The sequence below is a fragment of the Nitrosovibrio tenuis genome, assembly GCF_900109785.1.
GTDB classification, from domain to species: Bacteria; Pseudomonadota; Gammaproteobacteria; order Burkholderiales; family Nitrosomonadaceae; genus Nitrosospira; species Nitrosospira tenuis_A.
In genome coordinates, this window is the sequence record NZ_FOBH01000002.1 from 57,672 (window position 1) to 172,148 (window position 114,477).

General features: G+C 53.5%; 110 protein-coding genes and 2 pseudogenes (1 of these 112 cut by a window edge). 52 read left to right on the plus strand and 60 right to left on the minus strand.

What is annotated here, in order from left to right; all coding sequences use genetic code 11:
• The first annotated feature begins 175 nt into the window (after positions 1-175).
• Together BMX00_RS02945 and BMX00_RS02950 are read left to right on the plus strand one after the other, a co-directional pair.
• Entirely contained in the window at positions 176-1,192 is a 1,017-nt protein-coding gene (locus tag BMX00_RS02945; RefSeq protein ID WP_090826980.1) for an SGNH/GDSL hydrolase family protein, read from the plus strand.
• Positions 1,193-1,247: 55 nt separating this feature from the next.
• On the plus strand, positions 1,248-1,568 hold the full coding sequence (locus BMX00_RS02950) for a DUF1840 domain-containing protein (protein ID WP_090827663.1): 321 nt from the start codon (positions 1,248-1,250) through the stop codon (positions 1,566-1,568).
• A 722-nt stretch (positions 1,569-2,290) separates the two neighbouring features.
• Here the strand turns inward: BMX00_RS02950 and BMX00_RS02960 are convergent.
• Positions 2,291-3,085, minus strand: a complete 795-nt coding sequence (locus BMX00_RS02960; protein WP_090826982.1) for an FxDxF family PEP-CTERM protein — start codon at positions 3,083-3,085, stop codon at positions 2,291-2,293.
• A gap of 381 nt (positions 3,086-3,466) precedes the next feature.
• Positions 3,467-5,551: a hybrid sensor histidine kinase/response regulator gene (locus BMX00_RS02970; RefSeq protein WP_090826986.1), complete on the minus strand. Its 2,085-nt coding sequence runs from the start codon at positions 5,549-5,551 to the stop codon at positions 3,467-3,469.
• A 169-nt stretch (positions 5,552-5,720) separates the two neighbouring features.
• On the opposite strand from BMX00_RS02970, the gene BMX00_RS02975 reads away from it, so the two are divergent.
• From BMX00_RS02975 to BMX00_RS14275, 5 genes are all read left to right on the plus strand, one after another.
• Entirely contained in the window at positions 5,721-6,746 is a 1,026-nt protein-coding gene (locus BMX00_RS02975; RefSeq protein WP_090827665.1) for a sulfate ABC transporter substrate-binding protein, read from the plus strand.
• Between the two features lie 585 nt (positions 6,747-7,331).
• A complete protein-coding gene (locus BMX00_RS02980) occupies positions 7,332-7,919 on the plus strand; it encodes a BON domain-containing protein (RefSeq protein ID WP_090826988.1) in 588 nt (195 codons plus the stop codon).
• Between the two features lie 109 nt (positions 7,920-8,028).
• A complete protein-coding gene (locus BMX00_RS02985; RefSeq protein ID WP_090826990.1) occupies positions 8,029-8,253 on the plus strand; it encodes a CsbD family protein in 225 nt (74 codons plus the stop codon).
• 67 nt (positions 8,254-8,320) lie between these two features.
• Positions 8,321-8,725, plus strand: coding sequence for a hypothetical protein (locus BMX00_RS02990; protein ID WP_090826991.1), 405 nt, complete (start codon positions 8,321-8,323; stop codon positions 8,723-8,725).
• A 128-nt stretch (positions 8,726-8,853) separates the two neighbouring features.
• Positions 8,854-9,003, plus strand: a complete 150-nt coding sequence (locus BMX00_RS14275) for a lmo0937 family membrane protein (RefSeq protein ID WP_143053032.1) — start codon at positions 8,854-8,856, stop codon at positions 9,001-9,003.
• Positions 9,004-9,377: 374 nt separating this feature from the next.
• Here the strand turns inward: BMX00_RS14275 and guaA are convergent, their stop codons facing one another.
• From guaA to BMX00_RS03010, 4 genes are all read right to left on the minus strand, one after another.
• On the minus strand, positions 9,378-10,940 hold the full coding sequence (guaA, locus tag BMX00_RS02995) for a glutamine-hydrolyzing GMP synthase (RefSeq protein ID WP_090826994.1): 1,563 nt from the start codon (positions 10,938-10,940) through the stop codon (positions 9,378-9,380).
• 184 nt (positions 10,941-11,124) lie between these two features.
• On the minus strand, positions 11,125-12,585 hold the full coding sequence (gene guaB, locus BMX00_RS03000) for an IMP dehydrogenase (RefSeq protein WP_090826996.1): 1,461 nt from the start codon (positions 12,583-12,585) through the stop codon (positions 11,125-11,127).
• A gap of 98 nt (positions 12,586-12,683) precedes the next feature.
• A complete protein-coding gene (locus BMX00_RS03005; protein WP_090826998.1) occupies positions 12,684-13,013 on the minus strand; it encodes an RnfH family protein in 330 nt (109 codons plus the stop codon).
• Positions 13,000-13,437: a type II toxin-antitoxin system RatA family toxin gene (locus BMX00_RS03010; protein ID WP_090827667.1), complete on the minus strand. Its 438-nt coding sequence runs from the start codon at positions 13,435-13,437 to the stop codon at positions 13,000-13,002. The genes BMX00_RS03005 and BMX00_RS03010 overlap by 14 nt, the downstream gene beginning before the upstream one ends.
• Positions 13,438-13,527: 90 nt before the next feature.
• Here BMX00_RS03010 and smpB point away from each other — a divergent pair, with 90 nt between their 5' ends.
• Positions 13,528-13,971 carry an SsrA-binding protein SmpB gene (gene smpB, locus BMX00_RS03015; protein ID WP_090826999.1) on the plus strand — a complete coding sequence of 148 codons (444 nt, stop codon included), beginning with the start codon at positions 13,528-13,530 and terminating at the stop codon, positions 13,969-13,971.
• 225 nt (positions 13,972-14,196) lie between these two features.
• The gene (locus BMX00_RS03020; protein WP_090827001.1) at positions 14,197-15,213 is read left to right on the plus strand and encodes a COX15/CtaA family protein; all 1,017 of its coding nucleotides are present in this window, start codon (positions 14,197-14,199) and stop codon (positions 15,211-15,213) included.
• Between the two features lie 462 nt (positions 15,214-15,675).
• Here BMX00_RS03020 and ccmI read toward each other — a convergent pair whose 3' ends face one another.
• The 13 genes from ccmI to BMX00_RS14510 all read right to left on the minus strand — a co-directional run bounded on the left by ccmI (position 15,676) and on the right by BMX00_RS14510 (position 26,365).
• Positions 15,676-16,995: a c-type cytochrome biogenesis protein CcmI gene (gene ccmI / locus BMX00_RS03030; protein ID WP_090827005.1), complete on the minus strand. Its 1,320-nt coding sequence runs from the start codon at positions 16,993-16,995 to the stop codon at positions 15,676-15,678.
• On the minus strand, positions 16,992-17,486 hold the full coding sequence (locus tag BMX00_RS03035; protein WP_090827007.1) for a cytochrome c-type biogenesis protein: 495 nt from the start codon (positions 17,484-17,486) through the stop codon (positions 16,992-16,994). Before BMX00_RS03035 ends, ccmI begins: the two co-directional genes overlap by 4 nt.
• A gap of 78 nt (positions 17,487-17,564) precedes the next feature.
• Positions 17,565-18,089 carry a DsbE family thiol:disulfide interchange protein gene (locus BMX00_RS03040; protein ID WP_090827009.1) on the minus strand — a complete coding sequence of 175 codons (525 nt, stop codon included), beginning with the start codon at positions 18,087-18,089 and terminating at the stop codon, positions 17,565-17,567.
• Entirely contained in the window at positions 18,086-20,113 is a 2,028-nt protein-coding gene (locus tag BMX00_RS03045; protein ID WP_090827011.1) for a heme lyase CcmF/NrfE family subunit, read from the minus strand. The genes BMX00_RS03040 and BMX00_RS03045 overlap by 4 nt, the downstream gene beginning before the upstream one ends.
• A gap of 112 nt (positions 20,114-20,225) precedes the next feature.
• On the minus strand, positions 20,226-20,675 hold the full coding sequence (gene ccmE, locus BMX00_RS03050) for a cytochrome c maturation protein CcmE (protein ID WP_090827013.1): 450 nt from the start codon (positions 20,673-20,675) through the stop codon (positions 20,226-20,228).
• Positions 20,659-20,856, minus strand: a complete 198-nt coding sequence (gene ccmD, locus BMX00_RS03055) for a heme exporter protein CcmD (RefSeq protein WP_090827015.1) — start codon at positions 20,854-20,856, stop codon at positions 20,659-20,661. Before ccmD ends, ccmE begins: the two co-directional genes overlap by 17 nt.
• Positions 20,856-21,593 carry a heme ABC transporter permease CcmC gene (ccmC, locus tag BMX00_RS03060; protein ID WP_090827018.1) on the minus strand — a complete coding sequence of 246 codons (738 nt, stop codon included), beginning with the start codon at positions 21,591-21,593 and terminating at the stop codon, positions 20,856-20,858. Before ccmC ends, ccmD begins: the two co-directional genes overlap by 1 nt.
• A gap of 209 nt (positions 21,594-21,802) precedes the next feature.
• Positions 21,803-22,462 carry a heme exporter protein CcmB gene (gene ccmB, locus BMX00_RS03065; protein ID WP_090827020.1) on the minus strand — a complete coding sequence of 220 codons (660 nt, stop codon included), beginning with the start codon at positions 22,460-22,462 and terminating at the stop codon, positions 21,803-21,805.
• Between the two features lies 1 nt (position 22,463).
• Positions 22,464-23,084 (minus strand): cytochrome c biogenesis heme-transporting ATPase CcmA, encoded by a 621-nt coding sequence (gene ccmA / locus BMX00_RS03070; protein WP_090827669.1) that lies wholly within the window; start codon positions 23,082-23,084, stop codon positions 22,464-22,466.
• Between the two features lie 584 nt (positions 23,085-23,668).
• On the minus strand, positions 23,669-24,121 hold the full coding sequence (locus BMX00_RS03075) for a VOC family protein (RefSeq protein WP_090827022.1): 453 nt from the start codon (positions 24,119-24,121) through the stop codon (positions 23,669-23,671).
• 169 nt (positions 24,122-24,290) lie between these two features.
• Positions 24,291-25,232 carry a DUF5996 family protein gene (locus BMX00_RS03080; protein ID WP_090827023.1) on the minus strand — a complete coding sequence of 314 codons (942 nt, stop codon included), beginning with the start codon at positions 25,230-25,232 and terminating at the stop codon, positions 24,291-24,293.
• A 113-nt stretch (positions 25,233-25,345) separates the two neighbouring features.
• Positions 25,346-26,068, minus strand: coding sequence for a class I SAM-dependent methyltransferase (locus BMX00_RS03085; RefSeq protein ID WP_090827025.1), 723 nt, complete (start codon positions 26,066-26,068; stop codon positions 25,346-25,348).
• A 159-nt stretch (positions 26,069-26,227) separates the two neighbouring features.
• Complete coding sequence (locus BMX00_RS14510) at positions 26,228-26,365, minus strand: hypothetical protein (RefSeq protein WP_177171744.1); 138 nt, start codon at positions 26,363-26,365, stop codon at positions 26,228-26,230.
• Between the two features lie 149 nt (positions 26,366-26,514).
• Between BMX00_RS14510 and tadA the strand changes: the two genes are divergently transcribed.
• The 3 genes from tadA (at position 26,515) to BMX00_RS03100 (ending at position 29,331) form a co-directional block, all read left to right on the plus strand.
• Positions 26,515-27,015 (plus strand): tRNA adenosine(34) deaminase TadA, encoded by a 501-nt coding sequence (gene tadA / locus BMX00_RS03090; protein WP_090827027.1) that lies wholly within the window; start codon positions 26,515-26,517, stop codon positions 27,013-27,015.
• Positions 26,999-27,478: a L,D-transpeptidase gene (locus BMX00_RS03095; RefSeq protein ID WP_090827029.1), complete on the plus strand. Its 480-nt coding sequence runs from the start codon at positions 26,999-27,001 to the stop codon at positions 27,476-27,478. Before tadA ends, BMX00_RS03095 begins: the two co-directional genes overlap by 17 nt.
• Positions 27,479-27,651: 173 nt before the next feature.
• Entirely contained in the window at positions 27,652-29,331 is a 1,680-nt protein-coding gene (locus BMX00_RS03100; protein WP_090827031.1) for a CTP synthase, read from the plus strand.
• 7 nt (positions 29,332-29,338) lie between these two features.
• On the opposite strand, the gene BMX00_RS14515 is transcribed toward BMX00_RS03100, so the two are convergent.
• The gene (locus tag BMX00_RS14515) at positions 29,339-29,488 is read right to left on the minus strand and encodes a hypothetical protein (protein ID WP_177171745.1); all 150 of its coding nucleotides are present in this window, start codon (positions 29,486-29,488) and stop codon (positions 29,339-29,341) included.
• A 53-nt stretch (positions 29,489-29,541) separates the two neighbouring features.
• Here BMX00_RS14515 and eno point away from each other — a divergent pair, with 53 nt between their 5' ends.
• Complete coding sequence (gene eno, locus BMX00_RS03105) at positions 29,542-30,825, plus strand: phosphopyruvate hydratase (protein ID WP_090827033.1); 1,284 nt, start codon at positions 29,542-29,544, stop codon at positions 30,823-30,825.
• 82 nt (positions 30,826-30,907) lie between these two features.
• Positions 30,908-31,201 (plus strand): cell division protein FtsB, encoded by a 294-nt coding sequence (ftsB, locus tag BMX00_RS03110; RefSeq protein WP_090827035.1) that lies wholly within the window; start codon positions 30,908-30,910, stop codon positions 31,199-31,201.
• Between the two features lie 367 nt (positions 31,202-31,568).
• Here ftsB and BMX00_RS03120 read toward each other — a convergent pair whose 3' ends face one another.
• Together BMX00_RS03120 and BMX00_RS03125 are read right to left on the minus strand one after the other, a co-directional pair.
• Positions 31,569-32,408 carry a metal ABC transporter ATP-binding protein gene (locus BMX00_RS03120; RefSeq protein WP_090827040.1) on the minus strand — a complete coding sequence of 280 codons (840 nt, stop codon included), beginning with the start codon at positions 32,406-32,408 and terminating at the stop codon, positions 31,569-31,571.
• Positions 32,380-33,345 (minus strand): metal ABC transporter substrate-binding protein, encoded by a 966-nt coding sequence (locus BMX00_RS03125; RefSeq protein ID WP_090827043.1) that lies wholly within the window; start codon positions 33,343-33,345, stop codon positions 32,380-32,382. Before BMX00_RS03125 ends, BMX00_RS03120 begins: the two co-directional genes overlap by 29 nt.
• A 528-nt stretch (positions 33,346-33,873) precedes the next feature.
• Here BMX00_RS03125 and BMX00_RS03130 point away from each other — a divergent pair.
• Positions 33,874-35,979, plus strand: a complete 2,106-nt coding sequence (locus BMX00_RS03130; RefSeq protein ID WP_245727624.1) for a TonB-dependent receptor — start codon at positions 33,874-33,876, stop codon at positions 35,977-35,979.
• Positions 35,980-36,077: 98 nt separating this feature from the next.
• Positions 36,078-36,539: a nickel-responsive transcriptional regulator NikR gene (gene nikR / locus BMX00_RS03135; RefSeq protein ID WP_090827045.1), complete on the plus strand. Its 462-nt coding sequence runs from the start codon at positions 36,078-36,080 to the stop codon at positions 36,537-36,539.
• Between the two features lie 209 nt (positions 36,540-36,748).
• Here the strand turns inward: nikR and BMX00_RS03140 are convergent, their stop codons facing one another.
• The 3 genes from BMX00_RS03140 to BMX00_RS03155 form a co-directional block, all read right to left on the minus strand.
• Positions 36,749-38,113 (minus strand): TAXI family TRAP transporter solute-binding subunit, encoded by a 1,365-nt coding sequence (locus tag BMX00_RS03140; RefSeq protein WP_090827048.1) that lies wholly within the window; start codon positions 38,111-38,113, stop codon positions 36,749-36,751.
• A gap of 1,104 nt (positions 38,114-39,217) precedes the next feature.
• Positions 39,218-39,853, minus strand: coding sequence for a response regulator (locus BMX00_RS03150; protein WP_090827050.1), 636 nt, complete (start codon positions 39,851-39,853; stop codon positions 39,218-39,220).
• A gap of 164 nt (positions 39,854-40,017) precedes the next feature.
• On the minus strand, positions 40,018-42,000 hold the full coding sequence (locus BMX00_RS03155; protein WP_090827052.1) for a HAMP domain-containing protein: 1,983 nt from the start codon (positions 41,998-42,000) through the stop codon (positions 40,018-40,020).
• A 620-nt stretch (positions 42,001-42,620) separates the two neighbouring features.
• Between BMX00_RS03155 and BMX00_RS03160 the strand changes: the two genes are divergently transcribed.
• From BMX00_RS03160 to yut, 9 genes are all read left to right on the plus strand, one after another.
• Positions 42,621-43,967, plus strand: coding sequence for a hypothetical protein (locus tag BMX00_RS03160; protein WP_245727626.1), 1,347 nt, complete (start codon positions 42,621-42,623; stop codon positions 43,965-43,967).
• Positions 43,968-44,059: 92 nt separating this feature from the next.
• Positions 44,060-44,998, plus strand: a complete 939-nt coding sequence (locus BMX00_RS03165; protein ID WP_245727628.1) for an urease accessory protein UreD — start codon at positions 44,060-44,062, stop codon at positions 44,996-44,998.
• Positions 44,999-45,141: 143 nt separating this feature from the next.
• Positions 45,142-45,444 (plus strand): urease subunit gamma, encoded by a 303-nt coding sequence (locus BMX00_RS03170; protein WP_090827054.1) that lies wholly within the window; start codon positions 45,142-45,144, stop codon positions 45,442-45,444.
• Positions 45,445-45,475: 31 nt separating this feature from the next.
• Positions 45,476-45,784, plus strand: coding sequence for an urease subunit beta (locus BMX00_RS03175; RefSeq protein ID WP_090827679.1), 309 nt, complete (start codon positions 45,476-45,478; stop codon positions 45,782-45,784).
• Positions 45,785-45,826: 42 nt separating this feature from the next.
• The gene (gene ureC / locus BMX00_RS03180; protein ID WP_090827056.1) at positions 45,827-47,533 is read left to right on the plus strand and encodes an urease subunit alpha; all 1,707 of its coding nucleotides are present in this window, start codon (positions 45,827-45,829) and stop codon (positions 47,531-47,533) included.
• A gap of 7 nt (positions 47,534-47,540) precedes the next feature.
• Positions 47,541-48,071 (plus strand): urease accessory protein UreE, encoded by a 531-nt coding sequence (gene ureE, locus BMX00_RS03185; protein WP_090827058.1) that lies wholly within the window; start codon positions 47,541-47,543, stop codon positions 48,069-48,071.
• Positions 48,072-48,080: 9 nt separating this feature from the next.
• Positions 48,081-48,758, plus strand: a complete 678-nt coding sequence (locus BMX00_RS03190; RefSeq protein WP_090827060.1) for an urease accessory protein UreF — start codon at positions 48,081-48,083, stop codon at positions 48,756-48,758.
• A gap of 20 nt (positions 48,759-48,778) precedes the next feature.
• Positions 48,779-49,438, plus strand: coding sequence for an urease accessory protein UreG (ureG, locus tag BMX00_RS03195; protein WP_090827062.1), 660 nt, complete (start codon positions 48,779-48,781; stop codon positions 49,436-49,438).
• A 114-nt stretch (positions 49,439-49,552) separates the two neighbouring features.
• A complete protein-coding gene (gene yut / locus BMX00_RS03200; RefSeq protein WP_090827064.1) occupies positions 49,553-50,512 on the plus strand; it encodes an urea transporter in 960 nt (319 codons plus the stop codon).
• Positions 50,513-50,644: 132 nt separating this feature from the next.
• Here the strand turns inward: yut and BMX00_RS03205 are convergent, their stop codons facing one another.
• Complete coding sequence (locus BMX00_RS03205; protein WP_090827066.1) at positions 50,645-51,409, minus strand: carbonic anhydrase; 765 nt, start codon at positions 51,407-51,409, stop codon at positions 50,645-50,647.
• Between the two features lie 414 nt (positions 51,410-51,823).
• On the opposite strand from BMX00_RS03205, the gene BMX00_RS03210 reads away from it, so the two are divergent.
• Together BMX00_RS03210 and BMX00_RS03215 are read left to right on the plus strand one after the other, a co-directional pair.
• Positions 51,824-52,081 (plus strand): metal ABC transporter substrate-binding protein, encoded by a 258-nt coding sequence (locus tag BMX00_RS03210; protein WP_218141476.1) that lies wholly within the window; start codon positions 51,824-51,826, stop codon positions 52,079-52,081.
• A 10-nt stretch (positions 52,082-52,091) separates the two neighbouring features.
• On the plus strand, positions 52,092-52,949 hold the full coding sequence (locus BMX00_RS03215) for a metal ABC transporter permease (protein ID WP_090827069.1): 858 nt from the start codon (positions 52,092-52,094) through the stop codon (positions 52,947-52,949).
• Between the two features lie 265 nt (positions 52,950-53,214).
• Here BMX00_RS03215 and BMX00_RS03220 read toward each other — a convergent pair whose 3' ends face one another.
• Entirely contained in the window at positions 53,215-53,652 is a 438-nt protein-coding gene (locus BMX00_RS03220; RefSeq protein ID WP_090827681.1) for an Hsp20/alpha crystallin family protein, read from the minus strand.
• 146 nt (positions 53,653-53,798) lie between these two features.
• Here BMX00_RS03220 and BMX00_RS15080 point away from each other — a divergent pair.
• Positions 53,799-53,915: pseudogene (locus tag BMX00_RS15080) on the plus strand (DUF3253 domain-containing protein); the annotation flags it as partial.
• Positions 53,916-53,946: 31 nt separating this feature from the next.
• On the opposite strand, the gene nagZ reads toward BMX00_RS15080, so the two are convergent.
• From nagZ to pdxJ, 3 genes are read right to left on the minus strand one after another with little or no spacing between them, the layout of a single operon-like run.
• Positions 53,947-54,996: a beta-N-acetylhexosaminidase gene (nagZ, locus tag BMX00_RS03225; RefSeq protein ID WP_090827071.1), complete on the minus strand. Its 1,050-nt coding sequence runs from the start codon at positions 54,994-54,996 to the stop codon at positions 53,947-53,949.
• 10 nt (positions 54,997-55,006) lie between these two features.
• Positions 55,007-55,384 carry a holo-ACP synthase gene (gene acpS / locus BMX00_RS03230; RefSeq protein WP_090827073.1) on the minus strand — a complete coding sequence of 126 codons (378 nt, stop codon included), beginning with the start codon at positions 55,382-55,384 and terminating at the stop codon, positions 55,007-55,009.
• Positions 55,381-56,106, minus strand: coding sequence for a pyridoxine 5'-phosphate synthase (pdxJ, locus tag BMX00_RS03235; RefSeq protein ID WP_090827076.1), 726 nt, complete (start codon positions 56,104-56,106; stop codon positions 55,381-55,383). The genes acpS and pdxJ overlap by 4 nt, the downstream gene beginning before the upstream one ends.
• 216 nt (positions 56,107-56,322) lie before the next feature.
• Here pdxJ and BMX00_RS03240 point away from each other — a divergent pair, with 216 nt between their 5' ends.
• Positions 56,323-56,700 carry a YidH family protein gene (locus tag BMX00_RS03240; protein ID WP_090827077.1) on the plus strand — a complete coding sequence of 126 codons (378 nt, stop codon included), beginning with the start codon at positions 56,323-56,325 and terminating at the stop codon, positions 56,698-56,700.
• A gap of 113 nt (positions 56,701-56,813) precedes the next feature.
• Here the strand turns inward: BMX00_RS03240 and BMX00_RS03245 are convergent, their stop codons facing one another.
• The 11 genes from BMX00_RS03245 to rpoE all read right to left on the minus strand — a co-directional run bounded on the left by BMX00_RS03245 (position 56,814) and on the right by rpoE (position 66,973).
• Positions 56,814-57,674 (minus strand): MBL fold metallo-hydrolase, encoded by an 861-nt coding sequence (locus BMX00_RS03245; protein ID WP_090827080.1) that lies wholly within the window; start codon positions 57,672-57,674, stop codon positions 56,814-56,816.
• A 14-nt stretch (positions 57,675-57,688) separates the two neighbouring features.
• The gene (gene recO, locus BMX00_RS03250; protein WP_090827082.1) at positions 57,689-58,414 is read right to left on the minus strand and encodes a DNA repair protein RecO; all 726 of its coding nucleotides are present in this window, start codon (positions 58,412-58,414) and stop codon (positions 57,689-57,691) included.
• Positions 58,415-58,432: 18 nt separating this feature from the next.
• Positions 58,433-59,344 (minus strand): GTPase Era, encoded by a 912-nt coding sequence (era, locus tag BMX00_RS03255; protein ID WP_090827084.1) that lies wholly within the window; start codon positions 59,342-59,344, stop codon positions 58,433-58,435.
• Between the two features lie 69 nt (positions 59,345-59,413).
• A complete protein-coding gene (rnc, locus tag BMX00_RS03260) occupies positions 59,414-60,088 on the minus strand; it encodes a ribonuclease III (protein WP_090827086.1) in 675 nt (224 codons plus the stop codon).
• An 86-nt stretch (positions 60,089-60,174) separates the two neighbouring features.
• Positions 60,175-60,978, minus strand: coding sequence for a signal peptidase I (gene lepB / locus BMX00_RS03265; protein ID WP_090827088.1), 804 nt, complete (start codon positions 60,976-60,978; stop codon positions 60,175-60,177).
• Positions 60,979-61,062: 84 nt separating this feature from the next.
• Positions 61,063-62,859, minus strand: a complete 1,797-nt coding sequence (gene lepA, locus BMX00_RS03270; RefSeq protein WP_177171765.1) for a translation elongation factor 4 — start codon at positions 62,857-62,859, stop codon at positions 61,063-61,065.
• Between the two features lie 149 nt (positions 62,860-63,008).
• Entirely contained in the window at positions 63,009-63,284 is a 276-nt protein-coding gene (locus BMX00_RS03275) for a glutaredoxin family protein (RefSeq protein ID WP_245727630.1), read from the minus strand.
• Complete coding sequence (locus BMX00_RS03280; RefSeq protein ID WP_090827094.1) at positions 63,268-64,671, minus strand: DegQ family serine endoprotease; 1,404 nt, start codon at positions 64,669-64,671, stop codon at positions 63,268-63,270. Before BMX00_RS03280 ends, BMX00_RS03275 begins: the two co-directional genes overlap by 17 nt.
• A gap of 154 nt (positions 64,672-64,825) precedes the next feature.
• The gene (locus tag BMX00_RS03285; protein WP_245727632.1) at positions 64,826-65,818 is read right to left on the minus strand and encodes a MucB/RseB C-terminal domain-containing protein; all 993 of its coding nucleotides are present in this window, start codon (positions 65,816-65,818) and stop codon (positions 64,826-64,828) included.
• Positions 65,818-66,366 (minus strand): sigma-E factor negative regulatory protein, encoded by a 549-nt coding sequence (locus BMX00_RS03290; RefSeq protein WP_090827098.1) that lies wholly within the window; start codon positions 66,364-66,366, stop codon positions 65,818-65,820. The genes BMX00_RS03285 and BMX00_RS03290 overlap by 1 nt, the downstream gene beginning before the upstream one ends.
• Position 66,367: 1 nt before the next feature.
• On the minus strand, positions 66,368-66,973 hold the full coding sequence (gene rpoE, locus BMX00_RS03295; protein ID WP_090827684.1) for an RNA polymerase sigma factor RpoE: 606 nt from the start codon (positions 66,971-66,973) through the stop codon (positions 66,368-66,370).
• A 393-nt stretch (positions 66,974-67,366) separates the two neighbouring features.
• Here rpoE and BMX00_RS14520 point away from each other — a divergent pair, with 393 nt between their 5' ends.
• Positions 67,367-67,504 (plus strand): hypothetical protein, encoded by a 138-nt coding sequence (locus BMX00_RS14520; RefSeq protein WP_177171746.1) that lies wholly within the window; start codon positions 67,367-67,369, stop codon positions 67,502-67,504.
• Between the two features lie 160 nt (positions 67,505-67,664).
• Here BMX00_RS14520 and BMX00_RS15185 read toward each other — a convergent pair whose 3' ends face one another.
• Positions 67,665-68,132 (minus strand): four-helix bundle copper-binding protein, encoded by a 468-nt coding sequence (locus BMX00_RS15185; protein ID WP_483869848.1) that lies wholly within the window; start codon positions 68,130-68,132, stop codon positions 67,665-67,667.
• 125 nt (positions 68,133-68,257) lie between these two features.
• On the opposite strand from BMX00_RS15185, the gene BMX00_RS03310 reads away from it, so the two are divergent.
• On the plus strand, positions 68,258-69,205 hold the full coding sequence (locus BMX00_RS03310) for a cation diffusion facilitator family transporter (protein ID WP_090827102.1): 948 nt from the start codon (positions 68,258-68,260) through the stop codon (positions 69,203-69,205).
• A gap of 176 nt (positions 69,206-69,381) precedes the next feature.
• Complete coding sequence (gene nadB / locus BMX00_RS03315) at positions 69,382-70,980, plus strand: L-aspartate oxidase (RefSeq protein ID WP_090827104.1); 1,599 nt, start codon at positions 69,382-69,384, stop codon at positions 70,978-70,980.
• Between the two features lie 24 nt (positions 70,981-71,004).
• On the opposite strand, the gene BMX00_RS03320 is transcribed toward nadB, so the two are convergent.
• A complete protein-coding gene (locus BMX00_RS03320) occupies positions 71,005-71,427 on the minus strand; it encodes a hypothetical protein (RefSeq protein ID WP_245727635.1) in 423 nt (140 codons plus the stop codon).
• Between the two features lie 5 nt (positions 71,428-71,432).
• The gene (locus tag BMX00_RS03325; protein WP_090827106.1) at positions 71,433-72,356 is read right to left on the minus strand and encodes a zinc dependent phospholipase C family protein; all 924 of its coding nucleotides are present in this window, start codon (positions 72,354-72,356) and stop codon (positions 71,433-71,435) included.
• 236 nt (positions 72,357-72,592) lie between these two features.
• Between BMX00_RS03325 and BMX00_RS03330 the strand changes: the two genes are divergently transcribed.
• Together BMX00_RS03330 and BMX00_RS03335 are read left to right on the plus strand one after the other, a co-directional pair.
• Positions 72,593-74,422, plus strand: coding sequence for an ABC transporter ATP-binding protein (locus BMX00_RS03330; RefSeq protein WP_090827108.1), 1,830 nt, complete (start codon positions 72,593-72,595; stop codon positions 74,420-74,422).
• Between the two features lie 120 nt (positions 74,423-74,542).
• Positions 74,543-75,541 carry a serine/threonine protein kinase gene (locus BMX00_RS03335; RefSeq protein ID WP_281245891.1) on the plus strand — a complete coding sequence of 333 codons (999 nt, stop codon included), beginning with the start codon at positions 74,543-74,545 and terminating at the stop codon, positions 75,539-75,541.
• Positions 75,542-75,571: 30 nt separating this feature from the next.
• On the opposite strand, the pseudogene BMX00_RS14955 reads toward BMX00_RS03335, so the two are convergent.
• The 3 genes and pseudogenes from BMX00_RS14955 to BMX00_RS03350 all read right to left on the minus strand — a co-directional run.
• A pseudogene (locus BMX00_RS14955) lies at positions 75,572-75,754 on the minus strand (recombinase family protein); the annotation flags it as partial.
• Between the two features lie 231 nt (positions 75,755-75,985).
• Positions 75,986-76,837: a PA4780 family RIO1-like protein kinase gene (locus BMX00_RS03345; RefSeq protein WP_090827690.1), complete on the minus strand. Its 852-nt coding sequence runs from the start codon at positions 76,835-76,837 to the stop codon at positions 75,986-75,988.
• A gap of 264 nt (positions 76,838-77,101) precedes the next feature.
• Positions 77,102-78,046, minus strand: a complete 945-nt coding sequence (locus BMX00_RS03350) for a CysB family HTH-type transcriptional regulator (RefSeq protein ID WP_090827113.1) — start codon at positions 78,044-78,046, stop codon at positions 77,102-77,104.
• A 476-nt stretch (positions 78,047-78,522) separates the two neighbouring features.
• Between BMX00_RS03350 and BMX00_RS03360 the strand changes: the two genes are divergently transcribed.
• Positions 78,523-79,533: a sulfate ABC transporter substrate-binding protein gene (locus tag BMX00_RS03360; protein ID WP_090827119.1), complete on the plus strand. Its 1,011-nt coding sequence runs from the start codon at positions 78,523-78,525 to the stop codon at positions 79,531-79,533.
• A 347-nt stretch (positions 79,534-79,880) separates the two neighbouring features.
• A complete protein-coding gene (locus BMX00_RS03365; protein WP_090827121.1) occupies positions 79,881-80,279 on the plus strand; it encodes a hypothetical protein in 399 nt (132 codons plus the stop codon).
• 92 nt (positions 80,280-80,371) lie between these two features.
• On the opposite strand, the gene BMX00_RS03370 is transcribed toward BMX00_RS03365, so the two are convergent.
• A complete protein-coding gene (locus BMX00_RS03370) occupies positions 80,372-80,869 on the minus strand; it encodes a protein YgfX (RefSeq protein WP_245727636.1) in 498 nt (165 codons plus the stop codon).
• Between the two features lie 131 nt (positions 80,870-81,000).
• Between BMX00_RS03370 and ygfZ the strand changes: the two genes are divergently transcribed.
• The 4 genes from ygfZ (at position 81,001) to BMX00_RS03390 (ending at position 89,176) form a co-directional block, all read left to right on the plus strand.
• Positions 81,001-82,074 carry a CAF17-like 4Fe-4S cluster assembly/insertion protein YgfZ gene (gene ygfZ / locus BMX00_RS03375; RefSeq protein ID WP_090827126.1) on the plus strand — a complete coding sequence of 358 codons (1,074 nt, stop codon included), beginning with the start codon at positions 81,001-81,003 and terminating at the stop codon, positions 82,072-82,074.
• 412 nt (positions 82,075-82,486) lie between these two features.
• Positions 82,487-85,189 (plus strand): endo alpha-1,4 polygalactosaminidase, encoded by a 2,703-nt coding sequence (locus BMX00_RS03380; RefSeq protein WP_245727638.1) that lies wholly within the window; start codon positions 82,487-82,489, stop codon positions 85,187-85,189.
• Positions 85,179-87,899, plus strand: coding sequence for a tetratricopeptide repeat protein (locus BMX00_RS03385; protein WP_090827128.1), 2,721 nt, complete (start codon positions 85,179-85,181; stop codon positions 87,897-87,899). The genes BMX00_RS03380 and BMX00_RS03385 overlap by 11 nt, the downstream gene beginning before the upstream one ends.
• A complete protein-coding gene (locus BMX00_RS03390) occupies positions 87,896-89,176 on the plus strand; it encodes a protein PelD (RefSeq protein ID WP_090827130.1) in 1,281 nt (426 codons plus the stop codon). Before BMX00_RS03385 ends, BMX00_RS03390 begins: the two co-directional genes overlap by 4 nt.
• Before the next feature lie 88 nt (positions 89,177-89,264).
• Here BMX00_RS03390 and BMX00_RS03395 read toward each other — a convergent pair whose 3' ends face one another.
• Positions 89,265-89,636 (minus strand): hypothetical protein, encoded by a 372-nt coding sequence (locus tag BMX00_RS03395; protein ID WP_090827132.1) that lies wholly within the window; start codon positions 89,634-89,636, stop codon positions 89,265-89,267.
• Between the two features lie 553 nt (positions 89,637-90,189).
• Positions 90,190-91,737 (minus strand): sialidase family protein, encoded by a 1,548-nt coding sequence (locus BMX00_RS03405; RefSeq protein ID WP_143053033.1) that lies wholly within the window; start codon positions 91,735-91,737, stop codon positions 90,190-90,192.
• A gap of 272 nt (positions 91,738-92,009) precedes the next feature.
• On the opposite strand from BMX00_RS03405, the gene BMX00_RS03415 reads away from it, so the two are divergent.
• Genes BMX00_RS03415 through pelG form a run of 3 tightly spaced genes read left to right on the plus strand, consistent with a single transcriptional unit; the run spans position 92,010 to position 95,984 of the window.
• The gene (locus BMX00_RS03415) at positions 92,010-93,020 is read left to right on the plus strand and encodes a protein PelE (RefSeq protein WP_090827694.1); all 1,011 of its coding nucleotides are present in this window, start codon (positions 92,010-92,012) and stop codon (positions 93,018-93,020) included.
• A complete protein-coding gene (gene pelF / locus BMX00_RS03420; protein ID WP_090827141.1) occupies positions 93,017-94,612 on the plus strand; it encodes a GT4 family glycosyltransferase PelF in 1,596 nt (531 codons plus the stop codon). The genes BMX00_RS03415 and pelF overlap by 4 nt, the downstream gene beginning before the upstream one ends.
• A 1-nt stretch (position 94,613) precedes the next feature.
• Positions 94,614-95,984 (plus strand): exopolysaccharide Pel transporter PelG, encoded by a 1,371-nt coding sequence (gene pelG / locus BMX00_RS03425; RefSeq protein ID WP_090827142.1) that lies wholly within the window; start codon positions 94,614-94,616, stop codon positions 95,982-95,984.
• A gap of 203 nt (positions 95,985-96,187) precedes the next feature.
• Here pelG and BMX00_RS03430 read toward each other — a convergent pair whose 3' ends face one another.
• Positions 96,188-99,298: an AAA family ATPase gene (locus tag BMX00_RS03430; protein WP_090827144.1), complete on the minus strand. Its 3,111-nt coding sequence runs from the start codon at positions 99,296-99,298 to the stop codon at positions 96,188-96,190.
• Between the two features lie 161 nt (positions 99,299-99,459).
• Here BMX00_RS03430 and BMX00_RS14525 point away from each other — a divergent pair, with 161 nt between their 5' ends.
• Together BMX00_RS14525 and BMX00_RS03435 are read left to right on the plus strand one after the other, a co-directional pair.
• The gene (locus BMX00_RS14525; protein ID WP_177171747.1) at positions 99,460-99,636 is read left to right on the plus strand and encodes a hypothetical protein; all 177 of its coding nucleotides are present in this window, start codon (positions 99,460-99,462) and stop codon (positions 99,634-99,636) included.
• A gap of 500 nt (positions 99,637-100,136) precedes the next feature.
• Complete coding sequence (locus tag BMX00_RS03435) at positions 100,137-100,925, plus strand: GAF domain-containing protein (RefSeq protein WP_090827146.1); 789 nt, start codon at positions 100,137-100,139, stop codon at positions 100,923-100,925.
• A 232-nt stretch (positions 100,926-101,157) separates the two neighbouring features.
• On the opposite strand, the gene BMX00_RS03440 is transcribed toward BMX00_RS03435, so the two are convergent.
• The 4 genes from BMX00_RS03440 to BMX00_RS03455 all read right to left on the minus strand — a co-directional run bounded on the left by BMX00_RS03440 (position 101,158) and on the right by BMX00_RS03455 (position 103,580).
• On the minus strand, positions 101,158-101,412 hold the full coding sequence (locus tag BMX00_RS03440) for a hypothetical protein (RefSeq protein ID WP_090827148.1): 255 nt from the start codon (positions 101,410-101,412) through the stop codon (positions 101,158-101,160).
• 518 nt (positions 101,413-101,930) lie between these two features.
• Complete coding sequence (locus BMX00_RS03445; protein WP_090827150.1) at positions 101,931-102,263, minus strand: hypothetical protein; 333 nt, start codon at positions 102,261-102,263, stop codon at positions 101,931-101,933.
• Positions 102,264-102,355: 92 nt separating this feature from the next.
• The gene (locus BMX00_RS03450) at positions 102,356-102,577 is read right to left on the minus strand and encodes a hypothetical protein (RefSeq protein WP_245727640.1); all 222 of its coding nucleotides are present in this window, start codon (positions 102,575-102,577) and stop codon (positions 102,356-102,358) included.
• 457 nt (positions 102,578-103,034) lie between these two features.
• Complete coding sequence (locus BMX00_RS03455; protein WP_090827152.1) at positions 103,035-103,580, minus strand: helix-turn-helix transcriptional regulator; 546 nt, start codon at positions 103,578-103,580, stop codon at positions 103,035-103,037.
• Between the two features lie 180 nt (positions 103,581-103,760).
• Between BMX00_RS03455 and BMX00_RS03460 the strand changes: the two genes are divergently transcribed.
• From BMX00_RS03460 to BMX00_RS03480, 5 genes are all read left to right on the plus strand, one after another.
• A complete protein-coding gene (locus BMX00_RS03460; protein WP_177171748.1) occupies positions 103,761-104,891 on the plus strand; it encodes a YdaU family protein in 1,131 nt (376 codons plus the stop codon).
• Positions 104,878-105,555: a DUF6475 domain-containing protein gene (locus tag BMX00_RS03465; RefSeq protein ID WP_090827156.1), complete on the plus strand. Its 678-nt coding sequence runs from the start codon at positions 104,878-104,880 to the stop codon at positions 105,553-105,555. The genes BMX00_RS03460 and BMX00_RS03465 overlap by 14 nt, the downstream gene beginning before the upstream one ends.
• Positions 105,556-105,631: 76 nt before the next feature.
• On the plus strand, positions 105,632-106,237 hold the full coding sequence (locus tag BMX00_RS03470; RefSeq protein ID WP_090827158.1) for a hypothetical protein: 606 nt from the start codon (positions 105,632-105,634) through the stop codon (positions 106,235-106,237).
• Between the two features lie 94 nt (positions 106,238-106,331).
• A complete protein-coding gene (locus BMX00_RS03475) occupies positions 106,332-106,856 on the plus strand; it encodes a hypothetical protein (RefSeq protein WP_090827160.1) in 525 nt (174 codons plus the stop codon).
• Positions 106,857-107,112: 256 nt separating this feature from the next.
• Complete coding sequence (locus BMX00_RS03480) at positions 107,113-107,400, plus strand: EexN family lipoprotein (protein ID WP_143053034.1); 288 nt, start codon at positions 107,113-107,115, stop codon at positions 107,398-107,400.
• A 403-nt stretch (positions 107,401-107,803) separates the two neighbouring features.
• On the opposite strand, the gene BMX00_RS03490 is transcribed toward BMX00_RS03480, so the two are convergent.
• Positions 107,804-108,937 (minus strand): PEP-CTERM sorting domain-containing protein, encoded by a 1,134-nt coding sequence (locus BMX00_RS03490; RefSeq protein ID WP_177171749.1) that lies wholly within the window; start codon positions 108,935-108,937, stop codon positions 107,804-107,806.
• A 272-nt stretch (positions 108,938-109,209) separates the two neighbouring features.
• Complete coding sequence (locus BMX00_RS03495; protein ID WP_090827169.1) at positions 109,210-109,839, minus strand: CDP-alcohol phosphatidyltransferase family protein; 630 nt, start codon at positions 109,837-109,839, stop codon at positions 109,210-109,212.
• A 240-nt stretch (positions 109,840-110,079) separates the two neighbouring features.
• Here BMX00_RS03495 and BMX00_RS03500 point away from each other — a divergent pair, with 240 nt between their 5' ends.
• Complete coding sequence (locus tag BMX00_RS03500) at positions 110,080-110,853, plus strand: SGNH/GDSL hydrolase family protein (protein ID WP_245727642.1); 774 nt, start codon at positions 110,080-110,082, stop codon at positions 110,851-110,853.
• A gap of 183 nt (positions 110,854-111,036) precedes the next feature.
• On the opposite strand, the gene BMX00_RS03505 is transcribed toward BMX00_RS03500, so the two are convergent.
• Both BMX00_RS03505 and nhaA read right to left on the minus strand, forming a co-directional pair.
• Complete coding sequence (locus tag BMX00_RS03505) at positions 111,037-111,447, minus strand: DUF2892 domain-containing protein (protein WP_090827173.1); 411 nt, start codon at positions 111,445-111,447, stop codon at positions 111,037-111,039.
• Positions 111,448-111,875: 428 nt separating this feature from the next.
• Positions 111,876-113,717: a Na+/H+ antiporter NhaA gene (gene nhaA, locus BMX00_RS03510; protein ID WP_090827175.1), complete on the minus strand. Its 1,842-nt coding sequence runs from the start codon at positions 113,715-113,717 to the stop codon at positions 111,876-111,878.
• A gap of 67 nt (positions 113,718-113,784) precedes the next feature.
• Here nhaA and BMX00_RS03515 point away from each other — a divergent pair, with 67 nt between their 5' ends.
• Positions 113,785-114,000 (plus strand): Y-family DNA polymerase, encoded by a 216-nt coding sequence (locus tag BMX00_RS03515; protein WP_090827177.1) that lies wholly within the window; start codon positions 113,785-113,787, stop codon positions 113,998-114,000.
• A gap of 272 nt (positions 114,001-114,272) precedes the next feature.
• On the opposite strand, the gene BMX00_RS03520 is transcribed toward BMX00_RS03515, so the two are convergent.
• Positions 114,273-114,477 carry the final stretch of a hypothetical protein gene (locus BMX00_RS03520; RefSeq protein ID WP_143053035.1) on the minus strand. The gene runs 380 nt beyond the window's last position, so 205 of the gene's 585 nt are visible here — the last part of the coding sequence; its start codon lies beyond the right edge, outside the window — the gene reads right to left on this strand; its stop codon occupies positions 114,273-114,275.

Sequence of the window (114,477 nt, forward strand, 5' to 3'; positions counted from 1 at the left end):
GATTCTGCAATATTGGCCGATATCAAGAATGAGGGTGAGGGAGGAGTGGAGATAAGGGAATAAGACGGAATAATCGGGGTCGGCAAGAACATGTTGCAATCGTTTCAGCTATACGAATACTAATAATGCCTGCTGGCAATTTGTTTTGTCGTCAAATTGAATCGGGAGATGGATCATGAAAATACGGAATAGTTTTGCCGCTTTTTCTGCTTTGCTGCTGCTTTCCGGCAACGTCTGGGCTGCGTCTACTTTCAGCACGCTCTATGCATTCGGCGACAGCCTTTCGGATGCAGGCAGCAGTGATTCGGCTGTCATGAGTCTTTATAAAATCCTGGGCAATAATTGCGACCCTACCCATTTCTGCCCACCCTATTTTGATGGGCGCATCTCTAATGGCCCGGTTGCATCGGAACAACTGGCGGCTGCGCTTTTCCCCACCGGTGTCACCCCCACGAACTTTCACAGCTACGCCGTGGCGGGCGCCAACACCGGGGATTCGAACAGTGGTTTTAACATTGGTGGCTTGATCAAGTTGCCGGGCATGAAGCAGGAGGTGGATAATTACCTGTCCGATGCAAAAGGAGCAGCTGATCCCAACGGCCTGTATTTTTTATGGGGCGGCGCAAACGATTTCTTCACGGGCGACCCTGCCGCCACAGCCGCGCACAACATCGCCGGATATGTCAGCGCCCTGGCCAATGCGGGCGCAAAACATTTCCTGGTGCCTAACCTTTCGGACTTGAGTCAGACACCTGACCAGAATGGTGCGCCGGAAGCCCACGCTTATTCGCTTGCCTTCAACTCCGAACTGGCGACCCAACTGGGAAATTTGCACGCGCAATTTCCGGGAACGGATATTTCCAGTTTCGATACCTATTCTTTTTTCAATGGAGTTATCCAGGATCCGGCCAAATTCGGTTTTACGAATGTGCAGAGCCCATGTGTATCATTTCCGGATCTCTTTCCTTGCGGCAATCCCGATGGCCACGTGTTCTGGGATAGCATTCATCCTACGACCCGGGCGCATGGCGTTATCGCATCGGCTTTCGCGAGCGTTGTACCGGAGCCTGAAATGATTTCCATGTTCATCGCAGGCCTGATTGTTCTCGGTTTTGCCGGGCGTACCGGCAGGAAATTGCGCAGGCCCGAGTATGCACGCATGGGCAGTGGTCCATGCCCCGGCATACGCTGACTTAATAGCAGAGCGTGGTCCGCCTGCCGCTTTCTGCTACCCGTCTTTCCTTTTCGTGCTGATAAGATTCAAGACCGATGCATATGCCGACATCATCATGTTTGGAGATGTTGCGCAGCGATTGCTTAAAATGATGGGGCACAGTGGTACGGTACCGAGTGCCATACTAGCCGAGGACGTGCCCGCTGCGCTCGATCGGTTGAAGCGGGCTATCGGGCCGGCAAAAACCGCAGCAAAGGGGCGAATTTCCGAGGAAAAATCGGACAATGGCGAGGATGAGCAATCGGTGAGCCTGGCTTACCGGGCGCTGCCATTGATCGAATTGCTCACCGCGGCAGCGAAAAAGAAGCGTGATGTGATGTGGGAAAAAGGGTAATTTTTCCAGTAAACGTTGCGATTAGCGGAGGGGTTATGACGCGATAAGCTGCATGATTCCGGCGCAGTCATTCGGCATTTTCTTTACATTCGCTGTGCTATAGTTCCGCTTGAGTATTTAATGCTGGGGCCGCCTGATGCGAGCAATGATCATCTCCAGGGCGCCAGGCTGGCCGTTATGGGTGTGTGTAAACGAGCCGGGTATCATGCCCGCGATCGGGATGAATTTGGTTCTATCCTCGCTTGCATCGCTATAACCGTACAGCTTGAAATTGCGCCCGATGGGGACCTACGATGGCGCGTCATATACTCTCCCAATCCTGTTAACGGCAGTTTATCAGGCAAGCCAAATAGTTAGGCGTTTACGGTCGAGGTGAGTTATATCCGTTTGGCAAGAGTACATCTGCCCTCTCCACGTTTGCGAACCTCAAACTTACGGTACAGTACATTCATTACTTCCAGTTCAACGGTGGCTTCCGCAATTACGACGGTTTCTCCCGCAATGCGCCCCGTAACGATACGGTCTATTTGAACGGCTGGCTGGCATTCCGAGAGAATTTCCTCAAGCATCCCGCACGGTATAGGTAGGGGCGCTATGCGACGGTTCCGCTGCGCCCCTTCTTACTATGGGTTCATCCCCGATCAACATGGATATGTGTTTATCATCAATATCGCTGTGTTCATGCCGATAAAGGAATCCAGCTGGAACTGGCGAACGAAGAGCTAGCCCGATATGCGCCGGCGCACCATTACTCCCATCAAGCTCAAGCCGGCCAGCAGCATGGCATAAGTTTCAGGTTCGGGCACCACACCCGCCGCCAAGGTGCCGGTTATGCCGTACTGCACATTAAGATCAGGGTTTTGCAGGCTCTGTGCGAGGTAATCCGCTCCGCCGACAAATACCGAATAGTCGCCCGCGGCCAGGTTTGAAAAGGTTTTCGAAACCATGTGATCGAGCGTTCCGTCGGAACCATAACCCGTACCATCATAGGCATTGCCGATGAATTTGAAAAAGCTCAGGCTGGCTGGAATGGTTACCCCGTTGAGATTACCTGGGTCGTTGCCAATTGACCAATCAGTCAATGCCCTGAAGGAACCCTCGGTATAGGCAGGGCGATTAGCCAGTGATAGCGCGCCAAAATCATGATCCGATGGCTCCGGGGCAAGGTGTGCAAGACCTTGGTAGAGCGAGAACCCCGGTATCAGGCCGAGCTGGGAAGTGAAAACATTGCCACGAAAGTCAGTGACTTGAGAGGTTGCTTCCTTGAACGAAAGCGTGACGGTCGTGGGCTCGGTCAATGTGAAACGATAAGCCCGCAACTTATGACTGTCACCATAATCGGAATCGGTTCCGTCGATCCAGCCGTAGTTGCCCGGTACGGCCTGGTCCGTCAACGTGGACGTGGCGTACGTGCTGTCGAAGGTGCCGAAATTACGGCCGGTGTACGTAACATGGGCCAGCGCTGGCAATGATGTGATGCTCGCTAGCAAGAGTGCATACCTGAGCGTTCTTTTCATACAGTCTCTCGATTAATGAAGTTAAAAATAAACTGCCTTTCATCGGATGCTCATCAGCAAAACCGATGTGGCCGAGTATTTATTATTCATATCGGGAAATCAATGCGGCATATTGCCGCATGCGACAATATGCCGCACTCATCGATTGTGACGGGAAAGGCTCGGATTTAACTCGCCGGACGGCGAGTAGGGAGGGCAGGGTTATGGTATTGGCATTTCTGCAGGAACGCGCGCTAAAAGTAGCCGTCTTGCCCGTGGCGGCCCGCTAAATCTTGCGCGCTAAATCAAGGCGCTAAATCAAGGCGCTAAATCGAGGCGCTAAATCGAGGCCAGGCGTTGAATTCGGGACTTGGGATGTCTGTCCTTGGTCTTGCCCGTCAATTAGCTGTCAGTTTTATACTGCCGTCCGGCCAGATCAGCGATTATCCTGATCAATTCAAACGAGTCGACAGGTTTGGAGAGATGTATCTGATAACCCGCCTCCAATGCCCTGGCCGTATCGTCCGCGCGCGCAAACGCCGTGAGCGCGATGGCGGGGGTATGGCCACCGTCTTTCGCCGGCAGGTTCCTGACGTCATGAATGAACTGATAGCCATTTTTTCCGGGCATTCCAATATCGCTTATAATCACGTCTGGCCTTTCGGTTTTTAGAAGCTCCAATCCTTCCGTGGCGCTCGTGGCAGTGCTTACGCTTGCTTCGCAGCGAATCAGTATCCGCTTGATAAGCTCACGCGCATCCGATTCATCATCAAGCACGAGTGCCTTCAAACCCGCGAAGGACGGGGCCCTTCCATTGAAAGGGTCCCGCTCAAGGGTGGCTGGGCTATTTCTCAGGTTGTCCTCTACAGTGGCGAGCGGCAGGCAAACGATAAACGAAGACCCCTTGCCAGTGCCGGCGCTTTCTGCTCGAACTATTCCACCATGAAGCTCCACAAGCTGCTTGACAATGGCCAGTCCTAGGCCCAGGCCGCCATATTGCCGGGTAAGCGAAGCATCGCCCTGCCTGAACCGATCGAATACGAAGGGCATGAATTCCGGTGTAATCCCCAAGCCCGAGTCATTGATCCGGATTTCGAGGAAAGAGCCCGATTGCTCAACGAGAACGTCAACGTTGCCGCCCCGGGGGGTGAATTTTATCGAGTTGGACAGCAGGTTCCAAAAGATCTGCTGGAGCCGGTTGGAATCGCCTGAAATCCGAGCGGCATGTGGATCAATGGTTTTTGTCAGAATAATTCCTTTGGCTTGCGCCGTGGGCTTGACCGACTCAACCGCTGTTTCAATCAGACTGACGGCATCCAATTGCTGCATGTCCAGCCTCACTTTACCTGAAATGATACTGCTCATTTCAAGAAGATCCTCAATCAGTTTATTTTGGGCACGGGCATTTCTTTCGATGGTTTCCAGACCTTTTTGGATGTCCTCCTTTTTCATGTTCCCGCTCAGGATGAGCTGCGACCAGCCCAGGATTGCATTCAGCGGAGTCCGAAGTTCATGGGATAGCGTAGCCAGAAACTCGTCCTTGAGCTGGCTGGCACGCTCGGCTTCTGTTCTCGCAATACGCTCATTTTCAAGAAGTTGCCTTTTGTCGGCGTCAGCCACCGCTAATGCTTCGCTCAGTTTGGCTACCTCATTGCGGGGGCCTGTACCGTAGCGGCTGGGATAGGTGCCGCGCGTAACTCCCGCCACCTGGCGGCCAAGCTCGGCCAGAGGCTGCAATATACCCATGCGGGTGTAAAAAAGAATGCCCATCGTAATGAGCAGCGCAGCAAAAATCAGCCCCATCGCGATAAGACTTTGACGTTCAAGCTGGGCCAGCCTTCTATTCAACTCATTTTGCATGCGTACATTATATAAATCCATGAATTTCTGGATCGGTTCCATGATGTCAGCTTTACGGGTAATGTAGCGCTCACCGTACAGCAAGCTAATGGCGCGTTCCCGGTCGGGCTTTACCTTTACTGTAAAACTACCCCTTCCGTCGTCTTTAAAACCTTCCGCGGCCGCGAATGCCTGTTTTTCAAGTTCGACTAACGCCTCGGAATTCTCCAGGGCTTTTCGCAGCAGCGCATATTCCTCGTCGCTAAATCCTGCGCGCTGGAGCATCTCCAGCATCGAAACGCGTTCACCTGGTTCGAAGGTGGGTGCTCTCCCCGCTGCCATGAGATGCCAGTAGGCAAGCGTATAGTTCAACGGGCGTGGCCGTTCGCCCCTGCGAATATCACATACCTCCATGAAATAGCGCTTGTAGTTGCGGTCCCCGGTGATCACATAAGTCCGAGCCATGCGCGTCAGGTCATCTGAGCTTTGCAGCAACTCATCCGCTAGCATAAGGGCGTGATAACGACGACGTTCGCCGCTGTTTATTTCCTCTCGAATGGACAGTTCATGGAAGAAGAGCGAGCCAATGATAACCAGCAGCAGGGCAAGGGCAACATTGGAAAATTTGGTAACGCTTTTAATGTTCACGAGAGTCCCCGTCCACTCTTAATATCAAGGTTCAGCATGAAATTGTATACATGCCGACCCTGAATGGCGACTTATTCCTAAGCTACTCAATCTCTTAATATTTACGCAACGTGGCTGAAATATACCAATGTTAAATTTTCGCGTGATTCATATCACAGGAGAAAATGAAATGCGCACATACCCTATTCGTTCCGTATTTGCCGGTCTTGCTATCCTGCTGAGTTTAAGCGCGGCATTTGCTGCCCTGCATGGCATCTCAACGAGCATCAGCGCTGATCCCTCCCTCGCTATGTACGACGATTTCAACAAGGCGTTTGTCAGGCACTGGAAGGCGCGATCAGGCGTGGATGTTGTGGTTAAGCCTGCCCGGAGTAAATCGGGTGAACCCATACGTGCCAAGGTGGACGGACTGGATGTCGTCACGCTTGCTTTGTCCTACGACGCGGACGCACTGAAAAAAAACAGGACATTCATGTTACCTGATCGACAGAAACCCTTACCGCAAAAGTCGCCTTATACTTCGACCATTGTATTTCTGGTGCGCGCAGGCAACCCGAAGAATTTGCGGGATTGGGGGGATCTCACCCGGCCCGATGTCCAGGTGATCACATCCAATCCGAAGACCACCCAAACCGGTCGCTGGAGTTATCTCGCAGCTTGGGGTTATGCGTTCAAGCAATCGGGCGGCAATGAAGCGCTCGCTTTCGAATTCGTCAGGAATCTTTTCACCAATGCCGAGCGGGCGGATTCGGAGCCAGGGGGGGCCATCACGGCTTTTATCGATCGCGGCGTGGGAGACATACTGCTGGCGTGGGAAAATGAGGCTCACCTGCTGGCGAGAGCGCGGGGAAGTGACAGGCTTGAGGTGGTTACGCCGACAATGTCAATCCTGGCGGAGCCGATAGTGAACGTGGTGAATGAGGTCTCCGATCAGAATGGGGCGCGTGATGTAGCCAATGCCTATATCGATTTTCTTTATACCGCGCAAGCTCAGGACATTGCCGGCAAGCACTACTACCGTCCCCGTGATGAAAAGGCGGCTGCAAAATTTGCAAGGCAATTTCCGCCGATGGATTTATTCAGCATTGATGAGGTCTTCGGAGGCTGGAAAGAAGCACAGAATACGCATTTTGACTATGGTGGCCTGTTAGACCAGATCCAGAGAAAGCAGCGCCTGTCTGCATCAAAGCCATGAGAAATGCAGAATGCATCACTCCCGACTGGGCGTTTACCCGGTCGCCCGCTGAGGCCCGCTGAGGCCCGCTGAGACGTCAACCCAGATCGATTTCGCCACGGTGCATTCGGCAACCGCGCCTTTGACTTAAGCTCCTGTAATCTTTCATTTTGTCCGGCCCGCAGGCCAGCGAGAAAACTGGTCAGTGGGGCCGCTGCGCTTTCTTCCCGCTACATCGCCAACTCGCCCGTCTTCAAGCGAAACTGTGTTTTTACAATTTATGTGCGCCAGCGCACTGAGCCATTGGCGTAGAAGCGGGATGATGGAACCGTAGAAAGGCTAATGTGGAAGCAGAGCGCGCATGCCTGTAGCAAGTCTCCGTATAGGTTCCACATTAATCAGCTCAGATGCGAGCCGCGTCGAACTCATAACAGGCACTTCCATTAGATTAGAGTTCCGCGGATGCAAGGCCTAGCTACCAACTTCGTCGTGGCTCGTCATCAATTAATTTGCCAGCTCAGGCGCCAACCCAGCGCTGCAGGGGAATACTCAGAAGTCGGTTAGCTGCAAGCACCTTTAATTCAATTCTACTATGGAGAAAAAAGCATGAATATCAAAAATAAATTCCTTGTTCTGACCATATCGCTCGTCGGCGCCCTGTCCCTAGCAGGCTGCGGAAAAAGCGAGGAAAAAGGACCTAAACCGGAAGGCCCCAAACCTGAAGCTAAAACTACGGTGGGGACCGAGGTTGATGACGCCGCCATTACCACAAAAGTGAAATCCGCATTGCTCGCCGATCCGGATGTCAAGAGTCTCGACATCAAAGTCGAGACACGCAAGGGTGAAGTTCAACTGAGCGGGTTTGTCGATAACCAGGGTCAAATTGATCGAGCCATAGCTGTTGCCAAGGGTGTGGAGGGCGTAAAGAAGGTAGATAACAAGATGAGCCTGAAAACGACCAGCACTTCGGTAGGCGAGAAAATCGACGATGCAGTTATCACAACGAAGGTCAAAGCCGCACTGCTCGCAGATCCGGGCGTAAAAAGCTCGGATATTGCCGTCGTAACACGCGATGGCGAAGTGCAGCTCAGCGGGTTCGTGGATAGTCAATCCCAAATTGACCGGGCTACCGAGGTTGCAAAGGGCGTCGAGGGTGTCAAGAGTGTCATCAATGAAATGAGCGTTAAGAAGTAATCAGGGTAATCGGCAAATGCGAGTAACCCGGAGCAACGCGAACCAGGGGCCTAGCGAGATATGCTGGCTGGTGATTGCTTAATCAACTGTACTGATAACGGAGTCTAAAATGAACTGGGATCAAATCGAAGGTAACTGGAAACAATTCAAGGGCAAGATCAAGGAACAGTGGGGCAAGCTGACGGACGATCACCTAGACATGATTGCTGGCAGGCGAGATCAGCTTTCCGGAAAAATCCAGGAATCATACGGTGTCACCAAGGAAGAGGCGGAAAAGCAAATTTCCGATTGGGAAACAAAACAGAAAGAGGGATATCCGCCGAAGTCATGCTAGAGCGAGCAGCATATCGTCATGCGATATGCTGAAAACATACAACTACTACATCAGGCACTCACATCACATGAGCAAATTCAGCATTATTCCAATAACAATTGGCCTTTCATTCAGCTTGGGTGCAATGGCGGAGCAGAATATGTCGCACGACGTTTACAAAGCTGAAAAGAGTCGCATTGAAAATGAGTATAAGGTCGATAAGGCGCGCTGCGACTCACTTGCCGGAAATGCCAAGGACATTTGCATGGCTGAAGTGAAGGGAAAGGAAGAAGTCGCAGAGGCCGAGCTCGAAGCCAGATATAAACCCTCAAAAGAAAACCATTACAAAGCACGGTTGGCCAAGGTAGAAGCTGACTATAAGGTGGCTAAGGAAAGGTGTGATGATCTGGCGGGTAATGCGAAAGAGGTATGTTTGAAAGAAGCGAAAGCTGCGGAAGCAGCTGCGAAAGCTGATGCGAAGAGAGAGAACTAGGAGCGGAGGGAACCAGGAGAGACTAGGCAGGCAGTGGAGCGACCGGAGGTACGGCGCGGCAGCCCATCTTCGCAACATTCCAGCCAACCTGCGACACTTGTCGATAACCTACCATAGAGAGGACTACCATGCTCTACACAATCGCTGTTGTCTTGATCATTTTATGGCTGCTCGGTTTGGTAAGTTCTTACACGTTAGGCGGCTTCATACACATTCTCCTGGTAATCGCTATTGTGATCATCCTTCTTAGAATCATCAGCGGCCAGAGACCATTGTGATCGTTGCACGTGCTGTCCCCCGGATTTGCAGGGAAGAAGGTGATATGCAGAAAATGAGTGAGTGATGAGCCCAGACATGCAAACCATCAGTTCATATGCCCACGATTGAAGAGGCCGCCCGATAAATGCTGGAGGGTGATGTTGGGCGAATGAAGATGACTCCAGGGAGGGTGCGGCCTGGACCATGAGCGATTCCTAGTCCGGAGTCTATCGTGGATTGGACCATCGATCAGGAATTTATTGCTTGGCGATTTTGCCATCGATAATTCGGATATCGGGCCAATAGTGAAAACACTTTGGATAGATCGAGTCCTTCCTGAGCGTTCCTGCCGGTGCACTCAAGCATCAGAGGAGCCTCCTGCGCCTGCGGCGCTTCACTCCCACTCAATCGTTGCGGGTGGTTTTCCGGAAATATCGTAGACTACCCGGTTGATACCGCGAACTTCGTTCACAATGCGGTTGGAAATCTTTGCCAACAGCGTGTAAGGAAGCTCTGCCCAGTGGGCAGTCATGAAATCCTCAGTGTGTACGGCCCTTAATGCTACAACGTAGTCATAAGTGCGTCCGTCTCCCATTACACCGACCGATTTTACGGGAAGGAATACCGCAAAGGCCTGGGAGGTTTTTTCGTACCAGCCGGAGATGCGCAGTTCTTCAGTAAAAATCGCATCGGCGCGCCGTAATAATTCTGCATATTCATGCCTGACCTCGCCAAGTATGCGGACTCCCAGGCCGGGACCAGGGAAGGGATGGCGAAAAACCATGTCATGCGGCAGACCCAGCGCCAATCCGAGTTCACGCACTTCATCCTTGAACAATTCGCGCAAGGGTTCGAGCAGCTTTAAATGCAGGGTATCGGGCAGGCCGCCGACATTATGGTGCGATTTGATCGTCTGCGCTTTCTTGGTCTTGCCCCCAGCGGATTCGATGACGTCGGGATAAATCGTCCCTTGGGCAAGCCAGCGGGCATTGGCAATTTTAGCTGCTTCACGCTGAAAGATTTCGATAAATTCACGCCCGATAATGCGGCGCTTTGTTTCCGGGTCTGCTACGCCTTGCAATTGATCGAGGAACGCTTTTCCGGCATCGATATGGATGACTTTGACGCCCAGATTTCTGCTGAACGTGTCCATGACCTGTTGCGCTTCGCCAAGCCGCAGCAGGCCATTGTCAACAAACACGCAGGTAAGCTGCTTTCCGATTGCGCGGTGAATAAGTGCTGCCGCCACCGATGAATCCACGCCACCGGAAAGGCCCAGAATCACCTCGTCTCTGCCCACTTCGGACCGGATTCTGCCTATTGACTCTTCCATATAATCAGGCATATTCCAGTCATAACCCGCGCCGCAAATTTCATGCACGAACCGCTCGAGAATGGCCTTGCCTTGCAGGGTATGAGTGACTTCCGGATGGAACTGTATCCCATAGAATTTTCGCTCCTCATCCGCCATGCCCGCTATGGGCGTGGCTGCATTGCCCAGCATGACCTGAAATTTTGGAGGAAGCACATTTACGGTGTCTCCGTGGCTCATCCATACATCGAGAATTCCTTCCCCCTTCTCGTCAGTGCGGTCGTGAATGTCGCGCAGCAGGCTGCTCTGGACTTTAGTTGCCACTTCGGCATAACCGAACTCGCGCGTTTTGGCGTTTTCAACGGAACCTCCGAGTTGCGCGGCCATAGTCTGCATGCCGTAACAGATTCCCAGTGTCGGGATGCCCAGTTCAAAAATGATTTGCGGTGCCCGCGGCGTTTCATCTTCTGCAACAGAGGCCGGTCCGCCCGAAAGGATAATTCCAATCGGCGCGAACTCTTCAATAAAGCGGCGACTTGCATCACACGGATGGACCTCGCAATAAACATTGGTTTCCCGGATACGCCGGGCAATTAGCTGCGTATATTGTGAGCCGAAGTCGAGGATGAGTATTTTTTGGTGCATAGGCTAGTGCCTTGGAGATACCGGAAGGTGAAAAATTAAGACCTTTAAAACCTCTAAAACAACTTTAACAGTTTTGAGTTCGATCGCAGGCTCGCCCGCCGGTTGAGCGCCCAACCTGGAGGATCTGGAGGATGTTATTCGGGAATTCTTATCTGGGCGAACTGCCGGGGACTATGCCAAACACCTATTCAACGTGGTAATTGGGTGCTTCCTTGGTTATCTGCACGTTATGGACGTGGGATTCGCGAATCCCGGCTGAGGTAATTTCGATAAACTCGGCTTTCGCGTGCATTTCGTCAATTGTCTCGCAGCCAACATAGCCCATGCCCGAGCGTAATCCCCCGATGAGTTGGTGGATGACCGCAATAACGCTTCCCTTGAAAGGAACCCGGCCTTCGACACCCTCGGGTACCAGCTTTTTGGTATCGGGCTCGGCCTGCTGAAAATAGCGGTCACTCGACCCTTGCTGCATGGCGGAGAGCGAGCCCATGCCCCGGTACGTTTTGTAGGAACGCCCCTGAAAAAGTTCGATATCGCCGGGCGATTCCTCGGTTCCTGCGAACAGCCCGCCCAGCATGACGGAGCTTGCCCCGGCGGCAATCGCCTTGGCAATATCGCCTGAATAGCGAATGCCGCCATCGGCAATCAGAGGCACACCCGTACCGGCCAATGCCGCGGATACATTCTTGATTGCAGTGATTTGCGGTACGCCCACCCCGGCGACCATGCGGGTGGTGCAGATTGAACCGGGGCCTATGCCCACCTTTACTGCATCAGCTCCGCGATCTACCAGAGCCCGGGCGGCCGCGGCGGTAGCGATATTGCCGCCGATAACCTGAATATCCGGAAATCGTTTCCGTACCCACTCTACACGGTCGAGTACACTCTGAGAATGACCATGCGCGGTATCCACCACCATTACGTCCACACCAGCTTCGGCCAGGGCTTCCGCCCGCTCGTCGCTGCCCTCGCCAACACCAATGGCTGCGCCTACTCGCAACCGGCCCTGCTCATCCTTGCAGGCATTGGGATGTTCCGAGGTCTTGATGATATCCTTAACCGTAATCAGACCGCGCAACTCAAAATCGCTGTTTACTACCAGAACCCTCTCCAGGCGATGTTTGTGAAGCAACGCCATGGCTTCTTCCCGGGTGGTGCCTTCGCTCACTGTCACCAGCCGTTCTTTCAGTGTCATGATATTCTTGATCGGTTGATCAAGATTCGTTTCGAAGCGAAGGTCACGATTGGTGACGATACCGACGACTTTCGAGCCTTCCACTACAGGTAGTCCGGATATCCTGTACTTGCGGATGAGATTGAGCACCTCGCGCACGGTCATTTCCGGCGGAATGGTAATCGGTTCTTTTACGACACCGCTTTCGAAGCGTTTTACACTGGCAACCTGAGCCGCCTGGGATTCCACCGGCATATTCTTGTGGATGATGCCGATGCCGCCTTCCTGAGCCAGGGCAATGGCAAGCCGCGCTTCGGTAACGGTATCCATGGCAGCCGATACGAGCGGAACATTGAGAGAAATGGCACGGGTGAGCCGCGTTGCCAAACTTACATTACGGGGTAAAACATCCGAGTGGGCGGGAAGCAGCAAAACATCGTCAAAGGTTAGAGCTTTCTCAACCAATCGCATGGTATTGTCCTTCGCAAACCGGCATTATAGCGAAACCGGGATATGTAGTGAATCCTGCAGTACTATGGAATCACTCAAGCCATGGCTACCTGGGATTATTAACGGCCATCCGGAACAGTCGTTGTAATCGATGCGCCACGCTGAAGTCTTGCGCGTTTTCTGCGGTTGTCTTTTGGATCAAGAATCAACGGACGGTATATCTCCACGCGATCTCCTTCACGCAGGGTTCGATCGGGTTTGACCAGCTTGCCGAATATGCCCAGCTTGTGTCGCGAAAGATCAATTTGCGGAAACAAATGGTTAATTCCCGAGAGGTTCACAGCCTGCTCCGCTGTTGCTCCGGGCGGGAGGCGCAACTGACGCATGACCTGATGGTCCGGCAGTGCGTAAACTACCTCGATTTGAATAGCTGGGTCACGAGTCTCCATAGACTTCTTCCGCCCGCTGAATGAATGCTTCCACAAAACTATTCGCAATCATAAAAAAAACTGGACCTACCAGTTTTTCCAGAAATATATGTGAGAATGTGTAGTGTAAACGAAATTCAATCTTGCAGGCGTTTTCCGCCAAGGGAATGAAACGCCAGTGTCCGTCGAGATTCTGAAAGGGCCCATTCAGCAGCGTCATCGTAATCAGTTCAGGAGGCTTTCGGATGTTCTCGGTAGTGAAGCTGTGCTTGATATGATGGTAGTCGATCAGGATGGTCGCATGGGTAATGCTTTCACCCTGTCGAATCACAGATGAGCCACCACACCACGGCAGGAACTTGGGATATTCTTCAACTGCATCCACCAATGCGAACATCCGGCTCGCAGAATAACCGATCAAAACCGACTTTTCGATTTCAGCCATAAGATAAACTGCTTGATCCAGCGGGACAGCGGAGAAAGCTGCTAAAATACACGAAACCTGCGTGGAACTCACCCTTTTTCTTCCTTTTACATGAGTATTGTCCAGAATAAGAAAGCCTTTCACGACTATTTTATCGAGGAAAAATACGAAACGGGCGTGGTGTTTGAAGGTTGGGAGGTCAAGGCGATTCGAGCGGGCCGGGTGCAGTTGAAAGAAGCTTACGTCATCATCCGTAACAGCGAATTATTTCTCATTGGCTGCCATATCAGCCCGCTGCTGGCCGCTTCCACTCATATCAAACCGGATCCGGTCCGGACCCGCAAACTATTGTTGCACGCTGAAGAAATAAAGCGACTCATCGGGAAAGCCGAGCGCGCCGGCTATACGTTGGTACCCCTGGATATGCATTATAAAGCGGGCAGAATCAAGCTTGAAATCGGCTTGGCCAAGGGAAAGAAACAACACGACAAGCGTGAATCCGAGAAACAGAAAGAGTGGGAACGCGACAGGCAGCGCCTGATGCGCGCCAAGTAGCTCATGGAACAATTATCCTAAAACCGGAGTTGACTGCTCATTTTTCAGTTTATCGCTATTGTCTACAAAGACCTCCTGGATACCTGACCTTCACCTCCCATCGTGCCGGAAACTGTATCTCCACCCCGTCCAGTTGGCGGATTCAGGATTATCTGTTCGATAATCGTTTGATATGGGCTTATTCCACTTCCTTAAATCGGTTTATCGTTAATTCCTATTATTATCATGCAGAAATCCATTGCGGTCTGGTTGCTGGCTTGCTGTGCTCTGGTATTTGCCATGGTGGTTGTCGGTGGCGTGACGCGCCTTACCGAGTCGGGTCTTTCGATTGTTGAATGGCAACCTATCGTCGGGACGATGCCGCCGCTTAGCCAGAAAGACTGGGATGAGCTTTTTGAAAAATACCATCAGAGTCCTCAATATAAAAAGGTGAATCTTGGCATGAGCCTGGATGAATTCAAGGGGATTTTCTGGTGGGAATATTTCCACCGATTGCTGGGGCGCGTCATCGGATTGGCGTTTTTTATTCCATTTCTATATTTTATGGCTAAAAAGGCGATCGACCGGCCGTTGGGCCTAAGGCTGACGGGAATTTTCATACTGGGCGGCCTGCAGGGGGCAATGGGATGGTATATGGTAAAGAGCGGTCTGGTCGATAATCCGCATGTCAGCCAATACCGTCTGACAGCACATTTGGGGCTTGCCTTTATTATCTATGCCACAATGTTCTGGGTAGCATTGGAATTGCTTTCGCCCACCCGCGCATCCCACGGAAATATCAGATTGCGACGTATCCGCCGTTTTTCCGTCATCATTACGACCTTGATATTCATAATGATTTTGTCCGGTGGTTTCGTGGCGGGTATTCGGGCGGGTTTGGCTTACAATACCTTCCCCCTCATGAACGGTCATTTCATACCGCCCGAAATATTCATATTGGAGCCGTGGTATCGAAACTTCTTCGATAATATGGCAACCGTACAATTCGATCATCGGATGATTGCGTGGACACTGGCAATCCTGATTCCCATTTTCTGGTATAAATCCAGGGGCTTGCCACTTTCCGGACCAGCTCGTTTTTCGTGCAGTCTGCTGCTGGTTATGCTGGCGATACAGATAAGCTTGGGTATTTCCACATTATTGCTCGTGGTTCCGCTGCCGCTTGCCGCGGCGCACCAAGCGGGCGCCGTGCTGCTGTTTACCGCCGCCCTGTGGGTTAATCATCAATTGCGTCGCCAGTAATCGTAAGGCGGGCTAGGTCGGGCATGGTTGCCAGGGGAATGCCCCATCGCCTCGAACTTGACGGGGTGCAATATGCTGCGCTTATTAACGCCCTACCATGTGCGTAGCCGACATCTTATATGTGATGGTTCAGAAGTGCTCCAGCCCGGATTGCGGAATGACGGCGAGGCGTTTGGAGTGGATTTTGCGCCTCCCGGGAACCAGCCAATAGCGAGAGCTATTGAGCGAACCGGGGGCGCGAAGAGGGGACGCAAGGATCCCGCAAAACACACGTCAGCGCCGGCTAAGGCGGGGATGGCACAAATTGGATTTCAGCCCTAGTGACTTCAACCCGCCTGGTGTGGAGCACTTAAGGTGGAGCGGTAACCTTCATAAGAAGGCACGATCCCGCAGCGGGGATGCAGGCGCCCCATTGTTGATGTCACCTTTCACAAATCCGGGGCGGTTTGGCGCATATCCCGGCTAGGGTAGCTGCTGATCAATTACAACATTGATTCCTGCTGCGCCAATTCTGACCGGTTGACTAAGGCCCTGCAGGTCGCCGCTTTGTGGCATGGGGGACCCTGATTTTGAAACTCGGGCGCCCACAATGACCTCATCGGGGAAAGTGGATAGCTGCACGCCAGACCTCGCCATGGAATCGTTCAGGGAAAAGTTCGCCGGCAAATCCTTGACCTGCAGGCGCAGCGTCGCCAGCGGTGCCTTTGGCCCTGATTTAGCCCGGGCAAAGATGTACAGGCTGTCATTTGGAGAGATTTTGCCAGCCAGCGCAGGGCTTAGTGTCACTTTACCGGCCAGTGTGCCTGATGTGGCTGCTCCCGCTGCGGCCATCGATCCGGGCTTGCTCTCAGCAGGCGGAGGAACCTGTCCGCCGGATGGCTGAGCGGGCGCTCTTGCCACCGTACTGCCTTTGCCTGATGCCAGTGATTTTGCCTCCGCGATGCTGTTCTTTACGGATTCCACCAGTTCGGATTCCGTCGGAGGGATGAGTGCCAATAATTTTTCCCAATATGCGGCGGCATCCTTATATCTTCTTCGCTCAAATTCGGCTGTTCCCGCCAGCGCCAGCGCCTTGGGATTTTGCGGATCCAGACGCAGTGCCTTATTGATCAGCTCGATCGGCTTTCCGATCAGGCTGCCATTGTTTGTCATCGCGACGATATCGGCATAATCCGTAATGACTTCCGGATTTTCAGGAGCCAGGGCCAGTACTTTTTCGTAGGCTTCCTTCGCCTCATTGAAACGTTGCATCATGGCGTAGGTTCGTCCCAGCATGAGCCAGCCTTCCATATCATCCGGCTGATTTTTCAACCGCGCCATGAGATTTTCCAGCACCGATGAAAAATCGGAATGGCCTCCTTCCGCTGACAGCGGGGCCTGTTCCCCTACTGCGGGCTGCGGCAGCAGAGCTTTCGTGTTACCCAGCCACAGATAAAGGGAAACCGCCAGTACCGGTACTGCAAGGGTCGTTAATGTAATGGTGGCTACATTACTTTTATTGCTGATTATTCCGACAGGGACGGCAGGCGCCGTTTCTCCGTCAGGAAGATCTTGCAGCATGCGTTGCTGCAGTTCCCGTTTGCTCTGTTCGTATTGCTCGCGAGTCAGAATGTCGCTGCGCAAGTCGCTATCGAGCTCCGCAAGCTGATCCCGATAGATATTCACGTTGGTGGCGTCACGCTCCGCACCCGCCTGACGCTCCCTCTTGCTCCATAACGTTGGAAGAACGAATAGCAAGGCACCGACAATGAATATGCCGGCAACAACCCAGAATACTGTCATGCGCTATTACCTTTGCCTTCCTTTAGCAGAGCCTCAGCTTGCTTGAGCTGCTGTTCGCTCAGGATGGGTTCTTCAATCCGCTTGCGGCGGCGCTTGAGGTAGATGACCAGCACTATCGCTCCCGCCAGAAGAAGGATAAACGGACCAAACCATAAGAACATGGTGGAGGATTTGACTGGCGGACGATAAAGCACGAAATCGCCATAACGGGCCACCAGAAAATCGATAATCTCTTTATCGCTTTTATCTGCACTCATCTGTTCGCGGATTTCGCGCCGCAGATCATTGGCAAAATCCGCTCGCGAGGCGGCGATCGTTTCGTTCTGGCATACGAGGCACCGCAACTCCTCGGATAACGCAATCATGCGCTCTTCAAGTTCCGGATTCTCGGCAACCGGAACCGCTTCCTTGGCCCAAGAAACCGATAATAAAGGGGGCAACGAAAGGGGCAACAGAAGCATCAAAGCCAGCAACAATCCAAATTTTTTCATACTGAAAGAATGCACCCGCAATCCGTTAGTTGTGCCGTTAGATTTGGTTACAGCAAGATCTGAACAAAATGGTCAGATTCATCCTTGCAACTCCTTCACCAGCGGCAGAATTTTCGTCTGTAGCGCGTCTACCGTTACGGGACCGATTTGTTTGTACCGGATAACTCCATTCTTGTCGATGACATAGGTCTCGGGAACCCCGTACACGCCGTAATCGATGCCTGTCCTGCCTTCGGGATCAACAATGCTAACGGTGTATGGGTCCCCGAACTGCTTCAGCCATCGCAATGCATCCTCACGCTGATCCTTATAGTTGAGGCCGTAGACTGGAACGATGCCGGATTTAGCCAACTGAACCAGCAACGGATGCTCTTCACGGCAGGAAACACACCACGAGGCCCATACGTTAAGAAGCCAAACCTTGCCCAGATTGTCCTTGGACGTCAGCGTTTTTTCAGATTGATGCAACTGCTGCAACTGGAATTCGGGTGCAGGTTTTCCGATCAGCGGGGAAGGCACCTGCCTGGGGTTAAGGCCCAGGCCTACAACCAGAAACCCGACAAGAACAACAAAAGCCGCCAGCGGGATCAGGAACCGCGTCATGCCTTTTTGCTCCTCGCAATCAGAGGTGCCGCCGGAGCTTTGCCGGGCTTGCCGGCGGCTTTCTTTTCTTCAACGGGTTCACGTTGCTTGCCCGAGGAGAGGCGATAACGGCGATCCGTTACTGCCAGGAAACCTCCAAAGGCCATCAACATGCATCCAAACCAGATCCAGTCCACAAACGGTTTGTGATAGACCCGTATTATCCATGCTCCATTTTCCAGTGGCTCCCCCAAAGCGACGTAGAGATCGCGCAGGATGCCGGTATCGATTGCGGCTTCCGTCATGGCCATTCCGGATGCGTTATAAGTTCGCTTTTCCGGTTCCAGGACGTTGACCTTTTCCCCATTGCGCAACACATCGACATTGCCGATGTCCGCCATGTAATTGGGACCGGGCGCCTTCGTTGCACCGTTGAAACGGAATGAATAACCGCCCACCGCGACGGTATCGCCGATTTCCATGCGCACATCTTTTTCAGTTTCATATCCGCCCACCAGCGTTACGCCGATAATGAACACCGCTATGCCCAGGTGCGCGGCATGCATGCCGTAATAGCTGCGCGATTGGGCAGCAAGCTTCGCGAACAAGCCTTCCCTGCCACTGCTGCGCAGGCGATGAATCAGGCTGACGATGACACTGGCGATGACCCAGAACGCCATGAGTAAACCGAAACTCACAAACGGTTTCCATTCGCCCATGACGAACGGCATCAACAAGGCTGTCACGAGGCTCACGACGAACGCCCAGCGCAAGCGTATCGCCAGTTCAGGCAAGTTTGCCTGTTTCCAGCGCGCAAGGGGGCCCAGGCCTATCAGAAAAACCGCGGGTGTCATCAGCGGCACGAATACAGCCTCGAAGTAGGGCGGGCCCACCGATATTTTGCCGAGATCAAGCGCATCCATGAACAGCGGATAAAGGGTACCCAGCAGAACGCTGCCTGCAGCCACCATCATCAATAAATTATTGGCAAGCAGCATCGATTCCCTCGACACCAGTTCAAACTTGCCACCCAATCCGATTTTCGGAGCGCGCCATGCGAAAAGTAGCAGGGAGCCGCCGACGATGATCACCAAGAAGCTCAGGATGAAAATGCCTCGCTTGGGATCGGTCGCGAAAGCGTGGACCGATGTCAACACGCCCGAGCGCACCAGGAATGTGCCCAGAAGACTCAGGGAGAATGCGCAGATCGCCAGCAGCACTGTCCAGCTTTTGAAGCTGCCGCGTTTTTCCGTCACGGCAAGGGAATGAACGAGCGCGGTGCCCACCAGCCATGGCATGAATGACGCATTCTCTACAGGGTCCCAGAACCACCAGCCGCCCCAGCCCAGCTCATAATAGGCCCACCAGCTTCCCATCATGATGCCTATGGTGAGGAACAACCATGCAACCGTTGTCCACGGGCGCGACCAGCGTGCCCAGGTCGCATCCATTCGCCCGCTGAGCAGCGCCGAAATGGCAAAAGCAAATGCGACGGAAAAGCCCACGTAACCCATGTATAGCATTGGGGGATGAAACACCATCCCCGGGTCCTGAAGTAACGGGTTCAGATCGCTTCCTTCCACTGCACCCGGCAGCATGCGCTCGAACGGGTTGGAAGTGAAAAGCATGAATATCAGAAAACCCACGCTCACCAGGCCCATGACCCCCAGAACACGCGCGACCATGTCGTTCGGCAGGTGGCGGCTGAATATGCTGACCGCAACCGACCAGGTGGCCAGCATCATTGTCCACAGCAGCAACGAGCCTTCATGAGAACCCCACGTTGCGGCGAAGCGGTATTGCAGCGGCAGCTTCGAATTGGAGTTCTGGACAACATTTATCACTGAAAAATCGCTGGTGACAAACGAATAGGCCAGACAGAAGAAGGCGATGGCGACAAACACAAACTGTCCCTGAACCACCGGGCGGGCCAGCGCCATCCAGGAGGGAATGCCGCGTGCAGCGCCAATAATGGGCAAGGTGCCTTGTATAAGCGCCAGCAGCAACGCAAGGATCAGAGCAAAATTACCGAGTTCTGGGATCATGGTCGGGGACTTGGATAGAGAATGGAAAGAAGGAAAGAGACTTGCAGTGTCACGGTTGAGCTTGGAAGGATCCACCTGATCCTCTGGTTCTTTCAGGTCTGCGCACTGTCTGCTATTGAACCAGTACTGTTTTACGTGCCTTATCCGCCTGGTCGAGAGCGGTCGCTGCCTCAGGTGGCATGTAATTCTCGTCGTGTTTCGCGAGCACCTCGTCTGCGCGGAAAACACCGTCCCCGGCAAGTTTTCCTTGAGCCACCACGCCCTTGCCTTCCTTGAACAGGTCGGGAAGAATGCCTTTATATACCACAGGAATGACTTTGGCAGTATCCGTCACCACAAAATTCACTGTTACCCCATCAGTCTGGCGCTTGACGCTTCCTTCTTCCACCAGGCCGCCAATTCGAAAGCTCTTGCCCAGAGGGGCTTCATTATTAGCTACCTGCGTGGGGCTGAAGAAGAACACAAGATTGCTCTGGAAGGCATTCAGAACCAGCACGGAAGCAACACCCAACGCGGTTACACTCGAAGCGATGATAGCCAGTTTTTTATGACGAGGTTTCATTTCTCTTCTCTTGTTTGGTTGACTGGTGAATCAGACTGAGATGCTTGAGCAAAGTTCGCTTACGGTTGGAAACCAGAATAATTTCGCCGGCAATGCAAATAAGGAAAACCAGATAGGAACCCCAGACATAAAATCCGTAGCCGCCCATGTCCAGAAAATCGGACAAACTCGTCCAGATCATCACGCGGCTCCCTGCAATTCACCCACCCAGGCAGTGTGGCGCTCGCGTTCCAGAATAACGGCGCGGGTGCGTATCAGTACCATGGCAATGGCATACATCCAGCACGCTAGCGACATGATCAGCATGCCGGTCAGCATGGTGGTGGCCATTTTCGGTGATTGCGTCAGGCTGACGGAGGCTCCCTGGTGCAGGGTATTCCACCATTTCACCGAGAAATAGATGATGGGAACGTTGACCACGCCTACCAGTGCAATCATTGCACCGGCCTTGTCGGCGCGGCGGGGATCGTCTATCGCGGCCTGCAACGACATGAAGCCAATGTAAAGGAACAACAGAATCAGCTCGGAGGTGAGACGCGCATCCCATACCCACCACGTCCCCCACATGGGTTTGCCCCACAGCGCCCCGGTCCATAGCGCGAGAAAGGTAAACATTGCGCCTGTTGGCGCGATGGCCGTCGCTACCATTGAGGAAAGCCGGGTATTGAATGCAAGACCGATACCGGACCACATCGCCATCACCACGTAAAGAAACATGGACATCCAAGCGGCGGGGACATGAATGAAGATGATGCGATAAGCCTCACCCTGTTGAAAATCGGTGGGGGCGACGAAAAAGCCGATATAGAGCCCCGCTAAACACAATATCACCGCGGCGATGGAAAAAAAAGGGATCATTTTGCCGGCAAGGAAGTAGAAACTTGCCGGGGAAGAGTATTTAAACCAGTTAATCGCCATGTTTAAAGATACCGAATTTCATATTCGAGGCGTATTCAAGCTTGACGCTCCAACGCGTAACTCATAATTTTAAACCAAAAACCTTAAATTCAGAATTGGTTTCTTTGGGAATCTCTGATTAAGCTCCGCGCATCCCTTCCCCAAAACTGCCGTCGCGTCCATGAAGACCTGTTCAGAGGGGGTTCTTACCCCGCGGAAAGATAGAGCTTTTACTCCATCGAGATCCGTAACGATACCGCGGCCGTCCACGGTGCCAATACCAGGGAAGCGAGCAGGAACGCCCCCAGCAACGACATATGCGCTCCCGCTCCCAGGCCCGCTGTGCTTGCTTCCACCGCACCCGCACCGAAAATTAGTATCGGGATATATAACGGTAACACCAATAGAGAAACCAGGACTCCACCCCCGCGTAACCCCAGGGTCAGCGCGGCGCCAATAGCGCCAATCAGACTCAAAACCGGCGTTCCCAGCAATAGGGAGGCGGTCAACACCAGCAGCGCGTCCGCCGGCAGGTCATATTGGATACCCAGGACGGGGGCCATCAGCACCAGCGGTACCCCGGTTACCAGCCAGTGGGCCAGCGCCTTTCCCAGCACCAGCAAGGAGAGGGATTGGGGAGAGATCAGCATCTGTTCCAGCGTGCCGTCCAGATGATCGCCGGAAAACATCCGCCCCAGCGACAACATCGAAGCCAGCAGCGCGGCCACCCATACCACACCGGGCGCCATGATCCGGAGCATATTCATTTCCGGTCCCACCCCAAGAGGAAACAGACTGACGACGATGATGAAAAAGAAAAGCGTCGTCAAGACATCCGCCCGCCGACGCATCGCGAGCAGAAGGTCGCGCTGGATTATCCAGAGAAACATATCAGGCGAGTTGCAACCGCTGGGTCGCGACGGCAGCTATCTCGATCTCCTGATGCGTGGTCATCACGATCATGCCACCCTGTTTCAGATGCTGTTCCATTACGCCCTGTACCAGTTTCACGGCGGTGGTGTCCAGCGCCGTCAATGGTTCGTCCAATATCCACAACACGGTACCGCATACCAATAGACGTGCCAGCGTCACCCTGCGCCGCTGGCCCTGCGACAATACTTTGGCCGGCAATAGTTCACGGCCTCCCAATCCCATGTGCTGCAAGGCCTCATGGGCTTTTTCTCCGTCGATTTCGGCGCCTGCCAGCGCACTGGAAATACGCAGATTTTCGATGGCGGTCAAGTCGTCCTTGACGCCGCTTGAATGGCCGAGATAAGTCATCGCTCCGAAGTAGGCTCCGCCGAGGGAGCGAATTTCAGAACCATCCCAGCGAATTTCACCCTGGGCGGGCGTTGCGAGTCCGCAGAGCATGCGCAGAAGGCTGGTTTTACCGCTGCCGTTGGGCCCTTGTACCTGCATGAGTCCGCCAGTTTCGAGAGAGAAATTGACGTGTTTGAATAGCTGGCGATCGCCGCGCACACAGGCCAGGTCGCTTCCTTGCAGAGTTGGCATTATCGAGGCCAAAAAAGCAGGCATTATAGCGCATCGGCTATACCGATGGCCTTGATGGTTGCAGGTAATTGAACCGGCAGGATACTTAGGACGGACGGGCGCCGGTTAAACCCGAACGCGGCGCTACGTTATTACAAAGCGCAACGCATAAAGACGCAGGATGCAAATAAGCGCAGCTGCATAGCGCAGTACGTCAACCCTCATAAGTTCCTGTCTGGCAGTTCAATGATTTAATGAAATGCTCTGGCAGAACCATTCAGTATGAATGATGAAGGGATAACGTTGCTGTGCCGCCACCTTGCTCACTCATGCAGCAAGTCTACATGGCGAGCCGCAGGTCATTATCCCTTGCAGCAGGTTGAGGGTGAAGAAATATGCGCTTACAGGATCCAGGCACGACGACGGACGGGTATTGAAGGAGCTTGCATTCGGCGCAATGCGCTGCGCTTATTGTCGCCCTACGTTTTACTGAACATCCTGCGCCCGCAGCGTAGGACAAAGCGCTCTACCAAGCGAGGATCGGGCAGCGGAGGGGATGCCTCGACTGCGTTTATAGTGCGCCTTGGGTGCGTGCCTGCATCCCGCTACGCGGTCGCCCGCTTTTTGATTTCATCCGGCGAGAGATCTTCCTTATGCGTTGCAATAAACCAGATATGCCCGAAGGGGTCTTCCAGTGCGCCCGTCCGGTCCCCATAAAACTGATCTTGAACCGGCTTGATAACCCTGGCGCCCGCATTAACGGCCTGGGCAAACAGCTTGTCCACATCGTCGACGTATAAATAAAGGCCAACAGGCGAACTGCCCGACGACTGGGGACTGCGGAACGGGCTTTCTTTACCGCAATCATCAGCCATCATAACGCGGGAGTCGCCGATCAGAATTTCGGCGTGTCCGATCTTGTCGCCAGGCGCACCCATTTTGAACATTTCCTTTGCGCCAAACGCCCGCTTGTAAAATTCGATGGCCCCGGCTGCGCCATTAATCATCAGGTAGGGCGTTATGGAATGATAGCCATCAGGTATGGGTTTGATAGGCATGTTAATTTCCCTAGAAGGGTCCGAACGGGTGACCCGGTGGATCAGACGCACCCCGGATTATTTCCCGCAGCGTATTCCCGCCAGGCTATTCATCAGGTAATCGTCGATTCGCAATTATTCGATTGGATTGGCCCCGAGGCTAAGAGATATGGCTAGCAGCCAGCTTGTATCACGTATGCATGATGTTGCGTTCCAGTGCGCGCCGGTCCCAATTCGCCAGCGTCGCGGCCGCTTCATAAGTCGTCTGGAGAAATGACAGCAGCGTTCCGTCCGGATTTTCTGCAGTTCGCACGGCCTCGTAGGGCAGAATGAAGAGGCCTAGCTTATCGTGGTAAAACACCGCTTCTGGCTGAACAGGATATTTGTTGAAGCCCTCCGGAACCGGGTAGGCATAAGCATAGAACGCGGTTTCCCCCAAGCCTGTTCCCGACCAGAATCCCGCGCTCGCTACTTCATGGGAATACGCTTCTTCCATTATCCGAACAGCGACATTCGGCGCGCCGCCCGGATGCTTGGGTGCGGTCCGCCCGGAAAATCGGGTAACAGCCAGATCGAACCCGCCCCAGAAGAAGTGCACCGGGCTTACCTTGCCGATGAAGCGGGCCCGGAAATCCTTGAAGACGCGATCAGCCTGCACGAGGGCATGCCAGAAACGCGTGACCGCGTAGGCGTCATAGCTCGAATGCTGCTCATCCTTTTCAAATGGTATAGCCACTTCCACCTCGACCGGCCGGGTAAATATCTTGACCTCGATGCCCAGTTCGCCGAACGCCTGCATGGTCTTGCGATAGAATTCGGCGACCGTCATGGGTTGCAGAGCAAACGAGCGCTCAGCGCCTTCCGAAGTCGAAATACGCAGCGCGTGGGCGATAAAGTCGAAGTCGATGGCGAAAGTAAAACTTCCATACGGAATGGGCGAAGTCGTCAGGCCGCGCGTGCTGACGTAGAGCGTGCTGCCCCAACAGTGGTTGACATCGGGAGAAAGCCCAAGCCGGATTTTGCCCGCAACCTGCGTCCACATGTGGAGGGTAGTGCAAGTGTCTTGCCACTCCTGCAGTGATGGCAGCTTGGGCCAACCGTTGCCGCCCGCGGTGAAATGACGTTCTGTCATGTTTGTTTCCTCTGGCTGGGGCGAACACGACTATAAACCCAGTCATACGCTCGTGCGATCAGCGGCACAGCGGAGTGCGACTGATGCTACAAAGTAGAGACGCCGAACATCCGTTACTGACTGACTTTCCTTTCGCAAACCAACGCCCCGTGATATGTAAAAAGCTCTGTTGCGAGGCGAGGTAGCATGCGTCTTAGCACTTCTTTGGTGTAATAATTGATCAGCCCCTTGCGGCCCTTTTCATAAGTATAGGCTCTCCTCGGGGGGTTCGTGGTTATTTGACCGAGCACCCGAAGGTTACATGACTGAACCAATCTACGAATTGTCTTCGGGGAATAGAAATTGATATGTCCCACCCTATCGAAGACAAAATCGCTTGATAATCGGATCGTGTCTTCCAGAGGCACTTCTATGAAAACGTATCTTGCAACCCGCGACGCTTCATAAAGCAATTGGCGAGGATATTCGACATGTTCGATGACGTGGCTCATAATCGCAATATCGAACCTGTCGTTATCGTATGGGACATGATAACCATCGAAGATTTTACACTCGGCCAACTGAGGGATTTCTTTGGCCTTTATCGTTTCAATTCCAGACGACGATATCTCCAGAGCATAAAGCTCATCACCAAAATGCAGTTCGGACAGCCTCTTCAAAATGGAACCCTCCCCCGCCCCGATTTCGAGAATAGTACTTCGAGGCAGATTACTACAGAGGGAAACAATATTATCGGTTTTGCCGAGGGCGCCTAATCGACGCCACTCGGAATCTCCCTCTTCATAATAATCCTCGTAATTGTCTTTCAGGTAGTCACTGATTTTGATCTCATTCATCTGTTCCCTCTTTGGTCGTGGCGCCGGCCCAGCGCATCTTCCCTTCACCTTTATAGATGATAAAAACCCGGACAGCAAGCCATCCTCGGTACTTATTTGCTGCCAGCCTAAAACTGCTGGACATAATCTATGATGATCTACAGGACAACGGGTGAGACACTACAGATAGAGGAGGCTGATGCGAGCCGCCCCGCAGATTGTGCCGATAAAAGAAGAAAAAAAAGCATTGAAAAGGTCGCCGGGTTCGAACACATCGAGTGTCCGGTTGCGAGCCACTCTGAGGGTTCTGAACGGCACGATCATTACCCAGTGTCAGCCACACACCATTGGCACGGCGAGGGGCTGACGTTTCTGTGCAATCGCCGCTCAAAGGCCGAACAGAATGATGGACTACGCTAGCGGTGATCGCATGAGGATTTTACCGTGAGCTGGAAACGCGAACAAGCATGAACAGCGCTGATATCGACTTCATGCGTGCTGCGCTTGGGCTTGCGGAGCAGGCTCAGCAAGCGGGCGAGGTGCCGGTAGGCGCGGTAATAGTAAAGAATGGAACAATTATCGGGCGTGGTCACAACCGCCCCATCTCGGCAGTGGACCCTACCGCCCATGCGGAGGTAGTGGCGTTACGGGATGCGGCACAGTATCTGAAGAATTACCGCCTCGGGGGCTGCACGCTTTATGTAACGCTGGAACCTTGCGCCATGTGCGTCGGAGCGATTTTGCACGCGCGTATTGCACGGCTGGTTTTTGGAGCGAGCGACCCGAAGACGGGGGCGTGCGGAAGCGTAATTGATCTGCCCGCGGAGATGCGGCTGAATCATCATATGCAGGTGACGGGCAGCATTTTGGCGGAGGAGGGCGGAAACAGGTTAAAGCATTTTTTTTCGGAACGCCGCAAAACAGCAATGCATACAGCGGGGCGAGATATCGATGAGAATCATAGTTAGTATTCCCTCCCAAGAACTGTATTTATATGGTGACGACAACCGTGTCATCAGTCGATATCGTATTTCTTCGGCAGGAAAAGGGGTGGGGCAGGAGAACGGAAGTTTCTGCACGCCATTGGGGAAGCACATCATTCGCGCCAAGATTGGTGCGGGCCAGCCGATCAACACGGTCTTTGTAAGGCGCAGACCCACCGGCGAAACGTATTCGCCCGAACTGAGCGCCCGCTACCCGGGGCGTGACTGGATTCTCACACGCATTCTGTGGCTTTCCGGCTGTGAGCCGGGGTTCAACCGCCTGGGATCAGTGGATACCATGCGCCGCTACATCTATATTCACGGTAGTCCGGATACCGTGGAAATGGGCAAGCCCGGCTCCATCGGTTGTATTCGCATGAGTAACGGCGATTTATTGGATCTATTTGGCTTAGTGAATACCGGGACCGAGGTTTATATTGAAAACTGAATTTTGTTAACGTATCGTTTGACCAAAATCGGACGGCCAAATCGAGGCAGCGTGCGTAGTCATCTACGAGGCCAATTGCGCCTGATGATGCCGGCCAATCTTCTCGCCTAAAAAGCCATATCCTCATTCCGGTTATTTGTCGGAGCAGGCCTTTTCCGGTATCATAAGCATCCATGACAAAGTATGTATTTGTGACAGGCGGTGTAGTATCTTCTTTAGGGAAAGGTATCGCCGCGGCCTCCCTTGCAGCTATTCTCGAAACTCGCGGCATCAAAGTCACGCTACTCAAGCTGGATCCCTACATCAACGTGGATCCCGGCACCATGAGCCCATTTCAGCACGGAGAGGTATTTGTCACCGAAGACGGTGCGGAAACCGACCTCGACCTCGGGCACTACGAGCGCTTCATCAGCGCGAGAATGAGCAGGCGAAATAATTTCACGACCGGCCAGGTTTATGAGAGCGTCATTAAAAAGGAACGGCGCGGGGATTATCTCGGCGGCACGGTACAGGTCATTCCTCATATCACAGACGAAATCAAACACCAAATCAAGGCAGGGGCGGGTGATGCCCAGGTAGCCATTGTCGAGATCGGCGGTACGGTCGGAGACATCGAGTCGCTCCCGTTTCTGGAAGCAATCCGGCAGATGGCCGTGCAGCTTCCACGCAACGACACCTGCTTTATCCATTTGACGTTGTTGCCCTACATCGAGTCTGCGGGCGAATTGAAAACCAAGCCCACCCAGCATTCAGTTAAGGAATTGCGTGAGATCGGAATACAACCGGACGTCTTGCTGTGCCGTGCCGACCGTGAGCTGCCGCCTGAAGAGCGCCGCAAAATCGCGCTATTCACCAACGTGCGCGAAGAAGCGGTAATTCTGGCAGTGGATGTAGACAGTATTTACAAAATTCCTGCGCTATTGCATGACCAGATGCTGGATGAAATCGTCTGCCATAAATTGAGTATTCTTGCGAAAGCGGCGGATCTGAGCATTTGGAAAAAGCTGGTGCATGCCTTGGAGCATCCGGAGCGCACAATAGAAATCGCGCTGGTCGGAAAATATGTGGATCTGAAAGAGTCATATAAATCGCTGTCGGAAGCGCTGACTCATGCCGGAATTCATACTCGAAGCAGAATCAATATTCACTACACCGATTCTGAAACCATCGAGAAACACGGAACCGATTGCCTGGCAGGGATGGATGCGATACTGGTTCCCGGCGGATTTGGGAAACGCGGAGTCGAAGGCAAGATCATGGCCATCCGCTACGCACGTGAGAACCGCATCCCTTATCTCGGTATCTGCCTGGGCATGCAGCTGGCGGTAATCGAGTATGCCCGTAACAAAGCCGGGATGGAGGACGCTCACAGCACCGAATTTCATCCTGACACTCCCTATCCTGTCATAGCTTTGACAACCGAGTGGCGCACGCGCGAAGGTCATGTGGAATCGCGCAGTGCGGAGTCGGGTCTCGGAGGCACCATGCGCCTGGGCGGACAGGAATGTCTCCTGAACGAGGATACGCTGGTCCGTAAAATTTACGGAGCCAGCAAAGTTATCGAGCGCCACCGCCATCGTTATGAAGTCAATAACCAGTACATACCGAGATTAGAGGAGACTGGGCTGCGCGTGAGCGCGGTGTCAGCGGGGGAGGGATTGTGCGAGATGGTCGAGTTGCCGCAAACCGAACATCCGTGGTTCGTCGCCTGCCAGTTTCATCCCGAATTTACTTCCACACCCAAAACAGGGCATCCGTTGTTTAGCTCGTTTATAGAGGCAGCCATCGATTACGCGAGTAAGCGCGCCGCAGTCGCTGCGACAAGCTCCGGCAAACTGAAGAACATCGCCTGACATCAATTTATAGCAACTTATCTCCGGAATTTATTTCGCGAGACCAGCCTGGATCGTCCTCGATATTTTGACTGAAGAATAACCACTTGAGCATCTGCAATAGGGCCTCGGCAATAGCGTCCTTGTGCAGTAGATCGATCCCTGCAACCGCATTCATTTATCCAAAACACCTTTTTTAATAAATTAATAAATGACCCAGGGAAAAACAGCATGAGTGCAATCGTAGATGTCATCGCCCGCGAAATCTTGGATTCGCGCGGAAATCCTACCGTGGAAGCGGATGTATTACTTGAATCAGGGGTGTTGGGGCGCGCGGCGGTGCCTTCCGGCGCGTCGGTCGGCACCAAGGAAGCGGTTGAACTGCGCGATATGGACGCAGGGCGCTATGGTGGCAAGGGGGTATTGAAAGCGGTGGAGAACGTCAACACCGAGATTTCTGAAGCTATCATGGGTCTGGATGCCATGGAGCAGGGTTTTATCGATCGGACGCTGATCGATCTCGACGGCAGCGGCAACAAATCAAGACTCGGCGCCAACGCGGTTCTGGCGGTGTCGCTTGCGGTGGCAAAGGCGGCAGCAGAGGAGTCTGGCCTGCCGTTATACCGATATCTGGGCGGTGCCGGCCCGATGGCGATGCCTGTGCCCATGATGAATGTCATCAATGGCGGCGCGCATGCCAATAACAAAATCGATATGCAGGAGTTCGTGATTATTCCTTTGGGAGCGCAAAGCTTTCGTGAAGCCCTGCGCTGCGGCGCGGAGGTCTTTCATGCATTGAAAGGATTACTCGATAGCAAAGGAATGCATACCGCAGTTGGAGACGAAGGCGGATTTGCGCCCAGCCTGGCTAATAATGAAGCCGCGCTGCAACTGATCGTGGAGGCTATTGAGCGAGCGGGTTATTTGCCGGGTCCGGATGTCGTCATCGGCGTTGATTGTGCAAGCTCTGAATTTTTCCGGGATGGCAAGTATCATCTTGCGTCGGATGGCTTGATTCTCGACTCGGCACAGTTTGTGGATTATCTCGCCACATGGACAGACAAATATCCTATTTTGAGCATCGAAGACGGTATGAGCGAACATGACTGGGACGGGTGGAAGCTGCTTACCAGCAGGCTGGGGAAATCTGTGCAGTTGGTGGGTGACGACATTTTCGTAACCAATACCGGCATCCTGAAAGAAGGCATCGCGCAAGGCATAGCCAATTCCATACTCATCAAACTCAACCAGATCGGTACGCTTACCGAAGCGCTTTCGGCTATCGAAAATGCCAAGCGCGCGGGCTATACCTCCGTGGTATCGCACCGTTCCGGGGAAACGGAAGACACGACAATCGCAGATATAGCTGTAGCAACCAACGCGCTGCAAATCAAGGCGGGCTCACTCTCCCGTTCTGATCGCCTCGCCAAATATAATCAATTGCTGCGTATTGAAGAAGATCTGGGGGATGCTGCCAGTTACCCTGGGCGGGAAGCCTTCCACCAACTAAGATAACAGCAGAGGGCGGCTTGCCGCAAAACCAGCCAGGGCACACCGACATGCGCTTGATCGTGGGAACGGTATTTCAGCATATCCAGTGAAAATACTGACCCTGATCCTTGTCGGCCTCATTGTTCTGCTGCAATACCCTTTGTGGCTGGGCAAAGGGGGGTGGCTTAGAGTGAGGGAAGTCGATCAGCAGATTACAACGCAACATGAAACCAACAGGAAACTACAGGCGCGCAATGCTGCGCTGGACGCCGAAGTGCGGGATCTCAAGCAGGGCCATGAGGCCATCGAAGAGCGTGCCCGCAGCGAACTGGGCATGATCAAGCAAGACGAGATTTTCTTTCACGTACTGGAAGAGAACGACAAGAATACATCCCGTTAGCGTTTCTGTTTCGCATTGAGTCCCATCCACTTGAGTTAGCTGCTTTGTTTAGTCAGTCCGCTTTGTGCCCCTGTTTGTTTCTGCGGCTTCCTTCTCCAGCCCATTCAATAGCGGCAACCAGTTTAATTGTGCCACTTTTTGGGATCCGGCTGATCAGTGGTGCCCCGGGCAGGCTTGCGCCAGCGCCAGCATAAGAATTGGGATTGAGCCTGAAAGCCACCGCCGCGCCGCCGAAGGCAGCCTGCGACAATTCATGCGGGCCCAGTTCATGCAGCGCAGTATCATACCTTCACCAGCCACCCGCACGACATTGCCCGCCATCAGGGCTGCCAGCAGCCTGTGCCGAACAAACTCATACTCCAGTGATTCAAGAAAAAAATTTATCGCGGGTTTTTCGCCGTGGGATGAGCGGTGTGCTATTGGCAATCAGGAGGTGGTCTTCATGTCTGACTATGGCGATATCCCCACCGTAGGTTTTCTTCAGGATGTCGGGGGTAAAAATATCGTGGGGATGGCCTTGCGCCACCACTCCATTATTGAAACAGATTATCCAGGGAAGATGTGAAGCGACGGTGTTGAGGTCATGGGTGGTGAGTAAAACGGTAATCCCCTGACTGTTGATATCATTAAGCAGATGCAATACCTCATGCTGAGTCTTGATGTCGACACCCGAAGTCGGTTCATCCAGCACCAGTAACGCCGGATTGTTCACCAATGCTCTCGCGAGGAAGGCGCGTTGCCGCTGACCACCTGAAGTATTCGATATGTGTTTATGCAAGCAGGGATAGATACCCAACCTGTTAGCCAATTCACGAACAAGCGCACGCTCTTTTTTATTGGGCCAGGGCCAGATTCGTTTGTTGGTGTAGAAGCCCATCATGATGACTTCTTCAACGGTAACTGGAAAATTCCAATCCACCGTCTCCAACTGCGGCACGTAACCAATCGTACCTGCCGGAATCGCGTCCACAGCCTGACCGTTTAGAAACACCTTGCCAGCCAGGACGGGCTGGGTACCTAGAATGGTTCTCAGGAGTGTGGTTTTGCCACATCCCGTGGGTCCCACGATACCTACGAACTTGCCACCGTCGATGTCCAGTGACAGATCGGAGAAAACGATATGATGACCGTAGCCAGCGGTGACCTCATTCAAGCTGACCGCGGAGTGCGCCTGGAACTCAAGGCTTGATATTGCTGGCGTCGACATTTGTCATACAACTGGAGTTGCCGCCCAGCGCCCCGGTCATGACAACCAGGTTATTTTCCATCATCCCAATGAATGAATGCTTAGGTGGGGCGGGTAATTCGTCATCCGAAAGTTGATCGATAAACCTGACGCCGGTTTCGCGAGCGATCTGTTCCATCACCTTGCTGGGAAAAACGTCGGAACCGAAAATTGCGGGCACCTTTTCTCGTTTTATCTGTTTGATGATACGTATGACTTCCTGGGGCCTGGGTTCGGAAAAATTCGATGGCTGAATCGCGGCAATCACCGTCATGCCATAACGGGGGGCGAAATATGCGAAGGAATCGTGATAAGTGACCAGCTTGCGGTTCTTCTCCGGGATGGATTTGACGCAATCAAAGACAGCGTTGTCCAGTCTGCGCAACTTGTCCACATACAACTTCATATTGGCACCATACCCCTCCTGGTGTGCCGGATCAAGTGCGACGAGACTATCGTGGATAATCTCCGCATAGCGCATCGCCAATGCAATGTTGGGCCACAGGTGCGGGTTGGGGTGGCCAAGCTCACGGGGAAAGCTGTTGTCATATCGCCAATCTTCCCTGCGCAATGCAAGGTTTCCGAGCTGCACAATCGGAGTATTGGTCGTTTTAACTTTTTCCGCCAATTTAACGGTAGGCAGCTCAAGATCCAGGCCATTGACAATAATGATGTCGCTGGCCCCCAATAATCTGGCAATGGCTGGGGTTGGCTCAAACGTATGAGAATCGGTTCCATTAGGAACGATTCCAGTTACATTGACATAGCCCATGCCTATATTCTGAACAATATCGGTGATGGGTGCTACGGTGGTTACAACATTAATTTTTTTGTCAATGTGCGTGGATTGGGCTACGCTGGAAATAGACAGGGTTATCAGCAGAAATACAGACTTGAGGGCAAATAGGACTGATTTCACGATTCTTTCTGTTTAAATATTATTTCACGAAGTATAAATATGCCTGGATATGACCGGGTACGTTCACTTTTCCATAACCGGCAATGCCATAATCGACAATGGAAACGGCTTTCCCTCGGCTACCCGTCAGCTGTTATTTCGCGCAGCAATGTTATGTAAATCTGCTGGCCGCTTAAGCTGCTGGATTTGCCCGCTGGACTTCACCGCTGAATTTCACCATACCAACCCATCACTCTTTCCCGACGCTTCATAAATCCAGGAAAGCCTATCATTAAACCCGATGGCGAGGATGTAGGGGATTCCTGACGGGATCTTCACTTATCCCTACATTATGTTTCGGCATTACCCGACAGATATTCCGGTTATCTGTGTCGTATTCTTGCCCAAATTGCAAACCACACAACAACAAGGGTTTTTTTGCGAAAGGGGTATGAAAAATTGGTAATTCTTCTTATTTCTACGGGTTTCCAAAACTCATCCAGAAATTTATCCTTAAATCAGTGAAATGGCTTGAGGCAGGATCACATCTTGAATCAAGCCGCACGATTCCGGGCGCGTTACGGCGCTTGTTCAATTCGCACAGATATGCTGCGAATAATATTGATACTCGCCGGGATGATTTTGCCGCCGGCGACCCAGGCGGCGGGTATTCCGACACTTAATGAAGTGATTGTGCGGGCTGACGGGGACAGGATTAATAAACTGATCGGAATGGCGAATTCCGCCAATGAGGGCACTGTTCTCAAGCAACAGCTCAAACAGCGCACTGTTTACCGTCCTGGAGAATTACTGGAAACTGTACCAGGATTGATCGTCACCCAGCACAGCGGTGAGGGCAAGGCTAATCAGTATTTCGCGCGCGGCTTTAACCTGGATCATGGAACCGATTTGAGAATAACCGTGGATGGCATGCTGGTTAACCAGCGTTCGCACGGGCATGGACAGGGTTACTCCGACCTCAATTTTTTGATACCCGAGCTTGCTTCCAGCCTCCAGTACCTTAAAGGTCCGTACTACGCGGATCAGGGCGACTTTTCATCAGCGGGCTCGATCAATATGGGCTATGTAAATAAGCTGCCAGCCGGGATCGCCAGCTTTGGTGTGGGTAATCAGGGATTCCTCCGGGGGCTTGTTGCCAATTCACACGATCTGGGAGCGGGTACCGTCCTGTATGCCGCTGAATTGAACACCAAGGACGGTCCGTGGATCACCGCGGAAAATTTCAAAAAATTCAATGCAGTATTGCGCTATAGCCAGAACACCGGCGATACCCGGTTCAACATCACTGCGATGGGCTATGGTGCGAGATGGAACTCCACCGATCAGATTCCCCTGCGCGCCGTGGCGAGCGGCCTGATTTCACCTCTTGGCGCAATTGATCCAAGCGATGGCGGTAAATCGCACCGTTTCAGCTTGTCCGGAGCGTTGCAGCACGCGAGTGGCTACGGGATTACCAAGGTCAATCTTTATACGATGCATTCCGATCTCGCCCTATTTTCCAATTTCACCTATTTCCTCGATGACCCGATCAACGGAGACCAATTTTCGCAGGTCGACAAGCGCTTCCAGTCCGCGATGAATCTCAGCCACGCATGGGTAAACACCTTTGCCGGCTTTGCAGTTGAGAATACCGTCGGTGCCCAGTTCCAGAATGATGTGATCGATAATGGCCTGCTGAATACCAAACAACGCCAGACATTGTCGATCACACGCAAGGATCACGTGGTCGAAAACAGCGTGGGATTTTATTACCAGAACAGCGTGCAATGGATGGAAAAATTTCGTAGCGTAGCCGGAGTACGCACCGATCTTTATTGGTTCGATGTCAATAGCGACAATAGCGCCAACTCCGGCAAACGATACGACGATATAACCAACCCCAAGCTCAGCCTGATCTTCGGACCATGGGCCAAAACTGAATACTATCTTAACTACGGCGGCGGGTTTCATAGCAACGACGCGCGAGGCACCACTACCACCATCGATCCGAAATCCGGCGAGCCGGTAGGCAGGGTGAATCCGCTCGTGCGTTCCACGGGATATGAAGCCGGGCTGCGTACCGCCATCATCCCCGGCCTGCAGGCATCGCTCGCATTTTTTCGCCTTGACCTTGCTTCCGAGCTGCTATTCGTTGGGGATGCCGGGACGACTGAACCCAGCCGTCCCAGCAAACGCGAGGGTGTGGAAATTTCCGCCTTCTATATGCCGAATAGCTGGCTGACGGTGGACGTGGATTACGCGCTGGCGAAGGCACGCTTTACCGGCTCGGATCCCGCTGGAAACCACATTCCAGGCGCTATCCAGGGCGTGGGCAAGCTGGCCATTGCCATAGACAATCTCGGTCCCTTCTTCGGCAGTATGCAGCTTCGCTATTTTGGTAAACGCCCGCTGGTGGAAGATAATAGAGTTCAGTCGGATAACACCGTGACACTTAACGGCCAGTTCGGGATCAAGGTTGGGAAAAAACTGCAAGTGGTGTTGCAGGGGTTTAATCTGCTGAATACAAAAGCACATGCGATCGATTATTTTTATACATCGAGACTGCCAGGAGAGCCGGCTTCGGGTGTGGCCGACAAGCATTTCCACCCGATTGAAAGCCGCTCATTCCGGGTCAATCTGGTAGCCAATTTTTAGGCCCTGGCGCAATTTGTAAAAATGATAATGAGCTGCGAAACGGATCCTGATCAATATAAATATTGTCACGAACGAATAAAATCTAGGAGCAGGTAAACATGGAACGACTCACCATATCGCTTAATGATCAGCTCGCCAAGCAGTTTGACGGTGTCATACATAAGCGCGGTTATTTCAATCGGTCCGAAGCCATGCGTGATTTGATACGGGATCTGCTTGAAACCGTCCGCCTGGAAGAACACGGGGAAGGTCACTGTATTGCCACGCTCAGCTATATATACAATCATCATGAAAGTGAACTGGCCAGCTCCCTTACTTCGGCGCAGCACGATCATCATGACCTTACGCTATCCAGTATGCATGTCCATATGGATCATGATAATTGCCTGGAAGTAACCATCCTGAGGGGCTCTATCAAGGATGTAAAAAATTTTGCCAATCATATTATTGCCACGCGTGGGGTACGGCATGGCAAGCTGCATCTGTTGCCCGTGGAGATCGTACAAGAGCGGCACTCGCCTGATTCTACGCCGCATGTTCATAGCAATCCCCTTTCGTGACGTATGCAAGTACGCAACGCCAGCACGACGTGGTGGTCTTTTAACTCGTTATTGCACCGAAAAATGAGGGTGCCCCAAAATTAGAGTGAGCATTTCGCACTTTATGGAAGTACTTCTGTCCGTGTCGGTTTGGCATATACGTTCACGGTGCTCCATGGCAGTTGTTGCATCCAACAGTTACGACCCCAAAATGGACACTGCATGATCATTCAGCTCTGCGATTCATTATCTGTCCTGGAGAGCCGTTCACGCACGAAATCGATGTGCTGGCGCAAGACATAGGTTTCGTCAGCGAACGATCCCGGGATTTTCCCGGTGATGATGGATTTTTCGATTTTGTCCAGGCGGGCTAGCAGGGCTGCGCGTTTTTCGGCCGACATTGGCGTGAGCGCGGCTCGTTCGAGCGCCATGAGTTCGCTGTAGCGGCGGTAGATGCGTGCCCTGACGCGCCATCCATACAGGGACGGAAGGAGGCGCAAGCCGGGAATCAGAACTATGATAATCGGCACGAGCATCACCGCTATTCGATCCGTCAGGCTTGCCAACCAGAACGGCAGGTGCCGGTAGGCAAAGCTCTTCCCCGATTTGTAGTATCGAGCGGCGTCTCTGCTAATGGGGTATTCATGCTCCAGGGGAGCAGGGAATTCGCCGGCGCGTTGCAGCAGGGTAGGGCGACCATGCACTTCCTGCGCCGCCTCGATCAGAAGATCAGACAGTGCCGGATGCAGGTGCGTGCGCGCGACCAGTTCGACGGTGGGCGCCAGCATGACCAGCGGCTTGGGCGGCAGATTTGTGCCGAGATCAAAGGAGCCCGGCGGCAATTCCAGCTTGTTGAGATAGTGGAAGCGGCGTACGTAGGCGTCGGCCTGCGGAAAATCGAACAGGCGAAAGCCCTTGGTATGCAGCATCTGCCTGATGGTCTCCGGTGCCGCGGAATCACCCATTAGGAAGGCTGCGTCGATCTGGTGCCTGAGCAGGGCCTCCCTTGCTGCCTCGCCCGCCAAGTCGACCAGCTTGGTTGGACCATGCGGCTGGATTTCGTTGGCTTTAAGCAACGCCAGGGCAAGGAACCTGGTACCGCTCCCCTCGGGGCCGATGGCGATGCGCTTTCCTCTCAGTTCAGAAAGCCGTTGTATCGGTCGTGGATTTCGGTAAACAATCGCAAGCGGTTCGTGGAATACACTTCCGAGAGACACGACGTTGCTGATATCGCTGCCGGTCGCAACGCCACCCTGCACGAATCCGGCGTCGACGCGGGTGTTCACGTCGGTCAGGCGCCCGAGGTTATCCAGCGAGCCCTCGGACGGCAGGATCTCAAGCGTGATGCCGTTGCGCGCCAATATCGGACGGTACTTCTCAGCGACCGAGCGGAAGATGCTTCCGTCAGGTCCGCTGCTAAGGGTGATGGTGCTCGGCGGAGCCGGTTGTACAAAGTGAAATGCAACCGCGATTGCAAGGATGCTTGCCAGCACCACAGGGGCTAGCGTAGCAATAAGGTCGTGCCATGAAATCCTCCTGATTGGGGATAGTAGGCTTGATGAGCCTGATTTGTCCTGAGCTGCGTCCTGCGCCATCGAAGTATTCCCCTGCGAAGATAAAAATATTCTTCGCCCCGATCAGGGGCATTCAAGCTGTCGGGACGCCAACGCCACCCGCTCGGGCGCTCCTGTATTCAGATAGCTTTGCGGCGATAGATCGAGGATATGAATGTTGAACGGGAGGCTGAGCGTCAGGAAAATACCGGTGACCCGAGGGGTAATAAAGGTCAGTGTACCCAGGGGGCATCTGAATCTGAGTCAGATTAAAAAACACGGGTCATGGCACTTCTACCTTCACCTTCGCCCTAGTTCAGTTACTCATCAGCGTCGCGAAAAGGTGATATGCGAATTGGCTCTCAGCCGTTTATTTTTTTCAATTACGTGCCTTTGTGCATCGCAACATGGCCAGTTTTGTCGCGCTTGATTTCCTATTGCGGCTCATGCTCGATCGCGTGATGTGTAGCCCTTGTAAACAACTTCGTTATGTGAACCTTGGTATCTTTTATCGATGTACCCAGCCTTCGAGTTCCAGCTCACGTGATCACCAACTTCGAACTTGTGCGCCATGATCTTCTTTGGCTATGGTTTGTATAGAAGAGCGATGATGTCGCGCATAGCCTTGGAATACAGACTTAAGCTTGGCCAATGGTTTACAAGGCATTCTGCTCGAACCATCGCTCGCTCTTTTTTGGGCGATTGTCCGCTCGAAGTCGACTTCCCAGACCTTTGGAGTCCAGGTGAATCATAGCGGCTGCCAACTCCTGTCGCGCGATGGCCGCACGCGGTTGTACGGCCCGGTTTATCCAATTGTCTGTCGATTTATTTGGCCGAATCGTTCAGCGTGACCCGCCATACATTTCTTCTGGACCGAGCAATACAATTTTGCGAAATTTCCGCCTAGCTTGTGCCATCATGCTGGTCTTAGATGACGGCCATTATCTGTACGCTCCCGCACATTCCGTCTGATTTTTGTGACCCCGAAGGCCAATTCCTTTGGAAGTCGACCAGTTATGGCGGTCTGAAAAAATGGGGGCCGATATTTCGGTAAATAAGGAAGCGAAGGACGAATTCAGGTAGACCAGCACACTATCCGTGCTGATCTCGCCTACCAGAACCGGTCATGCCGAACGCATGCATTGGCTATTCCAGCAACTTGTGTTCGGCTACGTAGCGGACTAACTGAGCATTGTTCTGCATGTTCATTTTTTCCAAGATGCGCGCACGGTAGGTACTCACGGTTTTCGCGCTTAACGCCAATTTTTGCGAGATCTCCGTTAAAGATATTCCAACGGCGATAAGCTTGAGGACATCGAGCTCCCGATCGGAAAGCGTGGAATGTAGGGATATTGTCGATGTTGGACCGAGATCGAACAGAAGTTTCTCGGCCAGTTTTGCATCTATATATTTTCCGCCATTCGCTAAGCGCCGTATTACAGATATCAGCAGATCGGTTGGGCTGTTCTTGGTGAGATAAGCGGACGCGCCCGCGCGTATTGTCCTGATAGCATATTCATCCTCATGATAGGTGCTCAACATCAGCACTTGACGTTTTGCATCATCGTTCATTACTCGCTTTAATACTTCCAGCCCATTCATACCTGGCATGTTGACATCCAGCAATGCCACATCCCATCCGCCGCGGCGCATTTTTTCCAAAGCATCCGGCCCGTCTGTCGCTTCGCCAACGACTACGATGTCGGCTGTTTCGGCCAGAATTCGTTTCAGGCCGTCGCGGAAAAGCCTATGGTCATCAGCGATGAGTACCTTGATTATCAATTCTTATCCAGCTGAGATTGGTTGATTGAAGGGTCCAGCCAACTTGTCAACGTGGCTGAAAAGTATCCAGCAGCGGGCGAAAAATATACAAGAGTGTAAATATCATGTTCAGCAAAGCGCGGTTGCGTCCCTGTTTTCCCCCGCGATCTCTTACCCTCCGGTCTTTAACTGTTCTCTTCATTGCGTTTCAGGGGGATACATACGCTGACCACGGTTCCTTGCTGCCACATGCTGGTAATATCAATATCGCCCCCCAGTACGGCTGCCCGCTCACGCATTCCGAGCAAGCCGAACGACTTTCCCTTGATGGCGCCCTTGGGATCAAATCCCTTACCGTTGTCGCGCACCTCAACAATGAGATCATCTGCAGTTTGCGACAGGTGGATTTCGACACAACTGGCTTCGGCATGTCGTGTCACGTTGGTCAGGGATTCCTGCACAATGCGGAATATCGCCACAGTCTGATCTTCATCCAGATCAATCGATTCCTCCGCCAACTGCAATACGCAATTTACGCCGCTATGTTTCCTGAATTCATCGGCCAATTTTTTAAGGGCCGATGTGATCCCCAACCCCAGTGAGGCGGGACGCAAATGTTCGGCAACATTATGAACACTCTGATCTGCCTTGGTCACCAGTTCCGACATGTTGCGCCGGATGATTTCCAGTCGTTCATTTCTATTATCTTCTCGATCCACTCCACTCTTCAATAACGAGATTTCCAGATGCAATGCCGCCAGGAGTTGACCCAGTTCATCATGAATTTCGCGGGCAATGTATTTGCGATCTTCTTCCCGCATCCGCTCCACATGCGCCGCAAGTTCCCGTATGGCTGCATCGCGCACCCGAAGCTCCTGCTCTACAAGAATTCGTGCCTCCGCTTGCCTGTGTTCCAACCACTTTCCCAAATCATCTCCCACGACATCGATCAGATTCTGTTCCTCGGGCAGCAGGAAGGGTTGGTCTTCACTGTAAGATACCACTATCCAGCCGTGAGCCTCCCCGTAGACCATAATCTGCTTTCGTAATTCGCGTATATGATTCTTATCATATTGATCGGAAACAAACAGCCTTCCATCCAATTCGATTTGGATAGCGGTAATAGTTGAAAACTTCATTGCCGCGATCAGTTGCTTAAAAATAGTCCTGCAAACCTCCTCCAGCGATTCTGAGTCCATGCCGCGGCGGATCGCGTAGAAACAGTTGATTTCCTTTAATCGCTCGCGTAACGATTCCTCAACCTGTTTGAGTTTTGTGATTTCATGCTCAATGGCTTCCGCCATGGTATTGAAGTCGGCACCGAGTTCAGCGATTTCATTGTGGGTGGAGATGTCGCAGCGGGTGGAATAGCTGCCCTGTGCAATGCTGCTCGCCTGGCGGCTGAGATGATCGAGCGGACGCAGGATATTGCGGCGCATATATAAAGTGGCGACCGCTACAACGAGCAGCGCAGTGCAGAGCACTGACAGTATCAGCAGGATTTGCTGCTCGAATTTGGACTGTAAATTGCTCAACCTGCTTTGGGTGCGGTTATCCAGCTCCAGCATGAACTGGCTGATGGGTGCCATGATCATTGCTTTCTCGGCTTTATAACGCTCGCCAAACAACAAGTTTATGGCGGAATCGCGGCCAGATGCGCACGGTATGGTGAAATTTCCGTATCGGTCGCCACATAATCCTTTTGTGGCAGCGAACGCTTGCTTTTCCAGGTTTACCAGATTATCGGAATTCTTTTGCGATTGTTGCAGCAGATCAAGTTCACGTTCACTAAAACCCTCGCGACGCATCAAATCCATCAATGAGATGGCATTACCCAGTGCGCTGGCGGCGGGAGGTCCGTTTACGTTCCAATAAGTAATTGAGTAATCCTTGGGGCGCGGCCGTTTGCCGTTGCGGATGTCGAGAGTCTCAAAAAAGAAATGCTCGTAAATCGCGTCGCCGGTGATCACATAGCTGCGGGCCGCCTTGGTGAGGTCTTCCGAACTCTGAAATAACTCGTTTGCAAGCTGCAGCGATCTGTATTTTTGGCGCTCAGCTTTGGTGATATCGTCCAGAGTGCCCAGCGCCTGAGAGGAAAGCAATATCAGCAAGCTGAGTACTGAGACAATGAAAATAAAATAAAAATTGGTAAAAAGACCGATCCTCATGTTTTCCCTTAATGCCTTGTCCGGTTGTTCCTGTTGTTCCTCTTGCTCGCTTATCCTGTTAAATCAGAGCCGCTTTTCCTGCTGTAATCCTGTTTCCCAATCACGATCATTCTGAATCCGGTAGCTGGACAGGTGGCGTGTGCCGCTTTTGACCGCAGAGCAGGGCGCAAGGATACCGAATGTTCGCGAATTCAAGGCAGAGAACAGCTGGATCAAGCACATGTATGCACTATCCAGGAGCGCGGCAGTATCACATTTCATGCGTCAGGAAGGTTTTGGGGTGGTCGCGCAGCCTGGTTGCCGGAATTTGACAGGATCATCCTGCAGCTAGGCATTCAAGGCTCATAGCAATCGGTCAATATTTTCGCGCCATTATGCCGTTGGGCTATATCCCGCAGACCACCGACGTCGCCTTCTTTATTGTTCCCTCTGGCAGGCGCCCGGAATTTTCCCAAAGCAAAGTAGCGGGTTGCAGCCCATCTCCAATCATCGTTCGTAATACATATGGACAAATCTTCTTATACAAAATTTTCAAACTGTGGATATTTTCTAGTGACTCACATCGCAAACCCCTGCATGATTATCCCACTCGACTTACGAACTTAAAAAAGAAATTAGCGATGAATAATTTGGGCAAAAAGATGGATAAGGTGGCCAGCTACGAATCAATGGCGGCTCATATTTCACAAAAAAATGACTTCGGTAAGCAAGGGAAAAATTTCTTTGCCCGCGTAGCGTTGGGTGCCACACTGATAGCCGGTTGTGCGTCTTTATCACCTATGGCAAGGGCAGCGGAGCCGGACTTCAAGGTTCCGAATGGGCCTAAGTATGCAATCGATGACACCGTGTGGGTGAAGGTGGGCATGGGTTTCCGCGGTTCGGGCCGATGGGCGGAGAACAAGGCGGCGGATCGGTTCGATGGGCGATTCCTCATCGACAATGCCCGTCTCTACGTCAACGGGCAAGTCCATAAATATGTCAAGTTCGAACTCAATACCGAATGTTTTTTCTGCGACAACACTCATCCCGGCGATAACCCCAGGATGTCGTATAACATCCTCGACGCAATTGGGAAATTGGAGTTTAACAGGTACTTCAACGTCTGGGGCGGACGCATGTTGGTGCCTACAGAGCGGGGCGAACTGAGTGGTCCTTTTTACCAGGCCACACATGATGCCTTCAAGACACCCTTCTTTTCGCAGGACTTCAGCGTCAAGTTTGGCAACGGCGGAGCCGGCCGCTACGGCCGTGACGATGGCGGCACTTTCTGGGGAAGTGTTGAACCGGGCTTCATCAAGGGCACGCTGGGTTATGCGGTGGGCGTATACCAAGGATTGCAATCCAGCCAGGGATTCGGACCCAATCAAGGCAATAATGTTCTCTGGGCGGGCCGCTTCACCTACAATTTTTTGAATCCCGAGAAAAATCCGGGCTATTACACCAGCAGTACCTACTTTGGAAAGGCCGGCGATATCCTGGCGCTGGCGTTCGGCGCCTCATATCAGAAAGACGGCGCCGGTTCGTTTGCTCATCGAAGTGACTTTCTCGGGCTCGTCGGCGATGCGCTTTTCGAAAAAGTGTTGCCCAGAAATTTAGGGGTGGCCACGGTCAACGCTGAGTACAAGCAGTTTTACGCCAATTACTCCACAGCCGCGTTTGCCAATTCCGACTGTTTTTGCATGTTTGACGGAAAATCATGGACAGTCACCGGGCTGTATCTGATACCGGTCAAAGTCGGAATTGGAAAGTTCCAGCCCTATGGGAGATTTACCAGCGTTCAACCCAATCACAGCAGTAATCGGGAAGAAATCGAGGGTGGCGTGAACTATATCATCGACGGCTTTAATGCCCGTATCTCGGCGTACTACCAACACGGGGATCTTTTTACCAAGGGTTTGAATTACGCACCCACGGTAACGGGAGACAAGGTCGACGTTTTCAAGTTGTCCTTCCAGTTGCAAATGTAATTAATTTGCATTCCATTGCCTGATCGATATGCAGCACTCCTTCAGGTTGCGGCAATGACTCGAGTATTGAGTGAAACAAAAGACAACACATAATGTATCTGATTCCTCGTTCTGAAGACGCACTGATAATGCGGGATACCGCCTCGGTTCATCACCTATACCCTGCGCAGCATTCATCGGTTCCCGCTCCGGGCCAACCGCATACCCCGCTGCAGGCGCGCCTTTCCCTGAAATTCGTGGAGGATGGTGGCGCGACCCGGTTGACGGAGCGCGACCATTTTGGCCCTCTGATCGTGCAAAAACCGCTTTATCCGGAAGGGCGAGAGATTTGCCAGGTAGTCATCGTACATCCTCCGGGCGGAGTCGTGGGTGGGGATCAGATGGAAATCGCAGCCAAGGTTGGCGTGGCGGGAAAAGCGCAACTCACCACTCCGGGTGCTGCCAAATGGTATAAGGCCAACGGCAATATTTCACGTCAGAACATAACCCTGGACGTGGGTTCAGGCGGTTCGCTTGAGTGGCTTCCCCAGGAAACCATTTTTTTCGATAACGCACATGTCGAGCTGGAACATAGCGTAACGCTGGGTAAAGAAGCAAGCTATATCGGCTGCGAGATTTTATGCTTCGGCCGTACCGCATCGGGGGAATCGTTCAATGGCGGTCAGATCTGCCAGCGTATCGGCATCCGCCGCGATGGTAAATTGATCTGGTACGAACAATTAAGGTTATCGGGCGGCAGCCCGGCAATGCGAAATCCGCTTTTGCTCGCCGGTCGCACGGTTTGCGCCACGTTGATTGCCGCGGGCCCAACCGTTTCCGCAGCAGTACTGGAGGCAGCACGCGAAGGTGCAGCCGGAATTGCAGTTGACGGAGGTGAAGCCCGTATTTCCCAGTTAAAAGGGCTAGTGGTCGCGCGTTACCTGGGTAATTCAAGCCAAACGGCGCGGCGAGTAATGCTGGATGTCTGGAGCCATCTCCGGCCGGAGATGCTGGGCCGCAAGGCGGTGGTGCCGCGCATTTGGAATACATGATGTTGCGTGCCGGCATCATGCGAAAGAGGTACCGCTTTGAAAGAGGTACCGCTTTATATATATGGATGTATTTATCACCTACTGGCCACCCGAAATGGCCACCCGAAACCGAACAATCATCTAATTATTGAGGAGGGAAGCAAATGGACCTTACACCAAGAGAAAAAGACAAGCTCCATATATTTACCGCTGGGTTACTGGCGGAAAGACGCAAGGCGCGCGGCTTGCGGCTCAATTATCCGGAAGCGGTCGCGTTGATTACCTGCGCAGTGCTTGAAGGTGCGCGTGACGGCCATACCGTGGCCGAGCTCATGGCGGATGGGAGGAAGGTGCTGACCCGTTCCGATGTGATGGAAGGCATTCCGGAGATGATCCCCGACATCCAGGTCGAAGCGACGTTCCCCGATGGAACCAAGCTTGTGACCGTGCACAATCCTATTCCTTAAACACCAGGAGATTACGATGGCCAGAATACCAATGATACCAGGAGAAATATTCGCGCAACCCGGCGATATCGAGCTCAATGCTGGGAGAAAAACCAGGACACTGACTGTTTCCAATGGCGGTGACCGTCCCATACAGATCGGTTCGCATTTTCATTTTTATGAAGTCAATTCCGCGATGAAATTCGACCGGGAGGCCGCATATGGCATGCGCCTGAATATTATGGCGGGTACCGCCGTACGCTTCGAACCGGGCCAGGAACGCACTGTTGAACTCGTCGAGCTTGCGGGAAACCGGGTGGTTTACGGATTCAATCAGAAAGTGATGGGCAAACTGAAGTAATAAGATCATGACAATGTCCCAATCTGATAAAGGAGCAGAAAAATGAGTTTAAATATTTCCCGCCAGGCCTACGTTGAAATGGTGGGCCCCACGACCGGTGATCGCATTCGCCTGGCTGATACGGAACTTATTATCGAAATCGAAAAGGATTTCACGACTTATGGGGAAGAAGTGAAATTCGGTGGGGGCAAGGTGATCCGCGATGGCATGGGCCAGTCCCAGGGTAATCACGCGGATGTAATGGATACCGTCATTACCAACGCGGTGATCGTAGACCACTGGGGTATTGTAAAAGCCGACGTGGGCTTGAAGGGCGGCAAAATCGCTGCAGTCGGTAAAGCCGGAAATCCGGATATCCAGCCCAATGTCACGATGTTGATCGGGGCGGCAACCGAAATTATTGCCGGTGAAAACATGATTCTTACCGCTGGCGGTATCGACAGCCACATCCACTTCATTTGTCCCCAGCAGGCGGAGGACGCAATGATGAACGGCATCACCACCATGCTGGGTGGTGGCACGGGACCGGCGGTTGGCACGGCCGCCACTACATGTACCCCCGGCCCCTGGCATATCCATTCGATGCTGCGGGCGTCGGATGGCATGGTGATGAATACCGGCTTCTTCGGCAAGGGCAACGTCAGCCTGCCGGTTCCGCTGGAAGAGCAAATTCTTGCCGGCGCTTGTGGCCTCAAGCTGCACGAAGACTGGGGCACGACCTATGCAGCCATCGACAATTGCCTGAACGTTGCCGATAAATACGATATACAGGTGGCGATTCATACCGATACCATCAATGAAGGCGGCTACCTGGAAAACACGATTGCCGCGATGAGGGACCGGACCATACATACTTTCCATACGGAAGGTGCCGGGGGTGGGCACGCGCCGGACATCATTGCGGTCGTGGGTCAGGAAAATGTCCTCCCGTCTTCCACCAACCCGACCCGGCCCTATACCGTCAATACCCTGGATGAGCACCTGGATATGCTGATGGTGTGTCACCACCTGCACGCCAACATAGCCGAGGATCTTGCGTTCGCGGAATCGCGCATCCGCAAGGAAACCATTGCGGCTGAGGATATCCTGCACGATATGGGTGCCATTTCGATGATGTCATCGGATTCTCAGGCAATGGGCCGTATTGGGGAAGTGGTCATACGTACCTGGCAGACTGCCCACAAGATGAAGATACAGCGCGGCACGCTGCAGGAGGACACATCCAAAAACGATAATTTCCGCATCAAGCGTTATATCGCCAAGTACACGATCAATCCGGCCATTACCCACGGGGTGTCTCACGCAATTGGCTCCGTCGAGGTGGGCAAATACGCTGACCTCGTCTTGTGGCGCCCCGCCTTTTTCGGTGTCAAGCCGTCGATGATCCTGAAAGGTGGAATGATTGCGGCATCGTTGATGGGAGATCCCAACGCTTCCATTCCGACTCCGCAGCCGGTACATTACCGCTACATGTTCGGCGGATACGGTGGGGGTATCAAAACATCCTGTTTCACGTTTACCTCGCAGGCGGCAATCAACGCGGGCCTGGTCGATAACCTCAAGCTGGACAAGAACCTGATTGCGATCAAGGACACGCGCAATTTACGCAAGAAGGACATGATACACAACGGTGCCACGCCCAAGATGGAAGTCGATCCCGAAACCTATGAGGTGCGGGCCGATGGGCAGCTTCTGACGTGCGGGGCAGAAGATGTCCTGCCCATGGCACAGCGGTATTTCCTGTTTTAAAGCCGCCATGCTTACCTTGAATACGAAAGTAGCGCATGCAGACGTGGTTTCCGCGCAGCTTGTTTTACCCTATGAGCTGCGCGAAAACAGCCGCCTGCGTACGAGGCTCGCGTCAGGGGAAGAAGTCGCGATTTTTACTGCCCGAGGTACGGTATTGCGCAACAATGATCTGCTCAAGGGCGACGATGGGCGGGTGGTAAAAATTGTGGCGGCGGAAGAGCCCACTTATAGGATTACTTGCCATTCGCCGCACGATTTGCTGCGCTGCGCATTTCATCTGGGTAACCGCCATACTCAGACGCAGGTGGGCGACGGATTTCTACGAATTTACCAGGATAGCGTGCTGAAGGAAATGCTTGAAGGATTGGGAGCGACCGTGGTGGAAGAAAGTGCGCAATTCGAACCGGAAGCGGGTGCCTACAGCAGTGGAGGCCATCATCATGGTGGCGATGATCACGGCTACTCCCATTCCCATGGTCCCTTGGCCCCGATACCGGTGCATCAGAAAATCCATCGTCCTTCTGACCCTAAACCTTAATCAATCGCAATGCAATCGACCGCGCTCCTTCGCTTATTGCAATTGGCAAGCCCGTCGCTGCCCGTCGGCGCTTATACGTATTCGCAGGGCCTCGAGGCTGCCATCGAGGCAGGTATGGTCAAGGACGAAGATTCGGCGCGGGGCTGGATAGTCGAATGGCTGGGAGTGGCTGCGGATTTCGAGGCCCCGATCCTCTGGCGGCTGCTGAAAGCCTTTTCAGCGCGAGATTTGGAAGCGGTGACGTTCTGGACCGAACGCCTGGTCGCGGGTCGGGATACTGCCGAATTTCGCGCGGAAACCCTGCAGATGGGTTATTCGCTGGGCAAGCTGGTGGTGGATCTCAAGATCGCGGACGACGCATTGCTGGAGATCCTTGCCAGGCAAGTGGAAATTCCATTGCCGACCGCGTTTGCGTGCGCCGCGGAGGCGCTGGGCGTCCCACATGAAAACGCGCTATTGGGGATGTTGTTCTCATCGGCCGAGAATCAAGTGCTCGCATGCGTCAAATCCGTTCCGCTTGGGCAGTTATCCGGTCAACGCGTTCTGCTTTCCCTGCATTCCACTATCGAACGGGCGGCTTTGCAAGCGCGGAGCCTGATGGATGATGAATTATCCAACTGGGCGCCGGGGTTGTCGTTGTTCTCGATGCGCCACGAAACACAATATAGCCGCATCTATCGATCTTGAATTGACTGGAGTTGAAAACGATGAATAAACAATCGAATCCCTCGAATCCTTTAAGAGTCGGAATCGGCGGACCCGTCGGTTCGGGCAAGACGGCGCTATGTGAAGCATTGAGCAAAAAGATGCGCGACCGCTACGAAATGGCTGTGATCACCAACGATATCTATACCAAAGAAGACATGGAAATTCTGTTGCGCGCCAATGCGCTGCCCGCCGAACGCCTCATGGGGGTGGAAACCGGCGGGTGCCCGCATACGGCAATCAGGGAAGACGCGTCGATCAACCTGGAGGCGATCGCGCGTATGACAGCGGATTTTCCTGATCTTGATCTCATCCTGGTCGAGTCCGGGGGGGACAATCTTGCCTCGACTTTCAGCCCCGAACTTTCCGATCTCACCATTTATGTGATTGATGTTGCTGCCGGTGAAAAAATACCCCGGAAGGGCGGGCCCGGCATTACGCGCTCAGCGCTGCTGGTCATCAACAAGATCGATCTCGCGCCGTACGTAGGAGCAAGTCTGGAGGTAATGGCACGCGACGCAAAGAAGATGAGAGGAGAACGGCCGTTCGTATTTACCAATCTGCATACCGGGGAAGGCGTTGACCAGATCGTCGATTTCATCGTGAAACAGGGATTATTGGACGAAGTAAAAAAGAAAAAGGCGGAGGAGGCGTCACAGTGACTGCATCGGGGGTAAACCCAGGATTTGGTTTCTGCCATGGATAGGCGAGTAATTTACTTGTGCTGCCGCTAAGAAAAGAAAGCGTTACATAACAAACTTTTGGAGCCAACCACCATGGACTGGTCGTTGAAAATCGATGAAGCACTTCCCCGTCCTCTGCGCACGATCCTGAGGGGCGTGGGCCAGGTATTTTTTTGTTGTAATGCGGTGACGGGTTTCATCTTCCTGGTAGCGCTTTACATCGGTGGCCTTACTGCGGGGGCCGCGGCAACCGTGGGGGTTATCAGTAGTACCGTTGCAGCCTATCTTCTCGGCTTCTCAGAAGATGACATCGATGCGGGTTTATATGGTTTCAACGGGACGCTGGTTGGGCCTTGCCTGTTCCTGTTTCTCGAGCATTCTCCGCAGCTCTGGTTATATGTCGTGCTAGCCTCGATATTGTCGAGCATCGTGTTGGCGGCCTTCATGAGAATTCTTGCGCCCTACAAAATTCCCGCCTCCACATCCCCATTCGTATTAACCAGCTGGATGTTTCTGGTCGCGGTATATGCTTTCGACAGCTTTTCGCGCGGCCCCGTTTTGCCCCCACCCGGGCTACCTTCGGCGGTAACAGGTGCAGGACCCGTTCCGGCTGATATGTGGTTTACTGCCCTTACAAAGGGCGTCGCTGAGGTGATGTTTGCGGACAGTGTTATCGTCGGTATTTTGTTTTTGACCGGCATTGCGATCGTTTCCTTGCGCGGTGCGCTCATGGCGGCTTGTGGCGCCATTGTGGGAGTGGTTATACCGATCCTGCTGGGTGCGAATCAAAACCTGATCGAAATGGGGTTATACGCGTTCAACCCGGTTTTAACGATGATGGCGGTCGGTTGGGTTTTCCTCAAACCGAGCGGAAGGAGTGCTGCGCTGGCGCTTCTGGCGGGTATTTTAACTGTGGTGTGTCAGGCTGGTCTGGCGAATTTTCTCGCGCCGATAGGTTTGCCGACCCTTACCTTTCCGTTCGTCCTCACGATGTGGATGTTCCTGTTCGCGGCAAGCATGTCCAAATACTGGTCCGATCCCTCCGTCAAATAAAACAGATCTCTCTACCGGATGCCGCGCTGTGATAGTGTTTAGCGTTTTCGCCCAGCACTAGCGAATTTCAACGCGGTATTCCGGCAGTCTGACGGAGTCATTAACTCCAGATGAGTGCAGGCATCGCCCGAATCAGGCGACCAGATCGACCTTCCCCGTTTTGAGGCTATATACTCCCCCGACTATGCGAATTTTCTTGTCTGACACCAATCTGCTCAGAATAGGGGGTTGGTTCCTCAGCTTATCCACATTGCGGATGACGTTCATTTTGACCACGTTCCCAAAACGTTCGCCCGGCATCGCTTTAGCAGCCCTGACTGCTGGCGCGAGCGCGCTCGCCAGAGCCTGAATATGCCCCGGAAACTGTTCATTTTTGTCAACGGCATCAATGGCCGCTGCCACAGCACCACAGCTTTCGTGCCCCAATACCATGATCAGCGGCGTATGCAATAGGGCAGCGGCATATTCGAGCGTGGCCACAAAGTCCGTGGTTAAATAATTGCCCGCCACGCGGGCAACAAACAGATCACCGCGTTGCTCGTCAAAGCAGAATTCGGGGCCCACTCGCGAATCCGAGCAACTCAAAATACTGGCATATGGGTTCTGTCCCTGTACCAGGGCGGTTCGATCTTCAGCGAAATTCAATGGCCTGGACTGGCCGCTGACATAGCGCTGGTTCCCCGTCATCAGCCTTTCCAGAGCTTCGTCAGCCGTCATCACATTTTCGGGCAGAGGCGGTATTTTCATTTTTGCGGCAGAAGCCGTCCTTCCGACCATTCCGGCGATACCCATGCCAAGAGCAGAGCCTGCGGCAAGCCTCAAAAACAGGCGTCTACTGCTGGATTTCCCATGCGGTCTTTCGTTTTCCCTGTCGTCCTCAACGCGTATGTTGCACATGGCCGAATCAAGTCATTGGTTTTACTATGAGGATGCTGAGTAGAGGCATGCTGCGTCCAGTTGGTCTCATATCAGATCGCGTCGGAGCGATTGATACAGTCGCGCACATAAACTCGTCAAACTGGTGGCAGAGCCGATTGTCCAGCGATATGGCGTTCCCTATTTGAACGATGGCAAGGGACTGAGACCTTTGTAAAACACGATTATATACGTCTCATTCCCGGGTTATTCAATATTCCTCAATATACCGCTACCCCATGCCAGCATTTTGATTTCACGGACGCCGTGAGGCGAAAAGATAGGTATCTGCGGACATAACGCCGCCCATGCGAAAACCGCCAGAAAGAGGAGTATGGATGTCTACTGCTGTATAGTATGAGATACTTTAAGCTCTTCATACTCATCATGAAAACGATGAGATCAATCCGGCTTTTCATCAGGTTTTCGTTGTTGCTGTTAGCCCTGTTTTTGTGGGAGCCGGCTTATTCTACCGGTTCAGGCGAAAAGGTTGTCGTCGTTACCTCAGCCGCTCCAATTACTAATATTGTCCAGAATGTGGGTGGCGAATACGCCGACGTGACAGGGATCATCGCGAACGGCCTTGGGCTTGACGTGCCCACCATGGGTCACTTCCTGATTGCCAATAGCAGGCCCTTGGCATCGCACGGGTAATCAATCGTAAATGGAATTTTTGCTTGAACCCCTGGAGTATGAGTTTTTCCGGCACGGCTTGCTGGCGGCCTTGATGGTGGGGTCGTTATGCGGGTTAATCGGCATGTTCGTAGTACTGCGGGGCATGAGCTACGTTGGCCACGGATTGTCCCATGCGGCGTTCGGCGGGGCAGTGGTAGGGTTTATGCTAAATCTGGATTTTTATTCGAGTGCTGGCGCGATGGGTCTGCTGGCTGCAATACTGATCAACCGGATTACGAAAAATGGTGAGATCAAACTGGACGCCGCCATTGGTGTGGTTACGACCGCCATGTTCGCCTTGGGTGTGGCGATCATCAGCCAGGTTCGCACTTTTAACCAGAACTTTGAAGCGGCCCTGTTCGGCAATATCCTGGGTATTACCAACGAGGATTTGCTGATTATCGGTCTGGTCACTGCCTGTGCCATCGTTTCCATATTATTGTTGTATCGACCACTGCTCTTTTCCACTTTTGATAATGAGGCGGCGCGGATATTTGGCATCAGGACGGAAATGGTACAGTTCACGTTCTCATTTCTTCTCACGCTTTCCATTATCGCTTCGATGAATGTGGTGGGCGTGACCATGATTGCCGCCACGCTTATTACGCCTGCATTGACCGCCCGCACGATGACGGACAGCTTCGGCCGCATGCTGATTTATTCTTTCATCATAGGCGCGGTAACAGGCGTTGGGGGCATGTATCTGAGCTATGTCTTTAACGCCGCTTCAGGCGCAACCATCGTATTATTCGGCGCGATATTGTTCTGCCTGTCAGTATTGATTAAACGCTGCAGGACGTTGTTGGGCAATCAGGCAGCCAGGCCACATCGACAGGACCTTCGTTGAAACAGTTGTCGCTTTCATATATGGGCTGTCGAGCGGTGTGGGGCGGGAAGTTGAAGCGGTTTGCCTCCCGCTCTTTGCGGAGACTACAAGCATCAGATTTGAGACGCCTCTTCTGCAATTCAAAGAGCTGGCCTTGCCCTGCCGTTGTTCCAGATCAAACCTTCAATAAGGGTGGAGCCCAGAGCGCTGGGCTTCTGGGCTCCATTTACCTTCGTGAATGACCTATCACATTACATTACGGGAGCTATTCAATGTTTCTCGGCATTCACGCAGCCGCAGTGACATTGATTCGCTTGGGCTGAACGGCCTCCCGCTTGGGAATGACGATCTCAAGTACGCCTTGATTCATTTTTGCCGATATCGCCTCTGGATTGGCGGTATCCGGCAAACTGAAGCGTCTGTAAAAGGAGCCGTAAGTCCGCTCGACCCGCTTATAACCTTCTTTCTCAGTTTTTGCCTCGGTCTTCTTTTCGCCCCGGATGGTCAGCACGCCATCTTCCATACTGATATCGACTTCCTCGGGCTTCACTCCCGGCAGGTCCGCCTGAAGAACGAATTTATCCGGTTCCTCCTTGATGTCGACTGCCGGCGCCCATTCCGCAGTTACAGCCGATCCTTCTCCGTTTCCACCTTCGCGACCGCGGTCCAGTTCTCTGTGTAATTGATGCAATAGACTCCAGGGTTCATAACGAGCAATAGCCATAAATCCTCCTGTAAAAAAATCCATGTTGATAGACAATACGACTTCAGTTGGCGCTAATATCAATATAAGGCGCATGAACGTTTTTTCAAGCTCTCCATCCTGAAAGATAAAGATTCGGCTAAGGAGCGGGTTCACAAGAAAAATTTAGGTGGAGAAGAGATTTAGGTGAGGTTCGCAGGATAAGTGTGGAAAAGAGGTCGGAGGGGAGGTGGGAGCTTCGGAGGAGAGGTCCCAGCGTTCATGTGGGCCCGACAATACAGTGAAGCCATTACGGACGAGCCGGATTCGGCGTAATTATCCCAGCGGCAATATGCCGCTACGGATTCCGATGCCCGATATTTTTTGCACCGCATCTACGAAGCCTGCGGTTTCATGCAGTTTTACCATGGATAGAGGATGAGGCCGACCGCGCACGCGGGCCAGGCGGGCAAGGCTGATGGCCGGCATATCCCAACGCAATTCCGACAGCAGGGTGTCGGTTGCTTCGGGATCGTTGCATACGAGCACCATGTCACACCCGGCGTTCAACGCGGCTTTCGCGCGATTCACTATATCCCCCGCAACCGCCGCGCCTTCCATACTCAAATCATCGCTGAAAATGCAGCCTTCAAAGCCCAGTTTTCCGCGAAGAACATCCTTCAGCCAAATCTTTGAAAATCCCGCGGGATGACTATCGACCTGCGGGTAAATGATATGTGCCGGCATGATGCCGGGCAACCCGAAGCTGATCATTTTTCGAAACGGGATGAGGTCATTCGATTCGATATGGTGATAAGAGCGCTGGTCGACCGGCAGTTCGGTATGAGAATCTGCCTGAATATAACCGTGTCCCGGAAAGTGTTTTCCGACTGCGGCCATGCCGCCCAGCTTCAGCCCGGACATGAGGCTGCGAGCCAGGTCGATGATGACCTGGGGTTTGTGATGAAAGGCACGATCACCAATGACGCTGCTGCGTCCGTAATCCACGTCCAGCACGGGGGTAAAGCTGAAATCGATGCCCGCCGCCCTCAGTTCCGCAGCTAACACATAGCCACTGGCCTGCGCCAGATGCCGTGCCTTGCCGGAGTGTTCATCCCAGATCCTGCCCAGTTCGCGCATGGCGGGCAGTCTGGTGAACCCTTCGCGAAAGCGTTGTACCCTGCCGCCTTCGTGATCGACAGCGATCAATAGGGGGGGAGTTCGGAGAGCATGAATCTCGGCGGTTAGCCGGGTAAGTTGCTCGAAAGACGCGTAATTGCGCGTGAACAGAATGACGCCGCCGACCAACGGGTGCCGGAGCTTTTCTTTCTCGGCCGCGGTAAGCTGCCCGCCGCCGATGTCGAGCATGACAGGCCCGAGCGACATTAACTATCCGTCATTTTTCGAGAACAACGAAAGCGCAGGCGAGGTTTAATTCATCGCTGATGGATAGATGATGGCCGGTTATGCCTTCGTTCCTGACGAGCGTACTCAATTCAGGGTGGAAAGAGAAATACGGCTTACCCCGGCTATCGTGATTTATACCGATGTGGTTCAGGCTTACCGGATAGCGCATACCTGTACCAATTGCTTTGGAAAGCGCTTCCTTGGCAGCAAAGCGCTTGGCCAGAAACATGGCTGGCTGAGTGCTTCGAACATATTCAGGCCACTCCTCATCTGTCAATAGACGCTTGGCGAAGCGATCACCATATTTTTCCAATAGCCGTGCAATACGCGCGGGCTCGACCAGATCAGTTCCGATTCCATAGATCATTTGCGCGCTTCCACCATCAGCGTTTTCATTTCCCGCACAGCCTGTTCAAAACCGACGAATAGCGCGTGCGCGACTATTGCATGGCCGATATTGAGCTCGGAAACGCCGCTTATGGCCGCTATGGGCTGGACGTTATGATAATGCAACCCATGCCCCGCATTGACCTGCAGCCCGTTGCCAATGCCTAGCGTGACGGCCGTGCGAATCCGCTCCAGTTCGATTTCCTGCTCGCTATCGGTGTGAGCGTCCGCGTAGTGACCTGTATGAATCTCGATAGCCGGCGCACCGGCCTCCGCCGCTGCATCGATCTGAGCCGGTTCGGCGTCAATGAACAGCGATACGTGGATGCCTGCTTCAGCCAATCGGCGGCAAGCGTACTGGACCTGTTTAAAATACCGCAGCACATCGAGCCCCCCTTCGGTAGTCAATTCCTCGCGCCGCTCAGGAACCAGGCATACGTCGTGGGGTTTGATGCGCAGCGCAAAATTGATCATTTCGTCGGTGACAGCGCTCTCCAGGTTCATGCGGGTATTGAGCAAATCCCGGAGGACTTCCACATCCCTGTCCTGGATATGGCGTCGGTCTTCGCGCAAATGCAGGGTGATGGCGTCGGCTCCAGCCGATTCCGCGATCAACGCGGCCTCTACAGGGCTGGGATAAGTGGTGCCGCGCGCCTGCCGCAATGTGGCGATGTGATCGATATTGACGCCCAGTTTGATCATAATGGTTGCAAATCTTCCAGTATTGCAGCGTGCATATTGTCGATATGGTGATCAGCCCCGGCAGCCGGTCCGGCAGACTGAGCAATTACACTGGAGCAAGTTAAAACCTACTATACTATAAGAAATCGGGAGAGGAGAACAGTCTCGCTAATATAAGGGTCAGCCTCGGAAGGGGAAGAATGCATGGGCTGAGGAGGAGAAGGTCAACAACGAAAAATGCCGGACCCACGCGTTTTTTTCGCCGCCGAGCGCACACTGCTCGCCTGGGTGCGAACGGGGCTGACCGTCATGGCGCTCGGTTTTGTGGTGGCCAGGTTCGGCTTTTTTCTGACACTCGTGGCGACTTCAAGTGGAGTTCAGGGAGCGGTAAATCATGCTTCCCACCTCCATTGGCCCTCTGGCTTACTCGGTACCATTCTTGTGCTCGCCGGTTCCGCGATAATTCTGGGGGCACTGCATAATCACCGGTCTTACGTGCGTTCGCTTTCTCCAGAAGATGTTCCCGAGCTCGCCATACCATGGCTGACATCGCTTCTATCTTTAACTGTGGCCACGGTGGGGGTGTTGCTGGCCGTATATCTCATCGTATCCTGAAGGCTTACAGATATCCCAGCCATTCATATCAGCCGTCCGTATCAGTGATTTTCAGCGTAGGGGCAGGGGCTTGTGGGTAGGAGCTTTTGTAAGCAAGGGCTTTGCAAGCACCATTACATCAAATCCAGCGGTATTTTAAGGTACGAGACACCGTTCTCTTCCGGTGAGGGCATTTGTCCTGCCCGCATGTTAATCTGAACCGAGGGAAATAATAGCGTTGGCATACCCAGTGTCGCATCACGCACCTCACGCATGGAGACAAACTGGTCTTCACCAGTGCCTTCGCGGACATGGATGTTATGTGCGCATTGCTCAGCTACTGTGCTTTCCCATCGGGATTGGCGGCTTGAGGGGGGATAATCATGGCACATAAACAACCGCGTTTCGGCGGGATTTTCCAGCAAAAGTTTTATTGAACGGAATAGCTGGCGCGCATCGCCGCCGGGAAAATCGGCGCGCGCTGTACCCAGGTCCGGCATGAATAGGGTGTCGCCCACAAAGATGGCGTTATCGAACTGATACGACACATCGGCAGGTGTATGGCCCGGCGTAAAAATTACTTTTGCATACAATTTGCCGACGTTGAAGGTCTCGGTATCAGTAAACAGGTAATCGAAGTGTCGCCCATCCGGTATGAACTCCGGCCCAAGATTGAATATTTTTTTGAAGATTTGTTGCACTCTGGGAACCTCGCATCCGATGCCGGTCTTGCCTCCCAGCTGACCCTTGAGATAGTGCGCTGAGGTAAGGTGGTCGGCATGCACGTGTGTTTCGAGTATCCATTCCACCGTTAGCCGCTGTTTGTTTACAAACCCCATCAGTTTATCCGCGGACGAGGTACTGGTTCTGCCGGACTTGGGATCATAATCCAGCACGGGATCGATGATCGCGCAGGCGCCGCCAGGCTCGTCGTAAACGACATAGCTCACTGTGCCGGTCACAGGATCGAAAAACGGTTCAGTGTTCGGCCTCATCTAATTTATGACATTTATAATTGTTGGAGATCTTTCAATAGCTGCCGCGTATGTAAAGGCTGGTCGCCGAGATAATGATTGAGTACGTAGCGCATCAATATTTTGCTCTGTACCCGTGTTGCAGCACTTGAATAATCGCCTCGCCCCATGTCGAGGAGCGTTGTCCCGCTTAATCGCAAGCCCTGGCTACAGTCATTTTCTTCCAATTTTACCGGCCCGCGCCCGATTTCGTAGCAGTAATCGCTGGGGGAATTGATGGGTTTGCCGGTGACATCATGATCCAGGGTCAACGCATAACCGAGCTCCTGTAACAGCCGTAGTTCAAAGCCGCGCAGTATGGGCATGTAATCCTCATGCGTGCTCAATGCAGCCAGCGTATCCTGATAATAGACGAATAATTGTTCATGAGGATCATTGCGATGCAGCAGCCGCATCAGCAATTCGTTGAGGTAAAACCCACAAATCAGGCTCGTACCCTGCAGGGGAGGCAGGCCGCCCTGCCATTCCGCTTTATACAATACGCGTAACTCCGACTTTCCCCCCCAACTGAGCTGCAATGGCTGAAATGCGCGTAATAATCCTCTTAGCGCTGATTTCGGGCGTTTTGCGCCTTTTGCCAAAAGCGGCACCCTCCCTGAATTGAGAGTGAAGGCCTCGACCACCAGGCTGGTCTCCCGATAGGGATAGGTATGCAGTACAAACGCGGGTTGGGCCTCTTGCCGTTGCTTGTCCACAATCATCAGCTGCGCCGCCCGGAACTACTCGTACCCGAGTGTTCTCAATGCTCGGGCATTATCGGCCCAGCCGCTTTTCACTTTTACCCAGACCTTGAGATATACCTTGCCGCCAAAACTTTCTTCCATATCCTTGCGCGCCTGGGTGGCGATCAGCTTGAGTTTTTCACCGTTGTGGCCGATGACGATGCCCTTCTGATTAGGCTTGTCTACAATGATCGTCGCATGTATTTTCCTAAGCCCTCCTTCGGCCGCGAAATGATCAATGAGCACGCAGGTGGAATAGGGAAGTTCTTCACCGAGAAGGCGAAAGAGTTTTTCGCGAACCAGTTCAGCGGCAAGGAATCGCTCGCTACGGTCGGTAACTTCATCTTCATCGAATAAGGGAGGTCTTTGGGGCAGAAGCGGGCTGATGGTGTCCTTCAAGTCCGATAATTGTGTGCCCTGTTGCGCGCTTACAGGAATGATTGCTGCGAAAGCGAATTCATTTGCGAGTTTTTGGATGAACGGGAGAAGCTGTGATTTATCCGCCAGTCGGTCAATTTTATTGATGGCGAGAATTACGGGTTTTCCCACGGGCAGTAGTTTGATCACCCGTTTGTCGCGCTCATCAAAATGCATTGCTTCAATTACCAGGATCACCATATCCACATCACGAATGCTTTGGGCTACCGCACGGTTCATTGCGCTATTCAGGCGACTTCCATACTGTGCTTGAAAACCGGGGGTATCCACAAAAATAAACTGGGATTGTTCATTCGTCACAATGCCATTAATGCGATCACGTGTGGTCTGGGATTTTCTTGAAGTGATACTGATCTTTTGTCCGACCAGGTTATTCAGCAACGTCGATTTGCCGACGTTGGGGCGTCCTACTATGGCGATGTATCCGCTACGATAGCCGGGGCTGGGAATGTGGTCTGGATGCGCGGTCATGGCTGAGGGCAGACTACGGTGGATGGACAGCCGGTGTCCATGCGAGCGATCAATGCTCTGGCAGATTTTTTAATCAAGTGGATGAAGGCGTTCATAGGCTTGCCTCGCCGCTTCCTGTTCAGCGCTCCGCCGGGAAGTGCCTTCCCCTATCGTGCGGATATCGGGCTTCGGAATTACGCACTCTACTTTAAAATGCTGCTGGTGAGCCTCGCCCGTGGTGGCGATAACGGCATACTGCGGAAGCGCCAGCCTGCGGCTCTGGAGATATTCCTGCAAGAGCGTTTTGGGATCTTTACCCAGAGTCCCTGTGTCCAGTTCCTGGAGCAGCGGAGCAAAAAGGGTTGTGACGACCTTCTCGGCCATTGGGAACCCGCCATCGAGATAAATTGCTCCAAGCACGGCCTCCAGCGCGTCGGCGAGAATCGATGGACGCCGTTCTCCGCCGCTTTTGAGTTCTCCGCCGCCGAACCGGACCAGCTTGCCCAATTCAAGCCCTTGCGCCACTTCGGCAAGCGCCTGCTGATTGACCAGATTGGCCCGCACCCGCGATAAGTTGCCTTCGGTAAGATGGGGGAAGCGACTGAAAAGCAATCCGGAAACCGCACAGTTAAGCACACTGTCGCCAAGAAACTCCAGGCGCTCGTTGTGAGGCAGACTATGGCTGCGATGAGTCAATGCCTGACGCAGCAGCTCCGGCCGGTTGAAGACGTAGCCAATCTTTCGGCAAAATGTATCACTGTTCATATGCGGATAATTTACAGCCTTATCCGGTTTGGACAGCTTTTATCCCGGCATTATCCGAACTCAGCGCTACCCTCAATTTGCCCGGATCAGTCAATAGACAGTCCGATCCGCTTGAGGTCACTGAAATTCCACCAGATCATGAATGCCTTTCCGACGATATTCCGTTCCGGAACGAACCCCCAATACCGGCTGTCGCTGCTGCTATCGCGATTATCGCCCACCATGAAGTAATTTCCAGCCGGGACCTTACACGTTAAGCCGCTGTCATCGTACGTGCAATTTTCCCGGTGAGGGAAGGGATGCACTCCGGCAAGCAGAATGTCGGGAAGTTCGGGGTTGATCAATATCTTGTGGTCGTGGCCATCCAGTGATTCCCTGAAACGCCGGCTATAGACATAATTCAGACCGGATTCCACGTAGGTGTATTCTCCGTCCGGCTCCGTTTTCACGGGAACATTATTGATAAACAGCCGTTTGTCACGGTAGGTGATCAAGTCACCCGGTACCCCAATGATGCGTTTGATGTAATCCATCGAAGGATTCTCCGGGTAGCGGAACACCATGACTTCGCCGCGCTGCGGCTCTTTGATATCCATTATCTTGACATTGACAACCGGCAGCCGTATGCCGTAGGTATATTTATTCACCAGGATGAAATCCCCGACGAGCAAGGTTGGGATCATCGAACCCGATGGGATCTTGAAGGGTTCCACAAGGAAGGAACGCAGGCAGAAGACAACAAGGATGACGGGGAAAAAACTCTTGGGATACTCCACCCACCAGGGCCCCTCGGCTTCGGGCCCACGTTGACGTTGCAGCACCAGGCGATCGAGCAACGCAATTCCGCCGGTAACCACCAGCAGAATGAGCATGATGAGCGGAAAATTCATTCCGTACCCCTTGAGTGGATGTCCTGCAACGGACTGGGAATGGGAATTTGCGGATATATTTTCGATATCATGGCTCGATATCCCTTATTTATCACCAACCCGTAAAATCGCAAGAAACGCTTCCTGTGGAATCTCGACATTACCGACCTGCTTCATCCGTTTCTTTCCCGCTTTTTGTTTTTCCAGCAGCTTTCGTTTGCGTGAAATGTCTCCGCCATAGCACTTGGCGAGCACATTCTTGCGCAAGGCCTTGATGCTTTCTCTGGCGATAATGTGAGAGCCGATGGCGGCTTGCACCGCGATATCGAACATTTGTCGGGGAATCAGTTCGCGCATTTTTTCCGCCAGCTCGCGTCCGCGGTATTGGCTATTGGCGCGGTGCACAATCAGCGAAAGTGCGTCAACTTTCTCGCCATTGATGAGTATGTCCAACTTGACCAGGTCGGAAGCGCGGAATTCCTTGAATTCGTAGTCGAGCGAAGCATAGCCCCGGCTGGCCGATTTCAACCTGTCGAAGAAATCCATCACGACCTCGTTGAGCGGCATCTCATACGTGAGCATGACCTGCCTGCCCATGTATTGCATATTTTTCTGCGTTCCCCTTTTGCTGATGCAAAGCGTAATGACCGTTCCGACATACTCCTGTGGAACGAGTATGGTGGCGATAATGATGGGCTCGCGGATTTCCTCTATTTTCGAAAGGTCCGGCATTTTTGATGGGTTCTCGATTTCAATGATCGAGCCATCGCGCATCAAGATTTGATACACGACTGTCGGGGCGGTCGTGATGAGATCCATGTCATATTCACGTTCCAGCCGCTCCTGCACGATATCGAGATGCAACAGGCCGAGAAAACCGCAGCGGAAACCAAAACCCAGGGCCTGCGATGTTTCAGGTTCGTAATGCAATGACGAATCGTTGAGCTTCAATTTCTCCAGCGCATCGCGCAGGGCGTCGTACTGATTGGATTCAACCGGGTAAAGTCCGGCAAATACCTGGGGTTTTATTTCCTTGAAGCCGAGCAGCGGCTGGGCAGCGGGACGATCCGCCAGCGTCACGGTATCGCCAACCTTAGCCGATTTTAATTCCTTGATACCGGAGATAATGAAGCCCACTTCCCCGGCGCTGAGTGATTCCCGGTTTTTGGATTTGGGCGTGAAAACGCCGACCTGCTCGCATAGATGTATGGCTTTGCTGGCCATGAGCAATATCCGGTCTCGCGGCCTGAGTACCCCATCCATTACACGCACCAGCATCACCACGCCGACATAGTTATCAAACCACGAATCGATGATCAAAGCCTTAAGCGGCGCCGCAAGATCTCCCTTGGGAGGAGGGATGCGTGAAATCACCGCTTCCATAATTTCCTGAATACCCTGGCCGGTCTTCGCACTGGCGAAAAGTGCATCCTGGGCGTCGATGCCGATAATATCTTCGATTTCCTTGATCACACGTTCCGGTTCGGCTGCGGGTAGATCGATCTTGTTCAGCACCGGCACAACCTCCACGCCCTGCTCGATAGCCGTGTAGCAATTGGCGACGGTCTGGGCCTCCACGCCTTGTGATGCATCTACCACCAGAAGCGCGCCTTCACAAGCGGCCAGAGAACGCGATACTTCATAGGAAAAATCGACGTGGCCGGGCGTGTCGATAAGGTTCAGTAAATAGCTATTACCATCGCGCGCCCTATACTCCAGGGCGGCCGTCTGGGCCTTGATGGTAATGCCGCGCTCGCGCTCCAGATCCATCGAATCCAGCACCTGCGCCTCCATCTCGCGGTCAGATAAGCCGCCGCACATCTGAATGATCCGATCCGCCAGCGTGGATTTGCCGTGGTCGATATGAGCAATGATGGAAAAATTACGAATATGCTGCATCAGGGGATGAGAGAGGGGCAATCGAGCGGGTGGTTATCGGAGGCGTCGCAACAACTAAAAGGGGCACATGCTGTGTGCCCCTTGAAATATGATGGAGGGCGCGGACGCCGATTCCGCGCAGATCCCTTGCCCTTATTCAAGAACTCCGCATTTTAGCGAATTTTTGAGAAATAAGCATCTAGCGCGACATGGTCCAGATAATAATGGCAAATTTCTTTGCCTCCCGCCTCCAGTACTGGAACGCGCTCGCCGTAACGCGACTTCAGGACGTCATCGCTGTCCACATCGACTACTTCGAGATGAAAACAAACACGCTCCTGCCACTCCCGCAGAGCGGCAAGCATATTCTGACAAAGATGGCAATTCTCCCGGCCGTATACAACCAGCACGGGAGAATCAGGGGCGGCCGATTTACTTGCTATCGCCACCGTTCACTTTCATGGTAATAAAGGTCGTGGTATCGCCACGCCTGATCAGTAAGGCGATGTTGCGCCCTTTCGGTATCTTGTTAAGCAACTGGTTGAATTGCTCAACAGTTTTTACATCCTGGTTGTTAATGCTGAGAATCACGTCCCCGGGGCGAACGCCGGCGCGACTGGCGATGCCCGGTATCATGTCTTCCACCAGCAAACCATTCTCAGTTTCCAGTTGTTTCTTTTGATCGGCGGTCAGTTCGCCTAGAACCAGTCCGATACGATTGGCCGTGTCGGGTGCTTTGCCCCGCTTGCCGGTCGCAGGTTTCTCGTCCGGCGGAAGTTCGTCCACTGTCACCGTAAAGTCCTTGGTGGCGCCATTCCGCCACACCTGCACCTGAACTTTCGACCCAGGCTTGGTAGCTCCCACGATCCGCGGCAAATCACCTGAAGATGTAACGGTCTTTCCGTCGAATTTCAGAATGACATCCCGTGGTTCGATCCCTGCTTTCTCCGCGGGACCGCCCTTTTGAACGGAGGCGACGAGCGCGCCGGTTGGCTTCGGTAACCCGAAGGATTCCGCGAGCTCCTTGGTCACTTCCTGAATCAGTACGCCGATTCTGCCACGACTCACCTTGCCGCTGGCAATCAACTGATTTGAAATATCCATCGCCACATCGATGGGGATGGCGAACGACAATCCCATGAACCCACCGGTACGGCTATAAATTTGCGAGTTGATGCCTATCACTTCACCCTTCAGGTTGAATAAGGGGCCGCCGGAATTGCCCGGATTGATAGCCACGTCCGTCTGAATGAAAGGAACGAAATTTTCCTGGGCCAGGGAGCGTCCCTTGGCGCTGACGATGCCCGCCGTCACGCTATTTTCAAAGCCGAAAGGTGCGCCGATCGCTACCACCCATTCACCCACCTTCGTTTTGCCCGGATCACCTTGAGTCACCTTGGGCAAACCGCTGGCCTCGATCTTGAGGAGCGCGATGTCGGTTTTGCGGTCCGCACCGATCAGCTTGGCGCGGAACTCCCGTTTGTCGGTCAGTTTCACATTGATTTCATCGGCAGAGTCCACCAGGTGCGCGTTGGTCAGGATATAGCCGTCGGAACTGATAACAAAGCCCGAACCAAGCGATTTCGATTCAAAATCCCTCGGCGCCCCTCCGTGAGGCGGCATGTAGCGGCGGAAAAACTCAAAAAACGGATCATCCTCTGGAATATTGGGCATTCCGGGAAAAGCCCGGTTGCCGGCAGCGCTCGGAGCTTGCACCGTGCTGATATTGACCACCGCATGCCCCTGTTTTTCCACCAGTTCAGTAAAATCAGGCAACTGCGCTGAGACAGCAGTAGAAAATGCCAATAGCACCACGAAAATAGATTTAGCTATCATTCTTTGCCTTCTGTAAAAGATAAATAAATAGTTAATAGGTTTCGAGTCCTGGTTGATCAAGGTAAATGGGAGAAACAATCTGGGTAAACGCTAAATCTGGTAAACGCTCAGGCGGATCCGCGTAAGGATTCCGCTTAGCGTCCTGATGAATTCTTCAATTGGCTTTATCGCTAGCGACCGAGTTTCCGATTTGCAGCACCGTGGCCGGCGGCACTTCCCCTACCGTTGTCACGATGTTATCCGAAACCGTGCGGGTATATATATTGATGGCTCCACGGCCATGATACAGCCCTTCCGGTGGGGAGGTATGTTTGGATATCGGTTCAATGAAAACCGATACGGCAGCAAGACCATCCGACAGGGCGATATGGCTCACCGGTGTGGATTTTCCAGAAAGATTACGCTTCATTTCGATAATCTTTTTGAACCCCGGCGGTGCATCCTTGACCTGCCAGCCAAGCTTACCACTTCCCATGGTGGAAGACACCAGGTTGGTCGTACGCCACTCGGCGGCTTGTGGGGCATATTTGGATTTCAGTAATGCCTTGTCTATGTGTCCGCCTATTTTCAACTGGGTGAAGACAAATTGTTCCACTACACGACCCTTGTCCATTACAGCGGCTTTCAGTATCAAGCCGGTATCCTGGTCGACCCATAGCTTCTGGCCATAGCGGTTCTCGTCCCTGGGTTCCAGGTCTATTACCTGACACATGTAATCGCTGACGCGCTCCTGCCCGCCCTTCCTGATAATATAGTTATCGTCGAGGTTATTCGGATTACTGAGCGGCTGGGGCAGAAGCGCGGGAAAAACCTTTCTCAGCCAGCGTTTTTCGGTAACAATGGTCTTGCTCTCAGGCAAGTAACATCTCATCTCATCATTGTTTCGGATGATTTCCCGCGGTGCGCCATCCAGCACTTCACTTTTTTCATGCTCCCCTTCTTCATCCACCAGGTGGATGATACGTGAGGTCTCGATATCGCCGTTGGACGAATAGACGAAAGTGCCGACATAGTTATGTCGGCGCGGTGCAGATGCGATCTTTTGCAGCCAGCTTAGCGCATCTGGAGAGGAACTCGACGGATTTTGGGCGAACGCAGGCTGAACGTTAGCTGCCATCAGCAACCAGGCAGCCAGTGCAATACGCATCATCTGGCGAAGTTTTGGCGCGATTCCGCAACCGTACGTATATAGGAGGGCGCCATTCCATGCATGGCGGCGCCGGGTGAAAATTCGCGGTGTGCCATCAGGTAATCGTTAATTTGCGCGGGAGCTGAGTTGGGAACGGAGGGTGCGGCGGAAACGGAAGCGGTGGTCGTTACGGGTACTGTCGCTGCGGGGGATGGCCTGTTGTCGGCCAGATTTGCCTGTAATCGATCCGTCGGTTGCGTAGTATGCAGGCTCATCCATCCCGCCACAGCCATCGCCGCTATCGAAGCGGCAGCGGCGAATGCGACGGGCTTATGCTTTGCAGACGGACGAGGAGCAAGCACGGTTGGTTCCGCGGCCAGTCTCGCACTGACACGCCGGGTAACGTCAACATGTGTTCCCTCCGGCTGCGCCAGAATGTCGCTGATCAGATGGTAAACCGCCCACTGATCGCGCAACTCATCTGTTTTCTTGAATCGTGCGATGGTGCCCGCCGCATCGTCCGCATCCAGTTCGCCATCCATCAATGCCGATATTTTTTCTTCCATGCTACCACCTCTTATCTTTGCCGGTCCCTAGCAAGGGCCGTAGTTTTTCCGCTATTGCTTCACGGGCACGAAATATCCGTGAGCGCACTGTACCAATGGGGCAATTCATGATGGCTGCAATTTCCTCATAGCTCAGCCCCTCGATTTCTCTTAATGTAATTGCCGTGCGCAATTCCTCAGGCAATTCCTCCAGGGTCTGATTTACCGTTTGAGCGATCTGTTTACTCGTCAGTTCGCTTTCCGGAGTATTCATCTCCCGTAAATGGCTGGCCTCCTCGAAGCCCTCGGCATCCTCACTATCGAATCCCGCATTTGTGGTGGTGGGCGCCCGCCGCCCTTGGGCCACAAGAAAATTCTTCGCGGTGTTGATGCCTATCCTGTACAGCCAGGTATAAAACGCGCTATCACCACGGAAAGACGGCAACGCGCGGTAGGCCTTGATAAAAGCTTCCTGGGTTACATCTTCAACTTCTGTCGAATCGCGTATAAACTGTGATAGCAATCGTGCGAGCTTGCGCTGATACTTGACCACCAGCAAATCGAACGCATGCTTATCGCCATGTTGCGCGCGCTCCACCAGTTGCTGATCAATTTCACGGTCACTCATGCCGCCCAATCCCTGAATTTGTGATTTTTACTTGTAACTGCTGCGTTGAGGCATCAGCCAAGTATACCCGTTCAGGGGTGCATCGGGGAATCACGCGCACGCTCGCGATCCGTGACCTGAGTGAACAGACAACGCACAGTATAAATTAGTTCACTTGAAAACGTGGTTATTGAACAAAGATGAGATGAGTGGCAGAAATCCATGGTGTTCGTTATAAGCGAATTAACGCGGCGTCGGGGCTATAGCCCCAAGCCAGGCTTCGGCAGGGCGTATGCCAGGGGTTCATTTTTATGGGAAGCGGCTATGTCCAACATTCTGTTCCACGCGCTAGCCGGGCCAAACATGCTTGAAACATGGATGGGCAACAGACAAAACAGCTGAGGAGAGCCGGGCATGCCCACTGTTGCTCACCGCGCCACCCGCTTCCGTAACCCAGCGCCAGCAGGCTGCTTGATGGATATGCTGGCGATTGAGGCGCGTACCCAGCTGCGGGGTTCGGGGTGGGCCTGGCTGGCGAATAGGGCAGGCTGACCGCGCCGGCAAAGGGCTGGCAGAGCCACGACAACCTGGGGCAACGCAATTCCAAGTCATCGGCGTGCCTCCTCAGGGAGAACCGAGGGAGAACCGAGAGGGGGGAGCGGCGGCCTGCCCGGAGTGTCCTCAAGTGTACATTCAGCTCAGGTGCCGCACTCTACATACTACGGCAATTTCTGGCACATTCACGACAGACTTTGGCACAATCTTCCATGCCGTCCAACTGATCACAACTTTCCGCACAAGCGTCACAAATTTCAGCGCATACCGCGCAGATCTGTTCGCTGAACTCGGAATTGCTTAGCATGAAATTAAGCGACGTCTGGCAGATCTCCGCACAATTCATCATGAGGCGGAAATGACCTGGCTCAACATGTTTGCCGCCTGATTCGAGGCACTGGGTCATGGCGGACTGCAAGCAGATCCGGTGACACTGATCGCATGCATCGATGCATGCCTCCATGTTTTGAGTGGTGGTAGTAAACATGAACATGAGATGTCTCCTTTGTTTCAGGATTAATAAGGATCCGAAATTTGCCACGGGATCCGAAATTCTCCAGGCAAAAATCAGCACAACAAATAAGGTGCGCTCATATCGCTGCAGATTCTGTACGGCAACAGACATAATCTTTTCAGCACTGGTGAATAAATCCCTTATCGAAATCCTTCTCGGACGCTCAGCCACAGCAGTGTTGGGCTAGACGGGAATCAAGCCGGGCCACGATATCTCCCCAACCGCAGAGTCAGAGTGTGAGAGGAAATTATCACAACCATGAGCAGGATCCGCGTGGCCTGGCTTTGAAGGCGGAACCCGGCAGTCGCCGGCATGCCGCCATACATGGCAATGAGCGCGGCTTTCCCATAGCCATCGCTTTGAATCACACATTTGTAATGGTTGAGTTTGGGTATGGCTTTGCCGCCAACTCCATGGCATTAATGGCCGATGCGGGGCATAACCTGTCGGATGTATTGAGCCTGATACTGGCCTGGGGCGCGAGCATTCTGGCGCGCAGGGAGGCAACCGAACGCTATACCTACGGTTTGCGCAGCACGTCTATATTGGCTGCGCTGGCCAATGCCATGCTGCTGCTTGTGGTATGCGGTGCCATTGCGTGGGAGGCTGTCCAGCGATTTTCGCAAGCGCCAGTTGTGGCGGGTATCACTGTGACCTTCGTTGCTACAGCCGGGGTTATCATTAACGGCCTGTCCGCCTGGTTATTCCTGAAGGGGAGCCAAGGCGATTTGAACATCCAGGGTGCCTATCTGCACATGGCGATGGATGCTGCCGTTTCCGCGGGGGTGATAGCTTCAGGTATTGCGATCATTTTCACAGGCTGGTATTGGCTCGATCCCGTTATCAGTCTGGTTATCGTAGCTGCAGTCATTTTCAGTACGTGGGGACTGCTCCGCGATTCAGTGCGCTTGATATTAAGCGCCGTACCAGCAAACATCGACATCGCTGCGATTGACGCTTACTTGCGGCAGCAGCCAGGCGTGGCCGACGTTCACGACCTGCACATCTGGGGCATCAGCACCACCGAAAGCGTATTGACCGTACACCTGGTGATGCCCGGCGGCTATCCCGGCGATGCATTTATGGAAGATATCAGGCGGACTCTCGAAAGCCGCTATGCTATCCACCACAGCACGATACAAGTCGAGCAGGGGACCGCCACCCATTTCTGTACAGTAAAATAAATCTTCAGCCCGAGAACATCTTGCGTTTTCGCGCAACACCGCAGGCAGGGTTTGAGCTTGGCGATCTGCAATGTATGAGGCGGATAGCCTGGAGTTAGGTATAAGGTCAGCGACAGGTCTGTTATCATTCCAAGGTTAAAGCAATAAAAATAACAGACATAAGTGACACAGATAAAGTGACGCAGCTCAATTTCGATACCCTGATTATCGGCAGCGGTCTGGCTGGGCTCACTCTTGCGTTGAATCTGGCGCAAAACAATAAGGTGGGGCTCATTACCAAAGGGGCGCTGCTGGACGGAGCCAGCGGTTGGGCACAGGGTGGTATCGCCGCAACGTTGTCGGAGGAGGATTCGCCCGAGGCCCATATCCGAGATACGCTTGTCGCAGGCGCAGGCCTTTGCAACGAACGGGTTACCCGATATGTCGTCGAAAACGGTCCGCAGGCTATCCAGTGGCTTATCAATCAGGGTGTGCCCTTTACGCGTGATCTCGGGAATGGAACGGGTTACCACCTGACCCGGGAAGGCGGCCATAGCGTGCGGCGCGTCATTCACGCCGCGGATACCACCGGACAGGCGGTCCAATTGACCCTAAGCGAAAAGGCGCGTGCCCATCCCAATATCGCCGTGCTTGAGCATCATGTTGCGATCGATCTCATTACCAGCGCCAAATTGGCCCATCTGGGCGTTCGCTCCGGTGAGAAGAGCAACCGCTGCTACGGCGCCTATGTGCTGGACAGCGTGGCCGGCACCGTCCACACCATTGGGGCGCAGAATACGGTATTGGCGACCGGCGGCGCCGGCAAGGTTTACCTCTACACCACCAATCCCGATACCGCCACAGGTGATGGTATCGCCATGGGCTGGCGGGCGGGCTGCCGCGTGGCAAACATGGAATTCATCCAGTTCCATCCCACCTGCCTTTATCACCCCCACGCTAAATCGTTCCTGATCAGCGAGGCGGTGCGCGGTGAAGGCGGATTGCTCAAGCTCCCGGATGGCTCGCGCTTCATGCCCTGGCACGACGACCGCGCGGAGCTTGCGCCGCGCGACATCGTCGCGCGCGCAATCGATTTCGAAATGAAGAAGCGCGGGCTGGACTGCGTTTATCTGGATATATCCCACAAACCGGCGAATTTTCTGAAGGGGCACTTCCCTAATATTTACAAGCGCTGCCTGGAACTGGGTATCGATATCACCAGGCAGCCCATCCCCGTCGTGCCCGCTGCACACTACACGTGTGGAGGCGTCGTTACCGATTGGAATGGCAAGGCCGACCTGGATAATTTATACGCAATAGGTGAAACCGCGCATACCGGCCTGCATGGGGCCAATCGGCTGGCGAGCAATTCGCTGCTGGAATGTCTAGTTTTCGGTCAGGCGGCAGCCAAAGAGATAATGGATCAGCTTTTCACGCCCGTGGTGGAACTGCCCCAGTGGGACGAAAGCCGTGTTACCAATGCCGATGAAGAGATTGTCATTTCCCACAATTGGGACGAGCTGCGGCGGTTCATGTGGAGCTATGTGGGCATTGTCCGCACCACCAAGCGCCTGGAGCGCGCGCGGCGCCGCATCGAGCTGTTGCACGAGGAAATCAATGAGTATTACGCCAACTTCCGCGTAACCAATGACTTGCTGGAACTGCGCAATCTGGTCGATACCGCCGACCTGATCGTGCAAAGCGCCATGCTGCGCCATGAAAGCCGGGGCCTGCATTACAGCCGGGATTATCCGGGGCTATTGCCTGAGGCGAAAGATACGGTGCTGAAGCGGTAAAATCCTTCATGCAGGGAAGATAGTTCAGTTTCCGCATATTTTGCCCACATTTATCGAGAAATCGCACGGCTCCGGCTTCCCAATCCAGCGTGCCCGATCCATCGGGCCGGTACAGCCAGCGTCTTCCAGTAAAGCATGTGTACCGGTCGCATCGCATATGAGTACAACCGAATGGCGATCCTGGCGCTGCACCTTGACCTTATAATTTTTGAAGTTTTCCAGCAGTATCGGATCATGCCTTGTTGCCAGCGCCAGCAATTCGCTGTCGCTCAGGTCTGGCGGGGGATTTTTGTAGCGGACCGTCGATTCCACCGCCGCGGATAATTTTGTCAGCGCAGACGCCTTGATATACATTTCATCGCTGCCCGGGCGTTTGGGGCTGGCAGTGCAACCTGCTGTCAAGCAAACCGCAACCGCAATGGCAATGATCGTTTTATTTATGACCACGCTTGTTAGGTCCAATATGCATATGTGCCGGAAGCGTCTCTTCCGGTATCCAGGTTCCAGTTGTTGATCGCCGTGATGTACCCGTTGTCATTCCTGAATACGGCATTGGCTATGGATGACCAAACAGTAAGAACATTTGCTATCGCACGGTCGAATATCTGGTCATACTCCATCGCCCCGAGCGGCGTGGCCAGCCCTTTCAAATACTGATTGTCAAGATCCGCAACAGCCGGGTAGGTCAAGCCGACATTGACGGCAACATGGCGTGCGAAGGGAGGAAGTCTATTGCCTTCCTCCGCCTTGTCGACGACAAATTTGAATGAACCATGCCAATTATCGATGAGGGGAGGATTGGCCTGGTATGATCCTGGGTAACAGTTCTTGAGCATGCTCTGCCAGGCGTTTACGATCGCCGGGTCGAGTTTTCCGCTGTCGGGTTTATCGCAGCATCCCCAGATTCCCGAATCCAGGTGTTCGGCCAGCCCGACCTCTCCAAGGTTCAATCGCTGGAAGATATATGCATCCTGATGCATTTCGCATATTCTGTGCTTATCCTTGTTCTTTTGGTATTCGCCCACTTTCAGTTCGACGACGGGGTGAATGGTTACATCCGTTACGACGTGGCTGGTGTATCCCAGCAGCCAGGAAAATACTTTCTGTTGCGATGCGCCTTCCATTTTCCTGATCAGGTTTATTCCAGCCTTGATCATATCGCCCGTTTTCTCGTAGTGCATTCTGTCCGCCCAATGACACGAATCGGGACGAGCGATATCGAGATATGGATAGTCGGGGCTGACCGCGCCAAGTTCGCAAAAGCGGAAATAATCCAGTAGTGGAACGATCGCTTCCGGACTGAAGCCATGGCTTTCCAGTCGGGCGGGCTCTCTGGCGAGATTGACTAAGGTAAGGTGTGCGTAAGCGCCGGGCATGAGGTTTTCAAATTATCTGGCGGGTCGATTAAAGCTATTGTCCGTTTTTCTGGCTGATGCGCACCCAGCGACCGGCGCTAAGGGAAATCGATGCTATTGTATATTTTGCTTCAATTTCGGAGCCACATTGGTCATAGTCATCTTTATAGCATTTAAAAAGCCCGTGTTGGTCCGATGAACAGCATATTTTTAAATAGTTTTTAAATACCAAATATTCAAGTTAAATGTTTAGTTAAATGTTCAAGTTTTTTGAGAAATTGATTCATCCCTATCCTGATTCCAAGGACAGGATACCGCCAAAGGGGTTTTTTGCCTTTATGTGGGAAGCTACCGAGGGCGTGAGGAGATATCTTGTTGCGATGACGTTGCTCACCGCGGCCATCGGAGCGTTTGAAGCAATATTGTTTGCCATCTTGGGGAAAGTTGTTGACTGGCTGAGCCATATACCTCCCTCTCTTCTATGGCATCAGGAACGGAATACTCTTCTCCTGTTCGCAGGGCTTCTCGCAGCTAGCCCATTATTGGTCGCAGTGCAAAATTTCTTTAAACACCAGGTATTGGGGGGGAATTTTCCGATGCGTCTGCGTTGGAATTTTCACCGGATGATGCTTAACCAGAGCATGAACTTTTACCAGGACGAATTTGCCGGCCGGGTAGCGGCCAAGGTCATGCAAACGGCCCTTGCGTTGCGCGATGTCTGCTTCATTCTGGGAGATATTCTCATTTATGTCACCATTTATTTCTTCACATTGGTTGCCGTGGTCGGCAGTTTTAATGTCTGGCTGTCGATACCGTTTATCGCATGGCTCATCCTGTATATCTTCGCATTGTGGTTTTTCGTACCGCGAATGGGCCGCGTTTCCCAATCGCAGGCCGATGCCCGTGCCCTGATGACAGGGCGCATCAGCGATGCCTATACCAATATTGCTACCGTAAAGCTTTTTTCCCATGCCGGCAAAGAGGCAGGGTACGCACGATCGGCGATGCAGGAATTCCTCGAAACGGTGCATAAACAGATGCGACTCATCACTACTTTTGAAGTTGTGAATCAAATCATGGGAGCAAGTCTGATCATCAGCGCGGTTGGCATAGCGTTGCTGCTCTGGACAAAGGACCTGATCGGCGTCGGGGCGCTGGCCGCCGTTGGTGCAATGTCGCTGAGGCTCAATGGCATGTCGCATTGGGTCATGTGGGAAATGTCTTCATTGTTCGAGCATATCGGCACTGTGCGGGATGGTATCAATACGCTTTCGCGCGCGCACCTGGTCACCGATCATCCCGGGGCAAAACCCCTTCAGATAGCGAAGGCGGATATCAAGTTCGAGGATGTCCTGTTTTGTTACGGAGGGGATACCGCGATAATAGATCACCTTTCGCTGCACATCGGGTCGGGCGAAAAGATCGGGTTGGTCGGTCGCTCAGGCGCGGGGAAATCGACACTGGTAAATCTTCTGCTTAGATTTTACGATGTTGAACAGGGGCGCATTTTGATCGATGCACAGGATATCAAGTACGTCACTCAGAACAGTTTGCGTGCCAATATCGGAATGGTGACGCAGGATACTTCGCTCCTGCATCGATCGGTAAGGGATAACATTTTGTACGGGCGCCCGGAAGCAACCGAGATGGATATGATAGCCGCCGCGAAAAAAGCTGAAGCGCATGACTTCATAGCCGGCTTGACGGACCCGATGGGCCGTAAGGGTTATGACGCCCATGTGGGCGAGCGGGGAATCAAACTATCTGGCGGGCAGCGTCAGCGAATCGCGATTGCCCGCGTCATGCTGAAAGATGCGCCTGTGCTGTTGCTTGATGAAGCGACCAGCGCATTGGACTCTGAAGTGGAGGCGGCCATTCAGTCGAGCTTATACCGCCTGATGGAAGGCAAGACGGTCATAGCCATAGCGCACCGACTGTCGACCATTGCGGCGATGGATCGCCTGATCGTCATTGAAAAAGGCCGCATCGTGGAAGAGGGCAACCATCAGAGCCTGATCGAGTTGAATGGCCTCTATGCTCGCCTGTGGGCTCACCAGAGCGGCGGATTCCTGGGTGCGGATGTGTAGTGCGCTTTCCGTGGATCAATGCCCGACAAGCTGGAATAGTGATAGATACTGATAGATACTGATCGCATCGCCCCGCCTGCCGAAAGACAAAGACCGGGAATTCCATTTCGAGTATAAGCCGTGACAGAAACCAGTAGTCCGCCCTCTCAAGATTTTTCCATGCTGTCCCCTGATTGCGTACTCAACGCACTGGAAAGTGTAGGCTTCCGCAGCGATGGCCGCCTGCTGGCACTCAACAGCTACGAAAACCGCGTCTACCAGGCCGGCATGGAGGAGGGCGCGCCATTGGTGGCGAAATTCTATCGTCCCGGGCGCTGGACGGACGCCGCCATACTGGAAGAACATGCCTTCGTGCAGGAATTAGTGGAGTACGAAATTCCTGTCGTACCTGCGTTGGTGCTGGACGGAATAAGTTTGCACCGGTTTGAGGGATTCCGCTTCGCTGTTTTTCCGAATCATGGAGGCCGTGCACCCGAACTGGAAGACTGCCACACGCTGGAATGGATGGGGCGTTTCCTGGGGCGCATCCACGCCATCGGCGCGCTCAAGCCGTTCCGAGATCGCCCCAGGCTGGATATCTCCAGCTTTGGTGAACAGCCACGTGATTATCTGCTGATGCATGAATTTATTCCAGCTGATCTCGATGCGGCCTATCGCAGCGTGGTGAATCAGGCGCTGGATGGTGTGCGCCACTGCCTGGCGCGTGCGGGTGAGGTGCGCGTATTGCGCCTGCACGGCGATTGCCACCCCGGCAATGTGTTGTGGACGGATGAAGGTCCGCATTTTGTGGATTTTGACGATAGCCGCATGGGTCCGGCGGTACAGGATTTGTGGATGTTATTATCGGGCGAGCGTGCCCACAGTCAGCAGCAATTGCATGGCGTGCTGGCCGGGTATGAGGATTTTTGCGATTTCGACGAACGCGAATTGTATCTGATCGAACCGCTACGCACCCTGCGTTTGATTCATTACGCCGCGTGGCTGGCGCAGCGCTGGGACGACCCCGCCTTCAAACAGGCATTCCCGTGGTTCAACACACAGCACTATTGGCAGGATCGGATACTTGAATTGCGGGAACAGGTCGCCCTGATGGATGAGCCGCCGCTGTGGCAAGCATAATGATTGTTTCCGTGCACCTTGTTCACGGATGACGCCACGTTCGAATTCGGTGAGTGCCGCAAAAATGCGGAAGACGAGTTTCCCGCTAGGTGAATGGGTATCGATAGGGTTTTGTAGGGATTTAAGTCCTTGGTGCGCCCCGTTGAGAACGAAGGTAAGCGGGAACGCGAAGTTCGCCGTAACCATAAAGCGATCAACCGCTACAGTTATGATCTGACGAGGCCGAGCGGGAAGCTGCTTTGGATGTGCCTGGCCTACCGGGAAACGCCTATGCGATCAATTTGCAGCTGACGTGATGACCTATTTTGAAGGCCACGAAAAGAGTTTCGCGTCTATCAAGCCTGACGGTTCGCCGGCACCTCGTATTTAACAGCGGCTTGAATAGAGCAGACGATACGCTTCTGGATGCTGGGCGGCAGATCCATCATTCAAGCACTCTACCCTTCATTTGCTACGTAATGAACGATAAAGTTGCCGAGCTTCTTCTTCCTTAAGCGTATCGTTAATTTCACGCATGACACTGTTCATGTCGATCGGGTTTTCAATGCGCTCGAAGCACCCGGTCAGGACGCTCTCCGGGTATAGCTGGTTGTTTTGGTAGAGCGACCATATCTCCATGCCATAGTTTTTGGTCAGCAATTCAGGCGCAAAGCGGCTGAAGTAAGTGGTCAGGTTATTGACATCCCGCAGCAGCATTTTGCAGGCCTGGTTATTGGCGGCCGCGTTGATGGCTTGAGGCAGGTCAATGATGACGGGCCCTGTGCTGTCGACCAGCACGTTGTATTCGGATAGATCACCGTGGATGATCCCCGCGCAAAGCATGCGCACCACCTGCATAATTAATGTGTGGTGGTATTCGCGGGATAGTTCTGCCTTGAGCACAAGATCATTGAGCCGCGGTGCGGCATTGCCCGCATTGTCGGTCACCAGTTCCATCACCAGCACGCCCTCATGGAAGTTATACGGCTTGGGCACGCGCACACCTGCGGCGGCGAGACGGTACAAGGCGTCCACCTCGGCATTTTGCCAAGCTTCCTCCTGCGATTTACGGCCATAGCGGGTGCCTTTTTCCATGGCTCGTGCACGACGGCTGTTTTTTACTTTTCGGCCTTCGGTGTAATCCACACTCTGGCGGAAACTGCGCTTGTTGGCTTCTTTATAAACTTTCGCACACCGTATCTCTTCTTTGCAGCGAACCACATACACCGTGGCTTCCTTGCCGCTCGTCAACTGGCGGATAACCTCATCGACAAGGCCGTCCTGGATCAGCGGTTCAATTCTTTTTGGAGTTTTCATCGGGGTCGGTGCTGCGCTCATATCTTTCCGTTTATCATGAAAGCAACTCATACCACGGAACGCATGGAATAAACAGAAAAAGAAATAAACTGAAAAAGAAATAAACAGAAAAAGGTAAGCCTGAACGTCAGCGGATATGCTCCCGGGCATCATGGGCCCGAGTCTTTCGCCGTGGGGGTGAATCCGGATAGTCCCCACTGATTGCTGGACGCCGAAATAATGCGATAAAGCCGGGGTATGAACTCGCGGCATCAATCTACGAGTTCAGTCGTTGAGCTCCACATCTGTCTCAGGCTTGACGCCCGACCGAATTGCGGCCTCGGTCAGTGATGGCAGGCACAGCTCGATGAAGCGATAGGCGTACCCACGGAGGTAATGACCGCGTCGCACGGAGATGTTTGTGGTATTTTTTTCAAAGAGATGTGAGCTGTCGAGCAGGTTGAGCCGAATGTCCCGCGCCGGATTGAACGCCATCGAGGCGACAATGCCCACGCCCAGCCCAAGCTCTACATAAGTCTTAATGACGTCGGCGTCCAGCGCCGACATGGCGATGTCGATGATCAGCCCCGCTTTTGCAAATGCCTGGTCGATGCCTTTCCGGCCGGTAAAACCTTCATGGTAGGTAATGATGGGGAACTCTGCGACGGCCTCCAATGTAAGGGGATGTGTTGATTCCAATGGATGCCCGGGCGGCACGATGACCGCGTGGTGCCACGAATAATACGGAAACGATGCCAGCTCTGCCACCTCTTCCAGCGCCTCGGTGGCGATGCCGATGTCCGCCTGGCCATCCAGGAGCATCGATACAATTTCGCCTGGGCTGGCCTGGTGCAGGACGAGATGTACCTGCGGAAATGCCTTCTTGAATTGAGTTACTACCGGTGGCAACGCATACCGTGCCTGCGTGTGGGTGGTGGCGATGGTTAGACGCCCCTCGGCCCGGTTGCTGTACTGCTCGGCCAGCCGCTTGACATTTTTCGCATCGAGCAGAATGCGCGCAACGATCTCGACCAGCTCCTTTCCCGGATCGGTCAATCCAAGCAGCCGCTTGCCTTTTCGTACAAAAAGTTCCACACCCAACTCATCCTCCAGGTCTTTAATGTGCTTGCTGACCCCGGATTGGGAAGTGAAAAGAGCATTTGCCGCATCGGTCAGGTTGTAATTCTGCCGTACGGTTTCATGGATGATGCGCAGCTGCTGAAAATTCATATTGTTATTGTGCCGTGTTTCAGATTATTGGGATCTGTGCCTTGACAGCCACCAAGCTGCTGGGGAAGAGGTGTAGGCGCCATGCGTCCATTATGTTCTACAGCGCCACCAAAGAAAAGGCGCCAACTGTGTCGGCGCCTTGGAAACCTCGGAACAAGTCAGAGGTTCGTCAGTTACACAACCGGAACGGAGAAGCTAACCTCAGAGAACAGAGAAACAGAGAAGCTACCCACGCGACGAAAAATATCATCTATTTTATCTTTGCGGAACCAATGACATTTTATTTGCTTATCCGTTTTACGAATAAGCCATCGAGTCCGGTGTAGCGACTATCCGATAACTGCAGAAGGGTTGCGCGAGATGAGTAGCCAAGCGGAACGGGAACCGCTTGATAAGCTATGCAGATTTTCTTGGTTTGAATAGGGAAGGTCGAATGCTAGATTTCTTCCTGGATTATCTTGATTGGAGGACGCAAAATGACTTTCATCAATTCTCGCCTCGTAGTCAGCCTATTTATTTTCCTGGTCAGCCTCGGCGCGGCCTATGCCACGCTGCATCCCTTCTCGCATGGCTCAGCCCACGATCCTGCTCGAAGGCTGCATATGGATTTGAATGACGCGTTTGCCACGCACTGGAAGGGCCGGACAGGCGTCAACGTCAGCATCAGGCTAGCCCGGAATAAATCGGGGGAACCGGTGCATGCGTTGGTCGATGGCCTCAATATCATCACGCTCGCTTTGTCCTATGACAAGACAACGCCGGATGGAAAACCCGGCATTATTCCGCTTCGGTGGCAACCCCTGCCGAGGAATTCGTCTTATGCTTCACCATATACTTCCACCATCGTATTTCTGGTACGCAAAGGCAATCCGAAGGGGTTGAGCGATTGGGATGACCTTGTGCGGTCCGGTACAGAGGTTATCACATCCAATCCCAAATATTCCGAGAATGGCCGCTGGAGCTACCTGGCTGCGTGGGGATACGCGCTCAAGCAATCGGGCGGCGATGAGGCGGCTGCACTCGAGTTCGTGAAACGCCTGTTTGCGAACATCAAACCGTCCGATTCCAAATCCGGAAAGAGAGACGCGACGGCAGCATTTGTCGAGCAGGGTCTCGGCGACGTGCTGTTAGTCTGGGAGAACGAAGCCCATCTACTCACCCATGAAAAAGGAGAGGAAAAGTTTGAGATTATCGTACCGCCAGTGTCGATTGTGGCCGAACGTCCCATCAGCGTCATCGCGAATGGCGGGAGTAGCGCATCTGACGTGGCGGTTGCCTATATTGACTATCTTTATACACACCCAGCGCAGGACATCGCAGCCAAACATTATTATCGGCCGCGGGATACGGCGGTTAGCGCCACGTACGCGGACCGGTTTCCCGCCACAGAGCTGTTTACCATCGACGACGTCTTCGGGGGGTGGCATAACGCTGAGAAAGTACACTTTGCCAGGGGTGGAGTTTTGGAACAGATTCAGAGCAATTGAGTTTCGGATGTTGGCGTAAAAGCGGGCGGCCTGCGTGCGTTCGTCACAATAATTGCTTGACACCATTTTTGGGATCACACTAATTTTTACGCGTGCGTTTGCGAAGCTGCCGAGCTGGCTGAATACATTGCGGCATTTTACTGCTGTGGCAGCATGCTGGAGTGTGTTCCCCCGATCCGAAGTGTGTTTGCCCGATCTTGCCTTTTGAGGACCATGACCTATATTAATAACGGGAGCGGAGGTGCGGCACGTTTCCCGGACGTTTGGGTTGCCTTTCGTCCCGCTTCTGATGGGATTATTGGGTAGTCTTTCAGGTGAACTAACGAACAGGGGACAGGGAGGCACACATGCAAGCAAACCAGGCTGCCAGCCAGCCGCCGAATTTGTACCAGCTCAGCGGCAAGCACCTCAACATTACGTACTCGACCAGTGGTATAGATGGAAAGCCGCATTTCAGTTACCAGGATCTGCAACAAACGCTGAGCTTTACCGGCGATGAGATCCGTAGTGTCGAGACCGAGATCGGGACACTTGTCAGTGTCACCATCCGCATGACTGTCGATACCGGGGGAACGACTTTCAGTCTTCTGCTTCCGCGTGTGAACATACCGGGAGAGCAATCTGTACCGATACAGACTACCGGTATTACAACTCTTCACAGGTTTTCGATTCTGCCGATAAATGGACAACTGGACTTCTACACAGTAACCTGGCTTCACGGATCGGCCGCACGGGTGTTTTTTTAGATCAGTCAAAAAAGCAAATAAAAATAGCGATTGACGGAAGCGGGAGCAATCCGGCAAGCTGCATCAAGCAGCGCTGCAGGTACGATTTTGCATCAATTCCGCCCAGGGTCGGTTGTTCTTTTTTGTTCTTTCACTTTTGGGTCTTTCCACTTCCATCGCAACAGCACCCGCAGGCGGCGAAATTCGTCCGCATCGATTCCGTCCGGAAGAATTACAATGCTGCGAGCAAAGCGTCTCCTCCACGATTTCGGATGCACCAGCGGTCTAAGTTCAAGGACAGTCAGATAAGGTGCCACAAAGCTGCTGCCAAGCAGCACACAGGCGAAACGTTCACCGCTTTTTGTTTCAAGCGTGCAAGACATTTCATCCGAAGCCCCTGACTCCAGCTGCAGCCCCTTTATCGATCCCGGTGAGGTTAGCCAGGCGTAATATCGTTCGTAATAGACTAGGCTGGCAACCAGCAGCGTGCTCCCCACCAGCTTGACCATCACCGGCAATGTGAGCGGCCATAGCAGTGCGATAGCGCTGAAATGAGCGAAACCCAGTGCTACTGCCAGGCGTTTGGAGGGTTTGAGGTGGACGATGAGCAAAGGCGGAATGATAAGGAAGATAAAGCGAAAGCCATAACGCCATTATCTCATTCCAGGCAATTAGCGGTTTATCGGGAACTGTATTGGCCGTATAATTGATTTTAAATTGTTTTCATATTGTATTGTCCTGCATGAATCCCAACTGGCAAGCTTATCTGCAAAGCCGTCACGCAAGCATCCAGGACGGCCGGGCCATTCATTATGGAAATGCTGCCGCCGAGCTTGCAAGCATTGGGTCGGCGAGTGTGCTTGTCGATCTTTCGCATTTGGGTCTGATCAGTTTTTCGGGCGAGGATGCCCAGTCTTTCTTGCAAGGACAATTGAGTTGCGACGTAAGGTTAGCCACTCCCTCTGCTGCGGTCTATGGGAGCTATTGCAACCCGAAGGGCAGGATGCTGGCAAGTTTTTTGCTATGGGGCGACAATGGAGGGGGTTATGTCATGCAATTACCGGCGGCGTTACAGCCAGCCATTCAAAAGCGCTTATTCCTGTATGTGCTTCGCGCCAAAGTCAGATTGGCTGACAGCAGCGACCCCCTCGTGCGCATCGGCGTGGCGGGCAGCGATGCCGATGCGTTAATCGCCAAGGTTCTGGACAAGGTCCCCGACCGCGACCTCGGCATGTTTCATGGTGAAAAGGGGAGTGTGCTTCGCCTTGCCGAGGATCGTTTTGAACTGCTTGTCAAGGCAGAGCAGGGCCCTGAGGTATGGGAAGGCTTGAGCAAGAACGCGGTGCCGGTTGGGGCGCCCTGTTGGGACTGGCTGCAAATAAAAGCCGGCATCCCGGTGATCACGCCCGCTACCCAGGAGCAATTCATACCCCAGATGGCAAATCTGGACGCCATCGGCGGAATAAGTTTTCAGAAAGGATGCTATCCTGGCCAGGAAATCGTCGCCCGTAGCCAGTATCTGGGTAAAATCAAACGCCGCATGTACCTCGCCAATGTTCAGCCGATGGTACCGGAAACTCCCGTTGAAGCCGGGGATGAACTGTTCAGTGTGGACATGGGGGAACAATCCAGCGGTATGGTGGTCAACGCAACAGCATCGCCAAACGGGGGATTCGATATGCTGGCTGTTATTCAGACCAGCAGTATCGAGGCCGGAAACATTCACTGGAAGGCCCTGGATGGTCCCGCGCTGGAGATTATGCCACTACCTTATTCACAAACCTTTAAGCCCGCCAATCCGCCTGCCAATCGTTGAGAAACATACATAACCATGCGCAAGTTTTTCACCGCCATGCAATTGTTCAAAGGTTCTTCAAGGGTTTCCCCGGGATAAATACATCACTACCCTGGGGTTAGCTTAGTCAAATATTCCGTCGTATAGGCCAAGCGCGTCAATGACTCGTCTGGAACTATGTCGATGTGGGACAGCCATGCGGAAGAATATTCCTGAGAACCTTGCTTAAGCCCATACCGCAGTATTTTTAGTGCTCCGCGGCGGGAAATCGAAAAGATAGCGAAAAAAGCGTTCTAGAGAATAAAGCGTTCTCTTATTTTCCCCCATCCGATGCATACTGAAGATGCATGCCAAAAGTAAACAGAGGTGCGTTCAACGCGATATGTTTTCCACTCGTTTCCGTATGTGGTGGCTTTTATTGCCATTCATATTGATGACATCGGCTGTATCTGCCGATGTGCTCGAACAGCGTGATATTGCTTTTTACTATGGCAGTCGCCCGCCTGTCGATGATTTGCGTCACTTTGACCAGATTGTCATTCAGCCGAGCCAGGTGTTGCCGCATGAGAAAGCAGCATTATTAAAGCTGGATTCGCTGATATTTGCCTATGTTTCATTTGGTGAGATTGCCCGTAATAGCGAGGATATGCCGCGCATCAAAACGAGCTGGTCAATCGGCGTGAATCCGGCATGGAACAGCCTGGTGATGAATATGAACGATCCCGGCTGGCACGAATACCTTCTGGAACATCATTTCGCCCGCTTGTGGCGTGAGGGCTACCGCGCGTTTTTCCTGGATACTGTCGACAGTTACCTGATTGTAACGGCTGAAGGCAAGCAACGCGAGGAGCAGGAGACGGGACTGGTTGCGTTGCTGGCGGAGGTAAAGCGCCGCTTTCCCGGCTGCAAACTCATTCTCAACCGTGGTTTCGAGGTGCTGGACCGCGCCAGTCAATATGCCGACGGTATGGTTGCCGAATCGCTTTTTCACGGGTTTGACCCGGTTACTGGAAAGCACGCGCCGACCAAGGAGGAAAACAGGACATGGCTTCTCAATCAGTTGTCACGCGCGCAAAACGAATTCAAGGTGCCGGTTACGGTGCTCGACTACGTCGAGCCGGGCAACTGGGCTGAAGCGGAAAAGACGGCGCGCGAAATCGTCAAGCTCGGGTTCATGCCGTGGGTTGCCAATGGCGATCTGACGTGGCTGGGGCAAGGCCGGTTGCGTCTGGCCCCGCGTAAATTGCTGGCTATCGTCAACGGTTCGCCGGCTCAACAAATGGATCATGAGCTATTCCGGCATGCAGCCATGCCTCTGGAATATCTTGGCCTGGCGCTGGACTATTGGTATATCGATCAGCTTTCGTTGCCCATCGAGCCGCTTGTTGGACGCTACGCGGGAGTTATCGCATGGCTGGGAGAAGACAGCAGTATCAGTATCGGCGAAAGTAGTACTGGCCGCTATGAGAGTACCTGCGCGCGTTTGAAAGCCGAAGTCGATGCCGGATTGCCCATGGTATTCATGGGCCATTTGCCGGCCGGGGACGCTTGCAGGAATCTGATCGATTATCAGGGAGAACTGCAGCCCACCACGCGCGCGCTTAAGCTGGGCAGCGCGGGCGAGCGGCTGGGACGGCCCAACACGGCGCCGGTCGTAGGTAGCGGCACGCCGGATATCCGTGTTCGGGACAGGAATGAGGCATGGCTGACGTTGAGCGACGGCGACAAACTGTTTCACCCCGTTGCGGTGGGCGCATGGGGAGGCTATGCACTGCACCCGCACATCCTGAGCGAAAGTGCGTCGGGTCGCCGCGAATGGCTGCTGGATCCCTTTTCTTTTTTTCAGGCGGCGCTGCGCCTGCCCGCGCAGCCCGTATTCGACCTGACAACCGAAAATGGCCGTCGCCTGGGCATTATAGAAGTGCGCGGCGATCGCCTGTTCGAAAAAGACGAGCATGGTGTTGAAGCAATCGACCGGCTTCGGGCATGGGTGGAAAGAAATGGCGCTCCTGTTACGCTGGGTGTTATCGAAGCCGAAGCGGATAATGAAGAGCGGCGTAGCAAAGTTCGGCACCTGGCTTCCATGCCGCAGGTCCGCTTGGCGAGCCACACGTACAGCCATCCTTTCTACTGGGGAGTGTTCGAGGGAAAGACGGATGCAAACCAGCAGCCTTATCGCTACAGTGTTTTTATGGACGGCTATGCGGCGGATATCACGCGGGAAACAGAGGGTACCGTCGAATTTCTAAAGTCGATGGCGCCTGATTCACCATTACTGCTGATATGGTCCGGTGACGGCAGACCCGGGCCTGCGGCCCTGGCGGCAACGCACAAGGGAGGCCTGCCTCATTATGGTGGAGGCGGCTTGCGCTGGCAGAGCGGTTCGTTATCTTTAGCTGATCTTTCTCCCGCACTGCGGCCCACCGAGTGGGGTACACAGATCCTGACACCCCTGACGGGCGAACCGTTGTTCGCACAGCTCTGGTATGGGGAAGCTTTGAATTTCGGCAAGATAAGCGAATGGAACAGGCAGCTCGATTCCGCGCGGCGGCTGCGCATCTCGTCCATATCCGTTCACGCCGATGCGCTATTGCATGCGCGCGGCATGGAGCTTCTCGACGCGCTTGCCGATGAGCAGCGCAAGGAAAATACGCTGAGTATCTGGGTCGACGAATACGTCACGCGTGCGCGGGCTTTTCAGACAGCAAGCGTCGCGCGCGACCTCAATGGCAACTGGATGCTTTTCGGCGATGCGCTCAGGACGGTTCGATTACCCGCTTCGGAAATGCTTCCCGAAATCTCAACCGATGTCGTGGGATATTCCGACCGCAACAGCGATCGCTATATCTACCTTGCACGCAATCATGCGATTCTCAAGCCCAGGCGCGAAGGGCAGACTGATGCCCCGGTTTTGCGACTGCTTCACGCCAGCGCGCCCTTGAAATCATGGCATCTCAACGCCGATGGCACGGCCACGATTTTATTTGAGCCGCGCGGGGATGTGACGCTTGCGGTTCCTGCTTCCTGCCTGCTCAGTTCGGATGGTGAAATGCTGTCGGCTGTGCGCCAGGGTTCACATTCCCTCTTCAATGTCTCCACCGCTAACGCCTCAGGGGAATTTCGGCTTGAGTGTTGAGGCACAGCGCGAGTCCCTGTTGAATGCGCCTGCGCTGATGTTCATGAGCGCAGTCCTCCTGATCGCATTCTGGGTATTATTTCCGCGCCAACCCGCGTTCAGGGATCCATCCAATCTGTCGGCAAAGGACGCGTTGTCGGTAGCCTACCTCCGCGTCCTGGTTCAGTCCGATCCCGGCAATGCTCCATTACGCCTGTCATTCGTTCAATTGCTGACCGAAGCGGGAATGATCGATGAGGCGGCCCTGGCCATTGCTCCGCTGCAACGCGCCCCTGAATCCAGCCTGACTTATGAAATCCGCCTGGCGGACCTCAAGCTGTCGTTGCAACAGCTTTACCGGCATCCACCCGGCGATGTCGAGGCAGCGCTGCGCCAGCATATCGCTGCACTCGTTCCCCCACTGTTGGGAATTGCAGGTAATGACAAAGAATTAAATCAGGTCGTGGCATACGCGGAGCAGTTTGGCGAGCCTTCAGTATTGGCGGAAACCTTCGAGCAGTTGCTTGTTATACGTCATGAAAACGATGAAAAGAAGTCACGCTGGCTGGTCTTTGCCGCAAAACAGCGCATGGCGGCTGGCCAGCCGGAATTGGCCGCCCGAAATCTGTTGAGGGCGTTCATGCTCGAGCACATGCCGCACAAAAAAACGGAAATAGCGAAGTCCTGTTTGCACGCTTACCTTCAGGCAGGTATTGATCAGGAGGCGTTAAAGGCAGCAATGCGGGTGCAGGAAAGCGTCAAAGGCGATGCCGCACTTTCGATGCTTGCCGCCGACATTGCCGAGCCGCTTGCGGACCAGGAGCATGCGCTGGCCTGGCTGGAAGAAGCGAGCCTGCTTCTTCCTAACGACCAGGCGCTAGCCGAACGTATTGTACGGCTGCAAATATCGATGGGCTTGCTGAGCGAGAGTCTCCCGAGAATTGCTCAACTGCGTAACCACCTGGTCCTGGGCAGTGATCGCCACCGTTTGCTCGCCCATGTTTATGACTGGAACGGCCAACCCGACGAAGCCCTGGCTCTTTGGCTGTCATTTGCACGCCACAAGGCCGATCATGAGGCGGAGGCCCGAGCCTTTGAATTGAGCCAGGCAAAAGCGGATAACAAGGCGTTGGTACAGTTGCTGGAAGCTATCATGGCTCGCCGCATACTGACGACCGCCGAAGCGGAAGCGTATGTCAAGGCCGGCCTGCGCGTTGCCGAACCCTCTCATGTGGAGCAGCAATTGCGGCGTCATGCCGAACATTTCCAGAACCCGGCCACGACGTTGAAAGCATTGGCTGATGTACTGGTTCTGCAAGGCAAGCCCCGCGCGGCATTAGCTGTGTACCAGGAAATGCCCGGCGTGGAGAGTACCCGGCAAAGGATGGATCTGGCTCGGCTATACGACGAAGCGGGGAACGCGCAAAAGAGTTTCGAGTTACTGCTTCAAGAACTCGATTCGCCCGGCCAGGCTCATGCCGAAGAGTACTGGCTATTGCTCGGGAGAATCTCCACGCAATTGGGACAGGATGCCTATGCAAGCAGAGCCTATGAAAAAGCGCTTATCTTGCGGCCCAATGATGTGGAAATAATTGAAAATCTGCAACGCTTGGCAGTGCGCCATCGCGATGATAAAAAAAGTGAACGCCTTGCGCGTTATGGATGGGATCATTTACGGCGCATCGAGGATCTGCAACGCCTCATGCGTTTTTCCTGGAAGCGGCAAGATTGGGAAGAACTCGACCACTGGCTATCCCTGGCCGATGAAATGCAATCGGCCAAGCCATCGGCATTAGCCCAGGCGACAGACTACTGGTACTTTCAATCAATGCGCAAAATGGTAAACGGGCAGCGCGAGGCCGCTCACGATGCGTTGCGCCAAACTCTGCGGTTGCGTGGCGCGGATCCGGAAATTACCGAGGCAATGATCTGGCTGTTGCTATCGGATAAAAAAGTCGACCATGGGCCGCTTGATGCACTCGTTCAACCTTTCCGGAACCAATCGGGCAGCCAGTCGGGGGTAAGCCCGCCTCTGGCGGAGGCCTTGGCCGCGGCGGAGCAGATGTTGGGTAAACCCACTCAGGCGGCAGCCTGGTATTTTCGATCACTGGCTACAAGACCGCGGGATTTTTTGTGGACATTGACATTGGCCGATAATATGGAATGGGCAGGCTGCCTCGGCAATGCCAATCATGCCCGGCTTTCGGCGCTGAAGTTGTTTGCATCCCATGGTTCCCATCAGGCTGAAGTGATGCACCCGGTGCGCCTGGCGGAGTATTTCTCCCCGTCCAAGGATGTGCCGGCACAACGGGGCAATGGCCCTGGACTAAAGAAGAGCGAGAAATGGCAATCCATGCGGGAGCACTGGGGTTTCACAAAAACTTTGGACAATGCGAGCTTTTTTGCGCTGCAGCGCCAGCGTGAGCGCCTGTCTTCACCAGCCTGGGAAAAGTTTGCCGATGCGGTCAGGCGCAAAGATCAGCAAGCGGTCGCCGCGCAATTAAAAATAGTTTCCGATCATTTGCAGCATCGGCCGGACGAACCCCTCCCTCCGGATATGCTGCCGTTATCCCTGAACGACGTCGACCAGGCTAATCGTTGGCTGCCCGGAGAATCCGTGCCTGATCGAAGCGACTTGAATACCGAAGCGGACATATGCCGTCAAACGCTTGCAAAAATCCGCGACTTGCAGCGGCTGCCTGTGGCGGCTGGGGAGCAACCCGCGTTATGAAAAAGCCGTGGCTCGAGGGTATCGAAATCATCGATGTTAATCAGCCCGTGCCGGCATGGAGTGGATGGGCCGAAACGTTTGCATTGACCGCAATTGTGCTCGTTGCGTCGTTCGTTACCCGGCAGGATGATCCTTTTCGGTTGGGTATGGGTTTCCCATGGCCCATCCTGGCTCCTTTATTGGCCGCGTTACGGTACGGCTTCATCCACGGTTTTGTCAGCGCCTTGCTGATATTGGCCGCGTTGGGCATATCCATTAATCAGCATTGGCAAACCTCACCCGAGTTTCCGCTGGCGTGGGCCATTGGGGTTATTGTCATGGCAATGGTGGCGGGTGAATTTCGGGATATGTGGCAACGCCGCTTACATCGACTGGAGGGCGCTTATCAATACCGTGCGGAACGTCTTGAGGAGTTTACGCGCAATTACCAGCTGTTGCGTCTCTCCCATGATCGCCTGGAGCAAACCGTGGCCAATAGCGGATTCTCCTTACGTGAAGGAATTATGCATTTGCAGTCCGTGCTTGATGGGATTGACGGCGCCAATGGCCTGACGAACACATCGCTGCAAAGATTGATCGAATTTGTGGCCGAGTATGGGGCATTGACGCAGGCATGCATAGTGGGCATACAGGGTGACCGCATCAATGCGACCAGAATATTGGCCCACGTCGGGGAACAGTTTGTAATTGACGACAATGACCCTGTATTAATTACCGCGCTTGAAAGCGGGGAGCTGGCAGCAGTAAACTTCACCACGGGGATCGCAATGGATCAAAACCAGTTGCTGGCGGCTATTCCTATCTCCGACTCAACCGGTGACATCCATGCGATGTTATTGGTGAGATCCATGCCTTTTTTTGCTTTTCACGAAAATAACTTGAAGCTCATCGCGGTACTTGTTGCGCATGGTGTCGATCATCTGCGTTTTGGAACAGCCATGCCCTCCATTGCGCGGTTTCTCGCCGCATTTGAGCGCGTGCATCAGGATTACTTGAAGTTCAAGCTCGATGCAGCACTCCTGAGGTTGTCGGGCACCAATGCCAATGTCATGGTGGCGTACGAAAAACTGCGGACTTCAGTCCGCGCCATCGATCTGATTTGCATTGCTCGTGATAATGGCCAGCCGGTTGTCTGGGTACTTCTGCCTTTGACCGATATCGCGAATGCGCGCGCGTGGATGCAGCGGGTGGATACCTTTCCAGCGGCGGTGACAAGCGAGTTGTCAGCCATCAGCGATATCGATCTCCAGAGGATCCGCTCCCTGGAGTCGTGCTGACAGGTCGCCGCTCCTGCAATTAAAATAACATTCCTGTCCTCATCTCTATTGGAATTGTCCAGAAAGACTGGCTAGCCAATGAGCCCGTTTAGATCCCCCTTCCGTAAAGGGTTACTGTTGATCCTGCCGCATCGCCGGAACGTGCGAGAACTCTTACGGATTCGAGCGCCCTTACGTCCATGATGAACCAACCCGACCCGACCGCTTGCGTCGTAAGATCTCCGCTCGCTCCGATCAATAGCCCGGCAGGGGCAGTATAGTTACCCGCTGCGGAATAGAGCGTGATGTAATCGCCGCTCGCGTGAAAGCGCACCTGAATTTTAAAGGCAGCGAGCGGGAATTTCTCCACCTTTACCTGTATGGCCAAGCGTTCCAGGGTGTCTATGGATATCGTTTCCAACGTCTGGTCCCCGGCATTAGTGAGAACCGCGACGCGATTTATATTTTTAGGAGTATTCATGGGACCTCCGTATAGTGATACATCGACTGATATTCATCATTAATATGGTGGTGCTGCGAAGGTAAAGTAAGCACGATCTCAGACATATGAATGTCGCCTTCTGGGCGATAAGCACATGACTGCGTTGCCGCTATTAACCGGACAGCGAGCAGGATGCGGTAGGTAATTGGCTGCGGATGAACGGTTCTGGTGACTTCATCTTCAGCCCCAAGGTGCAACTGCGGCGTCGACCCGGTAACCACTTCATATGATTAAATCCGAAGTATTATGCGCGGCGTCAGGCATAAGCTTGTCTTCTATCATCAGTGCGTCCGGTTCGACTGAAGGGGCTAGTCCAATGACCGCTACTCCTATATAGCGTATCTGATAGAGAATACAACTCGCGCCGGTCTGCCGAATCGCCTCAGTAAAAAATGATTGAAGAAGTGTAAACGGTGCTGCCGCTATCTCAATCACCTCGATGCACTTGATGCCTCATCCGTGCCGCCCCTGTTATCTCATCCGTTCACTACACCCGACATTCAGCTTGGCAAAACACACCTGATACGCATATTCAGCACGTGATAACGGAGTAATCATCCCAAACGCCCGCACTTGGCAGTGCAAATACGCCACAGGATACGCCGCACTTAACGCCGTCCAACGCATGAAGCGTATCGGGTATTTCCTCGCAGAAATTCCCGTTGATATACAGCCGGAACCGGCCGCCGCGGCAAACAACTTTCATTATCGATCCCGCAGGCAGTTGTGCCTCAACACCGTCCGGTCCTACCACCGGCCTGTCGAGGGAACCGACATTGCCCGCGACGATAGACTGTATTACGTTTCCTGTACCTAACGCGCCGGGTACTCCCCATCTATAATAATTAGCGGCGTCGGCGCCCCTGAATAGTAGCCACGTATTATTTCCGGAAACTATAGTAGCCTGTACCGAGTAATCAACAGACGGGCATGTGACCAACCCCCTGTTATTGCCCACCGTGCCAAAGGACAGTTGCCTCGTCTTTATGACGAGCGATCCGACATCAACAGTCATAGCCGATCCGACAACGGGGGTACCGACCGCACCATTGGCTCTGTTGTAATTATCCAGAAAGACGAACTTGCTATCGGCAGCGCCCGTAACCATTGCGGTTACTGCCTTGCTTCTGGACAGGGCTTCAAGGCCTGACTTCCAGTCTTCCCTTAACATCTGAAAGCCCCCATTAATCTCGCCGATATACAGACTCATACCCAAACTTCCGGCGAGATCTTGAGTCAGGCAGATCGCCGACCTGTAGTATCCCGATTCCGTTGACACCCTGCGCACACGAAAAGTGGCCCCATCGTCAAGCGATTCCGCGAACCATATATCGCCGCCGGACTCATTCCCGTCTGTGCATACACCTAGAATACGGCCGTCCGGGACTCTTTGGAAATGAGAATGCCACCAGCCCCGACCTAGAGGCTGAACCATTGTAATGGCGCTAAATGCCCCCCAGCCCGAATATATGCTGGAGCCCGATGTGGCGGCGACTTGGACAACTGCCGGGCCGCCTAAAGCACCGCCCGCCGTAGCTCTGTTGTGGACAATCAGCTTCCAGTTAGTCCCATTGAACCACACGCATGGGGTATATAATGTATTGGCCGTAGCGCCGGTACTTTCCGGAAGGTCAACTATGCTGACCGGTGCGGACCAGCTAATCCCATTAGTGGATTCGGACACTTTTACCTGAGAGTGACCTGATGCATCGTGTTGTGAACTCCATATTAGATACAATGTCATCCCATCAGGGGCCTGCGCGAGTGATGTATCCATGTTATTTCCCACGGCAGGTTTTGGTATCAATGGATTGGTTACCCCAGCCGGGACAGACCAATTCCATCCGTCATTGGAGACAACCAGGCAGGGATTTTCATACTGTACGTCTGAGGAAGGGAATGGCGTGAAAATTCCCCAATATCTATACCCATTCCAGCCATCGGAGAAAAACAACGGTGCCAGGTATAAATTGGAGGTGTTGGAGGATATGTTTGACGGTTGGGGCAGGCGCAGCCGTTCTCGATCGGACGCCCGCATTTGATCGAAAAGGTCAAATGTGGGTGCGGTTTTTGTAACCATTGTTATTCTCCCTGTATGTTGGTGGGTTCGTAGCGAATACCTTACTCGTTACTTCGGGATGCGGGCAATAGGCACATGCGTCGCTTCTCTATTTCTAGCACAGATCTCAAGAGACTAAGGAGTTCTGGTGGGGGTGGTTACCCCATGTTTACCTTATGCTTGTGCGAACCACACCAAAAGGTTTCGTTTGAATTAAGGAATCACTTGCTATTCGAAAAAGGACAGGCTTGGTTGCAAATGCATTTGAATATTTATTCATTTTCCACCCTTTGATGCACCGTCTGCCCCTATTGTTGGGAGTTGCAGCGGAGGCTCTGGCAGCCCTACAGCTCTGGCTGAGGCCGGACAGTTTGGTTGTTGTGCTGCTCGCCGTTGTTTTTCACACTCTCGCATCCTTTTTTTTTGCACAGGGTTTCTGGCAACTCCTCCCGCGTCGGTACAGGCTGCCCCCGCGGAGAAGTCTGGGTTTTTTATTTTTAATTTTGTGGGTTTTGCCGGTACTCGGCGTGCTGGGCATACTATGGAGTATAACCAGCGCCCTGAAACGTCCACGTAGCCGTTCCGCACGAAATATAAAGACTATTCCCTCGCCTGAGCTGCCATTTTCGCCGCCTGTCATTTTTCCGATGCCGCCCTACAGCCAGGGTGCGTTGCGCCAGATCGTGCACTTTGCCGAACGGCCCTTGAAGCGCCTTAAAGCAGTCATGGCTACGCGATATATGTCTCCGCGCGACGCGATGATGGTATGGGCCAAGGCCTCGCGTGATCCTGTCGATGATGTGCGGCTGCTGGCTTATGCCATGAAGGATGACAATGAAAAAGCACTTACTGGCCGTATCCTGGCTTTGACAGAAGCATTGCCGGACATGCCCTCGCATATGCAGGTCGCCTGTCATAAAACAATCGCCGCGTTATGCTGGGAACTGGTGTATCACCGTCTGGTGCAAGGCGCGCTCAGGCAACACTGGTTGAAAACCGCACGGCGTCATCTGGAGCTTGTAGTGGCTCCATCCACATCCGCTGCAGCCGATTCGGTCGATCCGGATAGCTGGCTATTGTATGGACGAATTCTATTGGATTCGGGCGAACTCGCCTCCGCAAAAGCGGCTTTTGCCAACGCACGGGCCAACGGCATTGACGAGCAGAAAATTCTTCCATGGTTTGCCGAGATCGCCTTCGAGGAGCGAAAATTTGACGAAGTGAAGCGCTATCTATCGGCACTCGGCCGTTCCGGCGAAAAAGGAAGGGGGCTGGCCCAGATAAAGGCGTGGTGGAACACATGAATACTTTCGGGTCCGGGGCGGGCAAGATGGCTGTACAACTGGAGGCAGTATCAGTGGATGCAACGGTTGCGGACATTGCTTTGCTGCTGGAAGGGACCTACCCGTATATCCGGGGGGGTGTGTCGTCCTGGGTGCATCAAATTATTAGTGGTCTGCCGGAGATCAGGTTCGCTGTAATTTTTATGGGCGGCACGCAGGAAATGTACGGCTCTGCGCAGTATCAATTCCCACCCAACGTCACCCACGTTGAAACACATTATTTGCTGCGCCAAGACAAACACTTCAAGCCGAGTGCGCGCCAGGGAAATCGCGGAGCTTTTGAAGCTATGGACGAGCTGCACGGGTACTTGCGGCAAAGCGGAAAAATGCCGGACGAGCAAATGATCAGCGCCTTAACCAGACTGGGTTCGGCGGAAGGAATCAGCCACGAGGATTTTCTATATAGTAAAGCTTCATGGGACTACATTACGCGGCAATACCGGGAGCATTGCACCGAGCCTTCGTTTATCAACTATTTCTGGGCCGTGCGCGCCATGCATGCGCCCTTGTTCGTACTCACGCGTATCGCGACCGGGCTGCCGTCCGTACGCGCCGTTCATGCCATTTCAACGGGGTACGCGGGTTTGCTGGGCGCGATGATCCGGCTGCGGCGCAATATTCCGTTCCTTCTAACCGAGCACGGCATTTATACCAAAGAACGGAAGATCGATCTGGCTCAGGCAACGTGGATTCATGATCACAATGATGACGTATGTAACACCCTGCACGACGAAATGGGGTATATCCGCGGACTCTGGATTAAATTTTATGAACAGATCGGCCGCATGGCGTACGCGCAAGCGTCCCCCATTGTCAGCCTGTATGAAGGCAACCGCCTGAGGCAAATTGCGGATGGCGCGGCTGCAGAAAAAACACGTGTTATTACCAACGGCATCAACCTGCAGCGCTATCAGGTCGCGTTTGAGAAACGCCCGAACGATATCCCGCCTATTCTGGGGTTGATCGGACGCGTTGTACCCATCAAGGATATAAAAACATTTATTCGGGCATTGCGGATCCTGATCGATGAGCGACCCGACGCCCAAGGCTGGATTGTGGGTCCGGAAGATGAAGATCCCTCGTATGTAAGCGAGTGCAAGGAATTGGTTGTCAGTCTGGGCCTGGAAAATCATGTCCGATTTCTGGGATTTCAAAATGTGCTTGAAATTCTTCCCCAACTGGGGTTGGTCGTATTGACCTCGATCAGCGAGGCGCTACCTTTGGTGGTACTGGAGGCGTTTGCCAGCGGTGTACCGTGCATTGCCACGGATGTCGGTTCCTGCCGGGAGCTCATCGAAGGACGTGGTGAGGAGGATCGTGCCCTCGGTACAGCGGGAAGCGTTGTATTCATCGCGGACCCTGAAGGGACCGCAAAAGCAGCGCTTAAGCTGCTTGATGACCCGGAGCGTTGGCGCGCCGCGCAGCAGGCAGGACTTCAACGCGTGAAGCGTTACTACGACGACAAACTAATGTTTTCTTCCTATCGCGATCTTTATGCACAGGCTCTGAACTCAGATCCTCAACCCCTGGCACAGCGGAGGGCAGGTACCTGACATGGCGGGCATAGGCTTCGAAATTCGCAAAATTCTGGAGCGCGACAGTTACTGGTCGGTATTGCGCGCCTATGGTTATGCGGGCCTGGTGAGCGGTGGCCCCTGGGCCCTCTCGATACTGAGCATCATGATGATTGGCGTTCTTGCCGTCACCCTGGATGTTGCGCAGCAGGAAGTCAACGCCTTCCAGATTTGCGTAACCTACCTCATGGCCACCTCGTTGATCTGGAGCGGCGGCATGCAGCTGATGTTCACGCGTTTCGTGGCGGATCGGACTTACGCGGGCGAACAAGCCGAGGTGCTTCCCAACCTTTTCGGGGTCCTGATGGTCACCATGGTCGGTGGTTTCGCCTGGGCCGCGCCCATCATTTTCTGGCTATTCGATGGGCCGTTTTTCCAGCAGTTATTGCTGCTGTGCAATTTCGTGGCACTGAGCGGCTTGTGGATCGCCCTTATCTTTTTATCGGGCATGAAAGCATACAGGCGGATCGTTTGGACGCTAGCGAAGGGTTACTCCCTAGGAATTGCGATAGCGCTTGCGGCGGCGTCATGGGGGCTGAATGGCCTGTTACTGGGCGTGTTGATCGGGCACAGTTACCTGTTATTTTCGTTTTTACACCACATAGTGCGCGAATATCCGGGAAACGCGCTGCTTAAATTCGATTTTCTCAACCGCAACCGGAGCTTTTACAGTTTATTTGCCGTCGGCACTCTTTATTACCTGGCCGTGTGGGTCGACAAGTTCATTTTCTGGTTTATCCCGCATACCTCCGAAGCGGTGATTGGTCCGCTGAGAGCTTCCATCATTTATGATCTTCCAATTTTTCTGGCTTACCTGTTCATCCTGCCCGGCATGGCAGTATTTCTGGTCAGCATGGAAGCCGATTTCGCCGAACAGAACGAGCGTTTTTACCGTGCCATCCGGGAGGGAGACACGCTTATGCATATAGAATACAGGCGGGACCGGATGGTTTATGCCGCGCGGCAAGGCATTTACGAGATCTTCAAAGTGCAAGGCATAACGGTTGCGCTATGCCTCCTGTGGGGCAGGGACCTTCTGCATGCAATCGGCATTTCTCCGCTATACATACATTTATTTTATATCGACGTCGTGGCAGTGAGTGTGCAGGTACTGCTGATGGCGATACTCAATGTGCTCTTTTACCTCGACGCCCGCCGGGAAGTGCTGATCATTACCACATGTTTTTTTGTTACTAACCTGGTATTCACTGGAGCCACCCTGCAACTCGGCGCTGAGACTTTCGGCTACGGCTTTGCTGCTTCTGTCACGCTGTCCGCCTTTCTCGGCCTGTTTATCCTCTCGCATAAATTCAACCGGCTGGAGTACGAAACATTCATGCTGCAGAATTAGCGAGGGAGGGATTATTCAGAAAGAAGGCGGGCAATATCGCTGTGGACCGAGCGTGCCGGCTGCGTCCGTGGTTGAGAAGCGGATTCGGGATACGAAGCGCTTTCATCCTGTCTGTCAGCATTTACGAAGCGCTAAAAGGCCGTAATGGGGCCGCAACGGAGCTGCCAATGGGGCCTCTGCCAACAGGGCTGGTAGCCAGGCAGTCAGGCAGCGTCGACAAGATTTACATTCAAGCCGGCTTGGCGCGGGGTTATCTGGACCGATCCATCGATCACAACCGGAACATTAGTTCCCGTTGAACTCCATAAATGTTCACGTAATGGATCAGAATCCTGAAGTGAGCCGAGCAGCTTTTTGATTGCTTGCTGTTTTTTGTACTGGCAGACGTGGGCTGTTCCTATATTGCCCAGTCGATGATCCAATTTTTCTGCGGCTCCGTATACGCGCCAGGCAGCAAGCGGAACTTCCGAACTCTCTACAATGTTGAGGGCATTGGTAACATGCAGACTAGCCTCATTCAACGCTTCTTCTTTTATGGCAATCTCTGCAAATAACCAATAACTGAGCGCCAGATAAGTATTTTCAGGTGCGCCCGCCGCAAGGTCGTGCAACCGTTGGGCATAATGCCGCGCTTTTTCGAAATCTCCCACCGATAACCAGGCTTCGCTCGCTCCCTGGCAGGCGGGAAAGGAATAGTTACGCGATATGGGAAGTGAGTCGTTTTCCTCCGCTTTGAAAAAGGTTTCGAAGCAGCGGATGGCACCCGCGTAGTCTCCTATCCCAAGTAATGCCTTTCCATATATGGCCGAAAAATGGACCGAGATAAACACAGCCCAAGGCCCAAGATTTGGCGGCAACGCTTCTTCACAGTATGTTTTGGCACTTTCAAAATCGCAGGCCTCCACGTACAGCCAAGCTGTCAGGATCTGGCCGTGCAAACGCAGGGGTAGAGTTGCATCGTTACAGTTGCGTTCAAACGCACGCCGGCTTTCCTCTGCAATCTGGCGTAATTTTCCCCACTCGCCCAAATGCAGCAAAGCCAATCCATAATAGTAATGCCCAACCATAAATATATAGCCATCGCCCAACGTACGGGATAATGCCAGGGCCTCTTCAGCCGTCGTACAGGCACTTCTATAATTCGAGGCCAGCAACTCGATATAGATATGCTGTGTTAGTCGCGAGTGCAGTACAAGCGGGTTCGAGCTGGTGCGAGCCACATTCATCGCCTTATGGCAGGCCCTGGCGTAATCTGCGCACCATGGACCAAACAAGAGGTTCAGCCCGCCCCACATACCCTTGACCAGCGACTGAAGAATTCCGTCATCAAGATCTTTACTGCGCGCCATCGCTTGTTCCGCCAATTCAAGACATTCCCGACGATCCAGCCATACCGAGACACGGCTCAATTCGAGAAGGGCCAAAACCTCTGCCCGGCGGTTGCCCGAGGCTTTGGCCGTGGCGAGCATATTTTCCAGGTCGGCTTTAGCGCCAGCTATTTCACCCATGGAGCGGCGTATTGCCGAAGAGTGTTTCAGGAGATCGATGCGTGTTTCGGCCTGCTTTTCCTGCGGCAGCCGCTCAACCATGCCCAACGCACGGACGAGATAGTCGTAGGCCTCGCGATTCGCGAACCGCTGTGCCGCATTGGCCGCTGCTTGCGTCAGATAACCAACTGCTCGATTCCAGTCCCATCCCTTTTCAAAATGCAGGGACAATTCAGCGGCATACTTCAGATCCTGTTTGCCGTGCAATCGTTCGAGGCATTCACCAATGCGTAAATGCAACCTTATGAGCTCGCCGGCGGAAAGCCGTTGATAGAGCACCTCGACATATAAAGCATGGCGGAACGCATAGTTACAGACAGCCTCGCCCTGTACACCCCGCTCCATACCATCCGAAAGCAATATGTGGCCACGCCTGACCAATGTATCGCAGCAGCGATCTACCTCGGCCATCTGAATATCGAGTACCGCACTGAGCAGTATCGCCGAAAAGTGAGAGCCTATTGCGCTGGCGACTCCCAACAGGTGTTGCTCATCAAAGCTCAATCGTTCAATCTCGCGTTCGATCACGCGGCGGATGGTATCCGGTAGCGCCTTATCCACTACTATATCCGGGGACAGGGGCCAGCCCTGGTGTTGACTTACCAAATACTCGGTCAGATTGGAGACAAACAGGGGGAGCCCACCGGTCCTGGTGAAAAGCGCCTGGCTTACTGAATCCGGAATTTCGATATCAGGGAAACGCCGGATCAGGTAGCCCTTGACCTCATCCAGGGAGAAGGGATCCACAGCGATCTCGGAGCTGACGCCGCGCATCTGCAGCTCATCGTGGATCAAGGCAATAGGGTGAGTATGCAGGCTGGCATCGACTGGCCGATAGCTTGCCACAATCATAATGGGCACCGGCTCATTGCGGCGCGCGAGTAAGCTGAGAAAGTCCAGGGTCGCGTGGTCGCTCCAATGTAGATCCTCCAGCACCGCAATCAACGGCGTATCCTTGCTTAAGGCTTCGAGCAGCTCGCATCCTTCCCTTACCATGCGCTCACGGCTCGCGCCGAAGATTTCGCGCTGGAGCGCTTCTCGCTCTTCCAGTTTCAGTACTGACGGAAATTGCGCAAGCCAGACCGGCGCGTGGCGACGTAGAGACTCGATCAGTTTGCTGCCTCCTGGTGCACGGCAATGTTTTTCCATTGCCTCGATCATGGGAAGCAGGGCCTCACCCTGACCAAAATGCTTGACACAACGCATGCGTAAGACCATCGGAGCATAGTCGCCCACCTGGTCGAGAAACATTTCAATCAGGGTTGTTTTGCCGATTCCAGGCTCGCCTGTCAGGAAAACAACCTGGCGCAAGCGTTCCAGCGATTTTTGCCAGATAGTCAGCAATTTGGCTTGAACCAAATCGCGGTCGATCCAGTAGCCTGATCTGTTGGTTAGCCGATCCTCACGGCGAGCGCTGATTGCAGACTCTTCCGTTTTCTTCGCAGGTTGAATTTCAGTAACCGGCGCAGCAAAGCGGTAGCCGCGTCGAGCGGCGGTTACCAGATAGGTTGGAGCATGGGCATCATCTCCCAATACCTGGCGCAGCTCGTTAATGCAGACTTTCAGCACCGCCTCGCCGACGCAACGATGCTGCCACACGGCGTCCAGCAACTCATCCTTCGTCACGAGCTGGCCGTGCCGTTCAATCAAATAACACAACGCAGCAAAACTCTTGGGCCGCAATGGCACCACCTGATCGTTGCGCCAAAGCGTGGCATTGGCTTTGTCCAACCTGAAAGGGTGGAATTCCCAGCAATTTATCTGCATGTCGGTATCCCTAAAAATGGTTTTGCCATCTTAAAAATCTATTTGGAGTCGGTCCAAACACGATTTAACCAATATTTAACCTTTTCGTTACTACTTTTTCGTTGAATTTGCATATCGTTCAATTCCCCAACCCCGATTATTAAAATTCGGAGGAGCAGATAATGAAAAAATCACCACTTATAGATCTGTTCGGCTTAAGCGAAGATCCGCTGGATAATAACCGGCTGGATGAGTTATTTTATCGCCTCGAACTGGAAATTATCACCTCGAATTCCATGCCCGACAACGCCCTTTTCGATCCTGAAAGGCAGGTCATCGACAGCTTCATCATTATCTAACGTCATCGCCGAACCGGAGGTTTATTGGCGTCTTTTTTTGACATTTGTGAACTGCTCATCCCAACCAACCTGTTACTGCACGACTCGTGGAAAGACTTAAATATCGTCGGATTCGCGGGAAGTCCGTAGACTTCTTCCTAGAATTTCCTTCGCGGGTTTGAACGACCATATACCTGCTAATCCCCAACGCGTCGAATTGCCGTTTTCCACTTTCTAGGATTTCCTTGGTCTTAGCATCGATCTTTGCACCGATTCATTACGACCGGGACCGGCGGGCTATCGAATTACTCGTCAAGGGTCGCCTTAGCTTGTGCCCGGTTCATATTATTCGCTCCCATGTTCCTAAGCCAATCGCGGCCTTTGCGTTTTCCGCATGGCGAAAACCGACCTTGGAATTGACCTGTTTTCTTGACAGTGTTCCTTGTTCTAAAAATTTTGTTACAGAGCTAAGCTGACACGCTGTTATAAAAAAATTGCTGGTCATTGCGATGAGGTTTCAAATGGACGTTACCAATGGTGTCGAAAATCAGCTCATCAGGCTTCAGGATATATCCGGTTTTCTGGAAGCGGACAGTCTCGACGACAATCTTATGCAGTTGGCGGAAAAGACGGCCCAAATTCTGGAAGCTCAACATTGTTCGATTATGCTTTTGAATGAAGGCGAACCTGAAAATCCGCGCATGAGAGTTTGCGGCAGTTATGGCTCGCTGGCAGCAGCCGCATACAAGGAATCGGTGCATAAGGGAGAGGGTATTGCCGGGCATGTAGTTGCCACCGGAAAATCCCTCTTTATCGAAAATATAGACGAATCCCAGTTCGCCGATCGGGCTCGCCGCGGCAAGGATTCACACAAGAGCCTATTGTGCTCGCCGATAAGAATTGATGCCGGGATTGTGGGGGTGGTCAATGTGACGGGTTACAAGAACGGAAAATCGTTCAGGCCGGGTGATCTGAATTTGCTGGATGTCGTAGCCATGTTCATAGGTAAATCGATTCAGACGCTACAGCTTCAGAGTATTTTGAATTCCCGTTTCGCACAAATGGCTCTGATACAGGAGATGCAACAAAATGTCGGCAGCTCATTGAAAAACGTTTTGCATAAACCCGATCAAATAGCGAAAATCATGGCGAAATCCTTTTATAAGGAAATGACGCGCGCGGGCTTCGGCTCAAGTCAGGTAATCAACGTGGCATCGGACATCATTTCCCAGCTAAACAGCAATTTGCAGCGGCACGGTAAACGGGTTGCGCGAACGATTGGAAGCGCGATGCCGTCAGTTGGCGATTAGATCCACTCGCTCCCGAACGCGGGAGCGGGTTGTACGCGCGGGACTTCCTACGCACGAGGAACGGTTCCACGCTGATTTTACGGTCTTCCAGACCTTTTTGGTGTCCAGTTTGCTGTCCAGTAACGAAGCGTCCAGTTTAGATTGGGCTTGCTTTTTATTGGTGGTCGTTCGAAAAATCCGGTTCGTCTATCCATAGGCGTTAATGCGGCGTAACCCGACGTGAAGCACTTTGCTATTCGTTCACCTCTTTCCATTTTGCCGCGGCGAGGCAAACCGCTTCGCGCAGGGTGGCGCCGCTGGTTTTGATTTCATTACAGTACACGATAAAGCCGCCCCGATAGTGTGGGGTAGGGCGGTTATAAATTGCCTGGTCGCAGTATTCGCCCAGCCAGTCCAGTATTTCTGTATCGGTAAGGCCAAGAGGGGCCGGATGGCGTTCGATCCACAATTCTTTCCAGCTCGACTGCCGTCCGACCCTGTTTCCCATAGTTAAGCGCGTTCCCCTGATTTTATTGCATTGCCCTTTCAAGTCGGGCGAAGTTCCGCGCCAGGCACGGCCTGGGCATTTCTTTACGCCTTTCCCTTCCCTAACCGCTTGTCTTTCCGCGCCACCGGGGACTTATCGGATCGAGGCTATGCCGGGTTGGGCTACGCATCTGTTTCACGGTCTTTCAATCTGCCGCGATGTGATGCGGCATTGAGGGGCATGTTACAAGCAATTCTTGTAGTTGTCAAGGATAACTTGTAAACAGACGGGCAGCATTCGGTTTCACAGTCGAGCGGGGTCGCCGAGAGTGAGGAGGGGAGGCATACAGAGAGAGAGCGGGAAATTCTGGCGCAGTAAGCTTGACTGACTGCGCTTTCGCGGAAAATGAGCCGCTGGTTCGAGCTCTACCGGTCAGGAACAGAGGTGTTCTTGATTCGCGGTATATATCAAGAAGACGGTGCTTTTTTATTAGACGTGGGCTCTGCTCTGTTTTACACAAAAGGGCCGCATTTCAATGCCTACCTGACTGGGACACGAATGAACGGGGTGATATTGGGATCGCGCTCATGCGTTCTGCCTGGGCCATATTCGACAACGCGGCCGTCTTTCAGTATGACCGAATAATCGACGAGATCCTGCATGGCGCCTGAAAAATATGACCAGGCGCTGGTACGCCGCTCAAGATAGAGCAATACTTCATAATCGCCGTTTCGCTGATAACCATCCGGATCGCCTGCAACGTTTATAACTTCGGCTTTGGTCATACCTTCATGCAGGCCGGTCATCTTGCCTCCCATGACGCATGCGGAAAGGATCATGGCGCTTAACAGGGAAAACACGACCGATTTCATAATTTTGCTCCAGAAATAATACAGTGAATCTATATTATAGGCTCAGGAGAACGGGAGCGGCACGAACGGTAGCGGTACCTCTGGGAGCGAGATTAACTCTCCAGTTCCTTGATGAGCAAAGCCACTTCCGCCACTTCCCCCAGGACCGCCTTTACCGCCTTTTCAAGGGGAAACTTGCGCGTTTCAATTTCGTGCAGGTGTTCGGGAAATTGGGAGATATATTGCTTCTGCATTGCGCGAGCCTTTTCCGAAACGTGGAAGGCGAACAGCATTTCCACAGCATCGTAAGGTGCGGAGCTCATCGCGCCTTTCATGACATTTCTTCCTGCGATGCGTGAGCGCTGACTGCGCCGGAGCCGCCCGAGCCTTCCTCCTGGAGTGATCTCTTACCCTTGCCGTAATCGTTATTGAATTTCATACAGTCTCCCCGAATACTCATCTGATCTTGTTGATTGACGCGTTTGAGTACGCCTTGATCGGTTGCGCAGAGACTTCTCAACACGTTTTTCAGGCTCGCCCCGTGGCCAATTCCTCATTTGGCAGCTTAGCCGCAACGTATTTATCCCTCCGATTTACCAGCCATGTGGTCAACCATTGCCACCACCATTACCACCCCCATTGCCAACTGATTTGCAACCAAGCTGCGAATTCAGGTTTCGGTTTAATCGTGGATCAGCTATGGGAACGATCAATTAGCCGGTTTTGTAACCCAAGATTCTGCCACGCCTGTCGAGCTTACGGCGGTCTGGCTGGTGTCTGTGGTGTCGCCGTCTATCTGCCGATTGCCGTCTTTCCTCGAACCTTTGTTCTGTCCCCGGACAGCCGACGCGGAGGAAATGCGGGGGGCGGGTGAGGAGCCAGATCCGGTGCAAGCAAAGGTTTCCGGTCTTTGGGGGCCGCCTCCTCAATTTGCTCTCCGCCAACAAGAGCCTTGCTTATTGTCACCAGACGGACGGCATCTTCCGGCGACATGCGCCGCATCGCTTCGATAACCTGATTGATGAGAGGATCATTAGCTGAAAGAGTTTTTGCAGGCAGACTCGCCGGGGCTGCTCCCCCGGATTCGGGCCACTTGGCTTCGGCTGGCGCGGCCCCTTCCAATTTTCCCGGCTCCTCCGGAACGATGCCAAAAAGCATTAGCGCGGGCGGTAGATTGAGCACTTCCGCAATCTTGTTCAATCTTTTTCCCCGCGGCTGGGTTGCTCCGGCTTCCCATTGCTGGACAGCCTGAGGGGAGACGCCAACCAGTTCGGCCAATTGCGACTGATTCAGGTTAAGTTTCTCGCGCGCCTCGCGGATGATCTTCGCAATGTTCATGGTTTCATGATACAAGCAAAGCTTGTGATCTGTTTACAAGAATTACTTGACTATACAAGTCATTCTTGTAATAATGCTTGTATTGGAGGTTGGGAACATCAAAAAGTTGCAGCTCACTGGTAGAGGCGCGAATTTAGCCGGCCCAATGCATAAGTTCATATCCAAACAGATGGAGCTATCGTGAATTATTACGAACGATATTGCGGCGATTATCAACGCGACACGGCGCACCTTTCTCTCGCTGAGCATGGCGCATATACGATGTTGCTGGATACATATTTTAGCGTGGAAAGGCCGCTGCCCAGCGATCTCACCAGCCTCTACAGGGTCTGCAGAGCAATGACGCGGCTTGAGCAACAGGCTGTGATGGCGGTTGCCGAGCAGTTTTTCCCCATTTCGGAGGTTGATGGATTGCGCCACAACCAGCGTGCGGATCGTGAAATCGCCAAAGCAAGGCCGAAAATAGAAGCAGCCCGGATTAACGGCAGAAAAGGGGGCCGCCCCTCCAGGCAGGACACCTTCCGGGAAGCCCGGCAGGAGGCTTCCCGCATTCCTGATGGGTTACCCGTGGGTTCGGGCAATTTAACCGACGAAATATGTTCCGGCCAACCCGACGGCAAAGCTCGCCAATTCCAGCACCAACTCCAGCACCAATTCCAGCACCAACTCCAGCACCAACCTGATAAAGGCCCGAATACAGGTTGTACCCCGGCTATTTGTTTAACCGGGGAGCAGGGGTGCGAACCGGGCCGTGCGCCTGATTTCATTTCAGCCTCAACAATTGGTGACCGCTACACCGAACACACCGAACACACCGAACCGTCTCTCCCCGAAGCCCCCCAGACCGAATCCCCTCTGATCAAATCCTCGCATACCGAGTCCTCTCCTACGGAATCCTCTCATACCGAATCCCGTGACAGCAAAATTTTCCATTCAGCGCCACCCGGCATGGCGGGAACATGCTGCAAAACGCTGGTCCGTAACGGCGTGCGGGATTGCAACCCTCATCACCCGACGTTTGTGGCGCTATTGCAGGCGGGAGCAGTGGAGGAAGAGTTTCTGCACGCCGCACAACACGCTGCAGCCAGGGGAAAAGCCAGTTTCGCTTATGTCGTTGGCACAGTGAAGCGGCAGCGCGAGGAGGCCGCCAAACTGGTTTTGCACCAGGGCCGCATGCCCAACAGGCAGGAATTGCTGGAGTCCTCCAACAGGGCGGCCGCCAATGGCTGGCGACCCCCGGAGCTGAGAGAACCAGAGCTGGGGAAGACAGAGCCGGGGGGACCAAGGGAAGTACAGCATGCGGATCGATGATTTTCAGAAGTTCCATGATGGAATTGCCGGTGTCATGAGTTTTTATGGCAAAAGTGTATCCGGCTTCGCACTGGATGTCTGGTGGACAGCGCTCAAGGTATACGACCTGGCTGCGATCGTGGATGCTTTTAATCGTCATTTGGCAAACCCCGATGCCGGGCAGTTTGCGCCAAAGCCCGCCGACATCATCCGCATACTGCAGGGCTCATCGCAGGATGCGGCGCTGAGAGCGTGGGCTAAAGTCGATCTCGCGGTACGCCGCGTCGGAACGTATTGCGATGTGGTGTTCGACGATGCACTGATTCATCGCGTGATCCAGGACATGGGCGGCTGGATTGCGCTGGGTACGAAAGCCGAGAATGAATGGCCGTTCGTGGCAAAGGAATTCGAAAATCGTTATCGGGGATTCTGTTCGCGTGGAGAACTTCCGCAGTATCCGGCGACCTTGATTGGGCTCGCGACCGCGCACAACTCCAGGAAAGGCTTCAGAAGCGGCACACCGGTGCTGATTGGTCAAGAACAATTGGCGAGGCAGATATGGCGCGGCGGCACGGATCAGCCCGTGCTTGGCCTGAAACGCATGAGCGACAATCTGGATGGGATCGTGGACGGGGCACGGGAAGAGCAGACCGCCCGCAAAACACTACGGGTAAAGCGGGAATAAGCAGCAGAATTTAATCGAGCGAGCAGGAGATGGCAGGTTCAAACGAGGTCTTGGAAAGCACACAGGGAGTAATGAGGTGAAAAAATTCAAATCAGCAACAGCCAGACGAGTATCCATAGCCGTGATTTTTCTTTGTGCGCATGTTGGAGCCTGGGCGAGCGATCCGCTCTCGCCGGAAATCATCCTGGGCCTGGGCAATACCGCCCAAGCCGCGGCAGCCGCGGGGGCTTCTGCCTCGTCCAATCAGGCTCAGACGCAAAGTCAAATACAAACGCAGGCCCAGACTTCAACATCCACTGCAACAGGAGGGCAGGGCGGGTCCGCCAACAATGCCGGAAACAGCCAGACCGTGAATCTAAACGGCTCGCGGGCGACCTATAACCCCAACATAGGGCTTGGACTAATGGTCCCTACGGCACCCTGCCGGGACACCTATTCGGTTGGGGCTTCGGCTGCAGGCATGGGCGGAGCGCTCGCCTGGTCGAAAGCCGACCGGGAGTGCCGCTGGCAGGACATTGGCGCTGCGTTTATCCGCGCGGGCTTTGTGGAAGACGGGCTCGCCATGTGGTGCGCTATCGAAGGGGTGGAGGATATCGCTCCGACATGCAGGCGATTGAAGACAGCAAAACAGCTCCCGTTGCATGCCGAGGAGATAGCAGGGCGCCTACTGGAAGAATATTAATGACAAAGTAATAAACCCGGAAGCATAAATCTACACTCACGTTTTTACCGACCAGGAAACCTGAGCCAATTAACAATCGAAAAAGGAATATGACATGAAATTCAGCAATGCCGAGCATGCTCTCAGATGGTCTTATGAAACCAGCAATAAGCCAATTGTAAAAATCTCGTCGGTCAATGAAATGCGAGGGCCGGAGAAGATAGATGGGGGGGCTTCAAGCGACGAGCTGACCGCACATGACTATCATGCCCAGGCGGCGCTGATATTGGGATTGTGCGAGCGCGCATTATCTCCATTGCATATGGCGTACGTGAGAGTGCAATTCGGCCGTGAAGCAAGCGGATTCGATATGCTTGCCCGCCACCTGGCCGCGAATTTCGGCACAGGGGTACACAGCCGCAGAGGCATCGAGCAGATCATTCGCGCCTACTGCGGGCAAAAAATCGGGCTGCGCGAGATGAGAAAATCCATGTCATGCGGAATGCTCAAGGCGGCGACCCTGCGCAACCAGGGGTACGACGTGCTGGATAAGATCCACTTACAGGCGATGGATATTTTATATAGAGAAATGGAGAACCGTGGCTTATTGCGGAGTGCCGTTACGCGCGAGCTGGCTTAGTCAGGAGCAGTCAGATTAGCGCAGCGTGGTCTGTGAAGCTCATCATCATTACTGTAGCTCGTCCGACGCCTGGCTGATGGGTGTGGTGAAGCAGGTCGGATTAGCGATAGCATAATCGATGGAAGAGATGCGTTCGCCGGCGCACAGACCCCCCATGCCCTATCATGAAATGCTGGTAGCCCTGTTGGCAACAGTAAGCGGGATATCAAATTTCCGACGTTGCCAAGACGGTGATTTCCTTTTGAAGAGCTCGACCATGAAAGAAAACACAGTCATTGTTTCAGCGGCGGCGAGCGCGCTGTTCATAATATTGACCGGGTGCGAAAGCCAACAGCCGCACGAGGAAGTCCGACCCGTCGATTGGTACGAGGTAAATTCAGCCGAGCGGGCCGCAAAGCTGGCCGAATGCAGAGCCAATCCGGATCAACTCGATGCGACACCGAACTGTATAAACGCCAGCCGTGCCGAAAATAACGTAAAGGCCCCTGCCAAATGGGGAACGGAAAAAGAAGGCGTAAGAACTCCTGCAACAATTTATGATTGAGATCGGCTAACGAGTTAGCTGTCCGCAATTGCCCCATTGACACCGGAGATCGATGAGGCCGCAGAACTCTTTGTGGAAAAAAAGAGTAAGAGTGGGGATCGGAACGTCCTCTGCTGAATATGCCTCGGATATGCCTTCGGAAATATTCTTTAAGGATATGGCCATGCGCGGCGTTCGCAGGCGGCCTCCGAAACGACCAAAACGGGTCATGAATATAGCGTTGGGAGCTCTGCCATTGACTTCTTGCGCAAAAATTGCCGAATCCAGGCCAGATTTTTGGAATGAGCAGATTTTACCGATCATCGGTGTGCCAGACAGTACGAACGGCAGACCGACAATCGGCCAGCAGTAATCCTGTGGGTCGGATTAACGAAGCGAATAATCCAAATAATCCGATTATCCTTCAGCAATTCCGGGCGAGCAGCCTGCGGCGCCGCGACATGACCGCGGCCACCAAACCAAGGCCAGCCATGAACATCGCATAGGTTTCCGGTTCAGGAATCGGGGCGAGCAGGAAGGCATGATCTACATTCGAGACGGAATTATGCGCATCCCCCACGATCCAGCCATTGTCATTTATACCGTATGCTCGCACCAGCACCCAGCCGGCATTCACCGCGCTGACATCGAGAAAACTGTTGAGGTCGGTTGCGGTGGAGCCATTCCACAGGGTGGCGTGCGTAATGCCGTTGGCAGTCTCGGCCCATCCGGCCATCAGGCCAGCCGCATTGATCGCATGAGCTTCGCTTAATCCCCCACCCAGCGTACCGAGGTCGGTTGCGGTGGTGCCATTCCACAACGTGGCATGATAGGAGGAGTCACCAGTGAGATATGAAGAGCCCACCACTTGCCCGGCATTGTTGATGCCGTAGGCTTGGCTGGACTGCCCTCCAAGTGTGCCCAGGTCGGTCGGTGTGGTACCATTCCAGACGGTGGCACGTTTAGTGGAACCGTCGGAGAGATAGGAATCGCCTGCCACTTGTCCGGCACTGTTGATGGCGTAGGCTTGGCTGGTCTGTCCCCCGAGTGTGCTCAGTTCGGTCGGTGTGGTGCCATTCCAGAGCGTGGCGTGCCGGGGGGCGCTCGCGGAAAAGGTAGCTCCCGCCACTTCACCGGCGTCATTGATCGCCAAGGCTTCGCTGTGATACCCCGCGGGTCCTGCCAGGCCGGTCGCTATAGTGCCATTCCACACGGCTCCATGTTGTGTGCGGAAGTCAGGAAGTTCAGAATCGCCCACCACCTGACCTGAATTATTAATGCCAAAGGCATGGCTGTAGCTCCCGCCCAGCGTACCCAGGTCGGTCGCCGTAGCGCCGTTCCAGAGCGTGGCGCGGTAGGCGGAGCCACTTGCACCGGATGGAAGGGAATATCCGGCAACTTGGCCAGCATTATTGATCGCGCGGGCAAAACTTTGCCCACTTGATGTCCCAAGGTCGGTAAAGGAATAGGGAGTATCGGCGGCGCCGGCCTGGCTCACGCCAGCCAGCAACACACCCATGGTAAGTAAGGCAAGACTGGAGAATTTGTTCGTATTCATTTTTAATCCCCTTGATAACATTAAAAAAACCTACAGTTCAGAAAAGCTCGGATTGAAGATGCCAATCGTCTCCTCCAGGTATTCCTGAGGTTCAGAACGGCGTTACCAGTTCTAGTTATAGCTTATCCGTGAGCAAGTTTTCTTTTTGTGGGACAAAAATCGAATTTTTCCGCATATTCTGTTTCGGCATGAGCCAGCTATAGCCCGGAAGATCCAATATGCGGATACCCGTCATGCTGACGTCATAGGTAAGGCTCCACATTTATTCTTTCCTAAATTTTTGGTATGCGCAGCGTTTTGCTGATCATCAGCGAACCAGACAGTACAAACAGTAGAGCCAGCGGATGCAATTTCCACGGCCCGACCGTCCACACTCCCCAGTAAAGGTCTTCGCCGAGCCGTCCCGTCCAGGCAGCCAGCAGGAGCACCCCGACCAGAACAATGCTGGTGGGAATGGGCGTGCCCTCGAAATAGGCGACTTTATCAGCGCCTGCCGAGAGCGTCTCCGCGGTGACATTGAATCGCGCCAGCCGGCTGACACCGCAGCATACGAAATAAGTCAGCGCTATCCAATCCCAGCCGCCATGCAGTCCCGCTGCGAAACCCAGCGCCGCCGGTGCAATGCCAAAGGAGAGGATGTCCGCCAGCGAGTCGAGTTCTCGTCCAAAAGGGGAGTGCTGATGCCGCCATCGCGCAATGCGTCCATCGAGCACGTCAAATATGAATGCTCCCGCCATCATCCCCGCCGAGCTGAAGAAATGAACGACCGACCGGCTTTCAATGTAGAGCATGGCGAAAAATACGGCGACTACACCGCAGGCCGCATTGCCCAGCGTGAAGAAGTCCGCAAGCTGAAAGCTGCGTATCATCGAGAAATGCTTGGGACGCTCGGAGGAGGGCATCGAGTTCGTTTAATATTTGAGTAAGCCGTGTGCGGCGTATGCGTATAGCGGGCGTACAACCAGCGCAAAAACAAACGGCGGATAATTCATTGTAGTCAATGATGAGGCGAGCAGCCGGAGCTCAGGCAGATGACGATTTGCTTTTTGGCATGGAACCCGGCGCCCTGTATCGATTGTCCATGTCCAATGGTTCCATGCTTTATGTTGAATGCACTGGTTACAGGGTTATAGAAGGCGCTGGTGGACATATCGACAGTAGTGAACAATGGTGAGCTTGACGATGGGCGGCGCCGATGGCTGCGAACGTTCGTCGCATGCACCACGGCGATGGCTATGGATGCATTCGGCGCAACCTCCCCGAGCAGGATATTCACCCTCTTTACGTTCGGCGATTCAATCCTCGACTGCGCCCGATATAATGAATATGGCGTGCATCCGGGGCAATTGATTGTACGCAATGATGACTGCCTGTTCCCCGGCTTCAAGGGCCGCGATCTGTTTTCATTCGGACCTGCGCAGCTCGATCACCGCGCACAGGACGGCGCCCTGGTCGATGATCTTCGACGGCAAGCACGAGGGCTTCAGGTGGCGGGGCCGGCGGTCGCGTTGGTAACAATCGGAGGCAACGATCTTATCGAAGGGCTTGCAGCGGATCGTGGCGAGGGCATCGAACGCTTCAGACAACGGCTGGACGCATTCCTGCGGACGCTGCCCGTGCGACCAGTTCTGCTCGGCACCGTTTACGATCCGACGTTCGGCGACGACTCACGCAATTTTCTGAATGTCGATCCGCGAATTGCCCGCCCAAACTTTAACCGGATGAATCAGGTAATCAAAGAACTCGCTTCGCGTTACGGGCAACTCATCGATATTCATCAGCATTTCCTGGGTGGTGATCCCTCCTGGTTCACGCAGACGATCGAGCCGAGCCTTCGAGGCGCATCAGAAGTGCGCGCGGCGTTCCTTCCGGCTGTGCTGAAGGTCCGCGATGAACAATGTGGAGGTGCTGCTTGATGCAGATGATAGACATCGGGTTTCAGCCTGCGCTGAAAGTGGCTCATTATCACGGAGTCCTCGGTCCTCACGGCTCGGCCCCGATGGCGGGCCACCTGTTGATCGATTCTATCGGACTATACTCCCTGTGGGTGCCTGGATGATCACATCGCCCAAGGGACCTCAGGTCTATCGTGAGATCACTTATGTCAAATACGCCTTAAGCGCATATTTTTCACGGTCTATTTCGCGACGCGTGCGAAAGCCAAGACGGCGCAGTATGGGTACGGGCGGACACCAGCCTTGCAGCCCATGCTGCAACAGGAACGAAAGAACGGTACCCGACAGCGCAAACCACCTTTTATCGACGGTGAGACCCAGCACAAGCCCCGTCAAAGCCAGCGACGAAGCATTGACTTCAATTACCCGTTCGATGTCCCACTCTTTATCCAACTGATGAATACGCGCAAGAATGGCCTCACGGCTGGCTCCGATGTAGCGCCGGATATTGCGGTCAGTCTGGCGATCAATTTCAACGTTGCTATGTGATGGAGTGGAACGTCGTACCCGGTCGGCGGCAGATATGGTAGCGTCTGCCCGATTTGGTGAATTCATGACTTTCTCAAATTGAAGTATTTGTGTCGTAGGTAGAAGGTACTCAGAGGGTACTCCGAAGTACTCAGTTTTCCATGAACACCTTCTACCTTTCCGCCATCCAGGCGGTAAAACTGCACGATGCCTCGTTTTAACGCAATCCGAGAAAGCTTAAGATAGCGAGAAGGATGACAATAAAGCCTACCCACCAGATAATGCTGTTCATGAGGTTTCTCCTCCAATGTCGATTTATATGAAAGCGAACAAGCCGCTGGTAGCCACTGGTCCGACTAGTCCGCTCACTTGACGCCCATTGTCTCCTCGTTTGAAATGGTTTTCTGCTCGCCAGCGCACATACAGCCTTAGCCAAGCGTCGGTTTCGGTTACACCTCAAAATCAAGGCTGCCAGTCATCGTGCAGGAGAGGTGCTGGCTTTTTTTGCGGTTTCATTACCCGTCCTTTCGTCCGCGCTGCCCGTCCGCGTTCCACAAGATCGCCACGCCAAGGACTGCTGACGCTATCGAGCCGGCGAACACAGCAATCTTTGCAGCAGAGAAATCGGATTCGACTGGAAATGCCTGGCTAGCAATGAACAGCGACATGGTGAAGCCGATGCCGGCTAGTGCGCCGGCTCCGATTAATTGGCGCCACGAATATTCATCAGGCTTGGTGGCGATTCCGAGCCACACAGCGATGACTGATGCCGACACCAATCCCAGGGGCTTGCCGATCACCAATCCGACGATAATCGCAAGCATAAGCGGTTCATGGCCGGTGAGTGCATCCGCCGTAACCGCGACTCCTGCATTGGCCAAGGCGAACAGCGGCAGCACAATGTAGCTCGACGGGCCACCAGCATTTCGCAGCAGGCGATCGGCCGGCGATTCCAGGCGATCGTGGATTGCGTCGAGCGCTCGCATCGCCGGAAGCGAGGGGCCGTGCCGCAAGACCTCGCCGCTACGTCGTGCCTCTGTAGTCAGGATCGCATCCGCCTGGACCATCATTGCCGTCAGATTCGGGGGCGGCCTTGTCGGAATGAACAGCGCCAGGATCACGCCCGCCATGGTGGCGTGAAGTCCGCTTGCGAGCACGCAGGCCCAGAGCAGGACGCCCAATAGGACGTAGGGCGTGACGCTGTAAATATGGAAACGGTTGAGGAGAGCCAGCGTCGCAACTATGGCCGAGGCCCCCGCGAGATAGCCGAAGTTCATCGTGCCGGAGTAAAAGACCGCCACGACGATGATCGCGCCGATGTCGTCGACGATAGCCGCAGCCGTCAGGAAGACGCGCAGCTCGGCCGGCACGCGGTTTCCCATCATTACGATCAATGCCACAGCGAACGCTGTGTCGGTCGCCATCGGAACCCCCCATCCGTGCGACCAGGCTCCCGCAGGAATCACTAACAGGTAAAGGATCGCCGGCGCCACCATGCCGCCGACGGCCGCCGCAACGGGCAGGGCTCCCGATCGTACACTGGCTAGGCGGCCGACTGTAAATTCGCGCTTGATTTCCAGCCCCACGACTAGAAAGAAGATCGTGAGCAGACCATCATTGATCCAATGGAGTAAGGACATCCTGAACTCGGCGTCACCGAGTGAAACGCCCAGATACAGCTCCCACAGCGCCACGAAGCTGGCGCCAAGGCTGGAATTTGTCAGAGCCACAGCAAGAATCGTCGCCAGCAGGAGCAGGACGCCCGCCGAGGGCGCCCAGTCGGCAAAGTCGAGCGCTACGCCCCGCAACCTGTGCCCTGGGGCACCGAGCATCGCATCAGCGAAAGAGCTTTCATCCCACGGGTCATCATAGCGGCGACCATTGATAAAGAATGTCGGCGTGACCAAGGCGTGGCTGACTTGGGCGCTCTTTACATCGGCGTGGACGCGCGCCTTGGCACGCTCGTCGGCCTCCCTAGCTTTATCAGCGTCTGGTAGCGGCACCTCCAGATCGCGGGCAACCGCAATCAAATCCTCCTCTGTCAACGTCTCCGAACGTGTCATCAACGCGATGTGGGCGTCCCAAAAGCTTTGGGCGTCTTTCGCATGCTCCACTAACTCGGCGGCCCTCAGAGCAATATCGCTTCCAGTTAGCGGGTAATGCCGGAATACATAACGAAGACGATCGCCCAGCTGATCACGAACCTGAGCTATTCTCTCATTCGCAGCACGGCAGTACGGGCATGCGTAGCTTCCGTACTCTACCAAAGTTATTTCAGCGTTCGCTGGACCGAGCGTGTGGTCGTAGTCGTTATCGACCCGACGATCGAGCCTGCTGCTAAGTTTCACCTGCGACACAGAATGGGCTCATCTTCGCTTCACGTTTATATTTCGGCCAAATTGCGTCAACCGGCTGGCCGTCAAGATGGGTAAGCCGTGGTTCCAGCTAAAGGAACTGGCAGAAAAGCACAATATCGTCGCGCTCTCTTCTAACTATAGTCTCTACGACGATATGTCGAACCAGTTCATAGCGATTCTGCGAGACTATAGCCCTAATGGAGAAACGTATTCCATTGATGACAGTTTCCTCAGTTTAAATGGCTTGAGCAAACTCGGGCCAACTGCTACGGATATGGGGTAGTCGATTAGTCATCGAGTGCGCATCTGGACAGGCTTGCCGGTATGCCTGGAGGAGGCAATGCAGGAATGGCCCATGACATACGGCGTTGGAGAATAGGATGGGTTGCAGCTTTTAGCTCGACACATCCTGAAAACTGTCAGGGCTGGGGGCGGGGTCTTCATAAAAACCGCTATGAGGCGCCAGGCGTCGCCAGCTATTGATTTGCGCGAGCATTGGGGAAAAGGAGGAAAAGAAGAAGGAAAATAATTCGCCCTGGCACATGCCTGATGAGCTTATTTCGGATCGGCGTTCTGCGGCTGTGGGGACACCTGTTCCCAGCCATCCGGGCATTCCTGCACCTGGGGATAGTAGCCTTCCGGTTCCCGGCAATAGTGCCAATAGCCGGGCTGTGCTCCGGTGCCGGAGTGGGGTGTATTCTGCTTTTGAATATACACGGGCGGCGGAGCGGGCGGGACAATTATAGGTGCATAGTATATA

What these genes read in the sequence shown, in the direction of transcription:
- ccmI (WP_090827005.1), bottom strand. Translation starts at nt 16,995, where the DNA reads ATGACAGTATTCTGGGTTGTTGCCGGCATATTCATTGTCGGTGCCTTG.
- BMX00_RS03325 (WP_090827106.1), bottom strand. Translation starts at nt 72,356, where the DNA reads ATGCCCGGCGCTTACGCACACCTTACCTTAGTCAATCTCGCCAGAGAG.
- BMX00_RS03455 (WP_090827152.1), bottom strand. Translation starts at nt 103,580, where the DNA reads ATGAACATTGCGAAGATCATCCGCGAGGCGCGCGAGAAACTTAACCTG.
- ccmB (WP_090827020.1), bottom strand. Translation starts at nt 22,462, where the DNA reads ATGTTTCTCTGGATAATCCAGCGCGACCTTCTGCTCGCGATGCGTCGG.
- BMX00_RS02980 (WP_090826988.1), top strand. Translation starts at nt 7,332, where the DNA reads ATGAATATCAAAAATAAATTCCTTGTTCTGACCATATCGCTCGTCGGC.
- BMX00_RS03210 (WP_218141476.1), top strand. Translation starts at nt 51,824, where the DNA reads ATGAGATCAATCCGGCTTTTCATCAGGTTTTCGTTGTTGCTGTTAGCC.
- era (WP_090827084.1), bottom strand. Translation starts at nt 59,344, where the DNA reads ATGACCGCGCATCCAGACCACATTCCCAGCCCCGGCTATCGTAGCGGA.
- BMX00_RS14515 (WP_177171745.1), bottom strand. Translation starts at nt 29,488, where the DNA reads ATGAATGCGGTTGCAGGGATCGATCTACTGCACAAGGACGCTATTGCC.
- nikR (WP_090827045.1), top strand. Translation starts at nt 36,078, where the DNA reads ATGGAACGACTCACCATATCGCTTAATGATCAGCTCGCCAAGCAGTTT.
- BMX00_RS03085 (WP_090827025.1), bottom strand. Translation starts at nt 26,068, where the DNA reads ATGAATGAGATCAAAATCAGTGACTACCTGAAAGACAATTACGAGGAT.
- BMX00_RS03165 (WP_245727628.1), top strand. Translation starts at nt 44,060, where the DNA reads ATGTATCTGATTCCTCGTTCTGAAGACGCACTGATAATGCGGGATACC.
- BMX00_RS03365 (WP_090827121.1), top strand. Translation starts at nt 79,881, where the DNA reads ATGCAAGCAAACCAGGCTGCCAGCCAGCCGCCGAATTTGTACCAGCTC.
- BMX00_RS03160 (WP_245727626.1), top strand. Translation starts at nt 42,621, where the DNA reads ATGAATAATTTGGGCAAAAAGATGGATAAGGTGGCCAGCTACGAATCA.
- BMX00_RS03220 (WP_090827681.1), bottom strand. Translation starts at nt 53,652, where the DNA reads ATGGCTATTGCTCGTTATGAACCCTGGAGTCTATTGCATCAATTACAC.
- BMX00_RS03445 (WP_090827150.1), bottom strand. Translation starts at nt 102,263, where the DNA reads ATGAAATCGGTCGTGTTTTCCCTGTTAAGCGCCATGATCCTTTCCGCA.
- BMX00_RS03350 (WP_090827113.1), bottom strand. Translation starts at nt 78,046, where the DNA reads ATGAATTTTCAGCAGCTGCGCATCATCCATGAAACCGTACGGCAGAAT.
- rpoE (WP_090827684.1), bottom strand. Translation starts at nt 66,973, where the DNA reads ATGAGTGACCGTGAAATTGATCAGCAACTGGTGGAGCGCGCGCAACAT.
- acpS (WP_090827073.1), bottom strand. Translation starts at nt 55,384, where the DNA reads ATGATCTATGGAATCGGAACTGATCTGGTCGAGCCCGCGCGTATTGCA.
- eno (WP_090827033.1), top strand. Translation starts at nt 29,542, where the DNA reads ATGAGTGCAATCGTAGATGTCATCGCCCGCGAAATCTTGGATTCGCGC.
- BMX00_RS03100 (WP_090827031.1), top strand. Translation starts at nt 27,652, where the DNA reads ATGACAAAGTATGTATTTGTGACAGGCGGTGTAGTATCTTCTTTAGGG.
- BMX00_RS03465 (WP_090827156.1), top strand. Translation starts at nt 104,878, where the DNA reads ATGCGGATCGATGATTTTCAGAAGTTCCATGATGGAATTGCCGGTGTC.
- ureC (WP_090827056.1), top strand. Translation starts at nt 45,827, where the DNA reads ATGAGTTTAAATATTTCCCGCCAGGCCTACGTTGAAATGGTGGGCCCC.
- yut (WP_090827064.1), top strand. Translation starts at nt 49,553, where the DNA reads ATGGACTGGTCGTTGAAAATCGATGAAGCACTTCCCCGTCCTCTGCGC.
- ygfZ (WP_090827126.1), top strand. Translation starts at nt 81,001, where the DNA reads ATGAATCCCAACTGGCAAGCTTATCTGCAAAGCCGTCACGCAAGCATC.
- BMX00_RS03205 (WP_090827066.1), bottom strand. Translation starts at nt 51,409, where the DNA reads ATGTGCAACATACGCGTTGAGGACGACAGGGAAAACGAAAGACCGCAT.
- recO (WP_090827082.1), bottom strand. Translation starts at nt 58,414, where the DNA reads ATGATTGTGGACAAGCAACGGCAAGAGGCCCAACCCGCGTTTGTACTG.
- BMX00_RS03040 (WP_090827009.1), bottom strand. Translation starts at nt 18,089, where the DNA reads ATGACGCGGTTCCTGATCCCGCTGGCGGCTTTTGTTGTTCTTGTCGGG.
- BMX00_RS03380 (WP_245727638.1), top strand. Translation starts at nt 82,487, where the DNA reads ATGACATCGGCTGTATCTGCCGATGTGCTCGAACAGCGTGATATTGCT.
- BMX00_RS03360 (WP_090827119.1), top strand. Translation starts at nt 78,523, where the DNA reads ATGACTTTCATCAATTCTCGCCTCGTAGTCAGCCTATTTATTTTCCTG.
- BMX00_RS02990 (WP_090826991.1), top strand. Translation starts at nt 8,321, where the DNA reads ATGAGCAAATTCAGCATTATTCCAATAACAATTGGCCTTTCATTCAGC.
- BMX00_RS03120 (WP_090827040.1), bottom strand. Translation starts at nt 32,408, where the DNA reads ATGTCGACGCCAGCAATATCAAGCCTTGAGTTCCAGGCGCACTCCGCG.
- BMX00_RS03495 (WP_090827169.1), bottom strand. Translation starts at nt 109,839, where the DNA reads ATGCCCTCCTCCGAGCGTCCCAAGCATTTCTCGATGATACGCAGCTTT.
- tadA (WP_090827027.1), top strand. Translation starts at nt 26,515, where the DNA reads ATGAACAGCGCTGATATCGACTTCATGCGTGCTGCGCTTGGGCTTGCG.
- ureG (WP_090827062.1), top strand. Translation starts at nt 48,779, where the DNA reads ATGAATAAACAATCGAATCCCTCGAATCCTTTAAGAGTCGGAATCGGC.
- BMX00_RS03045 (WP_090827011.1), bottom strand. Translation starts at nt 20,113, where the DNA reads ATGATCCCAGAACTCGGTAATTTTGCTCTGATCCTTGCGTTGCTGCTG.
- ccmC (WP_090827018.1), bottom strand. Translation starts at nt 21,593, where the DNA reads ATGGCGATTAACTGGTTTAAATACTCTTCCCCGGCAAGTTTCTACTTC.
- BMX00_RS02960 (WP_090826982.1), bottom strand. Translation starts at nt 3,085, where the DNA reads ATGAAAAGAACGCTCAGGTATGCACTCTTGCTAGCGAGCATCACATCA.
- BMX00_RS03020 (WP_090827001.1), top strand. Translation starts at nt 14,197, where the DNA reads ATGCAGAAATCCATTGCGGTCTGGTTGCTGGCTTGCTGTGCTCTGGTA.
- BMX00_RS03035 (WP_090827007.1), bottom strand. Translation starts at nt 17,486, where the DNA reads ATGAAAAAATTTGGATTGTTGCTGGCTTTGATGCTTCTGTTGCCCCTT.
- BMX00_RS02945 (WP_090826980.1), top strand. Translation starts at nt 176, where the DNA reads ATGAAAATACGGAATAGTTTTGCCGCTTTTTCTGCTTTGCTGCTGCTT.
- BMX00_RS03240 (WP_090827077.1), top strand. Translation starts at nt 56,323, where the DNA reads ATGCCGGACCCACGCGTTTTTTTCGCCGCCGAGCGCACACTGCTCGCC.
- BMX00_RS03345 (WP_090827690.1), bottom strand. Translation starts at nt 76,837, where the DNA reads ATGAAAACTCCAAAAAGAATTGAACCGCTGATCCAGGACGGCCTTGTC.
- BMX00_RS03010 (WP_090827667.1), bottom strand. Translation starts at nt 13,437, where the DNA reads ATGGCTGAAATCGAAAAGTCGGTTTTGATCGGTTATTCTGCGAGCCGG.
- pelG (WP_090827142.1), top strand. Translation starts at nt 94,614, where the DNA reads ATGGCGGGCATAGGCTTCGAAATTCGCAAAATTCTGGAGCGCGACAGT.
- rnc (WP_090827086.1), bottom strand. Translation starts at nt 60,088, where the DNA reads ATGAACAGTGATACATTTTGCCGAAAGATTGGCTACGTCTTCAACCGG.
- BMX00_RS03095 (WP_090827029.1), top strand. Translation starts at nt 26,999, where the DNA reads ATGAGAATCATAGTTAGTATTCCCTCCCAAGAACTGTATTTATATGGT.
- BMX00_RS03450 (WP_245727640.1), bottom strand. Translation starts at nt 102,577, where the DNA reads ATGAAAGGCGCGATGAGCTCCGCACCTTACGATGCTGTGGAAATGCTG.
- pelF (WP_090827141.1), top strand. Translation starts at nt 93,017, where the DNA reads ATGAATACTTTCGGGTCCGGGGCGGGCAAGATGGCTGTACAACTGGAG.
- ccmD (WP_090827015.1), bottom strand. Translation starts at nt 20,856, where the DNA reads ATGATCTGGACGAGTTTGTCCGATTTTCTGGACATGGGCGGCTACGGA.
- guaB (WP_090826996.1), bottom strand. Translation starts at nt 12,585, where the DNA reads ATGCGATTGGTTGAGAAAGCTCTAACCTTTGACGATGTTTTGCTGCTT.
- smpB (WP_090826999.1), top strand. Translation starts at nt 13,528, where the DNA reads ATGAGTATTGTCCAGAATAAGAAAGCCTTTCACGACTATTTTATCGAG.
- BMX00_RS03005 (WP_090826998.1), bottom strand. Translation starts at nt 13,013, where the DNA reads ATGGAGACTCGTGACCCAGCTATTCAAATCGAGGTAGTTTACGCACTG.
- guaA (WP_090826994.1), bottom strand. Translation starts at nt 10,940, where the DNA reads ATGCACCAAAAAATACTCATCCTCGACTTCGGCTCACAATATACGCAG.
- BMX00_RS03475 (WP_090827160.1), top strand. Translation starts at nt 106,332, where the DNA reads ATGAAATTCAGCAATGCCGAGCATGCTCTCAGATGGTCTTATGAAACC.
- BMX00_RS03515 (WP_090827177.1), top strand. Translation starts at nt 113,785, where the DNA reads ATGGGTAAGCCGTGGTTCCAGCTAAAGGAACTGGCAGAAAAGCACAAT.
- BMX00_RS14520 (WP_177171746.1), top strand. Translation starts at nt 67,367, where the DNA reads ATGCCCACTGTTGCTCACCGCGCCACCCGCTTCCGTAACCCAGCGCCA.
- BMX00_RS03075 (WP_090827022.1), bottom strand. Translation starts at nt 24,121, where the DNA reads ATGCCTATCAAACCCATACCTGATGGCTATCATTCCATAACGCCCTAC.
- BMX00_RS03435 (WP_090827146.1), top strand. Translation starts at nt 100,137, where the DNA reads ATGGACGTTACCAATGGTGTCGAAAATCAGCTCATCAGGCTTCAGGAT.
- BMX00_RS03215 (WP_090827069.1), top strand. Translation starts at nt 52,092, where the DNA reads ATGGAATTTTTGCTTGAACCCCTGGAGTATGAGTTTTTCCGGCACGGC.
- BMX00_RS03280 (WP_090827094.1), bottom strand. Translation starts at nt 64,671, where the DNA reads ATGATAGCTAAATCTATTTTCGTGGTGCTATTGGCATTTTCTACTGCT.
- BMX00_RS03415 (WP_090827694.1), top strand. Translation starts at nt 92,010, where the DNA reads ATGCACCGTCTGCCCCTATTGTTGGGAGTTGCAGCGGAGGCTCTGGCA.
- BMX00_RS15185 (WP_483869848.1), bottom strand. Translation starts at nt 68,132, where the DNA reads ATGTCTGTTGCCGTACAGAATCTGCAGCGATATGAGCGCACCTTATTT.
- BMX00_RS03175 (WP_090827679.1), top strand. Translation starts at nt 45,476, where the DNA reads ATGATACCAGGAGAAATATTCGCGCAACCCGGCGATATCGAGCTCAAT.
- BMX00_RS03080 (WP_090827023.1), bottom strand. Translation starts at nt 25,232, where the DNA reads ATGACAGAACGTCATTTCACCGCGGGCGGCAACGGTTGGCCCAAGCTG.
- BMX00_RS03190 (WP_090827060.1), top strand. Translation starts at nt 48,081, where the DNA reads ATGCAATCGACCGCGCTCCTTCGCTTATTGCAATTGGCAAGCCCGTCG.
- BMX00_RS03430 (WP_090827144.1), bottom strand. Translation starts at nt 99,298, where the DNA reads ATGCAGATAAATTGCTGGGAATTCCACCCTTTCAGGTTGGACAAAGCC.
- BMX00_RS03505 (WP_090827173.1), bottom strand. Translation starts at nt 111,447, where the DNA reads ATGAATTCACCAAATCGGGCAGACGCTACCATATCTGCCGCCGACCGG.
- BMX00_RS14525 (WP_177171747.1), top strand. Translation starts at nt 99,460, where the DNA reads ATGAAAAAATCACCACTTATAGATCTGTTCGGCTTAAGCGAAGATCCG.
- BMX00_RS02985 (WP_090826990.1), top strand. Translation starts at nt 8,029, where the DNA reads ATGAACTGGGATCAAATCGAAGGTAACTGGAAACAATTCAAGGGCAAG.
- BMX00_RS03170 (WP_090827054.1), top strand. Translation starts at nt 45,142, where the DNA reads ATGGACCTTACACCAAGAGAAAAAGACAAGCTCCATATATTTACCGCT.
- nagZ (WP_090827071.1), bottom strand. Translation starts at nt 54,996, where the DNA reads ATGTCGCTCGGGCCTGTCATGCTCGACATCGGCGGCGGGCAGCTTACC.
- BMX00_RS03285 (WP_245727632.1), bottom strand. Translation starts at nt 65,818, where the DNA reads ATGCGTATTGCACTGGCTGCCTGGTTGCTGATGGCAGCTAACGTTCAG.
- BMX00_RS03440 (WP_090827148.1), bottom strand. Translation starts at nt 101,412, where the DNA reads ATGGGAAACAGGGTCGGACGGCAGTCGAGCTGGAAAGAATTGTGGATC.
- BMX00_RS03480 (WP_143053034.1), top strand. Translation starts at nt 107,113, where the DNA reads ATGAAAGAAAACACAGTCATTGTTTCAGCGGCGGCGAGCGCGCTGTTC.
- BMX00_RS03140 (WP_090827048.1), bottom strand. Translation starts at nt 38,113, where the DNA reads ATGGCGCAGGACGCAGCTCAGGACAAATCAGGCTCATCAAGCCTACTA.
- BMX00_RS03155 (WP_090827052.1), bottom strand. Translation starts at nt 42,000, where the DNA reads ATGAGGATCGGTCTTTTTACCAATTTTTATTTTATTTTCATTGTCTCA.
- pdxJ (WP_090827076.1), bottom strand. Translation starts at nt 56,106, where the DNA reads ATGATCAAACTGGGCGTCAATATCGATCACATCGCCACATTGCGGCAG.
- BMX00_RS03405 (WP_143053033.1), bottom strand. Translation starts at nt 91,737, where the DNA reads ATGGTTACAAAAACCGCACCCACATTTGACCTTTTCGATCAAATGCGG.
- BMX00_RS02975 (WP_090827665.1), top strand. Translation starts at nt 5,721, where the DNA reads ATGCGCACATACCCTATTCGTTCCGTATTTGCCGGTCTTGCTATCCTG.
- lepB (WP_090827088.1), bottom strand. Translation starts at nt 60,978, where the DNA reads ATGAATTTTCCGCTCATCATGCTCATTCTGCTGGTGGTTACCGGCGGA.
- ureE (WP_090827058.1), top strand. Translation starts at nt 47,541, where the DNA reads ATGCTTACCTTGAATACGAAAGTAGCGCATGCAGACGTGGTTTCCGCG.
- BMX00_RS03290 (WP_090827098.1), bottom strand. Translation starts at nt 66,366, where the DNA reads ATGGAAGAAAAAATATCGGCATTGATGGATGGCGAACTGGATGCGGAC.
- BMX00_RS03490 (WP_177171749.1), bottom strand. Translation starts at nt 108,937, where the DNA reads ATGAATACGAACAAATTCTCCAGTCTTGCCTTACTTACCATGGGTGTG.
- BMX00_RS03390 (WP_090827130.1), top strand. Translation starts at nt 87,896, where the DNA reads ATGAAAAAGCCGTGGCTCGAGGGTATCGAAATCATCGATGTTAATCAG.
- BMX00_RS03245 (WP_090827080.1), bottom strand. Translation starts at nt 57,674, where the DNA reads ATGAGGCCGAACACTGAACCGTTTTTCGATCCTGTGACCGGCACAGTG.
- ccmA (WP_090827669.1), bottom strand. Translation starts at nt 23,084, where the DNA reads ATGCCAACTCTGCAAGGAAGCGACCTGGCCTGTGTGCGCGGCGATCGC.
- BMX00_RS14275 (WP_143053032.1), top strand. Translation starts at nt 8,854, where the DNA reads ATGCTCTACACAATCGCTGTTGTCTTGATCATTTTATGGCTGCTCGGT.
- BMX00_RS03395 (WP_090827132.1), bottom strand. Translation starts at nt 89,636, where the DNA reads ATGAATACTCCTAAAAATATAAATCGCGTCGCGGTTCTCACTAATGCC.
- ccmE (WP_090827013.1), bottom strand. Translation starts at nt 20,675, where the DNA reads ATGAAACCTCGTCATAAAAAACTGGCTATCATCGCTTCGAGTGTAACC.
- BMX00_RS03330 (WP_090827108.1), top strand. Translation starts at nt 72,593, where the DNA reads ATGTTCAAGTTTTTTGAGAAATTGATTCATCCCTATCCTGATTCCAAG.